104 protein-coding genes, 2 tRNA genes and 1 riboswitch (2 of these 107 only partly in view) are annotated in these 114,188 nt (G+C 71.9%); of the genes, 18 read left to right on the forward strand and 88 right to left on the reverse strand.

Annotation, left to right across the window (positions count from 1 at the left end; translation table 11 throughout):
• A protein-coding gene (locus tag ACFY3N_RS20650) for an AAA family ATPase (RefSeq protein WP_390818326.1) crosses the window boundary here: on the forward strand, positions 1–334 show its end. It extends 1,529 nt beyond the left edge of the window; the window shows 334 of its 1,863 coding nt (coding positions 1,530–1,863); its start codon lies off the left edge, out of view; its stop codon occupies positions 332–334.
• Positions 335–506: 172 nt separating this feature from the next.
• Here the strand turns inward: ACFY3N_RS20650 and ACFY3N_RS20655 are convergent, their stop codons facing one another.
• The 10 genes from ACFY3N_RS20655 to ACFY3N_RS20700 all read right to left on the reverse strand — a co-directional run bounded on the left by ACFY3N_RS20655 (position 507) and on the right by ACFY3N_RS20700 (position 8,688).
• Positions 507–1,580 carry a hemolysin family protein gene (locus ACFY3N_RS20655; RefSeq protein ID WP_390818143.1) on the reverse strand — a complete coding sequence of 358 codons (1,074 nt, stop codon included), beginning with the start codon at positions 1,578–1,580 and terminating at the stop codon, positions 507–509.
• Positions 1,577–2,908: a hemolysin family protein gene (locus ACFY3N_RS20660; protein WP_390818144.1), complete on the reverse strand. Its 1,332-nt coding sequence runs from the start codon at positions 2,906–2,908 to the stop codon at positions 1,577–1,579. The genes ACFY3N_RS20655 and ACFY3N_RS20660 overlap by 4 nt, the downstream gene beginning before the upstream one ends.
• A 281-nt stretch (positions 2,909–3,189) precedes the next feature.
• On the reverse strand, positions 3,190–3,660 hold the full coding sequence (locus tag ACFY3N_RS20665; RefSeq protein ID WP_390818145.1) for a PH domain-containing protein: 471 nt from the start codon (positions 3,658–3,660) through the stop codon (positions 3,190–3,192).
• Between the two features lie 19 nt (positions 3,661–3,679).
• Entirely contained in the window at positions 3,680–4,564 is an 885-nt protein-coding gene (hisG, locus tag ACFY3N_RS20670; protein ID WP_390818146.1) for an ATP phosphoribosyltransferase, read from the reverse strand.
• 48 nt (positions 4,565–4,612) lie between these two features.
• Complete coding sequence (locus ACFY3N_RS20675) at positions 4,613–4,885, reverse strand: phosphoribosyl-ATP diphosphatase (protein WP_004990764.1); 273 nt, start codon at positions 4,883–4,885, stop codon at positions 4,613–4,615.
• Between the two features lie 34 nt (positions 4,886–4,919).
• Positions 4,920–5,405, reverse strand: coding sequence for a 6,7-dimethyl-8-ribityllumazine synthase (gene ribH, locus ACFY3N_RS20680; RefSeq protein WP_217129953.1), 486 nt, complete (start codon positions 5,403–5,405; stop codon positions 4,920–4,922).
• A gap of 20 nt (positions 5,406–5,425) precedes the next feature.
• On the reverse strand, positions 5,426–6,715 hold the full coding sequence (locus ACFY3N_RS20685; protein ID WP_390818147.1) for a bifunctional 3,4-dihydroxy-2-butanone-4-phosphate synthase/GTP cyclohydrolase II: 1,290 nt from the start codon (positions 6,713–6,715) through the stop codon (positions 5,426–5,428).
• Positions 6,712–7,356, reverse strand: a complete 645-nt coding sequence (locus tag ACFY3N_RS20690) for a nicotinamide riboside transporter PnuC (RefSeq protein ID WP_390818148.1) — start codon at positions 7,354–7,356, stop codon at positions 6,712–6,714. Before ACFY3N_RS20690 ends, ACFY3N_RS20685 begins: the two co-directional genes overlap by 4 nt.
• Positions 7,353–7,967 carry a riboflavin synthase gene (locus ACFY3N_RS20695; RefSeq protein WP_390818149.1) on the reverse strand — a complete coding sequence of 205 codons (615 nt, stop codon included), beginning with the start codon at positions 7,965–7,967 and terminating at the stop codon, positions 7,353–7,355. Before ACFY3N_RS20695 ends, ACFY3N_RS20690 begins: the two co-directional genes overlap by 4 nt.
• A 144-nt stretch (positions 7,968–8,111) precedes the next feature.
• A riboswitch (FMN riboswitch) is annotated at positions 8,112–8,242 on the reverse strand.
• A gap of 284 nt (positions 8,243–8,526) precedes the next feature.
• The gene (locus ACFY3N_RS20700; RefSeq protein ID WP_390818150.1) at positions 8,527–8,688 is read right to left on the reverse strand and encodes a hypothetical protein; all 162 of its coding nucleotides are present in this window, start codon (positions 8,686–8,688) and stop codon (positions 8,527–8,529) included.
• Here ACFY3N_RS20700 and ACFY3N_RS20705 point away from each other — a divergent pair.
• Complete coding sequence (locus ACFY3N_RS20705; RefSeq protein ID WP_390818151.1) at positions 8,687–9,445, forward strand: SDR family oxidoreductase; 759 nt, start codon at positions 8,687–8,689, stop codon at positions 9,443–9,445. The two genes, ACFY3N_RS20700 and ACFY3N_RS20705, sit on opposite strands and share 2 nt — an antisense overlap.
• Positions 9,446–9,641: 196 nt before the next feature.
• On the opposite strand, the gene ACFY3N_RS20710 is transcribed toward ACFY3N_RS20705, so the two are convergent.
• From ACFY3N_RS20710 to ACFY3N_RS20720, 3 genes are all read right to left on the reverse strand, one after another.
• A complete protein-coding gene (locus ACFY3N_RS20710; protein WP_390818152.1) occupies positions 9,642–10,694 on the reverse strand; it encodes a LacI family DNA-binding transcriptional regulator in 1,053 nt (350 codons plus the stop codon).
• Positions 10,695–10,784: 90 nt separating this feature from the next.
• Positions 10,785–11,657: a PfkB family carbohydrate kinase gene (locus ACFY3N_RS20715; protein ID WP_390818153.1), complete on the reverse strand. Its 873-nt coding sequence runs from the start codon at positions 11,655–11,657 to the stop codon at positions 10,785–10,787.
• Positions 11,658–11,887: 230 nt separating this feature from the next.
• Entirely contained in the window at positions 11,888–12,889 is a 1,002-nt protein-coding gene (locus tag ACFY3N_RS20720; protein WP_390818154.1) for an SIS domain-containing protein, read from the reverse strand.
• A 361-nt stretch (positions 12,890–13,250) separates the two neighbouring features.
• On the opposite strand from ACFY3N_RS20720, the gene ACFY3N_RS20725 reads away from it, so the two are divergent.
• The 3 genes from ACFY3N_RS20725 to ACFY3N_RS20735 are packed head-to-tail and all read left to right on the forward strand — an operon-like array spanning position 13,251 to position 16,317.
• Positions 13,251–14,570, forward strand: coding sequence for an ABC transporter substrate-binding protein (locus ACFY3N_RS20725; protein ID WP_390818155.1), 1,320 nt, complete (start codon positions 13,251–13,253; stop codon positions 14,568–14,570).
• Between the two features lie 29 nt (positions 14,571–14,599).
• A complete protein-coding gene (locus ACFY3N_RS20730) occupies positions 14,600–15,487 on the forward strand; it encodes a carbohydrate ABC transporter permease (RefSeq protein WP_390818156.1) in 888 nt (295 codons plus the stop codon).
• Positions 15,481–16,317, forward strand: a complete 837-nt coding sequence (locus ACFY3N_RS20735) for a carbohydrate ABC transporter permease (protein ID WP_390818157.1) — start codon at positions 15,481–15,483, stop codon at positions 16,315–16,317. The genes ACFY3N_RS20730 and ACFY3N_RS20735 overlap by 7 nt, the downstream gene beginning before the upstream one ends.
• Positions 16,318–16,752: 435 nt before the next feature.
• On the opposite strand, the gene ACFY3N_RS20740 is transcribed toward ACFY3N_RS20735, so the two are convergent.
• Both ACFY3N_RS20740 and ACFY3N_RS20745 read right to left on the reverse strand, forming a co-directional pair.
• A complete protein-coding gene (locus ACFY3N_RS20740; RefSeq protein WP_390818158.1) occupies positions 16,753–17,322 on the reverse strand; it encodes a transposase in 570 nt (189 codons plus the stop codon).
• Positions 17,323–17,385: 63 nt separating this feature from the next.
• Positions 17,386–18,576, reverse strand: coding sequence for an ROK family transcriptional regulator (locus ACFY3N_RS20745; protein WP_390818159.1), 1,191 nt, complete (start codon positions 18,574–18,576; stop codon positions 17,386–17,388).
• A gap of 151 nt (positions 18,577–18,727) precedes the next feature.
• On the opposite strand from ACFY3N_RS20745, the gene ACFY3N_RS20750 reads away from it, so the two are divergent.
• Positions 18,728–19,933 (forward strand): MFS transporter, encoded by a 1,206-nt coding sequence (locus ACFY3N_RS20750; RefSeq protein WP_390818160.1) that lies wholly within the window; start codon positions 18,728–18,730, stop codon positions 19,931–19,933.
• Here ACFY3N_RS20750 and ACFY3N_RS20755 read toward each other — a convergent pair.
• Entirely contained in the window at positions 19,893–20,351 is a 459-nt protein-coding gene (locus tag ACFY3N_RS20755; protein WP_390818161.1) for an acyl-CoA thioesterase, read from the reverse strand. The genes ACFY3N_RS20750 and ACFY3N_RS20755 overlap by 41 nt on opposite strands.
• Before the next feature lie 174 nt (positions 20,352–20,525).
• Here ACFY3N_RS20755 and ACFY3N_RS20760 point away from each other — a divergent pair, with 174 nt between their 5' ends.
• Entirely contained in the window at positions 20,526–21,929 is a 1,404-nt protein-coding gene (locus ACFY3N_RS20760) for a uracil-xanthine permease family protein (RefSeq protein ID WP_390818162.1), read from the forward strand.
• Here ACFY3N_RS20760 and ACFY3N_RS20765 read toward each other — a convergent pair.
• Entirely contained in the window at positions 21,911–23,038 is a 1,128-nt protein-coding gene (locus ACFY3N_RS20765; RefSeq protein ID WP_390818327.1) for a glycoside hydrolase family 6 protein, read from the reverse strand. The genes ACFY3N_RS20760 and ACFY3N_RS20765 overlap by 19 nt on opposite strands.
• 173 nt (positions 23,039–23,211) lie before the next feature.
• On the opposite strand from ACFY3N_RS20765, the gene ACFY3N_RS20770 reads away from it, so the two are divergent.
• Positions 23,212–23,898: a DUF5995 family protein gene (locus ACFY3N_RS20770; protein ID WP_390818163.1), complete on the forward strand. Its 687-nt coding sequence runs from the start codon at positions 23,212–23,214 to the stop codon at positions 23,896–23,898.
• 45 nt (positions 23,899–23,943) lie between these two features.
• On the opposite strand, the gene ACFY3N_RS20775 is transcribed toward ACFY3N_RS20770, so the two are convergent.
• The 8 genes from ACFY3N_RS20775 to rpe form a co-directional block, all read right to left on the reverse strand.
• Complete coding sequence (locus tag ACFY3N_RS20775) at positions 23,944–25,641, reverse strand: flavin monoamine oxidase family protein (RefSeq protein WP_390818164.1); 1,698 nt, start codon at positions 25,639–25,641, stop codon at positions 23,944–23,946.
• Between the two features lie 43 nt (positions 25,642–25,684).
• Positions 25,685–26,473 carry a carbon-nitrogen hydrolase family protein gene (locus ACFY3N_RS20780; RefSeq protein WP_390818165.1) on the reverse strand — a complete coding sequence of 263 codons (789 nt, stop codon included), beginning with the start codon at positions 26,471–26,473 and terminating at the stop codon, positions 25,685–25,687.
• A 664-nt stretch (positions 26,474–27,137) separates the two neighbouring features.
• Positions 27,138–28,382, reverse strand: a complete 1,245-nt coding sequence (locus ACFY3N_RS20785; RefSeq protein ID WP_390818166.1) for an MFS transporter — start codon at positions 28,380–28,382, stop codon at positions 27,138–27,140.
• A 114-nt stretch (positions 28,383–28,496) separates the two neighbouring features.
• Entirely contained in the window at positions 28,497–28,967 is a 471-nt protein-coding gene (locus ACFY3N_RS20790) for an Lrp/AsnC family transcriptional regulator (RefSeq protein WP_390818167.1), read from the reverse strand.
• A gap of 10 nt (positions 28,968–28,977) precedes the next feature.
• Complete coding sequence (locus ACFY3N_RS20795; RefSeq protein WP_390818168.1) at positions 28,978–30,456, reverse strand: amino acid permease; 1,479 nt, start codon at positions 30,454–30,456, stop codon at positions 28,978–28,980.
• Positions 30,457–30,743: 287 nt separating this feature from the next.
• On the reverse strand, positions 30,744–32,186 hold the full coding sequence (locus tag ACFY3N_RS20800; protein WP_390818328.1) for a GuaB1 family IMP dehydrogenase-related protein: 1,443 nt from the start codon (positions 32,184–32,186) through the stop codon (positions 30,744–30,746).
• Between the two features lie 342 nt (positions 32,187–32,528).
• Positions 32,529–33,572, reverse strand: coding sequence for a sugar-binding transcriptional regulator (locus ACFY3N_RS20805; protein WP_390818169.1), 1,044 nt, complete (start codon positions 33,570–33,572; stop codon positions 32,529–32,531).
• Between the two features lie 78 nt (positions 33,573–33,650).
• Positions 33,651–34,337: a ribulose-phosphate 3-epimerase gene (gene rpe / locus ACFY3N_RS20810; protein WP_390818170.1), complete on the reverse strand. Its 687-nt coding sequence runs from the start codon at positions 34,335–34,337 to the stop codon at positions 33,651–33,653.
• 149 nt (positions 34,338–34,486) lie between these two features.
• Between rpe and ACFY3N_RS20815 the strand changes: the two genes are divergently transcribed.
• Positions 34,487–36,628 carry an MMPL family transporter gene (locus ACFY3N_RS20815; protein ID WP_390818171.1) on the forward strand — a complete coding sequence of 714 codons (2,142 nt, stop codon included), beginning with the start codon at positions 34,487–34,489 and terminating at the stop codon, positions 36,626–36,628.
• Here ACFY3N_RS20815 and ACFY3N_RS20820 read toward each other — a convergent pair.
• Positions 36,609–38,036: an RsmB/NOP family class I SAM-dependent RNA methyltransferase gene (locus ACFY3N_RS20820; RefSeq protein WP_390818172.1), complete on the reverse strand. Its 1,428-nt coding sequence runs from the start codon at positions 38,034–38,036 to the stop codon at positions 36,609–36,611. The two genes, ACFY3N_RS20815 and ACFY3N_RS20820, sit on opposite strands and share 20 nt — an antisense overlap.
• Positions 38,037–38,102: 66 nt before the next feature.
• Entirely contained in the window at positions 38,103–39,035 is a 933-nt protein-coding gene (gene fmt / locus ACFY3N_RS20825; RefSeq protein ID WP_390818173.1) for a methionyl-tRNA formyltransferase, read from the reverse strand.
• Between the two features lie 323 nt (positions 39,036–39,358).
• Between fmt and ACFY3N_RS20830 the strand changes: the two genes are divergently transcribed.
• Positions 39,359–39,898 (forward strand): hypothetical protein, encoded by a 540-nt coding sequence (locus ACFY3N_RS20830; RefSeq protein ID WP_390818174.1) that lies wholly within the window; start codon positions 39,359–39,361, stop codon positions 39,896–39,898.
• 73 nt (positions 39,899–39,971) lie between these two features.
• Here ACFY3N_RS20830 and ACFY3N_RS20835 read toward each other — a convergent pair whose 3' ends face one another.
• The 14 genes from ACFY3N_RS20835 to pyrR all read right to left on the reverse strand — a co-directional run bounded on the left by ACFY3N_RS20835 (position 39,972) and on the right by pyrR (position 56,843).
• Complete coding sequence (locus ACFY3N_RS20835; RefSeq protein ID WP_390818175.1) at positions 39,972–42,119, reverse strand: primosomal protein N'; 2,148 nt, start codon at positions 42,117–42,119, stop codon at positions 39,972–39,974.
• A 314-nt stretch (positions 42,120–42,433) separates the two neighbouring features.
• Entirely contained in the window at positions 42,434–43,642 is a 1,209-nt protein-coding gene (metK, locus tag ACFY3N_RS20840) for a methionine adenosyltransferase (protein WP_390818176.1), read from the reverse strand.
• A 237-nt stretch (positions 43,643–43,879) separates the two neighbouring features.
• Positions 43,880–45,082 carry a bifunctional phosphopantothenoylcysteine decarboxylase/phosphopantothenate--cysteine ligase CoaBC gene (gene coaBC / locus ACFY3N_RS20845; RefSeq protein WP_390818177.1) on the reverse strand — a complete coding sequence of 401 codons (1,203 nt, stop codon included), beginning with the start codon at positions 45,080–45,082 and terminating at the stop codon, positions 43,880–43,882.
• Between the two features lie 122 nt (positions 45,083–45,204).
• Positions 45,205–45,477 carry a DNA-directed RNA polymerase subunit omega gene (rpoZ, locus tag ACFY3N_RS20850; RefSeq protein ID WP_004933985.1) on the reverse strand — a complete coding sequence of 91 codons (273 nt, stop codon included), beginning with the start codon at positions 45,475–45,477 and terminating at the stop codon, positions 45,205–45,207.
• 62 nt (positions 45,478–45,539) lie between these two features.
• A complete protein-coding gene (gmk, locus tag ACFY3N_RS20855; protein ID WP_390818178.1) occupies positions 45,540–46,097 on the reverse strand; it encodes a guanylate kinase in 558 nt (185 codons plus the stop codon).
• Positions 46,098–46,157: 60 nt separating this feature from the next.
• The gene (locus ACFY3N_RS20860; RefSeq protein WP_003977346.1) at positions 46,158–46,481 is read right to left on the reverse strand and encodes an integration host factor; all 324 of its coding nucleotides are present in this window, start codon (positions 46,479–46,481) and stop codon (positions 46,158–46,160) included.
• Between the two features lie 256 nt (positions 46,482–46,737).
• Entirely contained in the window at positions 46,738–47,583 is an 846-nt protein-coding gene (gene pyrF, locus ACFY3N_RS20865) for an orotidine-5'-phosphate decarboxylase (protein WP_390818179.1), read from the reverse strand.
• Positions 47,580–48,686, reverse strand: coding sequence for a quinone-dependent dihydroorotate dehydrogenase (locus ACFY3N_RS20870; protein WP_390818180.1), 1,107 nt, complete (start codon positions 48,684–48,686; stop codon positions 47,580–47,582). The genes pyrF and ACFY3N_RS20870 overlap by 4 nt, the downstream gene beginning before the upstream one ends.
• 109 nt (positions 48,687–48,795) lie before the next feature.
• The gene (gene carB, locus ACFY3N_RS20875; protein ID WP_390818181.1) at positions 48,796–52,104 is read right to left on the reverse strand and encodes a carbamoyl-phosphate synthase large subunit; all 3,309 of its coding nucleotides are present in this window, start codon (positions 52,102–52,104) and stop codon (positions 48,796–48,798) included.
• Positions 52,097–53,239, reverse strand: a complete 1,143-nt coding sequence (gene carA, locus ACFY3N_RS20880) for a glutamine-hydrolyzing carbamoyl-phosphate synthase small subunit (protein ID WP_390818182.1) — start codon at positions 53,237–53,239, stop codon at positions 52,097–52,099. The genes carB and carA overlap by 8 nt, the downstream gene beginning before the upstream one ends.
• Complete coding sequence (locus ACFY3N_RS20885) at positions 53,236–53,853, reverse strand: hypothetical protein (RefSeq protein ID WP_390818183.1); 618 nt, start codon at positions 53,851–53,853, stop codon at positions 53,236–53,238. The genes carA and ACFY3N_RS20885 overlap by 4 nt, the downstream gene beginning before the upstream one ends.
• Complete coding sequence (locus tag ACFY3N_RS20890; RefSeq protein ID WP_390818184.1) at positions 53,850–55,136, reverse strand: dihydroorotase; 1,287 nt, start codon at positions 55,134–55,136, stop codon at positions 53,850–53,852. Before ACFY3N_RS20890 ends, ACFY3N_RS20885 begins: the two co-directional genes overlap by 4 nt.
• Before the next feature lie 5 nt (positions 55,137–55,141).
• A complete protein-coding gene (locus tag ACFY3N_RS20895) occupies positions 55,142–56,173 on the reverse strand; it encodes an aspartate carbamoyltransferase catalytic subunit (protein ID WP_390818185.1) in 1,032 nt (343 codons plus the stop codon).
• Positions 56,174–56,276: 103 nt separating this feature from the next.
• Complete coding sequence (gene pyrR / locus ACFY3N_RS20900) at positions 56,277–56,843, reverse strand: bifunctional pyr operon transcriptional regulator/uracil phosphoribosyltransferase PyrR (RefSeq protein WP_390818186.1); 567 nt, start codon at positions 56,841–56,843, stop codon at positions 56,277–56,279.
• A 264-nt stretch (positions 56,844–57,107) separates the two neighbouring features.
• Between pyrR and bldD the strand changes: the two genes are divergently transcribed.
• On the forward strand, positions 57,108–57,611 hold the full coding sequence (gene bldD, locus ACFY3N_RS20905; RefSeq protein ID WP_014671524.1) for a transcriptional regulator BldD: 504 nt from the start codon (positions 57,108–57,110) through the stop codon (positions 57,609–57,611).
• A gap of 320 nt (positions 57,612–57,931) precedes the next feature.
• Here the strand turns inward: bldD and nusB are convergent, their stop codons facing one another.
• The 19 genes from nusB to ACFY3N_RS21000 all read right to left on the reverse strand — a co-directional run bounded on the left by nusB (position 57,932) and on the right by ACFY3N_RS21000 (position 76,886).
• Positions 57,932–58,360, reverse strand: a complete 429-nt coding sequence (nusB, locus tag ACFY3N_RS20910; RefSeq protein WP_390818187.1) for a transcription antitermination factor NusB — start codon at positions 58,358–58,360, stop codon at positions 57,932–57,934.
• 2 nt (positions 58,361–58,362) lie between these two features.
• Complete coding sequence (gene efp, locus ACFY3N_RS20915) at positions 58,363–58,929, reverse strand: elongation factor P (protein WP_217129986.1); 567 nt, start codon at positions 58,927–58,929, stop codon at positions 58,363–58,365.
• A 64-nt stretch (positions 58,930–58,993) separates the two neighbouring features.
• Entirely contained in the window at positions 58,994–60,100 is a 1,107-nt protein-coding gene (locus tag ACFY3N_RS20920; protein ID WP_390818188.1) for an aminopeptidase P family protein, read from the reverse strand.
• Positions 60,101–60,463: 363 nt separating this feature from the next.
• Positions 60,464–61,321, reverse strand: coding sequence for a Pro-rich N-terminal domain-containing protein (locus ACFY3N_RS20925; RefSeq protein ID WP_390818189.1), 858 nt, complete (start codon positions 61,319–61,321; stop codon positions 60,464–60,466).
• A 126-nt stretch (positions 61,322–61,447) separates the two neighbouring features.
• Positions 61,448–62,539 (reverse strand): 3-dehydroquinate synthase, encoded by a 1,092-nt coding sequence (gene aroB, locus ACFY3N_RS20930; RefSeq protein ID WP_390818190.1) that lies wholly within the window; start codon positions 62,537–62,539, stop codon positions 61,448–61,450.
• Positions 62,536–63,051: a shikimate kinase gene (locus tag ACFY3N_RS20935; RefSeq protein WP_390818191.1), complete on the reverse strand. Its 516-nt coding sequence runs from the start codon at positions 63,049–63,051 to the stop codon at positions 62,536–62,538. Before ACFY3N_RS20935 ends, aroB begins: the two co-directional genes overlap by 4 nt.
• Positions 63,048–64,232 carry a chorismate synthase gene (aroC, locus tag ACFY3N_RS20940; RefSeq protein WP_390818192.1) on the reverse strand — a complete coding sequence of 395 codons (1,185 nt, stop codon included), beginning with the start codon at positions 64,230–64,232 and terminating at the stop codon, positions 63,048–63,050. Before aroC ends, ACFY3N_RS20935 begins: the two co-directional genes overlap by 4 nt.
• A 183-nt stretch (positions 64,233–64,415) precedes the next feature.
• Positions 64,416–64,742, reverse strand: a complete 327-nt coding sequence (locus ACFY3N_RS20945; RefSeq protein WP_390818193.1) for a hypothetical protein — start codon at positions 64,740–64,742, stop codon at positions 64,416–64,418.
• Between the two features lie 51 nt (positions 64,743–64,793).
• Positions 64,794–65,621, reverse strand: coding sequence for a shikimate dehydrogenase (locus ACFY3N_RS20950; protein WP_390818194.1), 828 nt, complete (start codon positions 65,619–65,621; stop codon positions 64,794–64,796).
• Entirely contained in the window at positions 65,621–67,312 is a 1,692-nt protein-coding gene (gene mltG, locus ACFY3N_RS20955; RefSeq protein ID WP_390818195.1) for an endolytic transglycosylase MltG, read from the reverse strand. The genes ACFY3N_RS20950 and mltG overlap by 1 nt, the downstream gene beginning before the upstream one ends.
• Before the next feature lie 127 nt (positions 67,313–67,439).
• A complete protein-coding gene (gene ruvX, locus ACFY3N_RS20960; protein WP_386020877.1) occupies positions 67,440–67,904 on the reverse strand; it encodes a Holliday junction resolvase RuvX in 465 nt (154 codons plus the stop codon).
• Between the two features lie 35 nt (positions 67,905–67,939).
• Positions 67,940–70,609, reverse strand: a complete 2,670-nt coding sequence (gene alaS / locus ACFY3N_RS20965; protein ID WP_390818196.1) for an alanine--tRNA ligase — start codon at positions 70,607–70,609, stop codon at positions 67,940–67,942.
• On the reverse strand, positions 70,609–70,989 hold the full coding sequence (locus tag ACFY3N_RS20970; protein ID WP_390818197.1) for a hypothetical protein: 381 nt from the start codon (positions 70,987–70,989) through the stop codon (positions 70,609–70,611). The genes alaS and ACFY3N_RS20970 overlap by 1 nt, the downstream gene beginning before the upstream one ends.
• 7 nt (positions 70,990–70,996) lie before the next feature.
• Positions 70,997–71,449, reverse strand: a complete 453-nt coding sequence (locus ACFY3N_RS20975) for a DUF948 domain-containing protein (protein ID WP_390818198.1) — start codon at positions 71,447–71,449, stop codon at positions 70,997–70,999.
• Between the two features lie 191 nt (positions 71,450–71,640).
• Positions 71,641–72,255 carry a 30S ribosomal protein S4 gene (rpsD, locus tag ACFY3N_RS20980; protein WP_145870366.1) on the reverse strand — a complete coding sequence of 205 codons (615 nt, stop codon included), beginning with the start codon at positions 72,253–72,255 and terminating at the stop codon, positions 71,641–71,643.
• Positions 72,256–72,558: 303 nt separating this feature from the next.
• Positions 72,559–73,914: a replication-associated recombination protein A gene (locus ACFY3N_RS20985; protein WP_390818199.1), complete on the reverse strand. Its 1,356-nt coding sequence runs from the start codon at positions 73,912–73,914 to the stop codon at positions 72,559–72,561.
• A 42-nt stretch (positions 73,915–73,956) separates the two neighbouring features.
• Positions 73,957–74,625, reverse strand: coding sequence for a vitamin K epoxide reductase family protein (locus ACFY3N_RS20990; protein WP_390818200.1), 669 nt, complete (start codon positions 74,623–74,625; stop codon positions 73,957–73,959).
• Between the two features lie 269 nt (positions 74,626–74,894).
• Complete coding sequence (gene hisS / locus ACFY3N_RS20995) at positions 74,895–76,157, reverse strand: histidine--tRNA ligase (RefSeq protein ID WP_390818201.1); 1,263 nt, start codon at positions 76,155–76,157, stop codon at positions 74,895–74,897.
• Positions 76,158–76,169: 12 nt separating this feature from the next.
• A complete protein-coding gene (locus ACFY3N_RS21000) occupies positions 76,170–76,886 on the reverse strand; it encodes an MBL fold metallo-hydrolase (protein ID WP_390818202.1) in 717 nt (238 codons plus the stop codon).
• A gap of 183 nt (positions 76,887–77,069) precedes the next feature.
• Between ACFY3N_RS21000 and ACFY3N_RS21005 the strand changes: the two genes are divergently transcribed.
• Positions 77,070–77,891: a peptidylprolyl isomerase gene (locus ACFY3N_RS21005; protein ID WP_390818203.1), complete on the forward strand. Its 822-nt coding sequence runs from the start codon at positions 77,070–77,072 to the stop codon at positions 77,889–77,891.
• Between the two features lie 138 nt (positions 77,892–78,029).
• Positions 78,030–79,259: a DUF349 domain-containing protein gene (locus ACFY3N_RS21010; protein WP_390818204.1), complete on the forward strand. Its 1,230-nt coding sequence runs from the start codon at positions 78,030–78,032 to the stop codon at positions 79,257–79,259.
• Between the two features lie 78 nt (positions 79,260–79,337).
• Here the strand turns inward: ACFY3N_RS21010 and relA are convergent, their stop codons facing one another.
• From relA to pgsA, 15 genes are all read right to left on the reverse strand, one after another.
• On the reverse strand, positions 79,338–81,872 hold the full coding sequence (gene relA, locus ACFY3N_RS21015; protein ID WP_390818205.1) for a GTP pyrophosphokinase: 2,535 nt from the start codon (positions 81,870–81,872) through the stop codon (positions 79,338–79,340).
• 194 nt (positions 81,873–82,066) lie between these two features.
• Positions 82,067–82,615 (reverse strand): adenine phosphoribosyltransferase, encoded by a 549-nt coding sequence (locus ACFY3N_RS21020; protein ID WP_390818206.1) that lies wholly within the window; start codon positions 82,613–82,615, stop codon positions 82,067–82,069.
• Positions 82,612–83,730 (reverse strand): protein translocase subunit SecF, encoded by a 1,119-nt coding sequence (secF, locus tag ACFY3N_RS21025; RefSeq protein WP_390818207.1) that lies wholly within the window; start codon positions 83,728–83,730, stop codon positions 82,612–82,614. Before secF ends, ACFY3N_RS21020 begins: the two co-directional genes overlap by 4 nt.
• Before the next feature lie 3 nt (positions 83,731–83,733).
• Complete coding sequence (gene secD / locus ACFY3N_RS21030) at positions 83,734–85,530, reverse strand: protein translocase subunit SecD (RefSeq protein ID WP_390818208.1); 1,797 nt, start codon at positions 85,528–85,530, stop codon at positions 83,734–83,736.
• Positions 85,531–85,662: 132 nt separating this feature from the next.
• Complete coding sequence (gene yajC, locus ACFY3N_RS21035) at positions 85,663–86,163, reverse strand: preprotein translocase subunit YajC (RefSeq protein ID WP_390818209.1); 501 nt, start codon at positions 86,161–86,163, stop codon at positions 85,663–85,665.
• Between the two features lie 165 nt (positions 86,164–86,328).
• Positions 86,329–87,399, reverse strand: a complete 1,071-nt coding sequence (gene ruvB, locus ACFY3N_RS21040; protein WP_390818210.1) for a Holliday junction branch migration DNA helicase RuvB — start codon at positions 87,397–87,399, stop codon at positions 86,329–86,331.
• A 42-nt stretch (positions 87,400–87,441) separates the two neighbouring features.
• Positions 87,442–88,047, reverse strand: a complete 606-nt coding sequence (gene ruvA, locus ACFY3N_RS21045) for a Holliday junction branch migration protein RuvA (RefSeq protein ID WP_390818211.1) — start codon at positions 88,045–88,047, stop codon at positions 87,442–87,444.
• Complete coding sequence (gene ruvC / locus ACFY3N_RS21050) at positions 88,044–88,610, reverse strand: crossover junction endodeoxyribonuclease RuvC (RefSeq protein WP_390818212.1); 567 nt, start codon at positions 88,608–88,610, stop codon at positions 88,044–88,046. Before ruvC ends, ruvA begins: the two co-directional genes overlap by 4 nt.
• A 107-nt stretch (positions 88,611–88,717) precedes the next feature.
• Positions 88,718–89,470 (reverse strand): YebC/PmpR family DNA-binding transcriptional regulator, encoded by a 753-nt coding sequence (locus ACFY3N_RS21055; RefSeq protein ID WP_371237189.1) that lies wholly within the window; start codon positions 89,468–89,470, stop codon positions 88,718–88,720.
• A 48-nt stretch (positions 89,471–89,518) separates the two neighbouring features.
• Complete coding sequence (gene pdxT, locus ACFY3N_RS21060; protein WP_390818213.1) at positions 89,519–90,127, reverse strand: pyridoxal 5'-phosphate synthase glutaminase subunit PdxT; 609 nt, start codon at positions 90,125–90,127, stop codon at positions 89,519–89,521.
• A 6-nt stretch (positions 90,128–90,133) separates the two neighbouring features.
• Complete coding sequence (pdxS, locus tag ACFY3N_RS21065; protein ID WP_390818214.1) at positions 90,134–91,045, reverse strand: pyridoxal 5'-phosphate synthase lyase subunit PdxS; 912 nt, start codon at positions 91,043–91,045, stop codon at positions 90,134–90,136.
• A 140-nt stretch (positions 91,046–91,185) separates the two neighbouring features.
• Positions 91,186–91,728 carry a hypothetical protein gene (locus tag ACFY3N_RS21070; protein ID WP_390818215.1) on the reverse strand — a complete coding sequence of 181 codons (543 nt, stop codon included), beginning with the start codon at positions 91,726–91,728 and terminating at the stop codon, positions 91,186–91,188.
• A gap of 65 nt (positions 91,729–91,793) precedes the next feature.
• Positions 91,794–92,957 (reverse strand): glycosyltransferase family 4 protein, encoded by a 1,164-nt coding sequence (locus tag ACFY3N_RS21075; protein ID WP_390818216.1) that lies wholly within the window; start codon positions 92,955–92,957, stop codon positions 91,794–91,796.
• A complete protein-coding gene (locus ACFY3N_RS21080; RefSeq protein WP_390818217.1) occupies positions 92,954–93,895 on the reverse strand; it encodes a phosphatidylinositol mannoside acyltransferase in 942 nt (313 codons plus the stop codon). The genes ACFY3N_RS21075 and ACFY3N_RS21080 overlap by 4 nt, the downstream gene beginning before the upstream one ends.
• Positions 93,892–94,563, reverse strand: a complete 672-nt coding sequence (pgsA, locus tag ACFY3N_RS21085) for a phosphatidylinositol phosphate synthase (RefSeq protein ID WP_390818218.1) — start codon at positions 94,561–94,563, stop codon at positions 93,892–93,894. Before pgsA ends, ACFY3N_RS21080 begins: the two co-directional genes overlap by 4 nt.
• 467 nt (positions 94,564–95,030) lie before the next feature.
• Between pgsA and ACFY3N_RS21090 the strand changes: the two genes are divergently transcribed.
• Both ACFY3N_RS21090 and ACFY3N_RS21095 read left to right on the forward strand, forming a co-directional pair.
• Complete coding sequence (locus ACFY3N_RS21090) at positions 95,031–97,229, forward strand: elongation factor G-like protein EF-G2 (RefSeq protein ID WP_390818219.1); 2,199 nt, start codon at positions 95,031–95,033, stop codon at positions 97,227–97,229.
• Positions 97,230–97,448: 219 nt separating this feature from the next.
• Positions 97,449–99,104 (forward strand): hypothetical protein, encoded by a 1,656-nt coding sequence (locus ACFY3N_RS21095; protein ID WP_390818220.1) that lies wholly within the window; start codon positions 97,449–97,451, stop codon positions 99,102–99,104.
• Positions 99,105–99,157: 53 nt separating this feature from the next.
• Here the strand turns inward: ACFY3N_RS21095 and ACFY3N_RS21100 are convergent, their stop codons facing one another.
• The 4 genes from ACFY3N_RS21100 to ACFY3N_RS21115 all read right to left on the reverse strand — a co-directional run bounded on the left by ACFY3N_RS21100 (position 99,158) and on the right by ACFY3N_RS21115 (position 103,654).
• Positions 99,158–99,706, reverse strand: coding sequence for an HIT family protein (locus ACFY3N_RS21100; protein ID WP_390818221.1), 549 nt, complete (start codon positions 99,704–99,706; stop codon positions 99,158–99,160).
• A gap of 82 nt (positions 99,707–99,788) precedes the next feature.
• Positions 99,789–101,765, reverse strand: a complete 1,977-nt coding sequence (gene thrS / locus ACFY3N_RS21105; RefSeq protein ID WP_390818222.1) for a threonine--tRNA ligase — start codon at positions 101,763–101,765, stop codon at positions 99,789–99,791.
• A gap of 93 nt (positions 101,766–101,858) precedes the next feature.
• The gene (locus ACFY3N_RS21110; protein ID WP_390818223.1) at positions 101,859–103,091 is read right to left on the reverse strand and encodes a hypothetical protein; all 1,233 of its coding nucleotides are present in this window, start codon (positions 103,089–103,091) and stop codon (positions 101,859–101,861) included.
• Positions 103,088–103,654, reverse strand: a complete 567-nt coding sequence (locus tag ACFY3N_RS21115; RefSeq protein ID WP_390818224.1) for a DUF4365 domain-containing protein — start codon at positions 103,652–103,654, stop codon at positions 103,088–103,090. Before ACFY3N_RS21115 ends, ACFY3N_RS21110 begins: the two co-directional genes overlap by 4 nt.
• A 168-nt stretch (positions 103,655–103,822) precedes the next feature.
• On the opposite strand from ACFY3N_RS21115, the gene ACFY3N_RS21120 reads away from it, so the two are divergent.
• Positions 103,823–104,548, forward strand: coding sequence for a 3'-5' exonuclease (locus ACFY3N_RS21120; protein ID WP_390818329.1), 726 nt, complete (start codon positions 103,823–103,825; stop codon positions 104,546–104,548).
• 61 nt (positions 104,549–104,609) lie between these two features.
• On the opposite strand, the gene ACFY3N_RS21125 is transcribed toward ACFY3N_RS21120, so the two are convergent.
• The 9 genes from ACFY3N_RS21125 to ACFY3N_RS21165 all read right to left on the reverse strand — a co-directional run bounded on the left by ACFY3N_RS21125 (position 104,610) and on the right by ACFY3N_RS21165 (position 112,791).
• Positions 104,610–104,681 (reverse strand) — tRNA-Val (locus ACFY3N_RS21125).
• Between the two features lie 39 nt (positions 104,682–104,720).
• Positions 104,721–105,170 carry an SRPBCC family protein gene (locus ACFY3N_RS21130; RefSeq protein ID WP_390818225.1) on the reverse strand — a complete coding sequence of 150 codons (450 nt, stop codon included), beginning with the start codon at positions 105,168–105,170 and terminating at the stop codon, positions 104,721–104,723.
• Between the two features lie 34 nt (positions 105,171–105,204).
• Positions 105,205–107,940, reverse strand: a complete 2,736-nt coding sequence (locus ACFY3N_RS21135; RefSeq protein WP_390818226.1) for a Tat pathway signal sequence domain protein — start codon at positions 107,938–107,940, stop codon at positions 105,205–105,207.
• 99 nt (positions 107,941–108,039) lie between these two features.
• Positions 108,040–108,639, reverse strand: a complete 600-nt coding sequence (locus ACFY3N_RS21140; protein WP_390818227.1) for a hypothetical protein — start codon at positions 108,637–108,639, stop codon at positions 108,040–108,042.
• Positions 108,640–108,649: 10 nt separating this feature from the next.
• Positions 108,650–109,525: a carbohydrate ABC transporter permease gene (locus ACFY3N_RS21145; protein ID WP_390818228.1), complete on the reverse strand. Its 876-nt coding sequence runs from the start codon at positions 109,523–109,525 to the stop codon at positions 108,650–108,652.
• The gene (locus tag ACFY3N_RS21150; protein WP_390818229.1) at positions 109,522–110,478 is read right to left on the reverse strand and encodes a carbohydrate ABC transporter permease; all 957 of its coding nucleotides are present in this window, start codon (positions 110,476–110,478) and stop codon (positions 109,522–109,524) included. The genes ACFY3N_RS21145 and ACFY3N_RS21150 overlap by 4 nt, the downstream gene beginning before the upstream one ends.
• 14 nt (positions 110,479–110,492) lie before the next feature.
• Positions 110,493–111,782: an ABC transporter substrate-binding protein gene (locus ACFY3N_RS21155; RefSeq protein WP_390818230.1), complete on the reverse strand. Its 1,290-nt coding sequence runs from the start codon at positions 111,780–111,782 to the stop codon at positions 110,493–110,495.
• A gap of 399 nt (positions 111,783–112,181) precedes the next feature.
• Positions 112,182–112,253 (reverse strand) — tRNA-Val (locus tag ACFY3N_RS21160).
• Between the two features lie 79 nt (positions 112,254–112,332).
• On the reverse strand, positions 112,333–112,791 hold the full coding sequence (locus ACFY3N_RS21165) for a TIGR02611 family protein (RefSeq protein ID WP_390818231.1): 459 nt from the start codon (positions 112,789–112,791) through the stop codon (positions 112,333–112,335).
• 191 nt (positions 112,792–112,982) lie between these two features.
• Between ACFY3N_RS21165 and ACFY3N_RS21170 the strand changes: the two genes are divergently transcribed.
• Both ACFY3N_RS21170 and ACFY3N_RS21175 read left to right on the forward strand, forming a co-directional pair.
• Positions 112,983–113,396: an SsgA family sporulation/cell division regulator gene (locus ACFY3N_RS21170; RefSeq protein ID WP_004002642.1), complete on the forward strand. Its 414-nt coding sequence runs from the start codon at positions 112,983–112,985 to the stop codon at positions 113,394–113,396.
• A 294-nt stretch (positions 113,397–113,690) separates the two neighbouring features.
• Positions 113,691–114,188 carry the 5' portion of a CGNR zinc finger domain-containing protein gene (locus ACFY3N_RS21175; protein WP_390818232.1) on the forward strand. Its footprint extends 63 nt past the window's final position, so only the first 498 of its 561 coding nucleotides appear in the window; its start codon is at positions 113,691–113,693; its stop codon lies off the right edge, out of view.

The raw sequence follows: 114,188 nt of genomic DNA on the forward strand, positions 1-114,188 counted from the left end.
GGTGGACTTTCCCTCGTACCGGCCGCTGGAGCTGACCTCGATCGGTGAGGTGCTGGCGGAGGAGAACGGGGACGTGTGGGACGAGGAGGCGCTGGACGAGCTGCGGTCGATCGCCGGGCACGTGGTGGACCAGGGGTGGATCGACGAGCTGGGGAACGGGCGGTTTCTGCGGACCCTGTACGAGAAGAGCTGTGCGTACCGGGACCTGCGGTTGTCGGTGTACCCGGGGGCGTTGACCCGGGACGACCTGGCCACGTTGCGGTTGCCGGACCTCATGCAGGCGTACGGGGAGGTGCTGTCGGGGAGGGGACCGGCGGACCCGTCGCCGATGTGAGGCACCGGCGTCGGGGCGGCAGGGGGGGCGGATTGCCCGCGCTTACGGGGTGCCTCCCCCGGAGGGGGTACCCCCAGCGCCCACCCTCCCCCGCTCTCGACTCCTCCCCCACTCTCGACTTCGCTCGAGCGGGGGGACCCCCCATGAGCGGGGGAGGCACGACTGCCCGCAGCTACGCCAGGGCTTCCTCCTGCTCCTCGCTCGGTCTCGGGTGGGTCAGGGTCACCTCCCGGTGGGCCGGGTCCCTGACCTCGCCCACCAGCAGTTCCAGGACGTCCTCCAGGGCCACCAGGCCCAGTGTCCTGCCGGAGGCGTCGGAGACCTGGGCCAGGTGGGTCGCGGCGCGGCGCATCACCGTGAGGGCGTCGTCCAGGGGGAGTTCGGGGCGGAGGGTCGTCATCGGGCGCCAGAGGTGCTGCGGGACGGCCCGGTCGGAGTCCTCCAGGTCCAGTACGTCCTTGACGTGCAGGTAGCCCATGAAGGCGCCGCTGTCCGCGGCCACCGGGAAGCGGGAGTACCCGGTACGGGCGGTGAGCTCCACGATCCGTCCCGGGGTGACCGCGGGCGTGACCGTCACCAGCGACTCGCGGTCCAGCAGAACGTCCGTCACCGGGCGGGAGCCCAGCTCCAGCGCGTCCTCCAGGCGTTCGGCCTCCTCGGGGTCGAGGAGGCCCGCCTGGCCGGAGTCCTCCACAAGACGGTTGAGCTGTTCGCTGGTGAAGACGGCCTCGACCTCGTCCTTCGGCTCGACGTGGAAGAGCCGCAGGACGGCCTGGGCACAGGCACCGAGCGCGATCGTGATCGGCTTGCACAGACGGGCGAACCAGACCAGGCCGGGGCTCAGCCAGAGCGCGGCCTTCCCGGGGGCCGCCATCGCCAGGTTCTTCGGGACCATCTCGCCGATGACGAGGTGGAAGAAGACCACCGCGGCGAGCGCGATGACGTAGCCGAGCGGGTGGATCATGCCGTGCGGCAGGTGCATCCACGCGAAGACCGGCTCCAGCAGGTGGGCGACCGTCGGTTCGGCGACGGCGCCCAGGGTCAGCGAGCAGACGGTGATGCCGAACTGGGCCGCCGCCATCATCTGCGGCAGGTGCTCCAGGCCGTACAGCACCTGGCGGGCGCGGGCGGTGCCGAGTGGTTCGATCTGGCTGCGGCGGACCGAGACGAGCGCGAACTCGGCACCGACGAAGAAGCCGTTGGCGAGCACGAGCAGCGCGGCGAAGAGGAGTTGCAGGACGCTCATCCGGCCACCTCCACCAGGGGCAGCGGGGCCGTCCTGACCAGGCGGACGCGTTCGGCGCGGTAGTGGCCGACGCGGCGTACCGACAGCCGCCAGCCGGGCAGTTCCGCGCGGTCGCCGACGGCCGGGATCCGGCCGAGGAGATCGGCGACCAGTCCGGCCACCGTCTCGTACGGGCCCTCGGGCACCTCCAGGCCTATGCGCAGCAGGGTGTCGACCCGGACACCGCCGTCGACGTCCCAGGCGGGGTTGCCGTCCTCGGGCGGGGCGGGGGCGAGTTCGGGGACGTCCTGTCCGTCGTGCTCGTCGCGCACCTCGCCGACGATCTCCTCGACGATGTCCTCCAGCGTGACGACGCCGGCCGTGCCGCCGTACTCGTCGACGACGACCGCGATGGGCTGCTCGCTGCGCAGCCGGGTGAGCAGCGGCCGTACGGGCAGGGTCTCGGGGACGAGCAGCGCCGGTCGGGCGATGCGGCCCACGGGGGTGCGCAGCCGGTCGGGCACGGAGACCGCGAGGGCGTCCTTGAGGTGCACCATGCCGACGATCTCGTCGATCCGCTCCCGGTAGACGGGGAAGCGGGACAGACCGGTGGCCCGGGTCAGGTTGACCACGTCCTCGGCGGTCGCCGAGGACTGCAGGGCGCTGACCTTCACCCGCGGCGTCATGACGTGCTGTGCGGTCAGTTCGCCGAGGGACAGGGTGCGGACGAAGAGGTCCGCCGTGTCCTGCTCCAGGGCGCCGGCCCGGGCGGAGTGCCGGGCCAGGGAGACGAGTTCGCCGGGGGTGCGGGCGGAGGCCAGTTCCTCGGCGGGCTCGAAGCCCAGGGCCCGCACCAGCCGGTTGGCCACGGCGTTCAGCCCGGCGATGACGGGGCGGAAGAGCCGGGCGAACGCGTGCTGCGGGCCGGCCACGAAGCGGGCGACCTGCAGGGGGCGGGAGACCGCCCAGTTCTTCGGCACGAGTTCGCCGATCACCATCTGGACCGCGGAGGCCAGCAGCATGCCGACGACGACGGAGACACCGGGGACCGCGCCCCCGGGGATGCCGATGCCGGTGAAGGGGCCGCGCAGCAGTCCGGCGAGCGCCGGCTGCGCCAGCATGCCGACGACGAGGGAGGTGATGGTGATGCCGAGCTGGGTGCCGGAGAGCTGGAAGGAGAGCTCCCGGAGCGACTCGACGACCCGGCCCGCGCGCCGGTCGCCGCCCGCGGCGGCCCGTTCGGCGTCCGGTCGCTCGACGGTGACCAGGCCGAACTCGGCGGCCACGAAGAATCCGTTGGCCAGGATCAGCAGGAAAGCGGCTGCGAGGAGCAGCAAGGGGGTGGTCATGATGCCGCCGCCTCCGCATGCGCGCGGACCTCGGGAGGCGGGTCCGCGCTATGTCGGCAGGTGGCGGCGCAGGTACTGCAGGACGATCCGTCCATCGCCGGAGAGGGTCACTCCTCGGGTAGCTGGAGCCCCTGTGCACCGGGCGGGGCGGCAGGGGCGGAGGCGCGGTCGTCGCGCCTCCGCACACCAGATTAATCAAGACATGGGCGACTGCGGCAGGTGGACGTCCCCGGCGCTTCCCGGAGCCGGGCCCCGAACCGTCCCCGAGGGCCGTCCCCGAGTCAGCTCCGGGGTGCCTCGGGCCCGGCCGTGGAGCGGGCCTCGACGAGCGCCCGCAGGGCCCGCGCGTCGGCGAGGGCCCGCTGTCTGGCGATGCCCGGCTGGATGCCGAGCGCGGGCAGGCTGGTGCCGTCACTGAGGTTGAGGAAGACCCAGGGATCACCGGGACGGAGGTTCACCTGAAGGACCTCCGCCCATTCCAGGCGGCGGCTGCTCACGATGTTGACGACGGTGACGCCCGTCTCGTCGGCGACGACCTTCGGCCGGGCCAGCAGGAACAGCACGCCGGCCAGCAGCGCGGCGGTGAACACGAAGCTGATCCGCTCCCCCGGGCCGAGCTGGTCCAGCAGCAGCGCGATCAGGGTGATGACCAGGAAGAGCGCGGCGGCGGCCGTGAGCAGCACCGCGCGGGTGCGGCCCGGGCGGAAGGTGACGGGCAGTGCGGGCGGCTGCCCCGCGGTCGCGTCCGACATCGTGGTGCTCCGGGTCCGGTCAGAGGCGGCAGGCGTGGATGGCCGTGGTGAGGATGGCGCGGGCGCCGATGTCGTACAGGTCGTCCATGATCCGCTGCGCCTCCTTGGACGGGACCATCGCGCGGACGGCGACCCAGCCCTCGTTGTGCAGCGGGGACACGGTGGGGGACTCCAGGCCCGGGGTGAGGGCGACGGCCTTCTCGAGCTGTTCGACGCGGCAGTCGTAGTCCATCATCACGTACGTCCGGGCGACCAGGACGCCCTGGAGACGGCGCAGGAACTGCCGCACCTTGGGCTCCTCGCCGTCCGTGCCGGTGGTGGGGGTCCCCCCGGGCGAGTGTGTTCGAACCCGGGGGAGGATGACGACGGCCTCGGACTTCATGATCGGCTCGCCGACGACCTCCAGGCCCGCGTTGCGCAGCGAGGTGCCCGTCTCGACGACGTCCGCGATGACCTGGGCGACACCGAGCTGGATGGCGGTCTCCACGGCGCCGTCGAGGTGGACGACGGAGGCGTCGATGCCGTTGTCGGCGAGGTGCCCCGCGACGATGCCCTCGTACGAGGTGGCGACCGTCTTGCCCTTCAGGTCCGCCAGGCCGCCGATGGTGCCCGGCTTGGTGGCGTAGTGGAAGGTGGAGCGGGCGAAGCCGAGGGGCAGGATCTCCTCGGCTTCGGCACCGGAGTCGATCAGCAGGTCACGGCCGGTGATGCCGATGTCGAGCTGCCCCGAGGCGACGTAGATGGCGATGTCGCGCGGGCGGAGGTAGAAGAACTCGACCTCGTTCGCCGGGTCGACGATCCGCAGTTCCTTGGACTCGCGGCGCTGCCGGTAGCCGGCCTCATGCAGCATCTCCGCCGCAGGGCCGGACAGGGAACCCTTGTTGGGGACGGCGATGCGCAGCATGAGGTCGGCTTCCTTCGTGTGGAGGGGTGGTGTCGGGAACGAGAGGGTTTACAGGTGGGCGTAGACGTCGTCGAGGGAGATGCCGCGGGCGACCATCATCACCTGGACGTGGTAGAGCAGCTGCGAGATCTCCTCGGCGGCCGCCTCCTTGCCCTCGTACTCGGCGGCCATCCAGACTTCGGCGGCCTCCTCGACGACCTTCTTGCCGATGGCATGGACGCCCTTGTCGACCAGCTCGGCGGTGCGGGAGGTGGCGGGGTCGCCGTGGGCGGCCTTGTGCTGGAGCTCGGTGAAGAGCTCCTCGAACGTCTTCTTGGACATGGTGGTCCTTACCCTACGCGGTGACGGGGACTGCTCACCGCCAGGGTTCGGATACCGAACGCAAGCACGCCGCGGTCGCCACCGCCGCGGTGACCGCCTCGTGCCCCTTGTCCTCGCTGGAGCCGGGCAGTCCGGCGCGGTCGAGGGCCTGCTCCTCGTTGTCACAGGTGAGCAGGCCGAAGCCGACGGGGACGCCGGTGTCGACCGAGACCTGGGTGAGGCCCTGGGTGACGCCCTGGCACACGTAGTCGAAGTGGGGCGTGCCGCCCCGGATGACGACGCCGAGGGCGACGACCGCGTCGTAGCCGCGGCCGGCCAGGACCTTGGCGACGACCGGGAGTTCCCAGCTGCCGGGGACCCGGAGCAGGGTCGGCTCGTCGATGCCGAGGTCGTGCAGGGCGCGCAGGGCGCCGTCCACCAGTCCGTCCATCACCTTCTCGTGCCACTGCGCCGCGATGACGGCGACCCGCAGGTCCCCCACATCGCGTACGGACAGTTCCGGTGCACCCTTGCCGCTCACGTCTCTCCTCGGTGGTTCTGTTACTGGTTGCCGCAGGCGGGCACGGTCGGCGTGTCCAGCCAGGGCAGGTCGTGGCCCATCCGGTCCCGCTTGGTGCGCAGGTAGCGGAGGTTGTGCTCGCTCGCGGTGACGGGCATCGGCTCGCGGGCGGTGACCTCTATGCCGTGGCGGGCGAGCGCGTCGGCCTTGTCGGGGTTGTTGGTCATCAGGCGGACGCGGCGGACGCCGAGGTCGGCGAGGATCTGCGCGCCGGCGCCGTAGTCGCGGGCGTCGGCGGGCAGGCCGAGTTCGAGGTTGGCGTCGAGGGTGTCCCGGCCGCGCTCCTGGAGTTCGTAGGCGCGCAGCTTGGACATCAGGCCGATGCCGCGTCCCTCGTGGCCGCGCAGGTAGACGACCACGCCCCGGCCCTCGGCCTGGATGCGGTCCAGGGAGGCGTCGAGCTGGGGGCCGCAGTCGCAGCGCCGGGAGCCGAAGACGTCGCCGGTGAGGCATTCGGAGTGGACGCGGACGAGGACGTCCTCGCCGTCGCCGATGTCGCCGTGGACGAGGGCGACGTGCTCGACGCCGTCGACGGTGGAGCGGTAGCCGTACGCGGTGAAGGCGCCGTGGGAGGTGGGCAGGCGGACCTCGGCCTCGCGGCGGACGGTGGGTTCGGCGGAGCGGCGGTAGGCGATCAGGTCCTCGATGGAGATGATCGTCAGGCCGTGCTTGCGGGCGAACGGGATCAGCTCGGGCAGCCGGAGCATGGTGCCGTCCTCGCCGGCGATCTCGACGATGGCGCCGGCCGGGCGCAGGCCGGCGAGGCGGGCGAGGTCGACGGCGGCCTCGGTGTGGCCGTTGCGCACCAGCACGCCGCCGGAGCGGGCGCGCAGCGGGAAGATGTGGCCGGGGCGGACGAGGTCCGACGGTTCGGCGGTGCCGCTCGCCAGCAGCCGGAGCGTGGTGGCCCGGTCGGCGGCGGAGATGCCGGTGCTCACTCCGTGGGCGGCGGAGGCGTCGACGGAGACGGTGAACGCGGTCTTCATCGACTCGGTGTTGTCGTCGACCATCTGCGGGAGGCGCAGCCGGTCCAGTTCGTCGCCCTCCATGGGGGCGCAGATCAGGCCGCGGCACTCGCTCATCATGAAGGCGACGATCTCGGGGGTGGCCATCTCGGCGGCGATGACGAGGTCGCCCTCGTTCTCGCGGTCCGCGTCGTCGACGACCACGACCGGGCGGCCGGCCGCCATGTCGGCAATGGCCTGCTCGACCGGGTCGAGCACGAGGTCCTCGGGGCCGTCGGTGCCGTACAGGATCGGTGCCGCGCTCATGCCGGCGCTCCCTTCAGAGCGGGCCGCGCGTCCTCGCGGGAGCGCAGCCACCAGTCGCGCAGTCCCCACAGGACGAGCGCGCCGTAGATGACGTAGACGAAGCCGGAGAAGGCGAAGCCGTTGGCGAAGTTCAGGGGGACGCCGACGAGGTCGACGAGCAGCCAGGCGAACCAGAACTCGACCATGCCGCGGGCCTGCGCGTACATGGCGACGATGGTGCCGACGAAGATGTAGGCGTCCGGCCAGGGGTCCCAGGACAGGGACGGGTAGGCGGTGAACAGCCCGCCGACGGCGAGCGTGCCGAGGACGGCGCCGCCGAGCAGTGCGGCGCGCTCGCGCCAGGTCGCGAACCGCACGGCGACGGAGCCGTCCTGCGCCTGCCGCCGGCCGCGGTTCCACTGCCGAAAGCCCCAGGCGGCGACCAGCATGACGACGATCTGCTTGCCGGCGCTGCCCGAGAGGTGGGCGGTGGTGAAGGCCGCGAAGAGGATCAGGCCGGAGACGAACTGGGCGGGCCAGGTCCAGAGGGAGCGGCGCCAGCCGAGGGCGAGGGCGATCAGACCGACCACGTTGCCGATCATGTCCGACCACTTGATGTGCTGGTCGAAGAGGGTGAAGGCCTCGGAGTTGAGCCAGCTCATCGGGAGGCCCCCTCACCGGTGGCGCGGTCGCCGAGCATCCGCTCGACGTACTTGGCGATGACGTCCACCTCGAGGTTGACCGGGTCGCCGGGCTGCTTGATGCCGAGCGTGGTCAGGGCGAGGGTGGTGGGGATGAGGCTGACGGTGAAGAAGTCGGGCCCGGCGTCGACGACGGTGAGGCTGATGCCGTCGACGGTGATGGAGCCCTTCTCCACGACGTAGCGGGAGAGGCCGGCGGGGAGGGAGATCCTCACGATCTCCCAGTTCTCCGACGGCTCGCGCCCGAGGATCTCGCCGGTGCCGTCGACGTGCCCCTGGACGATGTGGCCGCCGAGGCGGGAGCCGACGGCCGTGGGGCGTTCGAGGTTGACGCGGGAACCGACGGCGAGGACGCCGAGGCTGGAGCGCTTCAGGGTCTCCGCCATGACGTCGGCGGTGAACTCGTCGCCCTCGTGCTCGACGACCGTGAGGCAGACACCGTTGACGGCGATGGAGTCGCCGTGCTTCGCGCCTTCGGTGACGACGGGGCCGCGCAGCCGGAAGCGACAGGCGTCGTCGAGGGTCTCGACGGCGGTGATCTCGCCCAGCTCTTCGACGATTCCGGTGAACACTTCCCGGGTCCTCCTGCCTCTTCGGGCACGGACTCCGGGGCTGTCGATGACGACAGAAACCGCGGACGAGGACACCGGGACGGCACCGGACAGGGCTCACCTCGACGGCGAACCGGTACGGCGACGCGCATGGATGCCCGCCCGCCGCGCACTGCCTCCCATCCGGACTTTAACCGTCGGTCCAGGAATTTCACCTGGTCAACCGGTCGCTGGAGGCGACCGGGTCGCGGACTGTAACCGCCGGTTCGGACTTTCACCGACCCCGGAGTGCGCTGCTACTGGTACAGGGCCAGTGTGCCACGACCGGCCACCCTCCATGCGGGCGGGAGGTGTGGAGTGGCTCACAGGAAGTGACACGGAGACCGCCGAGGGTGGCGCGAGGGGCAACTTTTTCCCACGGCCTTTCCCTGACGGTCCGTGAGTTGGTCCACACTTGTTGACGTCGTGGTCTAGTCCTCTTAGGGTCCGAGCCACCTTCCGTGACGGGGCCGGGGAGCCGGCCGCCCCTCGCAGGACCGGCCCGGCGGTGGTGACGACGGCCCTTGCCCGCCGCCGGGCCTCACCACGCGCGGATGCGCCCGGCGGCGTGTCCGGTGAAGCTGGAGGGCGTACGACGTCGGCCGGCACGGCCGACGTCACATCCGGCGGTGGCCGGTCCGTCCTGGTTGACGCGGGGCGCTCCGTCGGGGAGCGCCGGGTGCCCGAAGGGACGGAACAGCATGAGCACGATCCTGGTGACCGGCGGTACCGGCACGCTCGGCCGGCACGTCGCCGAACGGCTGCGGGCGGACGGGCACGAGGTGCGGGTGCTGAGCCGGCACGCGCGGCCGTACGCCGTCGACCTGCGCGAGGGCGGGAGCGGGCTGGACGAGGCCGTCGCGGGCGTGGACACGATCGTGCACTGCGCGACGTCACCGCGCGGCGGCGATGAGAAGGCCGCACGGAACCTGATCGCGGCGGTCCGGCGGGCCGGGGTGGGACACTTCGTGTACATCTCGATCGTCGGTGTCGACCGGGTGCCGTTCGGCTACTACAGGTCCAAGCTGGCGGTGGAGCGGCTGGTCGAGGAGTCAGGGCTGGGGTGGACGGTGCTGCGCGCCACCCAGTTCCACGACCTGGTGCTCACGGTCCTCCAGGGCATGGCCAGGCTGCCGGTCCTGCTGCTGCCGGCCCGGGTGAAGGACCAGCCGGTCTCCGTCACCGAGGTCGCGGACCGCCTGGCCGAGCTGGCCCAGGGCGCGCCGGCGGGCCGCGTCGACGACATGGGCGGTCCGGAGGTCCGGACGTTCGACTCCCTGGCCCGCGCGTATCTGAGGGCCACGGGCCGCCGCCGTGCGGTGGTGAAGGTCCCGCTGCGCGGCGCGGCCTACGACGCCTTCCGCGAAGGCGGTCACCTCGCCCCGGAGCGGGCGGTCGGCAAGGGCACGTTCGACGAGTACCTGAGGGAGCGGTTCGGAACCGGTGTCGCACGCCGCTGACCGGCGTCGGCCCCGGCCGGAACCGGCGGCCCCGTACGGAACGGCCGTCCGGGCACCGGGGCCCGGCCCCGGGCCCCGGTCGACCAGGCCGTCGAGCGCTCAGACGCCTGGACGCCGCCTTCGACGATGACGGTGCCGAACAGCCCGTTCCCGTGCTGCCGGCGTCGGGCCCGCCACCAAGGCCGGCGTGCGGCCTTCACGCCCGGCCGGAGGGCGCCGCCACCGACGAGCGGTCCACGAAGCGGGCGCGCAGGGTGTGCATCTCTCGGCGGGGTTCGGCTCCCCCGAGGACGTCGAGCAGCACCTCGGCGGCCGTGGACCCGAGCTGGTGCACCGGCTGTTCGATCATGGTCAGCGGTGGCACCATGACCGCGGCCCAGGCGCTGTCGTCGAACCCGATCAGGGACACGTCACCGGGGCACGACAACTCCCGTGCGCGGATGGCGCGCAGCGCACCGGTGACGCCGTCGGTCTCGGTGCAGAACAGCGCGGTGACGCGGTCCGGGAGGTCGAGCATCCGGGCGACCTCCCGTGCCGCCCGCTTCTCGACCTTCGGCCCGACCATGACCAGTTCGGGGTCGAAGGGGATGCCTGCGTCGTCGAGCGCGTCCAGGTATCCGCGCAGGCGCTCCCCGTCGGTCCACAGATTGCGGGACGCGGCGGCGATCAGTTCCCGGCGGGTCGCGGGAGCCTTGTCCACCGGTGGGCCCCAGACGAATCCGATACGTCGGTGACCGGCCGCGATGAGCTTCTCCACCGCCTCGCGCGCCGCGTCCCGGTTGTCGATGACGACGGCGTCCAGATCGAGCGAGGGCACCGCGCGGTCGACGAGGACCACCGGGATTCCGCGGTCGAGGGCCGTGCGGATGTGGCCGACCGAGGAGTGGTCGACCGCCGCCGACGCGACGATCATGCCGTCGACGCGCTTGTCGATGAGGACGTCGGCCGCCGCCACCTCCTCGTCGAGCCTCTCGTACGTACTGACGACCAGCGTGTCGAATCCGCGGGCGCGGGAGGTGTCGCAGATGCCACGTACGACACCCGCGAAGAACGGGTTGCCGATGTCCGCGACGATGACCCCGAGGGTGTGGGTCACCCCTGTCGACATGCTGCGGGCCAGCGCGTTCGCTCGATAGCCGAGCTTCTCGGCCGCGGCGAGCACCCGCTCCTTCAGCTCCGGGCTGACGTATCCGTATCCGCCGAGCGTGCGGGCGGCGGTCGCCCGGCCGACCCCGGCTTCCGCGGCCACCTCGGAGATCGTCGGGGGCGCCGACGGGCGGGGCCGCTCTCCTGGCATCGCTCGGTACCTCGCTTCTCGTGATCGACGGCTGTCCACATGCTAGACACAGCCGGTGGGCCTGCCGCGGCCGAATGCCGCCTCGGTGAAGCACTGGTCGTGGGCGGCGTCCGCGCCGTCGTGCAGCGCGCGTTCCAGCTGGTGACGGTCGGGCGGGGTGGGCCTGCGCCATCCCGCGCGCAGCAGTGACACCACGAACCCGGCGAGGAAGGCGTCACCGCAGCCCATCGTGTCGACGAGGGGTGCCCCGTCGTCCAGGGGACGGGCCGGCGCCGCCACGGTCGTACGGCCGTCGTGGGCGACGGCGCCCTCGGCTCCTCGGGTGGCGAGGGCGAGTCCGGCGCCGCGTCGCACCGCCTCGGCCAGCAGGTCGTGGGTGGCCGTCTCGTCCAGGTGGGAGCAGGACAGCAGCACGAGGTCGGCGTACGGGCAGACCCGGTCCAGGTAGGCGGGCGTGCGGTACTCCTCCTCGCTGGACAGGTCGAAGGTCGTGAGCGTGTCGAGCCCGGCGAGCTTGGGCAGTTCGCCCTCGCTGCCCGAGTACACGCTGGAGTGCACCAGGTCGAAGGAGGACACGTAGGCGAGCAGGCCGCTGTCGAGGACCAGCGGCTCGCGCACGGTGACGCCGCCTCCGTTCCAGCCGAGGAAGACGCGGTCGCCGGAGTCGACCCGGAGGGTGGACACGCCGCTCTCGCCGTCACGCACGGCGCAGTGGTCGACGGCCACCCCGGTGTCCGCGACCGCCTCGCGCAGAAAGCGGCCGAGGGCGTCGTCGCCGAACACTCCGAGGTACGCGGCCTCCAGGCCGAGGCGTCTGGCGTAGACGGCCACGTTCACGCTGTTGCCGCCCGGGTAGTCGACGCCGCGGTCGACGAACCGGTCGACGATGTTGTCGCCGAAGCCGAGGACTCTCATGGGTTCTCCTGTGCGCTGGCCCGGCACGCCACGGGGCGGGGGCACGGACGGGCGCCCGGCACCGGACTCGGTGCCGGGCGGCGGGTGCGAGCTGTGGACTGCGGAGCGTGCGGAAGCGAGACGGCGGTCGTGCGCCGCAGTCCCCGGACGGGATGAGGACGCCGCACGGGGGCGCGCCGGCTGCTGCCGCCGGGGTCCTTCCCCCGTGCGGCAGCGGCCGGCCGCGTGTCTCAGTAGTCCATGACGCGGTAGTAGCGGCGCAGGTCGAGCGAGTGTCCGCGCACCCGCTCCAGGTGCTTGCTGACCCGGCCCATGACGGTGTCGAGCACCAGCGGTGCGAGCAGGCCGCGGAACTCCGGGCTGATGCCGGGCAGCGGGTAGTCGCGGGTGTCGAAGACGGTCACGTCGCGGGAGATGCGCTTGGCGAAGGCCTCGACCCGGTCGGTGAGGGCGCGGGTCTCGTCCTCTCCCTGGAAGACGAGCACGCTCGTGCCCTCTTCGAGGAGTTCCAGGGAGCCGTGGAAGAACTCGGCGCTGTGCACGCGGGTGGTGCGCAGCCACTGCATCTCCTCGAGGATGCACATGGAGTACAGGTAGGTGAATCCCCACAGGTTCCCGCCGCCGACCAGGAAGTGGTAGTCGGTGTCCTTGTGGGCCTCGGCGAAGGCGGCGGCCCCCGGCTCGGCCTGCCGTGCCACGTCGAGGAGGATGCCGGGCAGTCCGGCGAGTTCGTCGGCGAGCTTGTCGTACCTCTCGAACTCGCCCCGGCGCGCGAGCAGCCGCCCCATGAGCAGCAGCATCTGCGGGTCGAAGGGCCATGCCTTCGGCTCGGAGACGAGGGCCACGTCCACGCTTCGGGCCACGGGGGACTCGGCGTAGCCCGTGAACCCGACGGTGCGAACACCCCTCGCCCTGCAGTACTCGATGGCCCGGAGGCTGTCCTCGGTGGTGCCCGACACCGAGGTGAAGACGGCGACCGAGCGCTCGCCGAGCGTCGCCTCGGCCCCGGTGACCAGCTCCGCCGCGATGACGGCGTGGACGGGCAGCGTCGAGGTGCGGCGGGCGAGTTGTTCGTACGGCCACATCTGGGCGTAGGTGCCGCCAGCGCCGACGAGGAAGAGGTTGTCGAAGCCGTCGTCCGTGAGGCGGTCGGCGAGTTCCTCGATCCGGGGGCGCAGGGCCACCGTGCTCGCCAGCTGGGAGAGGAATTCCGGCTCGTCGAATCCGAGCATCTTCGCGTCCTTTCGAGAACGGGTGCGGCCGGCGGCGCTGAGCGACCTGATACCGGTATCACGCGGGCCACACGCTGACACAGCGCATCGACGGCGTCAACAGCGGCGAGGTGTCCACAGACATGCACCCTCGTCGGAAGTCGGCTCTGAAGTGCTATTTCATCAATCCGAACGGAGGGAAGCGGTCACGTGGCGGCACACCCCCGCATCTTCCCGAAGAAGATCTTCGCTCCGGCTCTGGTACCGGTATCAGATTCTCTGTACAGTCGCCGCACGCCAGCGGCCGTCCCCCCGGACACCCCGCAGCGGATCCGACGCGCCCGCGCCTTCGGCGGGCCCTCCCAACGACGAAAGGACGCCCATGCGCGCACGTGCACTGACGCGGTCCGCAGCACTCCTCGGGGCCTCGGCACTCGTCCTCACCGGCTGCTTCGCCGGACCGGCGAAGGGGCCCGCGGCCGACGTGACCGCGAAGCCGGAGTACTCCGGCACCCTGAGCATCCTCACCAAATTCGCGGGCGAGCCCCTGGAGCCCTACTTCGAGGACCTCGCCGCCGCGTACGAGCGCAAGCACCCGAAGGTGAACGTCGAGCTGATCCAGGAGACCGACCAGAGCATCAAGGACAAGACCAAGACACTCACCGCGTCGGACGCCCTGCCCGACGTCTACTTCACCTGGACGGGCACGTGGGCGGAGAACTTCATCCGCGGTGGCCGCGCGGCGGACCTCACCGAGGTGATCGGCCCCGACACCGCGTGGGGCAGGACCTTCGGTGAGTCGGCGCTGTCGGCGTTCGCCCACGACGGCCGCCACTACGGCATCCCGCTGTACAACAACGGCAAGTTCATGGGCTACAACAAGTCGGCCTTCGACAGGGCCGGCGTCGACGTGCCGAAGACCTTCGAAGAACTGATCGCCGCCTGCCCGGACCTGCGTGAGGCCGGCTACGAGCCCATCGCCTTCGGCAACAAGGACGGCTGGCCCGCCCTGCACTACCTCCAGCAGCTCTTCGCCCACAACGTGCCGGCCGACGTCCGCGAGGCCGACTACGAGCCGAAGACCGCCGCGTGGGACGACCCGGGCTACTCGAGCGCCCTCAAGCAGTTCAAGACCCTGGTGTCCGACTGCACCGACACCGGACGCGGCACCAACGGCGTCCTCTACACCTCGGCGCAGGAGGCCTTCGGGCAGGGCAAGGCCGCCATGTACTACCAGGAGATCCTGGAGTTCGACAACACCACCTCCGGCGGCACTCTCAAGCCCGGAGACCTGGGCATCTTCCCGCTGCCCGCCGCCGCCGAGGCCAAGGGGGACCCGAAGGCCGTCGAGGGAGCACCCGAGGGTTACTTCGTCAACGCCCGGTCGCCGCGCGCGGCTCTCGCCGTCGACTTCATGAAGTTCGTGACGAGCACCGCCCACGCGAGAACCCTGTCCGCACCGCCCTACGGCCAGCCGAGCACCGTGGTCGGCGCGGTGACGCCACAGACGTCCAGCAAGGCCGTCCAGGAGGGGATCGACCTGGTCAACAAGGCCCCACGGCTCGCCGGCTGGCTGGACATGGTCACCGCGCCGGAGGTCGCCGATGCGTGGCTGGCCGGCGGCGAGGCCCTCATCAGCGGCAGCAAGTCGCCCGAGCAGGTCATGGACAGCGTGCGCCGGGCCTCCGACTCCGCCAAGTGACCGGCGCGGGCTGAAGGGAAATCAATCCGGTGCGCACTCTGTACCGAAGAGCAGCCGGGCTCGCGTGGACCGTGCCGGCCCTCGTCCTGCTCGCGGTCTTCGTCTACCTCCCGCTCATCCAGAACTTCGGTTACTCCACGCTGACCTGGGACATCTACAGCGGCAGCCAGCAGTTCGTCGGCCTGGACAACTACCGCGACCTGTTCGCCGACCCGGTCTTCTGGACCTCCTTCACCAACAACCTCTGGTACGCCCTGCTGTCGATCGTCTTCCAGGTCTTCGGCGCCCTCCTGCTGGCCGCACTCGTCGAGAGCATCCGCAGTACGCGATGGCAGCGCGCCCTCCGGACGATCTACTTCATCCCCTCCGCGATCTCACTGACCGTCGCGGGACTGCTCTTCTACTTCGTCTACGAGCCCAACCTCGGCCTGCTCAACCATGTCCTGGAGGCGGTCGCGCCCGGCACGTTCGACCACGCCTGGCTGGGCCAGGAGAGCACCGCCATGACGGCGGTCATCGCGATGAGCCAGTGGCAGGGCTTCGGCTACTCGACGCTGCTGTTCGCCGTCGCCATCCAGCGGATCCCCGCGGAGCTCCACGAAGCGGCCGCCCTGGACGGCGCAGGACCCGTCCGCCGCTTCTTCCGGGTCACGCTCCCGCTCGTGCGGGAGATGACCGGGCTCATGGTCCTGGTCACCGTGTCGGGCGCCTTCCAGGTGTTCAACGAGGTCATGGTGATGACCAGCGGCGGACCCGACAACTCGACCCACGTGCTCGGCACGTGGCTGTACCGCAACGGATTCGTACGCAACGACTTCGGCCACGCCGCGGCCATCGGCACCGTGATCTTCGTGATCACCCTCACGATCGCGATGGCGCAGCTGTGGTTCACCCGGAGAAGAAGGGTGGAATGGTGAGCCGTCTCGGCTTCCTCGGCGTGATCGCGCGCCTGTTCATGTGGGCCTTCCTGCTGAGTCTCGCGGTCGTGGTGCTCTATCCGCTGCTGTGGATGGTCCTGAACGGGTTCAAGACCAACGCCGAACTCTTCGGCAACCCCTTCGCGCTCCCCACCGACCTGAGCTTCGGCAACTACCGCGACGCGTGGAACCGCGGCGTCAGCGACTACCTCGCGGCCAGCGTCCTGGTCACGGTGACGTCCACGGTGGCGACCGTCTTCATCAGCGCCTGGGCGGCGTACGGACTGACGCGGGTGGACATCCCGTTCAACAAGGTGCTCACCGCCGTCGTCCTGGGCGGCCTCATGCTCACCCCGACCGTCGCCCTGGTGCCGCTGGTGCGCATGTTCCAGTCGATGGGCCTGTACAACAGCTTCTGGGCACTGCTCATCCTCTACACGGCCTTCCGTGTCCCCTTCACCACCTTCCTCATCCGCGCCTACATGATCGACCTGCCGCGCGAGGTGGACGAGGCGGCACAGATCGACGGGGCCGGCCGCTGGACCGCGTTCTGGCGGATCATCCTGCCGATGTGCAAGCCCATCATCACGTCCACCGTCCTGCTGCACGTGCTCTTCGCCTGGAACGAATACCTGTTCGCCATGGTGTTCACCAACGGCAGTGACGTGCAGACCCTGCCGGTCGGCCTGACGAGCCTGATGAGCAAGCACGGCACGGACTTTCCCGTCGTGTTCGCCGGCATGGTGATCGCCGCTGTCCCCGTCGTGCTCCTGTTCCTCTTCGGCCAGCGCTACATCGTCAAGGGCCTGGCCGACGGCGTCGGCAAGTGAACCACTCCCCCGGCACGAATGGAGAACCCCATGCCGATCGCCCGTCAGGTGAGGTTCTCGCGGAGTGCTCCCTCCAGTACGCGGGTGTTCCGGTCGACAAGGGCGATACGCCGGCCCGGCGTTCCTGACGGCTCAGGGCCGTCACCGGGCGCCCGCCGAACCGGATGGTCCCGACCTCGGGGTCGCAGAAGGCGGGCGATCAGCGAGAAGGGAGTGTTCTCGCCGGCACCCGAGTGGCGGCGAGGGCTACGAGTCCGCGGCACGGTCCAGACCGCCCCTCATGGGACCGGCCGGCCGGGGACGCGGGTGAAGCGGACGTGCACCGGCTCCAGCGCGGGCGGCGTGCCCGGTGGGGGTGGGCCGGGGATCGCGCGGGCGGGCGGCCGCGCGGCCGCCCGGTCCCGTGCCGCCGGATCCGTAAGCCCTCCGGCACGCTCATGGACATGGGGCCGTCGCCGCGCCGGCCCGGGGAGGTCTGCCAGGTCGGCGGGCGTGCCCGGTCGTCGGACAGCGGAGGGATCCTGCTGGTCGGTCCGCCCCGCGAGCGCCCCGGTGTCTCGTGGCCACCGGCTTCCTCACGCGTCCCGCCTCCTTGTGCGGGAAGTCGCGCGGCGGCCGGCGGCGGGCCCCGGCGGCATGCCGGTGGGCCCGGCAGGAGGTGGAGCCGATGTTCACCTCCCACTCCCGCCCACGCCGACGGCTCTCCTCCCGCGCCGTCCTGGCCGGGCTGCCGTCCGGGGCGGCGGCATCGGCCTCGATCTGCAGCTCGCTCCGGATCCGTCGCCGGGCGCCGTCCGCGGGCCGGCGGCGACGCCGCTCATAGACGGTCTGCCAGGGACCGTGGCGCTCGGGCGGATCCGGCCACGGCACACCGGTACGGGCCCGGAACAACACCCCGTCGATCGCTCCGCGGTGATCGGCCCACTGCACGCCCGGCCTGCCGTTGGCCGGCAGGAACGACTCGATCCCCTGCCACTGCGCATCCGTGAGCTCATGCCGCGCCATGAGGTGCACCTGCCCAGCCGAAGCACCGACCCACCCGGCCCAGCAAGAGCCATCAGAAACGACCTAGTGCCCGGGCGCGCCGAACAGTTCGTCCTGGGCCCGGTCGCGGGCCGTCAGGAGGGCTCCGCGGAGCACCGCGCCGCCGCCCAGGGTGCTGGGCCGCACGTCGGCGGTCAGGGGTGAGAGGGCGGCCAGGCGGTCCCGCACCCGCGCGGCGAGTGCCTCACCGCCGGCCTGGCCGACCTCGCCGCCCAGGACCACGTGGCCGGGGTCGAGCAACGCGACCACCGAGGCGACGCCCACCGCGATCCGGTCGGCCAGGATGTCGAGGAAGCGCGCCTCCGGGGAGGCGGGCCCGGCCGTCGCGACGGCGGTCCGCACCGCTCCCGCCGCCGGCGGCTCGGTCCCCGGCTCCGCCACGACGCCGTGCTCCTCCGCCAGCCGGGCGACCGCCGTCGCCCCCACCAGGGAGTGGAAGCCGCCCTCGCAGTCGGTGGCCGACGGCAGGCCGCTCGTGCCCGGGACCGGGAGGAAGCCGATCTCGCCCGTGCCGCCGGAGGCGCCCCTGCGCAGGGCGCCGTCGAGGACCACGGCGGCGCCGGTGCCGTGCCCCAGCCACAGCAGCACGAAGGTGTCCCGGTCGCGGGCCGCTCCGTCGCGCTGCTCGGCCAGCGCGGCGAGGTTGGTCTCGTTCTCCACCCTGACCCGGGCCTCGGGGAACCGCTCCTGGAGTGCGGCGACCAGGCGCCGGTGCCACTCGGGCAGGCCCGTGGAGTCGCGCAGTTCGCCGCTCGCGGGGTCGATCAGCCCGGGCGCCCCGATCCCGACGGTGTGCAGCCGGTCGGCGCCCGCCTCCTTCACCGTCCGCTCGACCAGCGTGACCGCCTGTTCGACCGCCGGTCCGGTTCCCGCGTCCCCGGTGATGGGCAGGGCGGCCTCGGCCAGTACGTCGCCGACGAGGTCCGACACGACCACGGTGACGCCCTCGGTGCGGACGTCCAGCGCCGCCAGGTGCGCCCGGTCCGCGACGATGCCGTACAGCTTGGCGTTGGGGCCGCGCCGCTGCTCTCCCGCCTCGCCGGCCACCGCGATGAGCCCGGCGGCGGTGAGCCGCTCGACGAGGTCGGCGACGGTCGGCCGGGACAGCCCGGTCAGCTGCTTCAACTGCCCTGCGGTCAGCGGGCCTTCCTGCTGGAGCAGACGCAGGGCGAGCCGGTCGTTGATGGCTCTGGCGGTGCTCGGGGATGCGGCCATGCCGGGATCCTTCCAGATCGGCGGAACCGGTCGGCACGAGAACCGCGGCGCGGTGCGCGTGGGACGGGTCGATGCCCCATATCTTTCAGGCAGGGTCCCTGATAGTTTACGGCGGCGCAGGCGGAAACCGACGGCCGGGAGGGGCGGGACGATGAGCGCAGTGGTCCATCGACAGCGCGATGTGAGGCGGGCGCGGTACGCCGTGGCCGCCGTGTTCGCCGTGCACGGCGCCGTCACCGGCTCGTTCGCCACCCGCATCCCCTGGATCCAGGACCACGCCGGGGTGAGCGCCGGGCAGTTGGGCCTCGCGCTCGCCTTCCCCGCGCTCGGGGCGTCCGTCGCGATGCCGCTCGCGGGAAGCGTCAGCCACCGCTTCGGCGCCCGCACGGCGCTGCGCGGTCTGATCGCGATGTGGACGCTCGCGCTGGTCCTGCCGTCGGTCGCGCCCAACCTGCCGACCCTCTGCCTGGCCCTGTTCCTCTACGGCGCCACGGCCGGCATGTCCGACGTGGCGATGAACGCGCTGGGCGTGGAGGTGGAGAACCGGCTCGACAAGTCGATCATGTCCGGGCTGCACGGCATGTGGAGCGCCGGCGCCCTGGTCGGCTCGGCGGCCGGCACGCTCGCCGCCCACCTCGGCTCGGACGCCCGGCTGCACCACGCGCTCGCGGCCGCCGTCCTGACGGTGGCGGGCGTGACCGCCTGCACCTGGGTGCTCGATCTGCAGCCCGCCCAGGACGAGGAGCCGCCGCCGCGGTTCGCGCTGCCGCCCCGCTCCGCGCTGCTCATCGGCGCGATCGGTTTCTGCGCGGTGTTCGCGGAGGGCGCGAGCCTGGACTGGTCGGCGGTCTACCTGCGCGACCGGCTGGAGACCTCGGCCGGCCTCGCGGCGGCCTGCACCACCGGCTTCACGCTCACCATGGCGATCGCCCGGATCGCCGGGGACCACGTGGTGGACCGCTACGGCGCCGTGCGCACGGTCCGCGCGAGCGGTGTCGTCGCCCTTCTGGGCGGGCTGCTGATCGTCTTCGCCGAGCACCCCGCGACGGCGATGGGCGGGTTCGCCCTGATGGGGCTCGGCATCGCGGTGGTCGTGCCGCTGTGCTTCGCCGCCGCCGGCCGCAGCGGCTCCAACCCGAGCCTGGCCATCGCGGGCGTGGCGACCATCACCTACACCTCGGGGCTGATCGCCCCGAGCGCGATCGGCCTGCTGGCCCAGGCGACCAGCCTGATGGTGTCGTTCGTCCTGGTGACGGTGCTCTCGTGCGGCATCGCCGGCTTCGCGGGCGTACTGCGCGCGGGAGACCGCACGAAGATCACGCGTCCGGACGCAGCAGTTCCCGAGCCCCGTCCCTGAACGCCTCGCTCCAGGGCGCCGGGCGCAGGGTCGCGGCGTCCAGCCGCACCAGCACCCGGCTGCCCCGCGCGTAGGTCACCGCCCCGTCCGCCGAGCAGAAGCGGAAGCCGTACGTGAGTCCGGTCCTGCCGAGCCGCTCCAGCCACAGGTGGACCGCGTACGCACCGGCGCGGGTCACCGGTGCCTCGTAGCCGATGCGCAGCTCCCGGACCGCGTTGCAGGCGTCGCCGGCCGCCGCCCAGTCGCCGTCGAAGCGGACGCCCTTCTCCTGCCACAGCTCGGTCCACGCCCGCTCGACCAGCAGCGGATAGCGGGCGTTGTGCAGCAGTCCCAGCGCGTCGAGGTCGTCGAAGTGGACGGTCACGGGGATCAGCCGGCCGTACGACAGGGCGGGGGCGAGCGGGGCTTCGGCGGTCACGGGTGGGACTCCTGGGAGGTACGGGACGGGTGCCGCCTCCATACAACAGCGGCGCGCCCTCATCCTAAGCAGACGCTCAGCCGGGCCGCCCCGCCCGCCCGCCTGTACGAAGCACCGCTGCTCAGCCCGCACAATGGTGCGGACACGCTGCACATACGACGAAAGCGACAGCCCATGGATCTCGGCGTCCGCTGGACACTGCACGGCGACGGACGCACCCCGGCCCCCGGCGCGGTGGTCCGCCCCGACGAACGGCTCTCCTGGCCCCGCACGGCGGGCCTGGGCGCCCAGCACGTCGTGGCGATGTTCGGGGCGTCCTTCGTCGCCCCGGTGCTCATGGGCCTGGACCCCAACCTGGCGATCATGATGTCGGGTGTCGCGACCGTCGTCTTCCTGCTGGCCACGCGCGGCCGGGTGCCGAGCTACCTCGGCTGCTCGCTCTCCTTCGTCGGCGTCGCCGCGGTCATCCGGGCCGACGGCGGCTCCAGCGCCACCGTCACCGGCGCGGTGTTCGTGGTCGGGGCCGCGCTGTTCCTGGTGGGCCTCGCGGTGCGGCGCTTCGGGGCGCGGATCATCCACGCCGCGATGCCGCCGATCGTGACCGGCGCGGTGGTGATGCTGATCGGCTTCAACCTGGCGCCGGTGACCGCCTCCACCTACTGGCCGCAGGACCAGTGGACCGCCCTGTCCGTGATGCTGTTCACCGGTCTGGCCGTGGTCTGCCTGCGCGGCTTCTGGTCCCGGATCGCGATCTTCCTCGGGCTGGTCTTCGGGTACGCCCTCTCCTGGGCGCTCGACCGGGTCTTCGGCAGGATCCACTCGGCGGACGCGAGCGGCCAGGTCACCGACCACTGGCGGCTGGACCTGTCCGGGGTGGGCCAGGCCGACTGGATCGGCCTGCCGACCCTGCACGGCCCGTCCTTCGAGTGGTCGGCGATCCTGGTCGCCCTGCCGGTGGTCATCGCGCTGATCGCCGAGAACGCGGGGCACGTCAAGGCGGTCGGCGAGATGACCGGCGACAACCTCGACGACAGGCTCGGCACGGCCATCTCCGCCGACGGTGTCGGCTCCATGCTGTCCACCGCGGTCGGCGGCCCGCCCAACACCACCTACTCCGAGAACATCGGCGTGATGGCCGCGACCCGCGTCTACTCCACGGCCGCGTACTGGGCCGCCGCCGGTTTCGCCCTGCTGTTCGGTCTCTGCCCGAAGTTCGGCGCGGTCGTGGCGGCCGTCCCGGGCGGTGTGCTCGGCGGGATCACCGTCATCCTGTACGGCATGATCGGCCTGCTCGGAGCCCAGATCTGGATCAACGCCAAGGTGGACCTGCGCAATCCGCTGAACCTGGTGCCGGCCGCGGCGGGCATCATCATCGGCGTCGGCAACGTCTCGGTCGAGTTCACCGACACCTTCTCGCTCAGCGGCATCGCGCTCGGCACGCTGGTCGTCATCACCGGCTACCACGCGCTGCGCGCCTTCGCGCCCGCCCACCTCAAGACGCAGGAGCCGCTGCTCGACGAGGGCACGTCCTCCTACGACACCGAGGGCACCGAGGGCGATCAGCGCGCCAGGTCGTAGGCGTACGACGGGCTGAAGGTGCCCGGCGTCCCCTTGCAGCCGTCGGACTCGCCCGGCAGCTTCACCCAGAGGTAGGCGTCGATGCCGGCCTCCCCGGTGCTCAGCGTCGGGGTCCGGCCGAGTGCGCGGCCCGCGGGATCGCACCATGCGCCGTCCGCCGGGGCACCGTTGCCGTTGCGGCTGGTGTCGATCACCGCGCCGAGGCCCGGCGGGCCGTCGAGCACGGCCCGGTCGTAGGCGACCTCGTCAGCGGTGGCGTGGAAGTTGGAGACGTTGCTGAAGACGCCGTCGGAGGAGGCGGCCGAGGCGGCCCCGGCCTGCCGCAGCAGGGCGGCCTGTTCGGCCGGGGCGTTCCAGCCGGAGTGCCCGGCGTCGAAGTAGACCCGCGCCCGGGGGCCGGCGTCCTTCAGCACCCGGCCGGCGCGGGCCAGTGAGGCGAAGCGGTCGGCGCGCTGCTTGGCGGAGAGGCACTCGGACTGGGCGATCGCGTCGGGCTCCAGGACCACGATGACCTCGCCGTCGCCCAGTCCGGCGGCGAACCGGTCGATCCAGACGTCGTAGGCGGCCAGATCGGGCGCCCCGCCCCGGGAGTGCCCGCCGCAGTCACGGTCGGGGACCGCGTACGGCACGAGCACGGGCACCCGGCCCTGCGCCGCACCGGCCGACGTGACGGCACGCACCCGGGAGGTGATCGTGTCCGGGGAGTAGTCCGCGAACCACACGGCCGCCGGCTGGTCGGCTATCCGGGACTCTATGACCGCGCGGCGCGGGTCGTCGGGGTGGGCCCGCACCCAGTCCAGGACCTGGGACTCGGGGTGGCGGTGGAGGCGGGTGGGGACGGGGGCGGCCTGCCGCTTCCTCACGGCCCCGGACGCGGACGTCTTCGGGCTCGCCTTCTCCTTCGGCCTCTCCTTCGGACCGGCCGTGGGAGAAGGGGACTTCGTCACCGACGGCGAGGGCGACGGCGCCGGCACGACGGGCAGCGGTTCCGGGCGGAGCGAGGAGGTCGCCCCGGGGCGCGCCCCGTCCGCGCCGCGTCCGTCGCCGGCCGCCGACATCATCCCCGTGGCGGTGCCGACCGCGACCACCACGGAGGCCGCCGCGACCATCGCGCCGCGCCGGGCGGCACGCCGGCGCTCGGCACGCCGCGCGGCCAGGCGCTGGGCACGCGAGCCTGACACAGTACTGCTCCCCCTCCCCCACGGCGGGCGTGTTCCCCCGTTCCGGGGAAGCGCCGGGCCCGCCGCCACTGACGCCACCCTAAAGGTGCGACTCTGCGCTCATGGCGCAATGCGAACAAGTCCTCACCGCCGTGGACGGGGTCGTCTCCCGTATGCGCGCCCTCGACGCGGCCCTGCCCGCGCGGGACGGGGTCGCGGTGTTCAACCGTGTCTACCTCGCCGTCACGGAGGCCGTGGACCGGCGGATCGACGCGGGCCGGTTCCCGGACGCGCGGGCGGCGATCACGCTGGACGTGCGGTTCGCGGAGCGCTATCTGGCGGCGGTGGACGCGGTGTCGCGGGAGCGCCGGCCACCGGCCTGCTGGCGTCCGCTGTTCCAGTTCCGCCGGCACCCCGGCGTACGTCCGCTGCAGTTCGCGCTCGCGGGCATCAACGCGCACATCGGCCACGACCTCGCGCTCGCCGTCGTGGACACCTGTCGTGCGCTCGCCTGCGGACCCGCCGACCTGGAGGACGAGTTCGACGAGGTGGGCGAGCTACTCCTCTCGCTGGAGGACCGGATCCGCGAGGAGCTGACCCCGGGTCCCGAACTGCTGCGGATCGCCGACCCGCTGACCCATCTGCTGGGCGCGTGGAGCCTGGAACGCGCCCGGGACGCGGCCTGGACGGCGGCCCGCGCCCTGTGGGCGCTGCGCGGACTGCCGGACGTCGCCGGGGAGTTCACCGAACGCCTGGACACGGCGGTGGGCTTCGCCGGCCGCATGCTGCTCACCCCGCTGCCGGACTGATCCGGAGCGGACGGCACGGCCCCCGGCGGGCCGTGTCCGGCGGGCTCAGTCCTCGGGGAGTTCGACCGGGGCGATCTCGTCGTAGAGGTCGCCGGGGCCCGGGTTGGTCGGGTCGGTCTCGCCGCCGAAGTGGTGCATGACGCCCCAGACCGCGTTCAGCGCGGTCTGGACGGCGCCCTCGGCCCAGCCGGCCGTCCAGGAGATGTCGTCGCCGGCGAGGAAGATGCCCCGCTTGTCCTCGGGCAGCTCCTCCTGCATGAAGTGGGTGAACAGGCGGCGCTGGTAGCGGTAGTGGCCGGGCAGGTTGGCCTTGAACGCGCCCATGAAGTAGGGCTCGTTCTCCCAGGAGACGGTCACCGGGTTGCCGATGACGTGCTTCCGGATGTCGACCTTGGGGTAGATCTCGCCGAGCGACTTCAGCATGACCTCCATCCGCTCGTTCGCGGACAGCGGCAGCCACTTCAGGCTGTCGTCGCACCAGGTGTAGGAGAGGCAGATGACGGCGGGCCGGTCGGGGCCGTCGTCCAGGAGGTACGTCCCCCGGGTCATCCGGTCGGTGAGCGTCATCGACATGACGTCACGGCCCGTCTCCTCGTCCTTGTCGAGCCAGAACGGCCGGTCCACGGGCACGAAGAGCTTGGAGCTCTCCATGTAGTGGGTGCGCTCGATGGCGGTCCAGTGGTCGATCGGGAAGAGCGAGTCGTCACAGGCGATCTTGGACAGCAGCATCCAGGACTGGGCGGTGAAGACCGCCGCCCGGTACGTGCGGATGTCGCCGTCGGCGTCCGTCACCGTGATGCGGTTGCCCGCGGTGCGGTTGAGCCGGGTGACCGCCGGGCGGGGTTCGCCGTCCGGGTGCAGGGACTTCAGCGAGGTGCCGTACGGCCAGTGGACGATCTTCTCCGGCTCGCGCTCCCACAGGCGCAGGGGCAGTTGCTGGGAGCCGCCGACGATGCCGCGGTGGTGGTCGTCGGCCTCGGTGTAGACGACGCGGAGGATCTCCAGGATGGAGTTGGGGAAGTCGGTGTCCCAGCCGCCGGTGCCGAAGCCGACCTGGCCGAAGATCTCGCGGTGGCGGAAGGACCTGAAGGCCTCGGAGTCGCAGAGGAAGCCGTAGAAGGTCTGGTTGTCGAGCTTCTCCACCAGCTTCGCCCAGATCTCGCGGATGCGCGGGACGTCGCGCTCGCGCAGGGCGCGGTTCATGTCGGAGAAGTCGGCGCCCTCCTCGAGGCACCGGGCCCAGGCGTCGGCCACGTCACGGTAGACCTGGGGCAGGTCGTCGAGGGTCTCGGCATAGTGCGTCTCGCCCTTCAGGTCGACGACGGTGGACGGCGTCGCCTCGGCGAGGGGATTGGGGAAGGGACGGGTCTCGAGACCCACCAGGTCGATGTAGTGCTGGAGCGCCGTGGAGGACGGCGGGAAGCGCATCGCGCCCATCTCGGCGGTCAGGGAGTCGTCGCAGCCGTCGAAGCCCACGGTGCGCAGCCGGCCGCCGATCCTGTCGGCCTCGTACACGACCGGCTTCAGACCCATCTTCATCAGCTCGTACGCGGCGACGATGCCGGACAGGCCGCCGCCGATCACCGCGACCTCGGTGCCGTGCTCGGTCGCCGGTATCTGTCCGAGGCCCGCCGGGTGGGCGAGGAAGTCGTCGTACGCGTACGGGAAGTCCGGGCCGAACATGGTGATCGGCGGCTGCTGCTCGTCGGCGTGCTCGATCGCGTTGGGCACGGTGGACGTCATGGGATACGGACTCCTTGTACAGGTGAAGTGGGGGGTGGGGTGTTCAGACGAGGGACCCGTAGAGGCCGGGGCGGCGGTCGGCCAGATACGGGTTCGCCTCGCGGGAGGCGGCGAGGAACACCGGGTCGGCGTCGGCGAGGAGCAGTTCCTCCCGGCGGCCGGCCCGGGTACGGGCCACTCCGTCGGGTCCGGCGAGCGTGGACAGCCCGACGAACTCGAACTCGCCCTCCCGGCCGACCCGGTTGACGTACGCCACGTACATCTGGTTCTCGAAGGCCCGCACCGGCACCATGTGCTCGGCGACGAACTGGAACGGGTGCATCTGCGCGGTCGGCACGAGCAGGAGGTCGGTGCCGGCGAGGGCGTGGGCGCGCACGTTCTCCGGGAACTCGACGTCGTAGCAGATCATCAGGCCGACGGTGAGGCCGTTCAGTTCGGCCTGGACGACGGGCTGCTCGCCCGGTGTGAAGTGGTCGCGTTCGAAGCAGCCGAAGAGGTGGGTCTTGCGGTGGTTCGCGAGGCGGGTGCCGTCGGCGGAGACCAGCTGCACGGAGTTGAAGACGCGCTCGCCGTCCCGCTCGGGGTAGCCGTAGGCGATCGCCAGGCCGTGCCGGACGGCGCTCTCCGCGATCGCGTCGGCCGCGTCGCCGTCGGCGGGCTCGGCGAGCCGGCCGATGTCGTCGCCGATCGCGTACCCCGTGAGGAACAGCTCCGAGGTGACGAGCAGCCCGGCGCCCGCGGCGGCGGCACGGCCGGCCGCCTCGTCGAGGACCTTCAGGTTCCCGGCGACGGATCCGGGCCGGCCGGAGCTCTGGAGCAGGGCGGTGCGCATGCGTGTTCCTCGTCGGTACGCGGGGGGTTCGGGGGCCAGATAGAAGGTACGGTCGGCCGGGTGGGGCGGACAAGGAGGAGCCGTTGCGCGCCGGTGAGCGGTTCGTTGCGTCCGGTCCGGGGTCGGCGGCGATTCGTTGCACGGCGCCTGTGGGGTGCCCCGTATTGATGTGGGCCGGGGGGGTGTTCGCGCGGCCCGGCGCCTTACCGGGTGCCCGGTGTCGGTGCGGGCCGGGGGTGTTCGCGCGGCCCGGCGCTTGCGGGGTGCCTCCCCCAGAGGGGGTACCCCCAGCGCCCACCCTCCCCCACTCTCGGCTCCTCCCCCACTCCCGGCTTCGCTCGAGCGGGGGGACCCCCATGAGCGGGGGGACCCCCATCGCCCTGGGGGCACCTCCCAGGCCTTTGAGGCACTGGGGGAGGCACGACTGCCCGCGGAAGCGGAGGCCGCGGCTGCCCGCGGGAGCGGCGGGGCGGCGGCGGGTGGCCGCGTACGGCGCGGAGGGGACGGGGCGGGGGTGGCCGCCCGCAGTGGCCGGCGCGTCCGCACCCCGCACCCCCTCCAGCAAGCCGATTCCGCGCCGGTCCGAGGACGGACACCCCCGACCCGGCCCCGACCCACCCACCGGACAGTGGGCGCTACGGCGACCCCGCCAAGGCCGCACCGTTCACGAGCGCGCCCTGGCAGCCCTGGCCCTGGCCCTGGCCCCGACCCCGGCCCCGGCCCCGGCCCCGGCCCCGGCCCCGACGATCAGCAGTACCGCCGCCGCCAGGTAAGGCACCGAGAACACCGCGAAAGCGGTGCCGTGCGCCCCGCCCGAGGCGATCAGCGCGTAACCGCCGTAGACCGCGACCGTCGCCAGCTCCGTGCCCAGCCCCGCCACCGAGGTGAGGGTGGCCCGGCCGGTGTCCTCGATGCGTCGCTGGAGACGGGCGTCGGCCAGCACGGTCGCCGCCTGGAAGCCACCGAAGGCGAGGGCGACGAGACCCAGCCCCCAGGGCGTGCCGTCGGCCGCGCCGACGGCCAGGGCGAGACCGGCGCCGGCCAGCAGCACGGCGAGCCCGCCCGTGCCGAGCCGCTCCCCCTCACCGGCCAGCAGGCTTCCCGCGGTGGCACCGGCCCAGATCAGCAGGAGCAGGTAGGGAACCGTCCCGTCCGCGACACCGGTCCCCCGCACCAGCAGCGGCGTGTACTCGTCGAGGGCTCCCCAGACGGCACTCACCGCCGGAACGAGCAGCAGCGCCCCGCGCACCGACCGGTCGGCGCGGGCCTCGGCGAGCCCGGCGCGCAGGGTCGCCGCCCAGCTCCCGGATCCGTCCTTCGGGGAGCGGTGCTCGGGGAACCGCAGTGCCGTGGCCGCCGCCAGCAGGCACACCGCCACGCTGGCGGCCCCGACGGCGGTGTGGCCGCCCCGGGCGAACACCGGACCGGCCAGTCCCATCGCCGCCATCACCGCGACCAGTCCGGCCGCGCGGGCACGGCCCATGGTCCGGGCGTAGCGGCCGGCCGCGTCGAGCCGTTCCAGTTCGTCGTGGACCAGGGCCTCGAGCGCACCGGAGCCGAGCGCTCCGCCGGCACCCCACAGCACGAAGCCGAGGGCGAAGGCACCGTACGACGGGACGAGCACCCACAGGGCGAAGCCGGCGGCGGTGAGCAGCGGGCCGAGCCACAGCAGCAGCCGGCGGGAGACGGCGTCGGCCCAGGCCCCGGAGGGGACCTCCAGCAGCACGCCGGTCACCGACCACAGGGCGAACAGGGAGGAGATCTGCCCGACGGACAGACCGGTGTCGCTGAACAGCAGCGCGTACACCGGGTAGAGCAGGACGAAGTCTTCGAGGAACGCGTAGGCGTACAGCGTGGTCGTCAGCCGTCGCACGCGGACGTCGCGGGCACGCGTGGGTGTGGGAGTCATGAGGCCTTCCCGTGGGGGCGGTTCGGACACCGGACGTGGAGGACGTACGGCGTCCGGGGCGGCCCTCGGGAGGCGCGGACGGTGGATCAATGTCGCCAGGTCATGACACCGATACTACGGGCCTGCGGCGTCTCGGGCGGGCGATCCCGACGAGAACCGCCGCAGCAGCGGGGAGAGCACCAGCACGGACTTCGTCCGCTCGACGAAGGGCTCGCCCGCGATGCGTTCCAGGACCCGCTCGAAGTGGCGCATGTCGGAGGCGAAGACCTGGGCGACCGCGTCCGCGTCACCGGTGACGGTGGAGGCGGCCACGACCTCCTGGTAACGCTCCAGGCCCCGCTGGATGGTCTCCGGGGAGGTGTTGCTGCGGCAGTAGATCTCGACGAACCCCTCCGTCTCCCAGCCGAGGGCGGCCGGGTCCACCCGTACGGTGAACCCGGTGATGGCCCCGGTCGCGCGCAGCCGGTCCACCCGCCGTTTCACGGCGGGCGCGGACAGGCCGACGAGCTGGCCGATGTCCGCGTAGGAGCGGCGGGCGTCCTCGGCGAGGGCGTGCACGATGCGTTCGTCGAGATCGTTCAGCACTGCGGGTCGTTCACTTCGCTTCCGGTGTGGCGGGGGCGGCGAGCCGGGAGCGGCGGTAGCCGTACAGGAAGTAGAACACGAGCCCGACGGCCATCCAGACACCGAAGACCACCCAGGTGACCGTGGACAGGCTGCCCATCATCCACAGGCAGAACGCGAAGCCGAGGGCGGGCAGGAGCGGGGACAGCGGCACCCGGAAGGTGCGGGGCATGCCGGGGCGGGTCCGGCGCAGCACCACGACGGCCACGTTGACCAGCGCGAAGGCGAACAGGGTGCCGATGCTGGTGGCGTCGGCGAGCCGGCCGAGCGGGACGGCGGCGGCCAGCACACCGCAGAACAGGGAGACGATCACGGTGTTGGTGCGGGGCGTGCCGGTCCTCGGGCTGACCCTGGCGAACGCCTTGGGCACCAGGCCGTCCCGGGCCATGGCGAACAGGATGCGGGTCTGGCCGTAGAGCACGGTCAGGACGACGCTCGCGATGGCGATGACGGCGCAGAACGCCAGCAGGGTGCTCCAGAAGCCCTGGCCGGTGACCTCGCGCATGATCTGGGCGAGCGCGGCCTCGGAGTCGGTGAAGTCCCGCCAGGGCTTGGCGCCCACGGCGACGGCGGCGACCAGGACGTACAGCGCGGTGATGACGACGAGCGACAGCAGGATCGCGCGGGGCAGGTCGCGCTGGGCGTTCCTGGCCTCCTCGCCGGCGGTGGAGGCGGCGTCGAAGCCGATGTAGGAGAAGAAGAGCGTCGCCCCGGCCGCGCTGACGCCTGCCATGCCGAGCGGCATGAAGTTCTCGTAGTTGCCGGAGCGGAAGCCCTGGACGCCGATGGCGCAGAACAGCACCAGGGCACCGATCTTCACGACGACCATGATCGTGTTGACGCGGGCGGACTCGCGGGCGCCGCCCATCAGGAAGGCCATGGCGAGCAGGACGACGATCAGCGCGGGCAGGTTGAAGACGCCGCCGTCGCCGGGCGGGGCGGACAGCGCCGCCGGGATGGTGACGCCGATGGTGCCGTCGAGCAGTTCGTTCAGGTACTCGCCCCAGCCGACGGCGACGGCGGCGACCGAGACGCCGTACTCCAGCATCAGGCACCAGCCGCAGACCCAGGCGATCAGCTCGCCCATCGTTGCGTACGCATACGAGTAGGAGGAGCCGGAGACCGGGATGGCGCCCGCCAGCTCGGCATAGGAGAGGGCGGAGAAGAGGGCCGTCAGCCCGGCTATGACGAAGGACAGCGTGACGGCCGGACCGGCCTTGGGGACGGCTTCGCCGAGGACGACGAAGATGCCGGTGCCGAGGGTGGCACCGATACTGATCATGGTCAGCTGCCACAGTCCGAGGGACCGCCGCAGCGAGCCGCCCTCACCTTGGCCACCCTCTGCGACCAGGCGTTCCACGGGCTTGCGGCGCATGAGACGCGCAGCGACGCCCGGGGACGGCGGGGCGGCGGGACTGCCGTTGTGCGGGGGTGCGCCTTGGTCGAGCACGCGCTGACTCCTTCGTCGCTGCCGGTCCTCCGCGGCAGGGACCGACGGGGCCCCGCGACAGCCGGGACCCCGTCGAGCGGGGTCCTCGCCGCACCACGTACAGCGCGTAACCCTACGAGGTTCTTCGTTGCTCCTGAAATGCAGCAACCTTGCGCGTACCCGCAAGATCATTGCGTTGCCGGCGGGGACCCGGGTGTTCGTTGCGCGGGGGCTTTCGACCGTTGCGCACCGGCCCCCGCCGGTCCCGGGACGGGTCGGCGGGGGCCGGGCGGGGAGACGAGTGGCCGTCAGTTCCAGCTGGCGTGCAGCGGCTTGCCCTCGGCGTAGCCGGCGGCGCTCTGGACGCCGACGACGGCCTTCTCGGCGAACTCCTCGAGCGATCCGGCCCCGGCGTAGGTGCAGGAGGAGCGGACGCCCGCGATGATCGAGTCGATCAGGTCCTCGACGCCGGGGCGGGCCGGGTCGAGGAACATGCGGGAGGTGGAGATGCCCTCCTCGAACAGCGCCTTGCGGGCGCGGTCGTACGCCGACTCCTCCGAGGTGCGGTTGCGCACGGCACGCGCGGAGGCCATGCCGAAGGACTCCTTGTAGGGGCGGCCGTTCGCGTCGTGCTGGAGGTCGCCCGGGGACTCGTGGGTCCCGGCGAACCAGGAGCCGATCATCACGTTGGACGCGCCGGCGGCGAGCGCCATCGCCACGTCGCGCGGGTGCCGGACACCGCCGTCGGCCCACACGTGCTTGCCGTACTTCCTCGCCTCGGCGGCGCACTCCAGGACGGCGGAGAACTGCGGCCGGCCGACGCCGGTCATCATGCGGGTGGTGCACATGGCGCCGGGGCCCACGCCGACCTTGACGATGTCGGCGCCGGCCTCGATCAGGTCGCGGACGCCCGCGGCGGCGACGACGTTGCCGGCAACGACCGGCACCCGCGGGCCGAGGTCGCGGACCAGCTTCAGCGCGCCGATCATCGACTCCTGGTGCCCGTGCGCGGTGTCGATGACGAGCGCGTCGACGCCGGCGTCCAGCAACTGCTGGGCCTTGCCCGCCACGTCGCCGTTGATGCCGACGGCGGCGGCTATGCGGAGCCTGCCCTGCGCGTCGGTGGCCGGGGTGTACAGGGTGGCGCGCAGGGCGCCCTTGCGGGTCAGGATGCCCGCCAGACGGCCGTCCCGGTCCACGGCGGGCGCGTAGCGGCGGTTGGCTGCGTCGAGGGTGTTGAAGGCCTCGCGCGGGTCCGTGTCCGCGTCGATGAGGATCAGGTCCTTGGACATGACCTCCTCGAGCTGGGTGAAGCGGTCCACTCCGGACAGGTCGGTGTCGGTGACCACGCCGACCGGCCGGTGTCCGTCGTCGACGACGACGCCCGCGTTGTGCGCGCGCTTGGGCAGCAGGGCGAGCGCGTCGGCGACGGTCTGGTGCGGGGCCAGCACGATCGGGGTGTCCAGGACGTGGTGGCGGCCCTTCACCCAGGAGACGACCTCGGTGACGACCTCGATCGGGATGTCCTGCGGGATGACGACGAGTCCCCCGCGACGGGCCACGGTCTCGGCCATGCGGCGGCCGGCGATGGCGGTCATGTTGGCGACGACGAGCGGGATGGTGGTGCCCGTGCCGTCCGGGGAGCTGAGGTCCACGCCCTGACGCGAGCCGACCGCGGAGCGGCTCGGCACCATGAAGACGTCGTCGTACGTCAGGTCGTACGCGGGCTGGATGTCGTTGAGGAAACGCACGTGCTGCACATCCCAGTCGATCAGAGGTGGCCCCCGGACAGGTCAGCCAGGGGGAAGAGCACGTACTTCATTGTCCCATGTCGACCGGAATGCCTGCCCCGGGAGGATCATCCAGGCTGGTCAAAGCCTTGTCTGGACGATCCTCCAAGAGCCGGGACCACGGTGGGCGACGGCGTCCGGCCGGCCGCCTCGGCGGACACGTCCCGGGCGGTCGCCCGCTCCGCGGGGCGCGCCGCCGCGTGCGCCCGCCGGCCGCGCACGACGATCGGCGATCCCCGTGCCACGGCGGCGCCGGACCGGACGGTGCGGCCGGTGCCGCCGGGCCCTCCCCCCCACCCGCCGTCAGGGGCCGTCCGGGTCCGCGCGGTTGAGGGCGGACCTCGGGGTGGCCCCCGCCGTCATCAGGTAGTCCGCGGCCGACGTGTCCGTCACCAGGCTGGTGACGAGACCGGAGCGCAGTACGGCGTCGATCGCGGGTCCCTTGCGCTGGCCGCCCGCGATCGCGACGACCTCGGGGACCCGGCGCAGCTGGTCGGTCTTGACCGTGATGCACCGCTCCCCCAGGTCCCGGCCGACCCGGCGCCCCTCCGCGTCGAAGAGGTGCGCGGACATCTCCGCGGCGACACCGAGGGAGGCGTAGTGCGCCCGCTCCTCGTCGCTGAGCATGTCGTGCACCGTGGAGATGCCCGGCTCCCAGGAACCGATGGAGACGCAGGCGACGGTGACCTTGTCGAAGTACTCGAAGGCCCGCGCGATGCCGGTCTGGTGGCGCAACGCCTCCGCGGTGGCCGCGTCCGGCAGCAGCATCGGCGCGTAGATGGGGTGGGCGTCGCCGCCCGACACCTGCGCGGCGCGCCGCACGGCCTCCACCGAGCCGCGCTCGGCGGTCCCGGCGTCGTACACGCCCGTCAGCTGCACGACCGTGCAGGGCGGCAGCCGGTCCAGGGCCGCCGCCATGTGGATGGTGGACCGGCCCCAGGCCAGGCCCAGCACGTCCCCTTCGTTGACCAGCTCGCCGAGCAGGTCGGCGGCCACCTCTCCCAGGTTCTCGGGGTCGGGTGTCTCCTCGGCCTCGGCCGGGGACTCGACCACGACGGCGTGCCTCAGGCCGTAGCGGGCGCGGAGCGCGTCGGAGCGCTCGGCGTCCAGCTCGGCCGGCACACGGATCTCGATCCGTACGAGATCCCGTTCGAGGGCGGTCTCCAGGACCCGGGCCACCTTGAAGCGGCTGACGCCGAACTCCTCGGCGATCTGGATCTTGGATTTCCCCTCGAGGTAGAAGCGGCGGGCCATGGCCGCCGCCTGCACCAGCTCAGCGGGTCCCATCCGCATGGCTGACCGGCCCGCCGACATACCCGACACGGCGATCTCCTCACTGCTGTTCACACTCTGGATTCGCCGTTCATCCTTGCAGATCCGGCGCGGTCGATCAGCCCTGCCGGGCGCCGTTCACGTTCCTGATGCTCAGTGGTCGCATGCCCAGGACGCCCCGGCCGTCGCGGCCTGCGCCCGGTTGCGCAGTGCACGTACCGCCTCGGCCGGATCCGCCGCCCCGTACACGGCGGAACCCGCGACGAAGACATCGGCGCCGGCGTCGGCGCACCGCTCGATGGTGGACGCCGAGACCCCGCCGTCGACCTGGAGCCAGAGCTCGAGGCCGTGCTTGCTGATCAACTCGCGGGTGCGGCGAATCTTCGGAAGCATGATGTCGAGGAAGGCCTGGCCCCCGAATCCCGGCTCGACCGTCATGATCAGCAGCATGTCGAGTTCGGGGAGCAGGTCTTCGTACGGCTCGACGGGGGTCGCCGGCCTCAGCGCCATGGAGGCACGGGCGCCCTTGGCGCGGATCTCCCGGGCGAGCCGCACGGGCGCGGTGGCCGCTTCGACGTGGAAGGTGACCGAACCGGCCCCCGCCTCCACGTACTGGGGCGCCCATCGGTCGGGGGCCTCGATCATCAGATGGCAGTCCAGCGGAGTGTCCGTCGCACGGGCGAGCGACTCCACGACCGGCACGCCGAGCGTGAGGTTCGGAACGAAATGGTTGTCCATGACGTCGACGTGGAGCCAGTCGGCTCCTTCCACCGCTTTCGCCTCGTCCGCGAGGCGGGCGAAGTCGGCGGACAGGATACTGGGGGCGATCTGCGGGGCCATGCACCAAGACTGCCATGCCCTCCGGGGGGTGCGTGCGCGGGTCCCGCGCGCAGCCGGTGGTGCGTGGGCCGCGGCCGGCCGCGCCCACCCGGGGGAGCCGCGCGCGCTGCCGCCCCGCGCCGCCGGCCGGCGTTGCCGCGGAGGCGGCCATGACGGCCGGCCGAGGTGTCGCGCGGCTGGTGTGCGGACGGCGGTCCAAGTGGCTGGTCCTGGCGCTGTGGCTGGTGATCCTCTTCCTGATGGCGCCGTTCGCGCAGAAGCTCACCGGCGCCCAGGACAATGACGCCGCGTCCTGGCTTCCGGGCTCCGCCGAGTCGACCCGGGTCCTGGAGATCTCCAGGGACTTCCGGCCCGAGCAGATCCCGGCGGTCGTGATCTACGCCCGCGACGGCGGCCTGACCGCCGGGGACCGGGCGCAGATCGCCGAGGACGTCCGGCGGCTGAAGCAACTGGACGACCACGGCATCCGGGGCGCGGAGACCCAGGGCCCGGTGTTCGACCGCGAACCCGATCCGCGGGCGGCCCAGGTGTTCGTCCCGGTCACGATGGACGAGAAGGGCTGGGAGCGCATCTCACCGGCGGTCGGCGACATCCGGGACGAGGTCGGCACGGGCGGCGGCGGACTGTCCGTGCACATCACGGGCCCGGGCGGCACCTCCGCGGACTTCGCCGAGGTGTTCGAGGGCATCGACTCCACGCTGCTGTTCGCCGCCATGGGCGTGGTCATCGTGATGCTGCTCATCACCTACCGCAGCCCGACCCTGATCCTGGTGCCGGTGCTCAGCGTGATCGCGGCCCTGTTCACCGCCCAGGCGCTGATCTACTTCCTGGCCGAGTACGGCGGCCTGACCGTCAACGGCCAGAGCGCGGGCATCCTGACCGTGCTGGTCTTCGGCGCGGGCACGGACTACGCCCTGCTGCTGGTCGCCCGCTACCGGGAGGAGCTGCGCCGGCACGAGGACCGGCACGAGGCGATGGCGCTGGCGCTGCACCGCGCGGGACCGGCCGTGGTCGCCTCCGGTGCGACGGTCGTCCTGAGCATGCTGGTGCTGCTGGCCGCCGAGATGAACTCCACCAGCGGCCTCGGCCCGGTGGCGGCGATCGGCGTCGCGGTCGGTCTGCTGGCCATGCTGACGCTGTTCCCGGCCCTGCTGGTGGTCTTCGGCCGGTGGATCTTCTGGCCGGTGATCCCGCGCTTCGGCGCGTCCGATCCCACCGAACGCGGCGTCTGGGCGCGCACGGGGCGGCGGATCGCCCGCGCGCCGCGGACGGTCTGGGGCGTCACCGCCGCGGTGCTGGCGGTCTGCTCCCTGGGGCTGGCGCAGATGCGCGCCGAAGGCATCAGCAACGCGGAGGCCTTCACCGACAAGCCGGACTCGATCGTGGGCCAGGAGCTGTCCGCGCGCTACTTCCCGGCGGGCAGCGGCGATCCGCTCGTCGTCGTCAGCGACCGCGCGCGGGCCGAGGAGGTGGGCCGCACGGTCGCCGGGACCGAGGGCGTCGTCCCCGCCTCACTGCGTCTGCCACCGGGATCCGCGCCGGAGGCCGACGGCCGGGTCCTGTTCGAGGCGACCCTCACCGACCCGGCGGACAGCGAGGCCGCGAAGCAGACCGTGGAGCGGGTGCGCGACGCCGTGCACGCGGTGCCGGACGCCGACGCCATGGTCGGCGGCGGGTCGGCGGCCCTGCTCGACATGGACCGGGCGACCAGACACGACAACCTGCTGATCATCCCGCTGGTGCTGCTGGTCGTGACGCTGATCCTGTGCGCCCTGCTCCGGGCTCTGGTCGCGCCGCTGCTGCTGATCGCGACGGTGATCCTGTCCTTCGCGGCGGCGCTCGGCCTCAGCGCGCTCGCCTTCCGGCATCTCTTCGACTACGCGGGCGAGACCACCGACTTCCCGCTGTTCGTCTTCGTCTTCCTGGTGGCCCTGGGCATCGACTACAACATCTTCCTCACCACACGGATCCGCGAGGAGGCGGTCCGCCGGGGCACCCGGCCCGGCGTCGTCACCGGCCTCGCCACCACCGGCGCGGTCATCACCTCGGCCGGCCTGGTGCTGGCCGGAACCTTCGCCGCGCTGGGCACGCTGCCCAGCGTCGCCTTCGCCGAGATCGGCTTCGCGGTGGCCCTGGGCATCCTGCTGGACACGTTCGTGGTCCGGTCGGTGCTGGTGACGTCCCTCTTCCTGGACATCGGCGCCAAGGTCTGGTGGCCGCACCGGCTGGCCCGCGAGGACGGCGGCGAGGTGAGGGAGCCCGAGGGGAGCGTCAGCCGGTCCGGCGGATGAGGGCCAGGTACATCGCGTCGGTGCCGTGCAGGTGCGGCCACAGCTGCACGTCGGGGCCGTCGCCCAGATCCGGTACGCCGGGCAGCAGCGGCCGGGCGTCGATCGGTTCGGCGTCCGGGAACTGCTTGAGGAGGTCGGCGACCACGGCCCGGGTCTCCGCGAGGTGCGGGGAGCAGGTGGCGTAGCCGACGACACCGCCGACCCGTACGGACTCCAGGGCGGTGCGCAGCAGCCCGCGCTGGAGCGGGGCGAAACCGTCCAGGTCCTCCGGGCGGCGCCGCCAGCGCGCCTCGGGGCGGCGGCGCAGGGCGCCCAGCCCGGTGCAGGGCACGTCGACCAGCACCCGGTCGAAGCTTCCGGGGCGCCACGGCGGGCGCGTCCCGTCGGCGGCGACGACCTGGTACGGCCCCGGGTTCCCGGCGAGCGCCTTCGCCACCAGCCCGGCCCGGTGCGGCTGCTTCTCGGAGGCCAGCAGCACGGCGCCCCGCTCGGCGGCGAGCGCGCCGAGCAGCGCGGCCTTCCCGCCCGGTCCGGCGCACCCGTCCAGCCACATCCGGTCGGGTCCCTCGACGGGCGCGTGGGCGAGCGCCAGCGCCACCAGCTGGCTGCCCTCGTCCTGCACCCCGGCCCGGCCCTCCGCGACCGCCGTGACGGCGCCCGGCTCCCCGCCCTCGGTGAGCCGCACCGCGTACGGCGACCAGCGGCCGGCGACGGCGGCCTCCTCGTCGAGCAGTTCGGCGGTCGTCGCCCGCCCGGGACGGGCGACCAGGGTCACCTCGGGCCGCTCGTTGTCGGCCCGCAGCAGCTCCTCGATGCCGGCGCGTCCGCCGCCGAGGGAGTCCCACAGCGCGGAGACGACCCAGCGCGGGTGCGAGTGCACGACGGCGAGGTGGTCCTCGGGGTCCTCGTCGTAGGGCGGCGCGACCCGCTCCAGCCAGCCGTCGAGGTCGTCCTGCGCGATCTTGCGCAGCACGGCGTTGACGAACTTGGCGCGCCCGTCGCCGAGCACCACCCGGGCCAGTTCGACCGTGGCGGACACGGCGGCGTGCGTCGGGATGCGTGTGCCGAGCAGCTGGTGCGCGCCGAGGTTCAGCACGTCCAGCACCGGCGGGTCCACCTCGCGCAGCGGCCGGTCGACGCAGGCGGCGACGACCGCGTCGTACGTCCCCTGGCGGCGCAGCGTGCCGTACACCAGCTCGGTGGCCAGCGCCGCGTCGCGCGCGTCGAACTTCTCGGGTCCCTCGTTCTCGCGCGCCTTGCGCAGCAGCGGGGGCAGGACGAGGTTGGCGTACGCGTCCCGCTCGTCCACGGCCCGCAGGGCCTCGAAGGCGAGGATGCGGACGGGGTCCTTCTTGGGCCGGCGGTAGGGTTTGGCGGGCCTGCGGGGCCGACGTGGCTGGTCGTTCACGAAAAAGGTGCTCCGGATGGGGGGTGAGGTGCGCGGTCCAGCCTACGTCGTGCGGGTCCCGGGGCGTCAGGCGCCGACGGTCTCCCCGGCGGCGATGCGCACCCCGCGCGCCCAGTCCGCCGCCCGCATCGGCTTCTTGCCCTGGGCCTGCACCCACAGCAGCTCCACGGCGTACGAACCGGTGCCCACGTACACGTTGTTCTTGCCGGCGGACAGCTGCCCGGGCGCGAGGTCGGTCAGGTCCGGTACGGGGACGGCCTGCACGATCTTGAGTCGCTCGCCCCGGAAGGTGGTCCAGGCGCCGGGCGCGGGGGTGCAGCCGCGCACCACGCGGTCGACGCGCAGAGCCGGGGTGCCCCAGTCGACGCGGGCGTCCTCGACGGTGACTTTGGGGGCGAGGCTGATGCCGTCGGCGGGCTGCGGCACGGCCTTCACGGTGCCGTCCTCGATGCCGTCCATGGTGGCGGCGAGCAGCCCGGCGCCGGCGAAGGCGAGCCGGGTCAGCAGGTCGCCGCTGGTGTCGGTGGGGCGGATCTCCTCGGTGACGGTGCCGTAGACGGGCCCGGAGTCGAGGCCCTCCTCGATGAGGAAGGTGGCGGCGCCGGTGATCTCGTCGCCGGCCATGATGGCGTGCTGCACGGGGGCGGCGCCGCGCCAGGCGGGCAGCAGCGAGAAGTGCAGGTTGACCCAGCCCCGGGCGGGGATGTCGAGGGCGGCCCTGGGGAGGAGGGCGCCGTAGGCGACGACGGGGCAGCAGTCCGGCGCGATCTCCCCGAGCCGCTCCAGGAACTCGGGGTCCCCGGGCCTGACCGGCTTCAGCACCTCGATCCCGGCCTCCTCCGCCCGCTCGGCGACGGGGGAGGCGACGAGCCTGCGCCCCCGCCCGGCGGGCGCGTCGGGCCGCGTGACGACGGCGGCCACCTCGTGCCGCCCGGAGGCGAGAAGAGCGTCCAGTGCGGGAACGGCGACCTCGGGGGTACCGGCGAAGACGAGCTTCATGGAGTGCTTGGGGCCTCTCGGGCGAGGACGGACACGGGCGGCGCACCAGTCTATGGGGCGCGCGTCACAGGGGCGCACGGAGGGAAAGCCGCCGACGGCGGAGCGGCCCCGCGGAGGACGCCCACCGGAGACGGGTGGTGCGCGGGCAGGCGGAACCCGCCCGGCCGGAGGCCGAGGCGCACACCTCCCACAGGGGCGTACGCATATGCCGCCACGCCCCCACCCCGTGACCCGTGGAGCGCTCCCGCGTTGGTCAGCAAAGAGTTGACCACGGGCCCCGACACGGGCTCGATCCCCTTCACGCCGGTTCGAGAGGCTTGTTCATGGCCGACCACGCAACCCACGACGCCCAGGCTCGGGCCAGCCTGCACTTGCTGGTGCGGGACATCGAGCGGGTCCGCCGGCAGGTGGACGCGTTGCGCACGCTCACCGCCCAGCTGGGCAACGTCTACCGCCCGCGCCGCTCCGGCCCCTCCACGGGCTTCGTCGTCTACGGACGCGCCCCCGCCCCCACGGTCCGGCTCGCCCAGGAGCTGCGGGACAGTGTCGAGACCCTGGTCACGGCGGCCGTGGACTTCGACCGCTCCCTGGGCTTCTCGTGGGACGCCGTGGGCTCGGCGCTCGGGGTCACCAAGCAGGCGGTCCACCGCCGTTACGGCGCCCGCCGTGCCGCCGCCCAGGCGGCGGCCGCCGAGGCCGCCGCGGAGGCACCGGGCACGCGCACGGTGAACGCGGTCGCCGGCGTCACCACGGCGCCGGCGGTCCCCGCGTCCCACTCCATGCCGACCCAGCCCACGGCCGGCAGTCCGTCCCTCCGCGACGACCCACGCCCGACGGCCTTACCCTCCCCCCGCAACGGCTGAGCCCCGCTCGCCGCGCCGCACCGCGCCCTCCCGGACGGACCGCCCCGGGAGGGCGCGGTCCGTCCGGGTGGGTTCAGCCGATGTCCGGGGGGTCGACGCGGACCCACACGGGGGTGTTCCCGCCCCGGGCCATGCGTGCCGCCTGGGCGGACTTCAGCGCGGCGGTCAGTGCGGCGCCGTTGCCGGGAGGCACCCGGACCAGTGCCCGGTCCCAGTGCTCGCCGGGGGGCGGTGCGCCCGGCCGGCGCGGGCGGCCCGCCGGGGTGACCGGCAGCGGCACCGGGCCCAGGACCTCCGCCCGCGCGGGCAGCTCCACCGCGTGGAGGAACTCGGCCACCGCCTCGCCGGGCCCCGACACCGCCGCCATCCGGGAGACCGGCGGGAACCCCAGTTCGGCCCGCTCGGCCAGTTCCCGCACGGCGTGCCCGACCGGGTCCCACCGGACCAGCGCCTGCACGGGCCGCAGGGTCGGCTCGGCGACCACGACCACCGTGCCGCCCGCCGACTGCGGCCGGACCAGCGCCGCCGCGCCGATCCAGCGGCGCAGCGCGTCCTCCCCGGCCCGCAGGTCGGGCCGGCTCAGCATGGCCCACCCGTCCAGCAGCAGCGCCGCCGCGTATCCGCCCTCGGCCACCGGCTCCGCGCCGGGTGTGCTCACCACCAGCGCGGGCGTCCCCGGCACCGTGTCCAGGACGTGCTCGCGCCCCGAGGTCCGCACCGGGACCGCGGGGAAGGCCCGGCCCAGCTCCTCGGCGGTGCGCCGCGCCCCGACCACCCGGGCCCGCAACCGGAACCCGCCGCACTCGGGGCAGTGCCAGCCGCTCTCCTCGCGCCCGCACCACTCGCACCGCAGGTCGTCGGCCCCCTGCGCCTGCAGCGGCCCGGAACAGTGCCGGCACCGGGCGGGGGCCCGGCAGCCGGCGCACGCCATCCGCGGCACATAACCTCGGCGGGGCACCTGCACGAGCACCGGCCCGTGCCGCAGCCCCTCCCTGGCCGCCTGCCAGGCGAGGCTCGGCAGCCGCGCCGCGCGGGCGGCCTCGTCACGCGCGAGGTCCCCGTCCCCCACCGTCCGCACCAGCGGCGCGGCGGCCCGCACCCGCTCCCTGCCGGCGACCAGCGGCCGGGCCCAGCCGGTCTCCACCAGCTGGGCGGCCTCCACCGTGCAGTGCCGGCCGCCCAGCAGGAAGCCGCACCCGTCCTGCGCCGCCCGCAGCAGCAGCACCTCACGGGCGTGCGGCTGCGGGGCGTGCGGCTCGCTGTGGCTGTCGTCGCCGTCGTCCCAGACGGCGACCAGCCCGAGGTCCCGCACCGGCGCGAACATCGCCGCCCGCGTCCCGACGACGGCCCGTACGGAGCCCCGCCGCACGGCGAGCCACCGCGCGTACCGCTTCTCCGGCCCGGCGTCGGCGGTGAGGACCGCGTGCCGTCCCTCCCCCAGCAGTCCGGTGAGCGCCGCGTCGACGCGGGCCACGGCCCTTCCGTCGGGCAGGACGACCAGCGCGCCGCGCCCGGAGGCCAGGGTCGCGGCGACGGCCCGGGCCAGTTCCTCGCTCCACCCCGGCCCCGGCAGCGCGTTCCACACGGCCCGTGGGGCGCCTCCCGAGGCCAGTGAATCCAGGAACGCGGGCCCCTGCTCGTACCGCTCCCAGGAGCCGGGCGCGGGTGCCGGGGGCGGCGGCAGCGGGTCGGGCGAGGGCCGTCGCTCCGCGCGGGCGCTGCGCGGCGGCACGGCGAGCTGGAGGACGTCGGCGAGGCTGCCCGCGTACCGGTCGGCGACCGCGCGGGCGAGGCCCAGCAGCTCCTCGTCGAGCACCGGCTCGGGCGAGACCACCTGCGCCAGCGCCGCGAGGGGCCCCGAGTAGTCGGACTCGGCGAGGCGCTCGACGAGGAACCCGTCGATCAGCCCGCCGCCCTCGCGCCGTCCCTCCCGCACCCGGTGCCGTCCGGCTCCGAACCGCACCCGCACCCGCACCCCCGGCTGCGCGTCGGCGTCCAGCTCCTCGGGCACGGCGTAGTCGAAGTAGCGGTCGAGATGGAGCACGCCCTTGTCGACGAGGACCCGGGCGACGGGCAGCTCCCCGGCGAGCGCGGCGCCGCGCCAGGTGCGCGGTTTGGCCCGGGGCGCCCTGGTCGTGCGCACGCTCTCCCGGATGAGCGCGAGCTGCTCGGGCGGCGCGCCCTGCGCGCCGTCCTCCGGCCGTCCGTTCTCGCTGCTCACGCCTGCATTCTTACCAAACACGACTGACAGCGGCGCCGGGCCCGGGATCGGCCCCGGGTGGGGACGGACGCCCGAAGGCGCTTCCGTCCCGGGCCGCTCGGCCACGCCGGTCCAGGGCCGGCGGCGGGATGCGAACCCGCCGGGGGCACCCGGACCTGTCCGTGCCCTTCGCACCGGGCGGTGGCGCCGCCGCCACTGCGGGCGTGGGACTCGCTCGTGCGGCGTGCACGGGCGCGTACGGCATCCTGTACGCGCCGGGGCCCGGCAGCCCCTCGGAAGGGGCCGCCGGGCCTCGGGGAGACGCGGGGTGGGGCTTACAGCCCCGCCGCCTTGCGCAGGGCGTCCACGCGGTCGGTGCGCTCCCAGGTGAAGTCGGGCAGCTCCCGGCCGAAGTGGCCGTAGGCGGCGGTCTGGGCGTAGATCGGGCGCAGCAGGTCGAGGTCGCGGATGATCGCGGCCGGGCGGAGGTCGAAGACCTCGTCGATGGCCTGTTCGATCCTCTCGGTCTCCACCTTGGCGGTGCCGAAGGTCTCGACGAACAGGCCGACCGGCTCCGCCTTGCCGATGGCGTACGCGACCTGGACCTCGCAGCGGGCGGCGAGGCCGGCCGCCACCACGTTCTTGGCGACCCAGCGCATCGCGTACGCCGCCGAGCGGTCCACCTTGGACGGGTCCTTGCCGGAGAAGGCGCCGCCGCCGTGGCGGGCCATGCCGCCGTAGGTGTCGATGATGATCTTGCGGCCGGTGAGGCCGGCGTCGCCCATCGGGCCGCCGATCTCGAAGCGGCCGGTCGGGTTCACCAGCAGCCGGTACTTCTCGGTGTCGAGCTTGATGCCCTCGTCCAGGAGCGCCTTCAGCTCCGGCTCCACGACGAACTCGCGGATGTCGGGGGCGAGCAGCGACTCCAGGTCGATGTCGGAGGCGTGCTGGGAGGAGACGACCACGGTGTCCAGACGGACCGCCTTGTCGCCGTCGTACTCGATGGTGACCTGGGTCTTGCCGTCCGGGCGCAGGTAGGGGATGGTGCCGTTCTTGCGCACGTCGGACAGGCGCTTGGACAGGCGGTGCGCGAGGAAGACCGGCAGCGGCATCAGCGTCGGCGTCTCGTCCGTCGCGTAGCCGAACATCAGGCCCTGGTCGCCGGCGCCCTGCCGGTCGAGCTCGTCGTCGTCACCCTCGACGCGGGCCTCGTAGGCGGCGTCGACGCCCTGCGCGATGTCCGGGGACTGCGCGCCGATCGACACCGAGACGCCGCAGGAGGCGCCGTCGAAGCCCTTCTTCGAGGAGTCGTACCCGATCTCCAGGATCTTGTTGCGCACCAGCGTCGCGATGTCCGCGTACGTCTTGGTGGTGACCTCGCCGGCCACGTGCACCAGGCCGGTGGTGATCAGGGTCTCGACGGCGACCCGGGAGGTCGGGTCCTCACGGAGGAGCGCGTCGAGGATGGTGTCGCTGATCTGGTCAGCGATCTTGTCGGGGTGACCCTCGGTCACGGACTCCGAGGTGAACAGACGACGGGACACAACGCTCCCTGGGGTTGCAGCGGCTGCTGGCTGATCATTGGCGGACGGCGGGGGCTGCACCCGACGCCGTCCGTGGAACAGTTTATCGGTCGCGCTTCACCGCGGGACCCCCTGTCTCGTCTCGCGAGAGCGCTGTGACCTGCGGCACGGGCATTCTGCCCATGCGGGGCGAGGTTGGCCAGAGGCGCCACGCCCCGAACGGGCCTGTTTCGAGAAACCGGACGACGGACGGATCACTCATCCGAGGCGTTCGGCCACCAGGTCCCACACGGTTTCGGCCAGGGCTTCCTTCGGACCGTGCGCGACGGGGGTCTCGCTGCCGTCGGCGCCCAGCACCACGGCCTCGTTCTCCTCGGAACCGAAGGTCTTGTGCTCCCCCACCTCGTTCACCACCAGCAGGTCACAGCCCTTGCGCTTCAGCTTGGCGCGGCCGTTGGCGAGCACGTCGTCGGTCTCGGCGGCGAAGCCGACGATCACCTGTCCGGCGCGCACCCGGTCGCCGGAGATCTCGGCGAGGATGTCCGGATTCCGCACCAGGGCGACGGGCTCGGGTTCCTGGCCGTCCTTCTTCTTGATCTTGCCGGTGGCGTAGACGGCCGGCCGGAAGTCGGCGACGGCCGCGGCCATGACCACGGCGTCCGCGTCGGCGGCGGCGCCGAGGACGGCCTCGCGCAGCTCCACGGCGGTCCCGACCCGGACGAGGTCCACGCCCGCCGGGTCGGGCAGGGCGGTGTTGGCCGCGATCAGCGTGACGCGGGCGCCGCGGGCGGCGGCGGCGCGGGCGAGGGCGTAGCCCTGCTTTCCGGAGGAGCGGTTGCCGAGGAAGCGGACGGGGTCGAGGGGCTCGCGGGTGCCTCCGGCGCTGACGACGACGTGCCGGCCCTCGAGGTCGGGCCCGGTGACGCCGCGGGCCAGCACCCGGCGGCAGACCTCGAAGATCTCCCCCGGGTCGGGCAGCCGGCCCTTGCCGGTGTCGGCGCCGGTGAGGCGGCCGACGGCCGGTTCGATCACGACGGCGCCGCGGCGGCGCAGGGTGGCCACGTTCTCCTGGGTGGCCGGGTGCTCCCACATCTCGGTGTGCATGGCGGGGGCGAAGACCACCGGGCAGCGGGCGGTGAGCAGGGTGTTGGTGAGCAGGTCGCCGGCCAGGCCGTGGGCCGCCTTGGCCAGCGTGTCCGCGGTGGCGGGGGCGACGACCACCAGGTCGGCGTGCTGCCCGATGCGGACGTGCGGCACCTCGTGGACGTCGTCCCAGACCTCGGTGGAGACCGGGTTGCCGGAGAGCGCGGACCACGTGGCGGCGCCGACGAAGTGCAGCGCGGAGGCGGTGGGGACGACCCGGACGTCGTGTCCCGACTCCGTCAGCCGTCTGAGCAGCTCACAGGCCTTGTACGCGGCGATGCCGCCGCTGACCCCCAGAACGACCTTCGGCTTGTCCACCGTCTCTCCCCGGACCTCGGAAATGTGCGACCACCCCCATGAGACACCACAGGCCCGGCAGACGTGCTGCCGGGCCTGTGGAGAAGTCAGCTGCAAACAGCTGGTACGACGTACCGACCGGATTACTGACCGGGGCCTTCGACGGCCTCGGAGGTCAGCAGTCCCGCGTTGATCTCGCGCAGGGCGATCGAGAGCGGCTTCTCGTGGACGTGGGTGTCGACGAGGGGACCGACGTACTCGAGCAGGCCCTCGCCGAGCTGCGAGTAGTACGCGTTGATCTGACGGGCCCGCTTGGCCGCGTAGATCACGAGGCTGTACTTCGAGTCCGTGGCCTCGAGGAGCTCGTCGATCGGCGGGTTGATGATGCCCTCGGGCGCGGAGATGGAAGAGGACACGCTCTACCTTCCGATGGATGGGAAAGATTCAGTCGGCGTGACCGGTGAACGATTGCTCACGATCACACGACGTTCATCAAGGCTAGCAGCTCGCGGGCGACGTCCTCGACGGAGGTGTTGACCAGGGTGGTGTCGAACTCCGGCTCGGCCGCCAGTTCGGTCTTCGCGGCCTCCAGCCGGCGCTCGATGACCTCGGCCGACTCGGTGCCCCGGCCCGTGAGCCTGCGCACGAGCTCCTCCCAGGAGGGAGGAGCCAGGAACACCAGCTGGGCCTCGGCCATGGACTCGCGCACCTGCCGCGCGCCCTGGAGGTCGATCTCCAGCAGTACGGGCACGCCCGCCTCCAGGTGCTCCAGCACCGCCGCGCGGGGGGTGCCGTAGCGATTGCCGGCGAACTCGGCCCACTCCAGCAGCTCGCCGTTGGCGATCAGCTTGTCCATCTCCTCGTCGGTGACGAAGAAGTAGTGGACTCCGTGCTGCTCCCCGGGGCGGGGCGTGCGGGTCGTCGCCGACACCGAGAGCCAGACCTCGGGGTGTTCCTTGCGCATATGGGCGACGACCGTGCTCTTGCCGACCCCGGAGGGGCCGGAGAGCACGGTCAGCCGCGGACGTTCAGTCATGCAGCGATTATTCCAGCAATCACGGGACGTCCGGGACGCCGGTCCCGGACTGGCCCGTGTTCAGGAACCGGTGCTGCCGAACTCGCGCTCCAGGGAGGCGATCTGGTTGGAACCGAGACCGCGTACGCGGCGGCTCTCGGAGATGCCCAGTCGCTCCATGATCTGCTTGGCGCGGACCTTGCCCACGCCCGGCAGGGACTCGAGCAGGGCGGAGACCTTCATCTTTCCGATGACGTCGTTCTCCTGGCCCTGCTTGATGACCTCGTGAAGGGAGGCGCCGGAGTGCTTGAGTCGATTCTTGACCTCGGCCCGCTCCCGGCGAGCCGCGGCGGCCTTTTCGAGCGCGGCTGCGCGCTGTTCAGGGGTAAGGGGCGGAAGAGCCACGCCTACGTCACCTCGGATGTCGAACTGTCGGATACGGACCGGTGAGGAACCTAGTCGCCCCACACCAGGGGAGCCACGAGCCACACACTCGCCCGTTCACTCTCCGTCGGAGACTAGCGGCCAACTCCGCCGGAGTCAGCGAGAACTGCGGAAAAGTCCTGGTCAGCCTCCGCCAGGCCGGACATTTAAGACATATTCCCCTGGATTTGAGGATGTATCCAGAGTCCGGCGACCACGGATTCCCTCGTCGGCCGGTTCAGGTCGGCGTCACGGCGGCCCTGATCTCCTCCGCGAACCGCTCCGCGGCGTCACGCAGAGCGACCGCGTCGGGACCGTGGCGCAACACTCCCCGGCTGACGTTCGGCACGACGTTGCGCACCGCGCCGCCGAAGACCGCCGGAAGATCGGCCGCCGTGGCGCCCTGCGCGCCGATACCGGGCGCGAGGATCGGCCCGCCCATGTCCAGGTCGTACGAGGAGAGGTCGCCGAGCGTCGCGCCGACCACCGCGCCGAAGGACCCGAGCGGCTCCTCGCCGGCGTTCTCGACGGCCAGGTGCCCGAGCACGGTCGCCCCGACGGTGCGCCCGTCGGCGCGGATCGCGTGCTGGACCTCGCCGCCCTCCGGGTTGGACGTCAGCGCCAGTACGAACAGCCCGGTGCCGCTCTCCCGGGCCAGCGCCACGGCCGGGCTCAGCGAGCCGTAGCCGAGGTACGGCGAGACGGTGAGCGCGTCGGAGAACAGGGGGGCGTCCCGGTGCAGGAAGGCCTCGGCGTAGGCGGCCATGGTGGAGCCGATGTCGCCGCGCTTGGCGTCCATGACGACCAGCGCCCCGGCCTCCCGCGCCTCGCGCACCGTCGCCTCCAGCACGGCGACCCCGCGCGAGCCGAAGCGCTCGAAGAAGGCGCTCTGCGGCTTGAGCACGGCGACCCGGTCGGCGACCGCCTCGACGACCGTGCGGCTGAACCGCTCCAGGCCCGTGACGTCGTCGTTCAGGCCCCACTCGGCGAGCAGGGAGGCGTGCGGGTCGATGCCCACGCACAGCGGGCCCCGCTCGTCCATCGCGCGGCGCAGCCGCGCGCCGAAGGGTTCCGGACCGGTCATGCCGTCGTCCTCACGTCGGCGCCCACCGCGTCGGCGAGCGTGGCGTACGGGCTGGTGCGCAGCCGCGCGGCGAGCCCCTTGTGCATGGCGCGGCCCCAGAAGGGGCCTTCGTAGATGAGGGCGCTGTACCCCTGGACCAGCGTGGCACCGGCCAGGATGCGCTGCCAGGCGTCCTCGGCGTTCTCGATGCCGCCGACGCCGACCAGGGTGATCCGGTCGCCCACGCGCGCGTAGAGGCGGCGCAGCACCTCCAGGGAGCGTGCCTTGAGGGGGGCGCCGGACAGACCGCCGGTCTCCTGGACGAGGGCGGGCGGGGACGTCAGGCCGAGTCCCTCGCGTGCGATGGTGGTGTTGGTGGCGATGATCCCGTCCAGGCCGAGTTCCACGGCGAGGTCGGCGACCGCGTCGACGTCCTCGTCGGCGAGGTCGGGGGCGATCTTCACCAGCAGCGGCACCCGGCGGGCCGGCACGGTCCGGTCGGCGGCCTCGCGGACGGCGGAGAGCAGCGGGCGCAGGTGGTCCACGGCCTGGAGGTCGCGCAGTCCGGGCGTGTTCGGGGAGGAGACGTTGACGACCAGGTAGTCGGCGTACGGCGCCAGCCGCTCGGCGGACTTCACGTAGTCGGCGACGGCCTCGGCCTCCGGTACGGCCTTGGTCTTGCCGATGTTGACGCCGACGACCGTCCTGAAGACGGGCGTGCGGGAGGCCAGGCGGGCCGCGACGGCGAGCGAGCCCTCGTTGTTGAAGCCCATGCGGTTGATCAGGGCCCGGTCGGCGACCAGACGGAACAGCCGCTTCCTGGGGTTGCCGGGCTGCGGCTCCCCGGTCACCGTGCCGATCTCGACGTGGTCGAAGCCGAGCATCGCCATGCCGTCGATGCCGACGGCGTTCTTGTCGAAGCCGGCGGCGAGGCCGAAGGGGCTGTGCAGGCGCAGCCCGAGGGCCTCGGTGCGCAGCTCCTCGTGGCGGGGGGCGAGCACGGCGGCGACGAAGGTGCGCAGGCCGGGGACGCGCGCGACCAGACGGATCCAGCGGAAGGCCAGGTGGTGGGCCTGCTCCGGGTCCATCCGCCGGAAGAGCAGAGTGAAGAGAATCTTGTACATGGTGTCCTCATGAAGAGGGGGACACCGTTTCCGGTGTCCCCCTGGGGGCTGTCAGGGCCGGCCCGGCGGATCATGCCGGAGACGCGGGGCCCGATCCGCCGGACAGGCCCTAGTCGCGGGCCGCGGTCAGGTGTTCCGCGTGTTCCTGCAGTGAGCGCACGCCCACGTCGCCGCGGTTGAGCGCGTCGATGCCCTGGACCGCGGCGGCGAGCGCCTGGACCGTCGTCAGGCACGGCACGGACCGGGCCACGGCGGCCGTGCGGATGTCGTAGCCGTCGAGGCGGCCGCCGGTGCCGTACGGGGTGTTGACGATGAGGTCGACCTCGCCGTCGTGGATGAGCTGGACGATGGTCTTCTCGCCGTTCGGTCCCGTGCCCTCGGACTGCTTGCGCACGACGGTGGCGTTGATGCCGTTGCGCCTGAGGACCTCGGCGGTGCCGGAGGTGGCGAGCAGCTCGAAGCCGTGCGCCACCAGCTCCCGCGCGGGGAAGATCATCGAACGCTTGTCGCGGTTGGCGACCGAGATGAACGCGCGTCCCTTGGTCGGCAGCGGGCCGTAGGCGCCGGACTGCGACTTGGCGTACGCCGTGCCGAAGACCGAGTCGATGCCCATGACCTCGCCGGTGGAGCGCATCTCCGGGCCGAGCACGGTGTCGACGCCGCGGCCGTGGATGTCCCGGAAGCGGGACCACGGCATCACGGCCTCCTTGACGGAGATCGGCGCGTCCAGCGGCAGCTCGCCGCCGTCGCCGTTCGCCGGGAGCAGGCCCTCGGCGCGCAGCTCGGCGACGGTGGCGCCCAGCGAGATCCGCGCGGCGGCCTTCGCCAGCGGCACCGCGGTCGCCTTCGAGGTGAAGGGGACGGTGCGCGAGGCGCGCGGGTTGGCCTCCAGGACGTACAGGATGTCCCCGGCCAGCGCGAACTGGATGTTGATCAGACCGCGCACGCCGACACCGCGCGCGATGGCCTCCGTGGAGGCGCGCAGCCGCTTGATGTCGAAGCCGCCCAGGGTGATCGGGGGCAGGGCGCACGCCGAGTCGCCGGAGTGGATGCCGGCCTCCTCGATGTGCTCCATGACGCCGCCGAGGTAGAGCTCCTCGCCGTCGTACAGGGCGTCCACGTCGATCTCTATGGCGTCGTCGAGGAAGCGGTCGACGAGCACCGGCCGGGAGGGGCTGATCTCGGTCGACTCGGCGATGTAGGACTCCAGCCGGGTCTCGTCGTAGACGATCTCCATGCCGCGTCCGCCGAGCACGTAGGACGGGCGGACGAGGACCGGGTAGCCGATCTCGTCGGCGATGGCCTTGGCCTCGGCGAAGGTGGTGGCGGTGCCGTGCTTGGGGGCCGGCAGTCCGGCCTCCTTGAGGACCCGGCCGAAGGCGCCGCGGTCCTCGGCGGCGTGGATGGCCTCCGGGGAGGTGCCGACGATCGGCACGCCGTTGTCCTTCAGCGCCTGCGACAGGCCGAGCGGGGTCTGCCCGCCGAGCTGGACGACGACGCCCGCGACCGGTCCGGCCTGCTGCTCGGCGTGGACGATCTCCAGGACGTCCTCCAGGGTGAGCGGCTCGAAGTACAGCCGGTCGGAGGTGTCGTAGTCGGTGGAGACGGTCTCCGGGTTGCAGTTGACCATCACGGTCTCGTAGCCGGCGTCGCTCAGCGCGAAGGAGGCGTGGACGCAGGAGTAGTCGAACTCGATGCCCTGGCCGATGCGGTTCGGGCCGGAGCCCAGGATGATGACGGCCGGCTTGGTCCGGGGCGCGACCTCGGTCTCCTCGTCGTAGGAGGAGTAGAAGTACGGCGTCTTCGCGGCGAACTCGGCGGCGCAGGTGTCGACCGTCTTGTAGACCGGGCGGATGCCCAGCGCGTGCCGGACCTCGCGGACGACGTCCTCGCGCAGACCGCGGATCTCGGCGATCTGCTGGTCGGAGAAGCCGTGCCGCTTGGCCTCGGAGAGCAGGTCGACGGTCAGCTCGGGGGCGGCGGCCAGGTCGTCGGCGATCTCCTTGATGAGGAAGAGCTGGTCGACGAACCAGGGGTCGATCTTCGTGGCGTCGAAGACCTCCTCGGGGGTGGCGCCCGCGCGGATGGCCCCCATGACCGCGTTGATCCGGCCGTCGGTCGGGCGCACCGCCTCGCGCAGCAACTCCTCCTTGTCGCCGGGGTCGCCGACGAAGGTGAACTGGCTGCCCTTCTTCTCCAGCGAGCGCAGCGCCTTCTGGAAGGCCTCGGTGAAGTTGCGCCCGATGGCCATGGCCTCGCCGACCGACTTCATGGTGGTCGTCAGCGTCGAGTCCGCCGAGGGGAACTTCTCGAAGGCGAACCGGGGGGCCTTCACGACGACGTAGTCGAGCGTCGGCTCGAAGGAGGCCGGGGTCTCCTGGGTGATGTCGTTCGGGATCTCGTCGAGGGTGTAGCCGACGGCGAGCTTGGCGGCGATCTTGGCGATCGGGAAACCGGTCGCCTTGGAGGCGAGCGCCGAGGAACGCGACACGCGCGGGTTCATCTCGATGACGATGACCCGGCCGTCCTCGGGGTCGACCGCGAACTGGATGTTGCAGCCGCCGGTGTCGACGCCGACCTCGCGGATGATCGCGATGCCGACGTCGCGCAGCACCTGGTACTCGCGGTCGGTCAGCGTCATCGCGGGCGCGACGGTGATCGAGTCGCCGGTGTGCACGCCCATGGGGTCGAAGTTCTCGATGGAGCAGACGACCACGACGTTGTCGTTCTTGTCGCGCATCAGCTCCAGCTCGTACTCCTTCCAGCCGAGGATGGACTCCTCCAGGAGCACCTCGGTGGTCGGCGAGAGGGTGAGGCCCTGCCCGGCGATGCGGCGCAGCTCCTCCTCGTCGTGCGCGAAGCCGGAGCCGGCGCCGCCCATGGTGAAGGACGGGCGGACGACGACCGGGTAGCCGCCGAGCTCCTCGACGCCCTTGAGGACGTCGTCCATGGAGTGGCAGATGTAGGACCGGGCGGACTCGCCGTGGCCGATCTTCCTGCGGACCTCCTCGACGACCTCCTTGAACAGGTCGCGGTCCTCGCCCTTGTGGATCGCCTGCACATTGGCGCCGATCAGCTCGACGCCGTACTTCTCCAGGACGCCGTTCTCGTGCAGCGAGATGGCCGTGTTCAGGGCCGTCTGACCACCCAGGGTGGGCAGCAGCGCGTCGGGCCGCTCCTTGGCGATGATCTTCTCGACGAACTCGGGGGTGATCGGCTCGACGTAGGTGGCGTCGGCGATCTCCGGGTCGGTCATGATCGTCGCCGGGTTGGAGTTGACGAGGACGACGCGCAGGCCCTCGGCCTTGAGGACGCGGCACGCCTGGGTGCCGGAGTAGTCGAACTCGGCGGCCTGGCCGATGACGATCGGGCCGGAGCCGATGACCAGGACGGACTGGATATCGGTGCGCTTAGGCACGCTGGCCCTCCATCAGGGAAACGAAGCGGTCGAACAGGTAGGCGGCGTCGTGCGGGCCCGCTGCCGCTTCGGGGTGGTACTGGACGCTGAAGGCCGGGCGGTCGAGCAGCTGGAGGCCCTCCACCACGTTGTCGTTCAGGCAGACGTGGGACACCTCGGCACGGCCGAACGGGGTGTCGGAGACCTTGTCGAGCGGGGCGTCGACGGCGAAGCCGTGGTTGTGCGCGGTGACCTCGACCTTGCCGGTCGTACGGTCCTGCACCGGCTGGTTGATGCCGCGGTGGCCGTACTTCAGCTTGAAGGTGCCGAAGCCGAGGGCGCGGCCCAGGATCTGGTTGCCGAAGCAGATGCCGAACAGCGGGGTGCCGCGCTCCAGGACGCCCCGCATCACGGAGACGGGGTGGTCGGCGGTGGCGGGGTCGCCGGGGCCGTTGGAGAAGAACACGCCGTCCGGGTTGACGGCGTAGACGTCGTCCACGGTCGCCGTGGCCGGCAGGACGTGCACCTCGATGCCGCGCTCGGCCATGCGCTGCGGAGTCATGCCCTTGATGCCGAGGTCGACGGCGGCGACGGTGTACTTCTTCTCGCCGATCGCGGGGACCACGTACGGCTCGGTGGTGGCGACCTCGGCGGACAGGTCGGCGCCCTTCATCTGCGGCGCCTCCTGGACGCGGGCCAGCAGCGCGGCGTCGTCGCGCACGGCGTCGCCGCTGAAGATGCCGACGCGCATGGCGCCGCGCTCGCGCAGGTGCCGGGTGAGCGCGCGGGTGTCGATGCCGCTGATGCCGACGACGCCCTGCGCGGCGAGCTCCTCGTCCAGCGGGCGCCGGGAGCGCCAGCTGGACGGCGTGCGCGCGGGGTCGCGCACGACGTAGCCGGAGACCCAGATCCGCTTGGACTCGGCGTCCTCGTCGTTGACGCCGGTGTTGCCGACGTGCGGGGCGGTCATCACCACGACCTGGCGGTGGTACGACGGGTCGGTGAGGGTCTCCTGGTATCCGGTCATGCCGGTGGAGAACACCGCTTCGCCGAAGGTCTCCCCCACCGCCCCGTAGGCACGGCCGCGGAAGATCCGGCCGTCCTCCAGGACGAGCACGGCGGGAACCTTGGTGGCTCCCCTGGTGGAGGTTGTCATCGTGCGCCTTCCGTCTTGTTGATCATCTGGTTCAGGGCCTCGACCCATTCGTTGTGTTCGGCCGCGTGGTCGGAGCGGAAGCCCGAGTCGATCTGCCGCTCGCCGTGCGCCCAGGTGACGACGAGCAGGCCGCCCTCGGTGAGCACCTTGCCGGCGATGCCCTTGTCGAGCCGGGCCCCGCGCAGCGCGTCCGCCGGGACGAAGAAGTCGTTCGCCCCGGGGCGTACGACGTCCAGTCCGGCGTCCGTCAGCGTGAGCTCGGCCCGGCTGCGGGTGCCCAGGCCGTGCGCGACGATGCGGTCGAGCCACTGACCGGCGGTGGTGGAGCCGTGGTAGCGGCCGCTCATCGTCAGTCTCGCCGGGCCGGGCTCGTCCGGCATTCCAGGCAGCGGCGGCTTGCCGCCTCCGTCGAGGGTGGTGGCGGGCGACGGGCGGGAAGGCAGCTCGGGCAGGTCGCCCTGGAGCGTGCCGCGCCACTTCCAGCCCTCGCGCATCAGCCAGTAGACGAGCGCCACGAAGAGGGCGAGTCCGACGACCCAGCCGATCCGGGCGGCCCAGTCGGTCACTTCCGCCGATTCCTTCTCGGCGGCCAGCAGGAGTACAGGTGGTGTCACGTGAGCTTCCCGTCGACGAGCGTGGCCTTGCCCCGGAGCCACGTGTGCGTGACACGGCCCGGCAGCTCGCGGCCCTCGTACGGGGTGTTGCGGCTGCGCGAGGCGAAGCCCGCGGGGTCCACAGGGCCACGGTATGCCGAGTCGACGAGGGTGAGGTTGGCGGGCTCACCTGCCGAGACGGGACGGCCGTGGCCCTCGGCCCGTCCGATGCGCGCGGGCGTGAAGGACATGCGGTCGGCGACGCCGGCCCAGTCCAGCAGACCCGTGTCGACCATGGTCTCCTGCACCACCGACAACGCGGTCTCCAGGCCGACCATGCCCATGGCGGCGGCGGCCCACTCGCAGTCCTTGTCCTCGTGCGGGTGCGGGGCGTGGTCGGTGGCGACGATGTCGATCGTGCCGTCGGCGAGCGCCTCGCGCAGGGCCAGGACGTCCCGCTCGGTGCGCAGCGGCGGGTTGACCTTGTAGACCGGGTTGTACGACCGGACCAGCTCGTCGGTGAGGAGCAGGTGGTGCGGGGTGACCTCGGCGGTGACGCGGATGCCGCGGGACTTGGCCCAGCGGACGATCTCGACGCTGCCCGCCGTCGACAGGTGGCAGATGTGGACGCGGGAGCCGACGTGCTCGGCGAGCAGCACGTCCCGCGCGATGATCGACTCCTCCGCGACGGCCGGCCAGCCGCCGAGCCCCAGCTCGGCGGAGACGACGCCCTCGTTCATCTGGGCGCCCTCGGTCAGCCGCGGCTCCTGCGCGTGCTGGGCGACGACCCCGTCGAAGGCCTTCACGTACTCCAGCGCGCGGCGCATGATCACGGCGTCGTGGACGCACTTGCCGTCGTCGGAGAAGACGGTGACGCCGGCCGCGGACTCGTGCATGGCGCCCAGTTCGGCGAGCTTGGCGCCCTCCAGGCCGACGGTGACGGCGCCGACGGGCTGCACGTCGCAGTAGCCGGACTCCTGGCCGAGCCGCCAGACCTGCTCGACGACGCCGGCGGTGTCGGCGACCGGGAAGGTGTTGGCCATGGCGAAGACGTTGGTGTAGCCGCCGCTCGCCGCCGCGCGGGTGCCGGTCAGCACGGTCTCGGAGTCCTCGCGGCCGGGCTCGCGCAGGTGGGTGTGCAGGTCGACCAGGCCGGGCAGCAGGACCTTGCCGGCGGCCTCGACGACCTCGGCGCCCTCGGCGGACAGCCCGGTGCCGACCTGGGTGATCGTTTCGCCGTCGATCAGGACGTCCTGCGGCTCGCCGCCGAGCACCTTCGCACCGCGGATAAGGATCTTGCTCATGGTTCTTACTTCTCCTCGGTGGTACGGAGTTCAGAGGTGGGCGCGGAGCGCCTCGTTGCAAGGGCGGTGGTGGGCGAGGGGTGGGTGACGGCGGGTTCGTTGCCGCCCAGCAGCAGGTAGAGGACGGCCATCCGGATGGAGACCCCGTTGGCGACCTGTTCGATCACGGTGCAGCGGTCGGAGTCCGCGACCTCGGCGGTGATCTCCATGCCGCGGACCATCGGGCCGGGGTGCATCACGATGGCGTGCTCGGGCATCCGCGCCATGCGGTCGCCGTCGAGGCCGTAGCGGCGCGAGTACTCCCGCTCGGTGGGGAAGAACGCGGCGTTCATCCGCTCGCGCTGGACGCGCAGCATCATCACCGCGTCGGACTTGGTCAGCGTCGAGTCGAGGTCGTAGGAGACCTCGCAGGGCCAGGTGCCGACGCCGACCGGCAGCAGGGTCGGCGGGGCGACGAGGGTGACCTCGGCGCCGAGCGTGTGCAGCAGGTCGACGTTGGAGCGGGCGACCCGGCTGTGCAGGACGTCGCCGACGATGGTGATGCGCCGGCCGGAGAGGTCCTGGCCGAGTCCGGCGTCCCGGCCGACGAGGCGGCGCCGCATGGTGAAGGCGTCGAGCAGGGCCTGGGTGGGGTGCTGGTGGGTCCCGTCGCCGGCGTTGATGACGGCGGCGTCGATCCAGCCGGAGGTGGCCAGGCGGTACGGAGCTCCGGAGGCACCGTGCCGGATGACCACGGCGTCGACGCCCATGGCCTCCAGGGTCTGGGCGGTGTCCTTCAGGGACTCGCCCTTGGAGACGCTGGAGCCCTTGGCGGTGAAGTTGATGACGTCCGCGGAGAGCCGCTTCTCGGCGGCCTCGAAGGAGATCCGGGTGCGGGTGGAGTCCTCGAAGAAGAGGTTCACGACCGTGCGGCCGCGCAGGGTCGGCAGTTTCTTGATCGGCCGGTCGGCGACCCGGGCCATCTCCTCGGCGGTGTCGAGGATGAGGACGGCGTCGTCGCGGGTGAGGTCGGCGGCCGAGATGAGATGACGCTGCATCTGTCAGGCTCCGTAAGGCAGTTCAATGAGGCGGAATCGGGCAGACGGGTACGCGCGTGGGCGTGCCGGGCCGGCGTGCGCCGTCGGCGTGCGCTCCGCGGTGCTACTGGGCGGTCTGCTTGGCGCCGAGCAGCACGGTGTCGCGACCGTCCTCCTCGGCGAGCAGGACCTTGACCGTCTCCCGCAGCGACGTGGGGAGGTTCTTGCCGACGTAGTCGGCGCGGATGGGCAGTTCGCGGTGGCCGCGGTCGACGAGGACGGCGAGCTGCACCGCGCGGGGGCGCCCGATGTCGTTCAGCGCGTCGAGGGCGGCGCGGATGGTGCGGCCGGAGAAGAGCACGTCGTCGACGAGGACGACCAGCCGGCCGTCGATGCCGTCACCGGGGATCTCGGTGCGGGCCAGCGCACGCGGCGGGTGCATGCGCAGGTCGTCGCGGTACATGGTGATGTCCAGCGAGCCGACCGGGACCTTGCGCTCGGTGATCTGCTCGAGCTTGGCGGCGAGCCGCTGGGCGAGGAAGACGCCTCGCGTCGGGATGCCGAGGAGCACCACGTCGTCGGCGCCCTTGGCGCGTTCGACGATCTCGTGGGCGATGCGGGTCAGCACCCGCGCGATGTCGGGGCCTTCGAGAACGGGCCGCGCATCGGACTGCGTGTCCTGCTTGTCCATGTGAAACGGACCTCCTTCTCCGCCTCACGGGACGGACCTTAAAGGACGTCGGATTGCGTCGCCCAGACTATCAGCCCGGGATCGGCGCGGAGCGACACCCCCGATCACCCCGATGGCGCAACCGATCTTCGCTACCACGGAAGAGTCGGTGTGGACCATTCGGCTTGACGCACGAGAGTAACGCTGCGTAACCTCACAGTGAGTTACCAGCCGCGCGGCATGGAAACCAGCCAGAACCGCGTCGACCCAGTGCCGGGGAGCTATATGTCCAGCGAATACGCCAAACAGCTCGGGGCCAAGCTCCGGGCGATCCGCACCCAGCAGGGCCTTTCCCTCCACGGTGTCGAGGAGAAGTCCCAGGGCCGCTGGAAGGCGGTCGTGGTCGGTTCGTACGAGCGCGGCGACCGTGCCGTGACCGTGCAGCGCCTCGCGGAGCTGGCGGACTTCTACGGTGTCCCGGTGCAGGAGCTGCTGCCGGGCACGACCCCGGGCGGCGCCGCCGAGCCGCCGCCGAAGCTGGTCCTGGACCTGGAGCGGCTGGCCACGGTGCCGGCCGAGAAGGCGGGCCCGCTGCAGCGGTACGCGGCGACGATCCAGTCGCAGCGCGGTGACTACAACGGCAAGGTGCTCTCGATCCGCCAGGACGACCTGCGCACCCTCGCCGTCATCTACGACCAGTCGCCCTCGGTCCTCACCGAGCAGCTGATCAGCTGGGGCGTCCTGGACGCGGACGCCCGCCGCGCGGTGGCCACGCACGAGGAGGCGTAACCGCTCCGCGGGTACGCAGAAACGTGCCGCCGGGGGGGGGGGGGGGGCCCGGGGGGGGGGGCCCCCCCCCCCCCCGGGGGGGGGGGGGGCCCGGCCCCCGCCCCCCCCCCGGCCCCCCCCGGGCGCGGGGGGCGGGGCCCGCCCGGCCGGGGCCCCCCCCCCCCCGGGCCCCCCCCCCCCCCCCCCGGCCCGGGGGGGCCCCCCCCCGGGGGGGCCCCCCCCCCCCCGGCGGTTTTTCGTGAGCCGGCCGCGGTCCCTTGCCGGCCGCGGGCCGTCGCGGGCCGGGCGCGCGGTTCCCCGCACGCCCCCGCCGGACGCTTCTACTCCCGGCGCAAGGACGGCTTGAGCTCCTTGAGCCGACCGAGCAGCCCGTTCACGAACGAGGGGGACTCGTCCGTCGAGAACTCCTTCGCCAGCTGCACCATCTCGTCGAGGACCACGGCGTCCGGGGTCTCGTCGACCCAGATCAGCTCATAGGCGCCCAGCCGCAGAATGCTGCGGTCGACGACCGGCATCCGGTCGAGCGTCCAGCCGACCGAGTACTGGGAGATCAGCTCGTCGATGCGCTTCGCGTGCTCCGCGTAGCCCTCGACGAGCTGCATCGTGTACTCGCTCACCGGCGGCTGCCGGGTGTCGGACCGGGCGTGCCGGATCCAGTCGGCGAGGACCGTCAGGACCTCGGCGCCGCGCTGGTCGCCCTCGAAGATGATCTGGAAGGCGCGTTTGCGGGCCGTGTTGCGGGCAGCCACGGTTAGCTGTTCACCCGGCCGAGGTAGTCGCTGGTGCGGGTGTCGACCTTGATCTTCTCACCGGTGGTGATGAAGAGCGGGACCTGGATCTGGTGGCCGGTCTCCAGGGTGGCGGGCTTGGTGCCGCCGGTGGAGCGGTCGCCCTGGACGCCCGGCTCGGTCTCCTGGATCGTCAGCTCGACGGCGGCCGGGAGCTCGACGAAGAGCACCTCGCCCTCGTGCTGGGCGACGGTGGCGGTGAAGCCCTCGATGAGGAAGTTGGCGGCGTCGCCGACGGCCTTGCGGTCGACCATGAGCTGGTCGTAGGTCTCCATGTCCATGAAGACGAAGTAGTCGCCGTCCATGTAGGAGAACTGCATGTCGCGCTTGTCGACGGTGGCCGTTTCGACCTTGACGCCGGCGTTGAAGGTCTTGTCGACGACCTTGCCGGAGAGCACGTTCTTGAGCTTGGTGCGCACGAAGGCCGGGCCCTTGCCGGGCTTGACGTGCTGGAACTCGACGACGGACCAGAGCTGGCCGCCTTCGAGCTTGAGCACCATGCCGTTCTTGAGGTCGTTCGTGGAAGCCACGGTTGCGGAATCTCCTGGACTGGACTGACGTGGACGACGGCCGGGGCAGGCGCACAGCACGGGGCTAGAGCGCGAGCAGCTCCTTGGTCGTGATGGTGAGTAGCTCGGGTCCGCCGTCCGCCTCGGGGCGTACGACGAGCGTGTCATCGATCCGGACTCCGCCCCGGCCCGGGAGGTGGACCCCCGGTTCGACGGTGACCGGCACGCAAGCGTCCAGTTTACCCATGGCCGCAGGGGTCAATTGAGGGTCCTCGTCGATTTCGAGTCCGACACCGTGACCGGTGAGCTCGGGGAGGGCTTCGCCGTACCCGGCGGAGTCCAGCACGTGGCGTGCCGCGCGGTCCACGTCACGGCAGGCGGCACCGGGGACCAGGGACTCCCGGCCGGCGCGCTGGGCGGAGAAGACGAGGTCGTACAGCTCGATCTGCCAGTCCGCGGGGGCCGTGCCGATGACGAACGTGCGGCCGATCTCGCAGCGGTAGCCGCGGTAGGTGGCGCCCAGGCAGACGGAGAGGAAGTCGCCCTCCTCGACGCGGCGGTCGGTGGGGCGGTGTCCGGGGCGGCCGGCGTTCGGGCCGGTGGCCACGGAGGTGGGGAAGGCGGGGCCGTCGGCGCCGTGGTCGACCAGGCGGCGCTCGAGTTCGAGGGCGAGGTGGCGTTCGGTGCGGCCCACCAGGATGGACTCCAGGAGTTCACCGAGGGCCTGGTCGGTGATCTCCGCGCCGATGCGGAGGCAGGAGATCTCTTCCTCGTCCTTGACGACGCGGAGCTGTTCGACCGCGCAGCCGAGGCCGGCGAGGCGGAGGCGGGGGGCGGCGTCGCGGATCGCGCGGTGGCGGGTGACGGTGAGGTGGTGCTCCTCGACGGCGAGGGAGTCGACGCCCTGGCCGACGGCGAGGTCGGCGGCCAGGGCGGCGGTGTCGCCGCCGGTGCCGGGTACGACGTGCACGCGCAGCGAGTCGTCGGGGCGGCTCTGGGGCGCGCGGTCGTCGGGTGGGCCGGCGCACACCAGCAGGTCCTCGGTCCTGCCCAGCAGCAGCACGGCGCCCTCGGGGGCGGCGCCGGCGAGGTAGCGCACGTTTGCGGGCCGGGACACCAGCGCCGCCGCGCTGCCGCCCGCATTGCAGCATTCCCGTAGCCGCGTCCGGCGGACCGCGTAGACCTCTGACATTCTTCGAGCTTAGGAGCGGTGGCCGGATGTCGCCGGTCGAGCGGGGCCGAGTGGGGACGCCGCGGGGGCGCTGCGGGGCGCGAGCGGTTGCGCCGCGGGGCCGGGGGTGTGGTGGTGCGGCGAGTCCGCCGCAGCCGGGCCCGTCCGGTGCTGTCACAGTGCCGCACGCGCGGACCGGGGGAGCGGCGGCCTCCGCCCCACCACCACACCCCGCTCCCGTGCATCGGCATCTGCGGGAGCGTCCGGGCCGGCTGGGGGCAGTCGCGCCGGGCCGCCCCGGCTGCGGGCAAGTGACACCGCGGCCCGGTCGGCGCCGGCTGCGGGGGCCGCTGCGGCAAGGGGGCGGCTACGGGGGCCCCGCGTTCACCACTGCGGAGGGCTGGCTATCGCGCGGGCCAGGACGTCGTCCAGGATGCGGGCCGTTTCCGGTATGTCCAGCTGGGAGTTGTCGATGATGGGGAGACCCGAGCCGTACCAGCCGGCCATCCGGCCGTGGATACGGGCCACCTCCTCGTCGGTGAGACGGCGGTTGCCGGAACGTTCCGCGTTGCGTTCCAGGACGATGTCCAGGCCGGGGAGGAGGACGACCGGCAGCAGGCCGGGGCCCACGTGCCGCTTCCAGCCGCCGAGGCCGACGACCGGACGGTCGGGGAAGACCGCGTCGTCGAGGATGCACGAGATGCCGTTGGCGAGGAAGTTCCGCGCGGCGAAGCCGCAGGTGCGGCGGGCCAGGCGGTACTGAGCCTCGGAGTTGTCGTTCCAGCCGGACTGCGGGTCGGCGAACCCGGAGCGGACCCACTCGCGTACGTCGTCGAGGCTGATGTGGGCCGTGGGGACCCGGCGGTGGTCCGCCCAGTACTTGGCCACGCTCGTCTTGCCGGCGCCCGCGGGGCCTATCAGCAGCACCGCGATGATCGTCCCGGCCGGGTCGGGTGCGGTGGGGGCCTGCGGCGGGCTGGGCATGGCGACCGGGGCGCCGGGCGGCAGCGGTACGTGGCCGGTGGTGTCCGGCGGCGGTGGCATCGAGGCGTGCCGCGGCCCCGCGAGGGGCGGGGTGGGGCCGGGCGGGGGCGCGGGATGGCCCGGTACCGCAGGAGGCACGGGCGCTGGGGCGGAGCCCGGGTGGTGGCCCGGGTGGTGTGCGGCCGGTGACCAGCCGACGGCCGGTCCGTGCCCCGGCTGGTGGGGCGGCGGCAGCGGAGAACCCACTGCGTGCTGCATCCGGTGCCACTCCGTCTCGTACAGGCGATGGGGCGCTGACAGCGGGGGTGACCCGCGTGCTACCGAACGGTACCGCCCCCTGCCGTCGTTGTGTGAACGGCCGGGGGCGGTGATGAGTGCCCGGGGCTACTCCCCGACCTCGCCGTACGCGGCGAGCAGCACGGCCGGGTCCGGGCCCTCCAACACCGTGGGCTTGGCGAGGCCGTCGAGGACGATGAAGCGCAGCAGGTCGCCACGGGACTTCTTGTCGATCCTCATGTTCTCCAGCAGCTTGGGCCACTGGTCGTAGCGGTAGTGCAGGGGGAGGCCGACCGATTCGAGGACCGTGCGGTGGCGGTCCGCGGTGGCGTCGTCCAAGCGGCCCGCGAGACGGCCCAGTTCGGCGGCGAAGTGCATGCCGACGGAGACCGCCGCGCCGTGGCGCCACTTGTAGCGCTCGTTCTTCTCGATGGCGTGGCCGAGGGTGTGGCCGTAGTTCAGGATCTCGCGGAGACCCGATTCCCTCAGGTCGGACGAGACGACGTCCGCCTTGACCCGGATCGAGCGCTCGATCAGTTCCGCGGTGTGCGGGCCCGACGGGGTGCGGGCGGCCTGCGGGTCGGACTCGATGAGGTCCAGGATCACCGGGTCGGCGATGAAGCCGGCCTTGATGACCTCGGCGAGTCCGGAGACGTAGTCGTTGACCGGGAGGGAGTCCAGGGCCGCCAGGTCGCACAGCACGCCGGCGGGCGGGTGGAAGGCGCCCACCAGGTTCTTGCCCTCGGCCGTGTTGATGCCGGTCTTGCCGCCCACGGCCGCGTCCACCATGGCGAGCACCGTGGTCGGGACGGCGATCCAGCGGACCCCGCGCAGCCAGGTCGCGGCCACGAAGCCGGCCAGGTCCGTGGTGGCGCCGCCGCCCACGCCGACGATGACGTCGGTGCGGGTGAAGCCGGACTGGCCCAGCGCCTTCCAGCAGTAGGCGGCGACCTCGGCGGTCTTGGACTCCTCCGCGTTGGGCACCTGGATGGCGATCGCCTCGTACCCCTGGCCGGCCAGGTCGGCGCGGAGCGCGTCGCCGGTCTCGGCGAGCGCCTCGGGGTGCACGACCGCGACCCGCTTGGCCCGGTCGCCGATCAGTCCGGCCAGCTCTCCGAGGAGCCGGCGGCCCACCAGGACGTCGTAGGGGTCGGTGCCCGCCGTGCCGCCGATGTGGATCCGCGTCACTGCCTCGCTCATGCTTCCTTCAACTCCAGTGCGTTCAGGGCGGCTTCCGTGACCTCTTCGGGGGTGCGGCCGTCCGTGGGCACGACGGCCGTGGCGGCCTCCTCGTACAGGTGACGGCGGGCCTCCATCAGTTCGCGCCACTGCTTGCGCGGGTTGACCGCCAGGAGCGGGCGGGCGGCGTTGAGACCGGTCCGCTTGACCGCTTCCTCGACGTCCATCGACAGGTAGACGACCCGCAGGCCCGTGAGCAGCGCGCGCGTGTCGGGATCGAGGACCGCGCCGCCGCCGAGCGCCAGGACGCCCCCGTGCTCGGTGAGCGCGGTGCGCACCGCGCGCTTCTCGATGGCGCGGAAGGCGGGCTCGCCCTCGTCGACGAAGATGTCGGCGATGGTCCTGCCCTCGGCGGCGACGATGTCGTCGTCGGTGTCCCGGTAGCCCACGCCCAGGCGCTCGGCCAGGAGCCGGCCCACGGTGGACTTGCCCACGCCCATCGGGCCGACCAGCACGATGACCGGCGAGCTCATCGGATGGCCAGGTTCTCGAGGTACGACGTCACGTTGCGGCGGGTCTCGGTGACGCTGTCGCCGCCGAACTTCTCCGCCACCGCGTCCGCGAGCACCAGGGCGACCATGGCCTCGGCGACGATGCCGGCGGCCGGCACGGCGCACACGTCGGAGCGCTGGTGGTGGGCGGCCGCCTCCTCGCCGGTGACGACGTCCACGGTCTTCAGCGCCCGCGGCACGGTGGCGATGGGCTTCATCGCCGCGCGTACGCGCAGCAGCTCACCGGTGGTGAGTCCGCCCTCGGTGCCGCCGGAGCGGCCGGAGGCGCGCTTGATGCCCTCGTCGGTGGCGACGATCTCGTCGTGCGCCTTGGAACCGGGCACGCGGGCCAGGTCGAAGCCGTCGCCGACCTCGACGCCCTTGATCGCCTGGATGCCCATGAGGGCGGCGGCCAGACGGGCGTCCAGTCGGCGGTCCCAGTGGACGTGGGAGCCGAGGCCGACCGGCACCCCGTACGCCAGCACCTCGACCACGCCGCCGAGGGTGTCGCCGTCCTTGTGGGCCTGGTCGATCTCGGCGACCATCGCCTTCGAGGTGTCCGCGTCCAGGCAGCGCACCGGGTCCTCGTCCAGCCGCTGCACGTCGGCGGGGGTCGGGTGGACGCCGTACGGCGCCTTGGCCGCGGCCAGCTCGACGACGTGGCTGACGATCTCGATGCCGGCCGTCTCCTTCAGGTACGACCGTGCCACCGCGCCCAGCGCCACGCGGGCGGCGGTCTCGCGGGCCGAGGCGCGCTCCAGGATCGGCCGGGCCTCGTCGAAGCCGTACTTCTGCATGCCGGCCAGGTCGGCGTGGCCGGGGCGGGGGCGGGTCAGCGGGGCGTTGCGCGCCAGGCCGGCCAGCACCTCCGGGTCGACCGGGTCGGCCGCCATGACCTGCTCCCACTTCGGCCATTCGGTGTTGCCCACCATGACCGCGACCGGGGAGCCGAGGGTCAGGCCGTGCCGGACGCCGCCGAGGAAGGTGACCTCGTCGCGCTCGAACTTCATCCGGGCGCCGCGACCGTAGCCCAGCCGCCGCCTCGCGAGGTGGTCCGCCACCATGTCCGTGGTGATCGGCACACCGGCGGGAAGCCCCTCCAGCGTCGCGACGAGTGCGGGACCGTGCGACTCCCCCGCGGTCAGCCAGCGCAACCTGCTCAACGGTGCTCCTCCATGCTCGCGCCCCGGTACTGCCCTGCGTACACGTGTCCTCGTGTACGACTGTGGCGTGACGGGGTGCGCGGCCCCGGTCCGCCATCTCCGATCCTCCCACGTCCGGACCGGGCGTCCGGCCGCCGGTCCATCAGGCGGACGGGCGGGATCGCGGGCCGGGCGGTGGGGGAATCAGGCGGGATCGTCGCCCTGGCGGGGTCTGGGCGCGTAGGCGCCGAGGAAGTCGGCGCCGCTCTGCGGCCGGGTGGCCCGCGGCGCGTAGGCGCCCGGCTGGTCCGCGCCGGTGCCCCGGCCGTGCCGGGCGGCGGCGTGGACCGGCTGCCCGTCGCGAACGGCGCGGCGGTACGCGATCCTGCGCTTGATCCCGACGGCCCAGGACGCGGCGACGGCGAGCACGATCAGGGCCGGCACCGTGATCTGCGCCCAGTCGGGCAGAAAGCCCAGCACGGACCCGAACATCTGGGACTTCACCGACGCCGACGGCATGCCTGCGGACACGGAACGCCCTCCCCTCCCCCGCTCCGCCCCCTGCGGAACCGAGGGTGGATCCTATCGGGCCGCGAGAGCCCGCTCGCCCGCTTTTCGCATGGCGTCCAGCGGGGCCGGTGAACGCCCCGTCATCTGCTCCACCTGGAGCACCGCCTGGTGCACCAGCAGGTCCAGCCCGCTGACCACGGCGCCCCCGTACGCCGACCAGCGGGCGGCGAGAACGGTCGGCCACGGGTCGTAGAGCACGTCGAAGAGGGTCGTCGGACGCTCCGGAACGGCCCTGGCGAGGGTGTCGGTGACACCGGCCGGGGTGGTGCTGACGACCAGCGGGGCGTGCAGGGCCTGCTCGGCGTCGTCCCAGGGGGCGATGCGCACCGCGACGTCGAGCCGTTCCGCCCACTGCCGCATCTCCGCCGCCCGGGCCTCGCTGCGGACGTAGACCGTGACCTCGCCCGAGCAGATCCGGGCCAGCGCGGCCAGCGCGGAGGAGGCGGTGGCGCCGGCGCCGAGGACGGCGGCCGTCTCCACCTTGTCGATGCCGTGCTCGCGCAGGGCGGCGACCATTCCGGGGATGTCGGTGTTGTCGCCGGTCCGGCGGCCGTCCGGCGTGAGGACGACCGTGTTGACCGCCTCGACGGACATCGCGGTCCCGCTGACCGAGTCGAGCAGCGGGATCACCGCCCGCTTCAGCGGCATGGTCAGGGACAGACCCGCCCACTCGGTCCCGAGCGTGTCGAAGAAGCCGGGCAGGGACTCCTCGTCGACCTCGAAACGGTCGTACGTCCAGCCTTCCAGGCCCAGCTCGGCATAGGCGGTGCGGTGCAGTACCGGGGAGAGCGAGTGGGCGATCGGTGAGCCGAGCACGGCGGCCCTGCGGGCGGCGGACATCAGTTGTCCCTCGATGCGTTGAACTTGTCGACGAGCTTCTGGTGCTCCGCCATGGTCTTGGCGAACTCGGTCTTGTCCATGCCGTCCGTGGCGACGAAGTACATCCAGCCGTCGCTCGTCGGATTCAGCGCGGCCTGCAGGGCCTCCTCGCCCGGGTTGCCGATCGGACCGGGCGGCAGGCCCGTGTTGGTGTACGTGTTGTACGGGTCGGGGTTGCTGTTGATCTCCGACTCGGAGATGTCGATCTCGCTCTGCCCCAGGAGGTAGTTGAAGGTCGAGTCGAACTGGAGTTTCTGGTTCGTCTCGGTGTTGGTGGTCTTGAGCCGGTTGTAGATGACCTCGGACATCTTGCGGAAGTCGTCGTGGGTCTTGCCCTCCGCCTGGACCAGGCTCGCGACCGTCACCAGTTCCCACGGCCCTTCGAGGCCGAGGCTCTCGGCCTTGCCCTCGAAGTCCAGCTCCTCGTACTTCTCGGTGGCCCGGGCCACCATCTGCTTCAGCACGGCCTCGGGCTTCTGGCCCTTGGCGACGGAGTAGCTGGACGGATAGAGGAAGCCCTCCAGCGGATCCTTGACGTCCTCGTGGTTCACGGCCCAGTCGGGCAGGCCCAGCGTCTTCCACTTGGTCTCGGCCACCTCGGCCGTGGTGCCCGTCTTCACCCCGAGGCGCTTGTCGATCGCCTCGTAGATGGCGACGTTGCGCCGGCCTTCCGCGATGATCAGACTGTTGCGGCTCTTCGGGCTGAGCATCAGTTCGACCGCGCTCGCGGCCGACATCTCCTTCTCCAGCGTGTAGACGCCGTCCTGGATGCTCTTGCCCTGCGGGTTGGCGGCCTGGGCCGCGACGAAGGCGTCGACGCTCTTGACCACGCCCATCTTCTTGAGCTCCTGGCCGATGGCGTACCCGAGGGAGCCCTTGGGGATCGTGACGGTCACCTGCTCGCCGTTGCCGGACCCCGCGAAGTCCGGGGCGCTGCCGAAACGATCCTGGTAGAACTGATAACCGAAGTAGCCGACACCGGCGATGCCGCCGCCGAAGACCACGACCACGACGAGACAGGCCAGGCCGTTGCGTCGTTTCTTCTCCTTGCCGCCCCGGCCCCGGCGTTCGCCGCGTCCGCTCCGGTCACCCGGCTCGTCGGCGCCGGCGTCGTCCTCGTCGCCGCCGCCCGCGAAGAAGGCGTGTTCGCCCTGGTCGGGGCCCGGGTCCCAGTCCGTCTGCGGCTCGGGCTCGGCGCGGCGGCGGCCGGGCGGTTCGGGCGGCGGGTAGGCGTCGGGGGTGCTGTAGTGGTCGGGCTGCTCCCCGCCGTAGGCCCCGGTCTGCGGCGCGTACGGGTCCGTCGGGTCGGCGGCGTAGGGGTCCTGGGGGTAGGAGCCCGTGGGCCAGCCGTTCTGGTCGTACTGCGGCTGTTGCTGCTGAGGGGGGTGCTGCTGAGGGGGGTGCTGCTGGTCGTACTGAGGCTGTTGCTGCTGGTCGTACTGCGGGTACTGCTGTCCGCCGTACCCGTGCTGCTCGCCGGTGCCCCAGTCGCCGTACTGCTGCTGCGGCTGCTGCGGATAGTGCTGTGGCTGGCCGCCGTAGGGGGACTGCTGACCCTGCTGGGTCTGCTGTCCGCCCCATCCGCCGTCCCCGTACAACGGGTCGTCCGGATGCCACGGTTCGGAGCCCTGGCCCCGGCCATACTCAGTCATCGATCCCCTAGAGCCGCGAGGCGGCGGGCGCGCGGCCACCTGAAGACCACGGCTCCCGTCCCGCCTCTCTCTGTGCGGCGGCTGTTCGAACACCGTCCGCATCGCGCGGAACGTTACCGTACCGCGATCAGATGACCACTTCGACGCCCTCACCGGGTGGCCTGCCTGACACCCGTTCGGATTCCAGTGCCTGCTGGAGGATGATCACAGCGGCGGCCTGGTCGATGACCGAGCGGCCCTTCTTGGACCTGACGCCGGAGGCGCGCAGTCCCTGGCTCGCCGTGACCGTGGTCATCCGCTCGTCGACCAGGCGCACCGGGACGGGTGCGATGCCGCGGGCCAGCTCCTGCGCGAAGCCCCTGACCTTGGCCGCGGCCGGGCCCTCGCCCCCCTTGAGGGAGCGGGGGAGACCGACGACGACCTCGATCGGCTCGTACTCCTCGACCAGTTGCCGCAACCTGCGGTGTGCGGCGGGGACGTCCCGGCCGGGGACGGTCTCGACCGGCGTGGCGAGGATCCCGTCGGGGTCGCACGAGGCGACCCCGATGCGGGCGTCCCCGACGTCGATCGCGAGGCGGCGGCCGCGGCGCATCACCGGGCCGTCCGCCTGCTCGTTCGCCGGTCCGTTCACTTGGCGGTGTCCGCCACGAGCCGCTCGACGGCGTCGACGGCCTCACCGACGGCGGCCGGGTTCTGGCCGCCGCCCTGGGCGACGTCCGGCTTGCCGCCACCGCCGCCGCCGAGGGTCTTGGCGGCGGTGCGGACCAGGTCACCGGCCTTGAGGCCGCGCTCGCGGGCGGCCTCGTTGGTGGCGATGACCGTCAGCGGCTTGCCGTTGTTCACGGTGAACAGGGCGACCACGGCGGCCCGGCCGCCCTGGATGCGGCCGCGCACGTCCAGGACCAGCTTGCGCAGGTCGTCCGGTGTGGTGCCGTCGGGGACCTGACCGGTGACCAGGGCGATGCCGCGGACGTCCTTGGCGGACTCGGCGAGCCCCGCGGCGGCCTGCAGCACCTTCTCGGCGCGGAACTTCTCGATCTCCTTCTCGGCGTCCTTGAGCTTGCCGAGCATGGCGGAGACCTTCTCCGGGAGCTCCTCCGGACGGCCCTTGATCAGCTCCTGGAGCTGGGCGACGACCGTGTGCTCACGGGCGAGGAAGTTGTAGGCGTCCACGCCGACCAGGGCCTCGATGCGGCGCACTCCGGAGCCGATGGAGGACTCGCCGAGCAGCTTCACCAGACCGAGCTGGGCGGTGTTGTGCACGTGGGTGCCGCCGCACAGCTCCTTGGAGAAGTCGCCGATGGTGACGACGCGCACGCGCTCGCCGTACTTCTCGCCGAACTCGGCGATGGCGCCCTGCTTCTTGGCCTCGTCGATGCCCATGACGTCGGCGCGCACGTCGAGGTCGCGGGCGAGCACCTCGTTGATCTTCTGCTCGACGTCGGTCATCACGGCCGTCGGTACGGCGGACGGGGAGCCGAAGTCGAAGCGGAAGCGGCCGGGCTGGTTCTCGGAGCCGGCCTGGGCGGCCGTCGGGCCGAGGGCGTCGCGCAGCGCCTGGTGGGTGAGGTGGGTGGCCGAGTGGGCGCGGGCGATGGCCGTACGGCGGCGGCCGTCGATGGCGGCGTGGGCCCTGGCGCCGACGGTGACCTCGCCGACCTGGACGACGCCCTTGTGGACGTACACGCCCGGGACCGGCTTCTGGCAGTCGCGGATCTCGATGACGGCGCCGGTGTCGACCCTGATGCGGCCGGTGTCGCCGATCTGGCCGCCGCCCTCGGCGTAGAACGGGGTGCGGTCGAGGACGATCTCGACCTCGTCGCCCTCGGTGGCGGCCGGCGAGGAGAGGCCGTCGACGAGGATGCCGACGACCGTCGACTCGCCCTCGGTGTCGGTGTAGCCGATGAAGTCGGTGGCCCCGGCCCGGTCGGCGATCTCGCGGTAGGCGCCGAGGTCGGCGTGGCCGGTCTTCTTGGCCTGGGCGTCGGCCTTGGCGCGCTCCCGCTGCTCCTTCATCAGGCGGCGGAAGCCCTCCTCGTCCACGGAGAGCCCCTGTTCGGCGGCCATCTCCAGGGTGAGGTCGATCGGGAAGCCCCAGGTGTCGTGGAGCAGGAAGGCCTTGTCGCCGGCGAGGACGGTGCCGCCGGCGGCCTTGGTGTCGCTGACGGCGGTGTCGAGGATGTTGGTGCCGGCCTTCAGCGTCTTGAGGAAGGCGTTCTCCTCGGCGAGGGCGACCTTCTCGATGCGCTCGCGGTCGGTGACCAGCTCCGGGTACTGCTGCCCCATCATGCCGATGACGACGTCGACGAGGTCCTTGACGACCGGGCCGGTGGCGCCGAGCAGGCGCATGTTGCGGATGGCGCGGCGCATGATGCGGCGCAGCACGTAGCCGCGGCCCTCGTTGCCGGGGCTGACGCCGTCGCCGATGAGCATCACGGAGGTGCGCATGTGGTCGGTGACCACGCGGAGCGAGACGTCGGAGGCGTGGGCGTCGCCGTAGGCCACGCCGGTCAGCTCGGTGGCCTTGTCGATGACGGCCATGGAGGTGTCGATCTCGTACATGTTCTGCACGCCCTGCAGAATCATGGCGAGCCGCTCGAGACCGAGGCCGGTGTCGATGTTCTTGCTCGGCAGGTCCCCGAGGATCGGGTAGTCCTTGCCCGGACCCTCGCCCCGCTCGTACTGCATGAAGACGAGGTTCCAGATCTCCACGTACCGCTCGTCGTTGACGGCGGGGCCGCCCTCGGCGCCGAACTCGGGGCCGCGGTCGTAGTTGATCTCGGAGCAGGGGCCGCAGGGGCCGGGGACGCCCATGTCCCAGAAGTTGTCCTTCTTGCCCAGGCGCTGGATGCGCTCGGCGGGCACGCCGACGACGTCGCGCCAGATCTGCTCGGCCTCGTCGTCGTCCTGGTAGACGGTGATCCACAGGCGCTCGGGGTCGAGGCCGTAACCGCCCTTGTCCCGGTCGCCGGTGAGCAGCTCCCAGGCGAGCTTGATGGCGCCTTCCTTGAAGTAGTCGCCGAAGGAGAAGTTGCCGCACATCTGGAAGAACGTGCCGTGGCGGGTGGTCTTGCCGACCTCTTCGATGTCGGGCGTGCGCACGCACTTCTGCACGCTGGTGGCGCGGTCGAAGGGCGGCTTCACCTCACCGAGGAAGTAGGGCTTGAAGGGCACCATGCCGGCCGGGACGAGCAGCAGAGTCGGGTCGTCCGCGATGAGCGACGCCGAAGGGACGACGGTGTGCCCGCGCTCCTCGAAGAAGCTCAGCCAGCGGCGGCGGATCTCGGCCGACTCCATCAGTGGTCCTCATTCCGGTTGTACGGGTACGTCGGGTACGTCTGGTGCGTCGGCTTCCGCGCCGGGCCCTCGACGTACTCGGTGCTGTTGCGGTTCTCGATGACGGCGTAGCCCCGGGGCGCGGGGAGTTCGCGGTCGACGGGGGCGTTGAGCCCCAGCGCGTCGCCCAGTTCGGCCTCGCGCCGGGCCATGTTGTCGCGGACCTCGAGCGCGAAGTCGACCGCGCGGTCCCTGAGCCGGCCGCCGGCCTCGATCGCCTTGTTCGCCGCGGTGACGGCGAGGTGCTCGGGCGTCAGCTGCTTGATCTTGCGGTTGACCTTGGTGGTGGCCCACACTCCGGCGGCGACGCCGGTGGTGAACCAGAACGTTCGGCGGAACATCGCTGGGTCAGTCCTTCTTTCCCCGGGTCCGCTTCTCCCGCCGCGCTCCCGGGACGGTGCGGCCCACGATCACGTTGCGCCTCGGCTCCTTGGCCGGGGCGTCGTCCTTGCGGCCGCTGACGGCGCGGCGCACGCCGTAGCCGAAGGCGGCGACCTTGACCAGGGGGCCGCCGAAGGTGGAGGCCACGGTGGTCGACAGCGCGGAGGCGTTGGAGGTGACCTCCTGGACGTCGGAGGCGATCGCGTCGACCCGTTCGATCTGGGTCTGCGCGGAACGCACCGCCGCCGAGGCGTCCGCCAGCAGGGGGACGGCCTGGTCGGTCACGTCCGCCACGAGCCTGGTGGTCGCCCGGAGCGTCTGGGCCAGCCTCGCCAGCGCGACGGCGAGGAAGGAGACCAGGATCGCCCAGAACACGGCCACCAGGATTCCGGCCACCTCGCCACCGGACACTGTGTGCACCCGCTCCCTTGAAACGCGCCTGAACATCGAGAAAGTCGTGGGGCCGAGCCTATCGCGCCGTTGACGGGACTCCGTACCGGATTACCGTCCGCCCCCGGTGGAGTCGCGGGGCGGAGCGAGTCGAGCCCGCCGTCCCCCCGCCGGGAAGGGCGGGGGGACGGCGGGCTCGGGGTACCGCGTGCCTGCCGGGGTCAGCGGGCGTAGTACTCGACGACGAGCTGCTCGTCGCAGATCACCGGGATCTCCTTGCGGTTCGGCTCACGGTCCAGGCGGAACGCCAGGGACTTGAGGTTCACCTGGAGGTAGCGCGGGGTCTCGCCGTCGGGGGCGAAGCCGCCTTCACGGGCGATCGTGAAGAGGGTCTTCTCCTTGCTGCGGTCACGGACCTGCACCACGTCGTCCGGGCGGACACGGAAGGAGGGCTTGTCGACCTTCTTGCCGTTGACCTGGATGTGGCCGTGGACGACCATCTGCCGGGCCTGGTAGATCGTGCGGGCGATGCCCGAACGCAGGACCAGCGCGTCGAGACGGCGCTCGAGCTCGATGATCAGGGCCTCACCGGTCTTGCCCTGGACCTTGGAGGCACGCTCGTAGGCGCGGACGAGCTGGCGCTCGGACACGTCGTACTGCGCGCGCAGACGCTGCTTCTCCAGCAGACGGACCTTGTAGTCCGAGTTCTGCTTGCGGCCACGGCCGTGCTCACCCGGCGGGTAGGGACGGGCCTCGAAGTACTTGACGGCCTTCGGGGTCAGCGCGATGCCGAGGGCACGCGACTTCTTGACCTTGGGGCGGGACTGGTTCGCCACTTCTCTTCCTTCTCCTCTTCGGCTGCCTCAGGGTTACGGGAGGTCGCATCCGCAGCCGGGGGAATTCCCATCAGGCCCGCGAGGGACTTGGTGGGCAGCCGCTCCCCTGGTCTGGGCACATACGTGCAGCACACGAACGGCCCACCGACCGGTCCCGGGACTGACGGGGGGTGGTGGGCTGCCCGCGACACCTACGACGGTGCGCGACGCTCCTGGATCGAAGGATCCGGCTGGATGTCCCGCCTGAGGCGCCGACCGGAGCCGGACACGGGACTCAGCACTCCGCACGAGTCTACAGGGTGGTCAGGGCCGTTTCCGACCGAGGTGCTTCCTGGTCCACTCCACCGCGTCCGCGTAGCGGGCCTCCGCGCCGTGCCGGGTGGGCTCGTAGTACTCGCGGTCCTTCAGGGCGTCCGGTGCGTACTGCTGTGCGGCGATGCCCTCGGGCAGGTCGTGCGGGTAGGTGTAGCCCTTCCCGTGCCCGAGCTTCGTCGCGCCCTTGTAGTGGCTGTCCCGCAGGTGGGACGGCACGGGACCGGCCAGTCCCTTGCGCACGTCGTCCAGGGCGGCGCCGATCGCGGTGGTCGCCGCGTTGGACTTCGGGGCGAGGGCGAGGGCGATGGTGGCGTGGCTGAGGGTGAGGGCGGCCTCGGGGAAACCGATCATGGCGACGGCCTGGGCGGCGGCGACGGCGATCGGCAGGGCGCCCGGGTCGGCCAGGCCGATGTCCTCGCTGGCGGAGATCATCAGCCGGCGGGCGATGAAGCGGGGGTCCTCACCGGCCTCGATCATGCGGGCCAGGTAGTGCAGGGCGGCGTCCACGTCGGAGCCGCGGATGGACTTGATCAGGGCGCTGGCGACGTCGTAGTGCTGGTCGCCGTCGCGGTCGTACTTCACCGCGGCCCGGTCGACCGTCTCCTCCAGCGTGGCCAGCGTTATCTCCGCCTCGCCCTTGTCCAGCGCGGCCCCGGCGGCGGCCTCCAGGGCGGTGAGCGCGCGGCGGGCGTCGCCGCCGGCGATGCGCAGGAAGTGGTCCTCGGTGTCCCCGGGAAGCGTGACGGCGCTCTTCAGGCCCCGCTCGTCGGTGAGGGCGCGCTTCAGCAGGCCCCTGATGTCGTCGTCGGTGAGCGGTTCGAGCGTGAGCAGGAGGGACCGGGACAGCAGCGGGGAGATGACCGAGAAGTAGGGGTTCTCGGTGGTCGCGGCGATCAGGGTGACCCAGCGGTTCTCCACGGCCGGGAGGAGGGAGTCCTGCTGGGCCTTGCTGAAGCGGTGGATCTCGTCGAGGAAGAGGACGGTCTCCTGGCCGTACCCGCCGGAGGCGCGGCGGGCGCCGTCGATGACCGCGCGGACCTCCTTGACGCCCGCGGTGATCGCCGACAGCTCGACGAAGCGCTTGTTGGTGGCCTTGGAGACGACGTAGGCCAGGGTGGTCTTGCCGGTGCCGGGCGGCCCCCACAGGATCACCGAGGAGGGTCCCGCGGGGCCCGACGCGCCCTCGCCGACCAGTCTGCGCAGGGGGGAGCCCGGCTTCAGCAGGTGCTGCTGGCCCACCACCTCGTCGAGGGTCCGCGGGCGCATCCGGACCGCCAGGGGGCTGCCGGCCGGGTCCTTCTCCTGGCGTTCTTCTGCTGCGGCGGTGAACAGGTCGGGCTCCACGCTGAAACCCTAAAGCACCGCACCGACAGTCCGGGCGGGCGGTCAGCCGGTCCAGAAGTCCCACCAGCGGGTCAGGATCAGCATGCCGATGATCCCGATGTGCAGGACCGGCATGACCCAGGTGAACTCGTCGAAGAAGCCCTTCAGCCAGCCCGGGGCGGGCAGGAAGCCCTGACGGACGTTGAACGACGTCACGTACCAGAACATGATGATCGTGGCGACCCAGGCCAGGCAGCACCACAGGCACAGGGCGTTGATCCGGTACAGGGACTGGAACATCAGCCAGGCGCAGAAGACGACGCCGAAGAGGGTGCCCGCGTTGAAGGCGAGCCAGTACCAGCGCGGGAAGCGGGCCCGGGCGAGCAGGCTCATGCCGACGCAGACGACGATGCCGTAGGCAACGAGACCGAGCATCGGGTTGGGGAAGCCGAACACGGAGGCCTGGTCGCTCTCCATGACGCTGCCGCAGGAGACGACGGGGTTGAGGCTGCACCCGGGGACGAACGTCTCGCCCTTGACCTTGGCCTCGAGCAGCTTGAACTTGTCGAGGGTGATCACCCACGCGGCGAGCACGCCGGCGGCGCCGGTGATCACCAGGAGCAGGGCGAACGCCCGGCTCGCGCCTTCCGTGCGCGTCGCGGGGGCGGTGCGCCGGGGGCCGGCCGAGGGTTCGGGCTCCCTGTCGACGTCCCTGACTGTCGTCTTGCTCATCACGCCGATTCCGTCACTGGAGAGTGGGTCCTGCTTCGGGCAGGGGCCATTGTGCCGTACGGAGCTGTGGTCCGCCGTCGGGCGGACACGGGAAGACGCCGGCGTTCGCCCGTGAGCGTACGGTTTCGGCCGCTGTCCGCGGGACGGCCGCACGGACGCTCCGCTCCCGGGTCATCCGGTGGGGTGAAGCCGCCCGTACGCGTTGACGACGAAGGCGCCGGTGCCCCGCGCGGGCATCCGGCGCCTTCCTCCGTACGCGTACGAGGGGGTCAGCCGAGCCGTGACTCCAGCTCCGCCACGATCTCGTTGACGCCGACCGCCGTCTGCTCGCCGGACTCCATGTCCTTGAGCTGGACGACGCCCTCGGCGAGGTCGCGTTCGCCCAGCACCAGGGCGTAGCGGGCGCCCGAGCGGTTGGCGGCCTTCATCGCGGCCTTCAGCCCCTTGCCTCCGTACGAGAAGTCGGCGGCCACGCCGTTCTTCCGCAGTTCGGTGACCTTGGCGAACAGCACCCGGCGGGCCTCCTCGCCGAGCGGGACGGCGAACACGCTGGTGGTGGCGGGGAGTTCGAGCGCGACGCCCTCCGCCTCCAGGGCCAGCACCGTGCGGTCGACTCCCAGGGCCCAGCCGACGGACGGCAGCGCGGGGCCGCCGATCATCTCGGACAGGCCGTCGTAGCGGCCGCCGCCGCCCACCGCGGACTGGGAGCCCAGGCCGTCGTGGACGAACTCGAAGGTGGTGCGCGTGTAGTAGTCCAGGCCGCGCACCAGCTTGGGATCGTCCTCGAAGGAGACGCCCGCCGCCGTGATCAGCTCGCGGACCTCCTCGTGGTAGGCCTTGCAGGCGTCGCACAGGTAGTCGCGCAGCAGCGGGGCGCCGGTCAGCTGCTTCTGCACCGACTCCCGCTTGTCGTCCAGGACGCGCAGCGGGTTGATCTCCGCGCGGCGCAGCGTGTCCTCGTCCAGGTCGAGGCCGCGCAGGAAGTCCTGCAGCGCGGCCCGGTAGACCGGGCGGCACTCCTTGTCGCCGAGGCTGTTGAGCAGGATGCGGAAGTCGCGCAGGCCCAGCGAGCGGTACGCCTGGTCGGCGAGGATGATCAGCTCGGCGTCCAGCGCCGGGTCCTCCGCCCCGATCGCCTCGGCGCCGACCTGGGAGAAGTGGCGGTAACGGCCCTTCTGGGGACGCTCGTAGCGGTAGTAGGAGCCGGAGTACCAGAGCTTGACCGGGAGGTTGCCCGCCTTGTGCAGGTTGGCCTCCAGGGCCGCGCGCAGCACGGAGGCGGTGCCCTCGGGGCGCAGGGCGAGCCGGTCGCCGCCCTTGGTCTCGAAGGCGTACATCTCCTTGGTCACGATGTCGGTGGACTCCCCGACACCGCGCGCGAACAGCTCGACGTTCTCGAAGCCGGGCGTCTCGATGTAGCCGTAGCCGGAGCCCCGCAGCGGGGCGGCGATGGCCTCGCGGACGGCGAGGTACTTGGCGCTGTCCGGCGGGATCAGGTCGTACGTGCCCTTGGGGGCCTTGAAGGTGCTCACGGAAGTCTCTCGTCACATTCCTCGTCGGGGAGCCTCGCCGGCGCCGCGTCCTTGGCGGTCCGCCGCCACCTGCCGCAGATAGGGGTTGGTGGCGCGCTCCTGGCCGATGGTCGTCTGGGGGCCGTGGCCGGACAGCACCACGGTCGAGTCGTCGAGCGGCAGGCACACGCGGGCCAGGGACTCGAGCATGTCGTCCATGGAGCCGCCCGGCAGGTCGGTGCGTCCGATGGAGCCGGCGAACAGCAGGTCGCCCGAGAACATGACCGGCGGGACGTCCGCCGCCTCGGGCAGGCCGAAGGTCACCGACCCCCTGGTATGGCCCGGCGCGTGCGCGACGGAGAACTCCAGGCCCGCCAGCTCCAGCCGCGTGCCGTCGGTCAGCTCCTTGACGTCGTCCGGCTCCCCCACCGTCAGCTCGCCCATCAGCGGCATGCCGATGGCGCGGCCGATGCCCTTCTCGGGGTCGCTCATCATGTACCGGTCCTCGGGGTGGATCCAGGCCGGCACGTCGTGCGCTCCGCACACCGGGACGACCGAGGCGACGTGGTCGATGTGACCGTGGGTGAGAACGACGGCGACGGGCTTGAGCCGGTGCTTGCGGACCGCCTCCTCGACTCCGGCGGCGGCCTGGTGGCCGGGGTCGATGATCACGCACTCCTCACCGGCGGCGGGGGCGACGAGATAACAGTTCGTCCCCCAGGCCCCGGCGGGGAACCCGGCAATGAGCACGATCGTCCTTCGTTGTGTCGGTACGGGAGGCTTGCGACGGGGCTGCGCCCGCCGTCAGAGCCTACCGGCGCTGCCGATTCCTCAGCGAACCCATATACGGTACGGGGCACACGCAGGCGGTCGGCTCACCGCACGCACGCACGCGTACCGGCCGGCACACGAGACGCATGAGGAGAGAATCCGGTGGTCAGCCAGGAACAGCGGCGGCGTCAGCTCGCCCGGGAGAAGTTCTTGCGGCAGCAGCAGCGGCGCACCGAAGCGCGGCGCAAGTCGCGGGTCCGCAACTCGGTGGTCGCGTCCGTGCTCGGTGTGGTCCTCGTGGGCAGCCTCGCGCTGTACACGACCGGGACGCTCAAGCAGGACGACGACAAGACCAACGCGAACGCGGAGGTCACGCCGAGCGCCGCACCGACCAGCAAGGCTCCGGACCCGTGCGACGAGCCCGCCGGGGGCAAGGTCAAGTCGAAGACCTGGAAGAAGGAGCCGGCGCTCACCGTCGACAAGTCGGCGGAGTACACCCTGAAGCTGGACACGACCTGTGGCGGGATAGACGTGGCGCTGAAGGCGTCGGCGGCCCCGCACACGGTCAACTCCTTCGACTTCCTGGCGAAGGAGGGCTACTTCGACCACAGCAAGTGCCACCGGCTCACCACGAACGGCATCTACGTGCTGCAGTGCGGTGACCCGACGGGCACCGGCACCGGCGGTCCCGGCTACACGATCCCGGACGAGAACCTGAAGGACAAAAGCCTGAAGGACAACATCTACCCGGCGGGCACGGTCGCGATGGCCAACACCGGGCAGAAGGACAGTGGCGGCAGCCAGTTCTTCCTGGTCTACCAGGACAGCCAGCTTCCGCCCAGCTACACACCGTTCGGCACCGTCTCGGACGCCGGCATGAAGGTGCTGAAGAAGATCGCCGACGCCGGGGAGAACACCGGAGCGGGTGACGGGGCACCCAACGCGACGGTCGTGATCGACAAGGCGACCGTCACCAAATCCTGACCCCCAACTGCGGAATTTCGGTCGCGCGGGATGCGGACAGGCATCCCGTCGGTCGCCTATGTTGGCCGTGACGAAACTGTGGACGATGCCCGGGGGAGCTTCGAGGCCCCCCCGACGGCATCATGTGGAGGAGGCGCTGTGAGCAGCGACCCGTGGGGCCGCGTCGACGAGACGGGGACCGTGTACGTGCGTACGGCCGACGGCGAGCAGGTCGTCGGTTCCTGGCAGGCCGGCTCCCCCGAGGAGGCGCTGGCCTACTTCGAGCGCAAGTACGAGGGCCTGGTTGTCGAGATCGGCCTCCTCGAGAAGCGGGTGAGGACCACCGACCTGTCGTCCAAGGACGCCCAGACCGCGATCGGGCACCTGCGCGAGCAGGTGGACGCGCACCACGCGGTCGGCGACCTGGACGCGCTCAGGGCCCGGCTGGACAAGCTCGTGGAGCTGGTGGAGGCGCGCCGCGAGGAGCGCAAGGCACAGCGGGCCAAGCAGTCCGACGAGGCGCGTCACGCCAAGGAGGCGCTGGTCGTCGAGGCGGAGGAGCTGGCGCAGTCCGACCAGTGGCGGGCCGCGGGTGAGCGGCTGCGGGCGCTGGTGGACACCTGGAAGGGCCTGCCGCGGCTGGACCGGAAGTCCGACGACGAGCTGTGGCACCGGTTCTCGCACGCGCGGTCGGCGTTCTCCAAGCGGCGCAAGCAGCACTTCGCGCAGCTGGACGCGCAGCGCGAGGACGCCCGCCAGGCCAAGGAGCGGCTGGTCGCGGAGGCCGAGTCGCTGTCGAATTCGACGGACTGGGGCCCGACGGCCGCCCGCTACCGCGAGCTGATGACGGAGTGGAAGGCCGCGGGACGCGCCCAGCGCGAGCACGAGGACGATCTGTGGAACCGCTTCCGCGGCGCCCAGGACGTCTTCTTCGCCGCCCGCAGCTCGGTCTTCGCCGAGCGTGACGCGGAGCAAGCCGAGAACCTCAAGCTCAAGGAGGAGCTGGCCGAGGAGGCCGAGAAGCTCCTGCCGATCACGGACCTGAAGGCCGCGCGGGCCGCGTTCCGCGGGATCAACGAGCGCTGGGAGGCCATCGGCCACGTGCCGCGGGACGCCCGCCCGAGGGTCGAGGGCCGGATGCACACCGTGGAGCGGGCCCTGCAGGAGGCCGAGGAGACCGAGTGGCGCCGGACGAACCCGGAGGCACGCGCGCGTGCCGCGGGTCTGACCGGTCAGCTCCAGGCCGCCGTGGACAAGCTGAAGGGCCAGATCGAGCAGGCCAGGGCGCAGGGCAACACCGCCAAGGCGGAGAAGCTCGAGCGGGAGCTGGAGGGCCGCCAGGCCCTGCTGGACCAGGCGCTGAAGGGTCTGCAGGAGTTCGGCGGCTGAGAACTTCCGCACGACACCCGAAAGGGGGGCTCCCGTACCTCGGGTACGGGAGCCCCCCTTTCGGGTGTCTGTCGCCCGCTAGGTGCGGTTGCGGGCCGAGGTGACCCGGTAGACGTCGTAGACGCCCTCCACGCCGCGCACGGCCTTCAGGACGTGGCCGAGGTGCTTCGGGTCGCCCATCTCGAAGGTGAAGCGTGAGGTGGCGACACGGTCGCGGGAGGTCTGGACGGCCGCCGAGAGGATGTTGACGTGCTGGTCGGACAGCACGCGCGTGACGTCCGACAGCAGCCGGGACCGGTCGAGGGCCTCGACCTGGATGGCGACCAGGAAGACCGAGGACTGGGTGGGCGCCCACTCGACGTCGAGGATCCGCTCGGGCTCCCGGGACAGCGAGTCGACGTTGACGCAGTCGCTGCGGTGCACCGACACGCCGCTGCCCCGGGTCACGAATCCGATGATCGGGTCGCCGGGTACCGGCGTACAGCAGCGGGCCAGCTTCACCCAGACGTCCTCGACGCCCTTGACGACGACACCGGGGTCGGCGCTGGAGCGGCGCTTGCGGCCGCGGCCGCGGGCCGGCGGGACCGACTCGTCGATCTCCTCGGTGGCGGCCTCCTCGCCGCCGAGGGCCTGGACGAGCTTCTGCACGATGTTCTGCGCGGAGACATGACCCTCGCCGATCGCCGCGTACAGCGCGGAGATGTCCGAGTAGCGCATCTCGTGCGCCAGCGTGACCAGCGAGTCGCCGGTGAGGATGCGCTGGATCGGCAGGTTCTGCTTGCGCATCGCGCGGACGATGGAGTCCTTGCCGTGCTCGATGGCCTCGTCGCGGCGCTCCTTGGAGAACCAGGCGCGGATCTTGTTGCGGGCGCGCGGCGACTTGACGAAGCCGAGCCAGTCGCGGGAGGGGCCGGCGCCGGCCGCCTTGGAGGTGAAGACCTCCACCAGGTCGCCGTTGTCGAGGGTCGACTCCAGCGGTACGAGGCGGCCGTTGACCCGCGCCCCGATGGTGCGGTGGCCGACCTCGGTGTGGACGGCGTACGCGAAGTCCACCGGCGTGGCACCGGCGGGGAGCGCTATGACGTCGCCCTTGGGGGTGAAGACGAAGACCTCGTTGCGGGACAGATCGAAGCGCAGCGACTCCAGGAACTCGCCGGGGTCCTCGGTCTCCTTCTGCCAGTCCAGGAGCTGCCGCAGCCACGCCATGTCGTTGATGGCGGCCGAATCCTTGCCGGCCCTGCCGGCCGGCTTGGGCGCGTCGGTGCGGATCTTGGAGGCGCCGGCGACGGCCTCCTGCTTGTACTTCCAGTGCGCGGCGATGCCGTACTCGGCGCGGCGGTGCATGTCGAAGGTGCGGATCTGCAGCTCGACGGGCTTGCCGCCGGGACCGATGACCGTCGTGTGCAGCGACTGGTACATGTTGAACTTGGGCATCGCGATGTAGTCCTTGAACCGGCCGGGGACCGGGTTCCATCGCGCGTGCACGGTGCCGAGGGCCGCGTAGCAGTCGCGGACCGTGTCCACGAGGACGCGGATGCCCACCAGGTCGTAGATCTCCGCGAAGTCACGGCCGCGGACGATCATCTTCTGGTAGACGCTGTAGTAGTGCTTGGGGCGGCCGGTGACGGTCGCCTTGATGCGGGCGGCGCGCAGGTCCTGCTGCACCTCGTCGGTGACGATGGCGAGGTACTCGTCGCGCTTGGGCGCCCGCTCGGCGACCAGGCGGACGATCTCGTCGTACATCTTGGGGTAGAGGATCGCGAAGGCGAGGTCCTCCAGCTCCCACTTGATGGTGTTCATGCCCAGGCGGTGGGCGAGCGGCGCGTAGATCTCCAGGGTCTCGCGCGCCTTCTTCTCCTGCTTCTCGCGCTTGAGGTAGCGCATGGTGCGCATGTTGTGCAGGCGGTCGGCGAGCTTGATGACCAGGACGCGCGGGTCCTTGGCCATGGCGACGACCATCTTGCGCACGGTCTCGGCCTGCGCGGCCTCACCGAACTTGACCTTGTCCAGCTTGGTGACGCCGTCGACGAGCAGGGTGACCACGTCGCCGAAGTCGCGGCGCAGGTCCTCCAGGCCGTACTCGGTGTCCTCGACGGTGTCGTGCAGCAGTCCGGCCATCAGCGTGGCCGGGTCCATGCCGAGCTCGGCGAGGATGGTGGTGACGGCGAGCGGGTGGGTGATGTACGGGTCGCCGCTCTTGCGCTTCTGGCCGCGGTGCCAGCGCTCGGCGACCTGGTAGGCGCGCTCGATCTGGCGGAGGGTGGCGTTCTCGATCTTGGGGTCGTTGCTGCGCACGATCCGCAGCAGCGGCTCGAGGACCGGGTTGTACGGGTTGGCGCGCTGGACGCCGAGCCGGGCGAGGCGGGCGCGGACGCGGTTGGAGGAGCCGGAGCGCGGCTGGCCGGTGTTGGGGCGGGCCAGGGGGGCGGAGCGCTCGGGCGGCGCCGGCTTGGGGCGCGACTGCTCGGGCTTGTCGACGGGCGCCGACTGGGCGTGCTGAACCGGCCCGCGCGTGTCGTTCTTCGCGTGGGGCGCGCTCGGCGCGGGCTTGGCCGCGGCCGCCGAGGCGGACTCGGGCTTGGCGGCGGTCAGGTGCTGGGCCTCGTCTGGCAAGAGGGCTCCTCGTGCGCGATCCGGGTCCTCCGGTCAGGCTCCGGACACCCCATGGTAGCCATCCCGTGCCCCTGGATCGCCTGCGGGCGGGTGTGAGGACGGCCTACTCCCGAAACACCCGAGGCGGGCACCGGATTCCTCCGGGCCCGCCCGAGCGGTGTTCCCTGTGCGCGGTTCGCGTGCGACACCGCTGGTCAGACCGTGAGCAGCGCCTCCAGCGGGGCGCCGGCCAGGGCCGGTTCCAGCCGGGCGCGGCCGCCGAGGAAGCCGAGCTCCATCAGTACGGCCAGGCCCGCGACCTCGGCGCCCGCCCTGCGGATGAGCTGGACCGACGCCTCGGCGGTGCCGCCGGTGGCGAGGACGTCGTCGACCACCAGGACGCGGTCGGCGGTGCTCAGGTCCTCGGCGTGCACCTCGATCTCGGCGGAGCCGTACTCCAGGTCGTAGGCCTGGCTGAGGGTGGCTCCGGGGAGCTTGCCCGCCTTGCGCACGGGGATGAAGCCGAGGCCCGCGCGGACGGCGACCGGGGCGCCGAGGATGAACCCGCGGGCCTCCAGGCCGACGACCTTGGTGGCGCCGGTGGCGCGGGCGATGTCGGCCAGGGCGTCGCTGAGCGCGGCGAACGCCTCGGGGTCCGCCAGGAGCGGGGTGATGTCCTTGAACATCACGCCCGGCTCCGGGTAGTCCGCCACGTCCCGGATGCGGCTGAGCAGCAGCGTCGAGATGTCGGTGAGCCCGGTCATCGGCGCTTCCCGGAGGGACGGCCGCGGCCGCGGGTGCGGGAGGGCGCCTGGTCGCGCGGGCCGACGACCGCGGGTGCGGCGTCCTCGGGCTCGTCGCCGTGGTCCTCGTCGGTGACCGGGCCCCCCTGCGGCTCACCGGCGGCCGCGTCCTGGGCGCGCTTGGCCAGGACGCGCTTCTTCAGCGCCTTCATCGCCGGCTCGCGCTCCTTGAGGTCGGCGACGAGCGGGGTGGCGATGAAGATCGAGGAGTACGCACCGGCGGCGAGGCCGACGAACAGCGACAGCGAGATGTCGTTCAGCATGCCGGCGCCGAGGACACCGCCGCCGATGAACAGCAGGCCGCCCACCGGCAGCAGCGCGACCACCGTGGTGTTGATGGAGCGGACCAGGGTGCTGTTGATGGAACGGTTGGCGATCTCGCTGTAGGTCCAGCGGGTCTGCTTGGTGATGTCCCTGGTCTGTTCCTTGAGGCTGTCGAAGACGACCACCGTGTCGTACAGCGAGTAACCGAGGATGGTGAGCAGACCGATCACCGTGCCCGGCGTGACCTCGAAGCCGACGAGGGCGTAGATGCCGACGGTGATGGTGATGTCGTGGATCAGGGCGACGAACGCGGCGAGTGCCATGCGCCACTCGAAGGCGATCGCCAGGTAGATCACGACCAGGATGAGGAAGATGCCGAGGCCCTGCCAGGCCTTGTTGGCGATCTGCTCGCCCCAGCTGGGACCGACCAGTTCGGCGTTGATCTGCTCGGCGTCGACCTCGAGGTCCCCGGCGAGCGTGTCCTTGATCTTGTCCGACGTGCCGGTGTCGATGCCCGCGACCTGGATGCGCAGGCTGCCGTCGCCGAGCTTCTGGACGATCGCGTCGTGGCCGGAGGCGTCCTCCGCGTACCCCTCGGCCGCGGCGACCGAGACGCTCATGTTCTTCGGGGTGGTGAAGACCGCTCCGCCCTGGAACTCGATGCCCATGTGCAGGCCGCGCACCGCCAGGCCGACGATGGCCGTGATGGTGATCAGGATGGAGATGCCGTACCAGATCTTGCGGTTCTTGACGAAGTCGTAGCCGACCTCGCCGTGGTGCAGTCGGGCGCCGAGGGTGCCGAGCTTCGACATCTCTCACGCCTCCTTCGTCTGGGCAGGGGCGGAGGGACGGCGGGTACGGCGCAGGGGCGGCTTCGCGCCCAGTGCCTTCGGGTCCAGGCCGGACCACTTGTGGCCGCTCGCGAAGAACTTCCGGCGGGCCATCAGCGTGAGCAGGGGCTTGGTGAAGAAGAACACCACCACGACGTCGAGCACGGTGGTCAGGCCGAGCGTGAACGCGAAGCCCTGGACCTTGCCGACCGTGACGATGAAGAGCACCGCGGCGGCGAGGAAGGACACGAAGTCGGAGACCAGGATGGTGCGCCGGGCGCGCGGCCAGGCCCGCTCCACGGAGGGGCGCAGGGTGCGGCCCTCGCGGATCTCGTCCCGGACCCGTTCGAAGAACACGATGAACGAGTCCGCCGTGATGCCGATGGCGACGATGGCGCCGCACACGGCCGGCAGGTTCAGCGCGAAATTGATGGTCGGGCCGAGCAGCGCCATGATCACGTAGGTGAGGGCCGCGGAGACCAGCAGGGAGGCGATGGCGATGAAGGACAGGCCGCGGTAGTAGACCAGCAGGTAGAGGACGACCAGGGCGAGGCCGATGGCGCCGGCGATCAGACCGGCCTTCAGCTGCTCGCCGCCGAGCGCGGCGGTGACGGTGGTGACGCTGTCCTCGCGGAAGGTCAGCGGCAGGGCGCCGTAGGACAGCATGTTGGCCAGTTCCTGCGCCGACTGCTGGGTGAAGTTGCCGGAGATCTCGGCGTTGCCGCCGGTCAGGGCCTGGCTGACGTACGGGTCGGAGACGACCTCGTTGTCCAGGACGATGGCGAACTGGTTCTGCGGGGACTGGTTCTGGGCGAGCTGGCCGGTGATGTCGGCGAACTTCTTGGCGCCCTTGCCGGTGAAGTCCATCGTCACGGTCCAGCCGGCGCCGGTCTGGGTGTTCAGGACGGCCTTGGCCTCGTCGACGTCGGTGCCGTCGACCGCGGCGGGGCCGAGGATGTACTTCTGCCACTGGCCCTGGGAGTTCTGGCCGCAGGCCACGGTCGAGTCGGTGGACTTTGAACCGTCACCGGCCTTGGCGCGGACGCTCTCCTTGGTGCAGTCGAGCGCGGCGTACTGCGCCTGGAGCTCGCTGTCCGCGTCGCCGGAGGTGCCGCCGGTCGCGGACGCGGAGGGACTGGCCGCGTCCTCGGCCGTGCCGCTCGGGGAGGCGGAGGGCGTCTCGTCGGCCTTCAGGGCGTCGGTGACGGCACGGCCCTGGGTGGTGGCGTCGGCCGACGGGGAGGAACCGTCGGTCGCCTTCTCCGTGGCCCCGTCGGTCGCCTTGTCGGTCGCCTTGTCGGTCGCCTTGTCCTTGCCGGAGTCCTGCTCCGAGCCGTTGCCGGTCGCGCTGGGCGTGGGAGCGGCGCCGCCGCCGGCGAGTTCGGTGGCGACGACGGGACGGAAGTAGAGCTTGGCGGTGGTGCCGACCTGTTCCCGGGCCTGCTTGGAGTTCGTGCCCTTGGGAATGTTGACGATGATGTTGCGGGTGCCCTGCGTCTGGACCTCGGCCTCGGAGACACCGAGACCGTTGACCCGCCGCTCCATGATGGAGACCGCGGTGTCCATGTTGGTCTTGTTGATCGCGGACTCCTGGCCGGCCTCGGGGACCGCCGCCAGCGTGATGCTCGTACCACCGGCCAGGTCGATGCCGAGACGCGGAGTGGTGTGCCCGGAGGCGAACATCCCTCCGGTGAGCGCCACGATGGCGATCAGGATCAGAGCGAGCGAGCGCCACGGCTTACTTGTGGCGCTCGCGTTCCGTCCCTTTTTGACTGCTGCCACCTTCTCGTACTCCCTCTCGGGCCGCCTCGCGCCGGATCGACGGGCGGGCGGCCATGACATGGTGTCGGGACTCCGTGCGAGTCGGGCGTGTCCCGGGGCGCGCGGGCGGCACCCGCGCGCCCCGGGACACGGCTACTTCGCGTCGGGGTCGCCGTCGGACTTCTTCGGCTGCGCGTCCGCCTTCGCCTCGTCGGCGGTGTCGGCGACGGCCGGCTCGTCGGCCGCGTCCTTCTTGCCGAGGTCGACAGGCGTGTCGTCGGAGGCGGCGGCAGCGTCGGAGGAGTCGTCGGTCTCGGTGAGGGAGGAGGCGTCGTCGGGGACGACGTCGGCGTCGGACTTCAGGTCGTGCTCGATGCCGTGGACGATGCGGTTGTACTCCTCGTCGCTGAGGACGGCACCGATCGAGTTCTTGGCGAACAGCAGTTCCACACCCGGGCCGGCGTCGAGAAGGACCGTGTCCTCGCTGACCTCCTTGACCGTGGCGTACATGCCCCCGATGGTGCGGACGCCGGAACCGGGCTGCATCTGGTTCCGCATGTCGATGGCCTGCTGCTGCTTCTTCTTGGCCGACCGGGTCATCAGGAACATGGCCCCGATGAGCACAATGAACGGGAGGAGGGTCACGAGACTCACGGGTCGGAACTTCCTTCACACGACCGCGATGGTGAACGGCCTGATGGTTGGGGGTGTGTACTGCCGCCGACAAGGGCGGCATCGGCGGAGTCTAAGCGAGTCCGCGCGCAGGGAACAACGCTCAGCATGGCACCGGGGTTCCTGCCCCGGCCATCGTCCTCGCCGTCACGCCCCGAACAGGTCCCCTTGTCCGTTTCCGGGGGCCCCCGAGCGGGGCGGCGTGAGGCCGAGATGCGCCCATGCCGCCGGGGTGGCCACCCTCCCGCGCGGGGTGCGGGCGAGCAACCCCTCCCGTACGAGGAAGGGTTCGGCCACCTCTTCCACGGTCTCACGCTCCTCCCCGACCGCGACGGAGAGCGTGGACAGGCCGACCGGTCCGCCGCCGAACAGCTTGAGCAGGGCCTCGAGGACGGCCCGGTCCAGCCGGTCCAGGCCCCGGGAGTCGACCTCGTAGACGGCGAGGGCGGCCGCGGCGATGTCCTCAGTGATCAGTCCGTCGGCCTTGACCTGCGCGTAGTCCCGGACGCGGCGCAGGAGGCGGTTGGCGATGCGGGGCGTGCCGCGGGAGCGGCCCGCGATCTCCGCGGCGCCCTGCGGGTCGATCTCCACGTCGAGGAGGCTCGCCGAGCGGTGGACGACCCGCTCCAGCTCGGTGGGCTCGTAGAACTCCATGTGCGCGGTGAAGCCGAAGCGGTCGCGCAGCGGGGGCGGCAGCAGGCCGGCCCGGGTGGTGGCGCCGACCAGGGTGAAGGGGGGCAGTTCCAGGGGGATGGCGGTGGCGCCGGGGCCCTTGCCGACGATCACGTCGACGCGGAAGTCCTCCATCGCCATGTAGAGCATCTCCTCGGCGGGCCGGGACATGCGGTGGATCTCGTCGAGGAAGAGCACCTCGCCCTCCTGGAGGGAGGAGAGGATCGCCGCGAGGTCGCCGGCGTGCTGGATGGCGGGGCCCGAGGTGATGCGGATGGGGGCTTCCATCTCGGCGGCGATGATCATCGAGAGGGTGGTCTTGCCGAGGCCGGGGGCTCCGGAGAGCAGCACGTGGTCGGCGGTGGCGCCCCGCGCGCGTGCGGCGCGCAGCACGAGGTCGAGCTGCTCGCGGACCTTCTCCTGGCCGATGAACTCGCCCAGGTCCTTGGGGCGCAGGGCGGCCTCGACGGCCTGGTCCTCGCGGTCGGCGGACGCCCCGACGAGCCGCTCCTCGGCGGAGGTGTCGGTGGTGTCGTCCCAGTTCATGTGCGTATGCCTCAGCTCTTCGTACGGGCCAGGGGGCGCGGGTTATCGGGCGCGGTTCAGCGTCTGCAGGGCCGCCTTCAGCAGCTGCCCCACCTGCGGGGCGCCCCCGGCGGCCTCCGCCTGGGGCGCCACGGCGGACACGGCCTCGTCGGCCTCGCGGGTCGCGTACCCGAGGCCGATCAGGGCGGCGTGCAGCTGGTCGCGCCAGCCGCTGGTGACCGGTGCGCCGACGGCGGGGGCGCCGAGTGGCTCGCCGAGGCGGTCCTTGAGCTCGAGGAGCAGTTTCTGGGCGCCCTTCCTGCCGATCCCGGGCACGGCGGTGAGCGCCTTCTCGTCGCCGGTGGAGACGGCTCTGCGCAGGGCGTCGGGGGTGTGCACGGCGAGCATCGCCTGGGCCAGCCGGGGGCCCACGCCGCTGGCGGTCTGGAGCAGCCCGAAGACCTGGCGCTCGTCGTCGTCGGCGAAGCCGTACAGGGTCAGCGAGTCCTCGCGGACGACGAGGGAGGTGGCGAGTTTCGCGGGCTGTCCGACACGGAGCGTGGAGAGCGTGTTCGGTGTGCACTGGACGGCCATGCCGACCCCGCCGACCTCGACCACCGCGGCGTCGGGAGCGAGGGCGGCGACCGTGCCGCTGACGAAGGCGATCATGCCGTACGGCCTTTCGATGTGTGCGGGGTTCGTGGTGCGCGGGGGGTTTTCGAGGCGTGCAGGGCGGCCGCCTGCCGGAGGCGGTTCTGCGCGGGGGCGCGCCAGATGTGGCAGATGGCGAGCGCGAGGGCGTCGGCGGCGTCCGCGGGCTTCGGCGGCGCGTCCAGCCGCAGCAGGCGGGTGACCATGGCGCCGACCTGGGCCTTGTCGGCGCGGCCGGATCCGGTGACGGCGGCCTTGACCTCGCTGGGCGTGTGCAGGGCGACGGGGATGCCGCGGCGGGAGGCGCACAGGATGGCCACCGCGCTGGCCTGGGCGGTGCCCATCACCGTGCGCACGTTGTGCTGGCTGAAGACGCGCTCCACGGCGACGAACTCGGGCCGGTGCTCGTCCAGCCACTGTTCGAGGCCCTGCTCGACGGCGACGAGGCGGTGGCCGAGGTCGGCGTCCGCCGGTGTGCGGACGACGCCCACGCCGAGCATGGTGAGCGGCCGCCCGGCGACGCCCTCGACGACACCGACACCGCACCGGGTCAGTCCCGGGTCCACCCCCAGTACGCGCACGTGCCGGCCCCTTCTCTCGATCACCTGTTTGTGCAGGCTATCGGGTGCCACTGACAAAGCGGCGGGCCGGCGGAAGTGTCCCGCCGGCCCGCCGAGCAGTGGACGCGTTACGCGTCGACCTTCTCCATGATCTCGTCGCTCACGTCGAAGTTGGCGAAGACGTTCTGCACGTCGTCGCTGTCCTCCAGCGCGTCGATGAGCTTGAAGATCTTCTTGGCGCCCTCCTCGTCCAGCTCGACCTGCATGGTCGGGACGAAGTTGGCCTCGGCGGAGTCGTAGTCGATCCCGGCGTCCTGCAGGGCGGTGCGCACGGCGACCAGGTCGGTGGCCTCGCTGAGCACCTCGAAGTTCTCGCCGAGGTCGTTGACCTCCTCGGCGCCCGCGTCGAGGACGGCGGCGAGGACGTCGTCCTCGGTCAGCTCCCCCTTGGGGACGATCACCACGCCCTTGCGGTTGAACAGGTAGGACACCGATCCCGGGTCGGCCATGGAGCCGCCGTTGCGGGTCATCGCGACGCGCACGTCGGAGGCGGCGCGGTTGCGGTTGTCGGTGAGGCACTCGATGAGCACCGCGACGCCGTTCGGACCGTAGCCCTCGTACATGATCGTCTCGTAGTCGGCGCCACCGGCCTCGAGGCCGCCACCGCGCTTGATGGCGGAGTCGATGTTCTTGTTCGGCACCGACTGCTTCTTGGCCTTCTGGACGGCGTCGTAGAGCGTGGGGTTGCCGTCCAGGTCGACGCCGCCCATACGCGCGGCGACCTCGATGTTCTTGATCAGCTTCGCGAAGAGCTTGCCGCGCTTGGCATCGATCACGGCCTTCTTGTGCTTCGTCGTGGCCCATTTAGAGTGGCCGGACATCTGCCTGTCTCCTTCGCGTAACCCATCTCTGCAACGAACGCAGGAATCCTACAAGGACTCGGCCGCCCGGTACGCGTGCACCATGTCGACGAAGAGGCCGTGCACGCGGTGGTCACCGGTCAGTTCCGGGTGGAACGACGTGGCCAGCGCGTTGCCCTGGCGGACGGCGACGATGTGGCCGCCGTGCTCGGCGAGCACCTCGGCCCCGGCGCCGACGGACTCCACCCAGGGGGCGCGGATGAAGACGCCCTCCACCGGACCGCCCTCGACGCCCGCGACGTCGACCGCGGCCTCGAAGGACTCGTTCTGCCGTCCGAAGGCGTTGCGGCGCACGATCATGTCGATGCCGCCGACGGTCTCCTGGCCCGAGCGCGGGTCGAGGATCTTGTCGGCCAGCATGATCATGCCGGCGCAGGTGCCGTAGACGGGCATGCCCTCGCGCACGCGTGCGCGGAGGGGCTCCATCAGGCCGAAGAGGACCGCCAGCTTGGAGATCGTGGTGGACTCCCCGCCGGGGACGACCAGGCCGTCGACCGCGGCGAGTTCCTCGGGGCGCCTGACCGGCCTGGCCACGGCGTCGGCCGCGGCCAGGGCGATCAGGTGCTCCCGCACGTCGCCCTGGAGGGCCAGGACGCCTATGACAAGGGCGTTGCTCATCAGGGACTACCAGCCGCGGTTGGCGTAGCGCTCGGTCTCGGGGAGGGTGTCGCAGTTGATGCCGACCATGGCCTCGCCGAGGTTGCGGGACGCGTCCGCGATGATCTTCGGGTCGTCGTAGAAGGTGGTCGCCTTGACGATGGCGGCGGCGCGCTTGGCCGGGTCGCCGGACTTGAAGATGCCGGAACCGACGAAGACGCCCTCGGCGCCGAGCTGGCGCATCAGCGCGGCGTCGGCCGGGGTGGCGACACCGCCGGCGGAGAAGAGGACCACGGGGAGCCTGCCCAGCTCGGCGACCTCCTTGACCAGCTCGTACGGGGCGCGCAGCTCCTTGGCGGCGGCGTACAGCTCGTGGTTGTCGTAGCCGCGCAGGCGGGCGATCTCGTTCTTGATCTGGCGCAGGTGGCGCACGGCCTCGACGACGTTGCCGGTGCCGGCCTCGCCCTTGGAGCGGATCATGGCGGCGCCCTCGGCGATCCGGCGCAGGGCCTCGCCCAGGTTGGTGGCACCGCAGACGAAGGGGGTGGTGAAGGCCCACTTGTCGGAGTGGTTGACCTCGTCGGCCGGGGTGAGGACCTCGGACTCGTCGATGTAGTCGACGCCGAGCGACTGCAGCACCTGGGCCTCGACGAAGTGGCCGATGCGGGACTTGGCCATCACGGGGATGGAGACCGCGTCGATGATGCCCTCGATCATGTCCGGGTCGGACATCCGGGCCACGCCGCCGTCCTTGCGGATGTCGGCCGGGACCCGCTCCAGGGCCATGACGGCGACGGCGCCCGCGTCCTCGGCGATCTTCGCCTGCTCCGGCGTGACGACGTCCATGATCACGCCGCCCTTGAGCTGCTCGGCCATGCCGCGCTTCACACGGGCGGTGCCGGTCTCGGGACCCTGGTTTTCGGAGAGCGTGCTGGACACGAATGACCTCACTGAGGGGAAGGAGGGGATTTCTGCAGCACTGAGGAAACGTGAACGGAGCAGTCCACAGCAAGGGCCAATGGGAACCCGGTGGATCCTTTTCGGTCGGCGGGGGTCGGGCGCGTGGCCGGATTCCGCCGTTACGCGGCCCGCTCGACGAGGGCGGCGGGCGGCTCGTCGTCCATCTCGAAGGCCATCGGGAAGGGCGCGTGCCCCGCCAGCCGGAACCAGCGCACCTTGCGGTGCCGTCGCAGCGCCCGTGCCGCCCGTACGGCGTCGTTGTGGAAGCGGCGGGCCATCGGCACCCTGCGCACCGCCTCGGCGAGCTCCAGGGCCGCCTCCTCTCCCCCGGGCGCCTCCCTGACCGCGTCCACCTGGTGCGTGTCGCCGAACACCGCGCGCAGTGCCTGGCTGAGCTCGCTCTCCGCGACCTCGCGCTGCTCCTCGACCGCCTGCCGCGCGGCGTGCGCGGCCTCGTAGAGCACGATCGACGCGGCGGGGTCGAGCACCCCCGAGGTGGCCAGTTCCTGGGCCACGGAGGCACGGCGCAGCAGTTGGGCGTCGAGCGCGGCCCGGGCGGCGTCGATACGGGTGTGCAGCCGGTCCAGGCGTCCCGCCGTCCAGCTCAGATAGAGGCCGACGGCGACGAGGGCGACGAGGATCCAGATGAGGGTTGCGGTCACGGGCGGCAAGGCTAGTACCGCCGGTGGCGGTCGCCGTTCCCGGGGCGGCGGCCGCGGCCGGGGCGTCAGTCCCGTGCGAGCCCCAGCCGGGCCCTCAGTCCCGTCGCGCGGTCGTCCGTCGCCACCGCCGCCGCGCCCGCCGTCACCGTCTCGTAGACCGACAGGATGTCCGCGCCGACCGTCGACCAGTCGAAGCGGCGGACGTGGGCGCTGCCGCGTTCGCGGAGCTCCGCGCGGCGTTCCGGGTCCCCCAGGAGCCGTACCGCCGCCCGCGCGAGCGCGTCCGGGTCCTCGTTGGCGAACAGCTCGCCCGCCGCCCCCCGGTCGAGGACCTGGGCGAACGCGTCCAGGTCGGAGGCGAGCACCGGCGCGCCCGCCGACATCGCCTCGACCAGGATGATGCCGAAGCTCTCCCCGCCGGTGTTGGGCGCCACGTACAGGTCGACGCTGCGCAGGAAGCGGGCCTTGTCCTCGTCGCTGACCATGCCGAGGAACTCCACGCGCGGGCGCAGCTCCCGGGGAAGCGACTCGACCGCCTCCTTCTCGTCACCGCGCCCGGCGACCAGCAGCCGCGTCTGCGGCCGGGCGGCGAGGATCTCCGGCAGGGCCCTCATCAGCACCGGCAGGCCCTTGCGGGGCTCGTCGATCCGGCCGATGAAGCCGATGGTGTCGCCCTGCCACTCGGGTCTGGGCTCGGCCCCGGCGAAGAAGTCGACGTCGACGCCGTTCGGGATGACCACCGCGTCGCCGCCCAGGTGCTCGACGAGGGTGCGGCGGGCGTACTCGCTCACCGCGATCCGCGCGCTGATCTTCTCCAGGGCGGCCTGGAGGATCGCGTACGCGGCGATCATCGCGCGGGAGCGCGGGTTGGAGGTGTGGAAGGTGGCGACGATCGGTCCCTCGGCCGCCCAGCAGGTCAGCAGGCCGAGCGAGGGCGAGGTCGGCTCGTGGATGTGGACGACGTCGAAGGCGCCCTCGTGCAGCCAGCGCCGCACCCGCGCGGCGGACAGGAAGCCGAAGTTGAGCCGGGCCACCGACCCGTTGTACGGCACCGGCACCGCGCGGCCGGCCGAGACGACGTACGGCGGCAGCGGGGTGTCGTCGTCGGCCGGGGCGAGAACCGACACCTCGTGGCCGAGCCGGATGAAGTACTCGGCCAGGTCGCGGATGTGGAACTGGACGCCTCCCGGCACGTCCCAGGAGTACGGGCAGACGATGCCGATCCTCACGGGGTTCCCTTCCGGTCCTGCTCGGGGGCGGTCGCGGGGTCCCGCGCGGGGTCGAGGTCCCTCAGCCACAAGCGCTGGAGCATGTGCCAGTCCTCCGGATGGTCGGCGATCCCCGTGGCGAAGGCGTCGGCCAGCGCCTGTGTCATGACGGACGCCCGCTCGGGGCGCGTGCCCGACCCGGGGACCTCGACCGGCGGATGGACGCGGCCCCGCATCACCGGCGAGTCGTCGTACCAGAGGGTCACCGGCAGCAGCCGGGCCCCGGTCTGCTGGGCGAGCAGGGCGGGTCCGGCCGGCATCCGGGCCCTCTCGCCGAAGAAGTCGACCTCGACACCGGAGGCGGACAGGTCGCGGTCGGCGACCAGGCAGACCAGTCCGCCGTCGCGCAGCCGCCGGGCCAGGGCGCCGAAGGCGGAGCCGCCGTTGTGCGGCAGCACCTCCATGCCGAGGCCCTCGCGGTAGGCGACGAACCGGTCGTACAGCGTCTCCGGTCTCAGCCGCTCGGCGACGGTGGTGAACGGGATGCCGAGCTTCGTGGTGACCCAGGCGCCGGCCAGGTCCCAGTTGGCGAGGTGCGGCAGCGCGAGGACGACGCCCTTGCCGGCCGCCATGCCGTCGGTCAGGTGGTGGAGGTCCTTGACGTCGAGGCCGTCCGCGATGCGCTCGGGACTCCAGGCGGGCAGCCGGAAGGACTCCATCCAGTAGCGCAGGTACGACCGCATCCCCGCGCGGGAGAGTTCGGCCAGCCGCTCCGGGCCCGCGTCCGGCACGACGCGGGCGTAGTTGCTCTCCAGCCGGAGCACGCCCTTGCCGCGCCGCTTCCACGCGAGGTCGGCGACGGTCCTGCCGAGGCGCGCGGCGGCGGGCTCGGGGAGTTTCCTGACGGTGGCCCAGCCGGCGCCGTACAGGGCGTCGGCCAGCCTCTCCCGGGCGCTCACTTCGCGGCCTCGCTCCCCCGGGTCTCCTGCCGCTCCGCGGCCTCCACCTCGGCGGACTCGCGGCGCACGGTGACCACCCGCTGGATCAGCGTGACCAGACTGCCGACGGCGACGATCCACAGGGCGACCGGCAGCAGGTACTGGATGCCGGGCACACCGAACGCGTGCAGGCCCGCGAAACCGGCCGCGACCAGCGAGACCACCAGCCGTTCGGCCCGCTCGACCAGCCCGTTGACGGCGACCGGCAGGCCGATCGACTCGCCGCGCGCCTTGGTGTACGACACCACCTGGCCGCTGGCCAGGCAGAAGATCGACACCGCGCACAGCACGTTGTCGTCGCCGCCGCCCGCGTACCACAGGGCGAAGCCGCCGAAGATCGCTCCGTCGGCGACCCGGTCCAGGGTGGAGTCCAGGAAGGCCCCCCAGCGGCTGGAGCGGCCCAGCTGGCGGGCCATGTTGCCGTCGACGAGGTCGGAGAAGACGAACAGCGTGATCACGACCGTGCCCCAGAAGAACTCGCCCCTGGGGTAGAAGACCAGCGCGCCCGCGACCACTCCCGCGGTGCCGATGAGCGTGACCGTGTCGGGGCTGACCCCCCGCCGGATGAGAAACGCGGCGAACGGTGTGAGGACACGCGTGAAGAATGCACGCGCGTACTTGTTCAGCATGGCCTTCCCGACGGTCGGTGGGGCCGCGCGGCCCCTGCTGGCCACCCGGCGGGCCCAATCGTAGCCAGGCGCACGCGCGGGCGGCGGCGGGGCACCCGTACGCCCGCGCGGGGGCGGGACCCCGCGCGGCGGATCGTGCCGGGGACGCGGCGCCCGGCCCACGCTCCCCGGCGGTCCGGGGGCGTGGGCGGTGTCCCGGCCGCGTCGTCGTCCCTCGCCGGCCCCCGTGCCCGGCCCCGCTCGGGCCGTGGGCCCCCGGGCGGGGCCGCTCCCCGTCGCCCTTGCTCACCCGGGCCGCGAGGCGCCGCCGTGAACGGGACCGGAGGCCGGGATCACGTCCTTCGTATGGACGCACCGTGACGGGAGTGGAAAGCTCGAAGGACCGCGGGCGTCGCCGGAGCCGCACCGCACGCGGATTCCGCGGGTCCGCGCCCACAGTGACCTCACCGTGCACGGGAGGCAGGACCATGGGCGACAAGGCGCACACACACTCCGGAGCCGCCGGCAGGGCGCAGGCGGCCGATCACCCCACGTCCGTACGGAATGTGGTGCTGGTCGGCCACTCCGGATCGGGCAAGACGACTCTGGTGGAGGCCCTCGCGCTGACCGCGGGGGCGGTGAACCGGGCGGGCCGCGTGGAGGACGGCGGCACCGTCTCCGACTACGACGACATCGAACACCGGCAGCAGCGCTCCGTACAGCTCTCCCTGGTGCCCCTCGAATGGGACGGCATCAAGGTCAACCTGCTGGACACCCCCGGGTACGCCGACTTCGTCGGGGAACTCAGGGCCGGTCTGCGGGCGGCGGACGCGGCCCTCTTCGTCGTCTCGGCCTCGGACGGCGTGGACGGCTCGACCCGCATGGTGTGGGACGAGTGCGCGGCGGTCGGCATGCCGCGCGCCATCGTCGTCACGCACCTGGAGGCGGCCCGCGCGGACTTCGGGGAGATGACCCGCGTCTGCGCGGAGACGTTCGGCGGCGACGACCCCGACGCCGTGCTGCCGCTGTACCTGCCGCTGCACGGCCCGGAGGGGCCCGACGGGCACGCGCCCGTGACGGGGCTGACCGGACTGCTGTCGCAGAAGCTGTTCGACTACTCCACCGGCGAACGCAAGGAGTCCGAGCCCGGCGAGGACCAGCTGCCGCTGATCGAGGAGGCCCGCGGCCGGCTCATCGAGGGGATCATCGCCGAGAGCGAGGACGAGACCCTGATGGACCGCTATCTCGGCGGTGAGCGGGTCGACGTCGAGACGCTCGTCGAGGACCTGGAACGGGCGGTCGCGCGCGGGGCGTTCTTCCCCGTCCTGGCCGCCGCGCCCGCCGCCGACGGCGCCCGTCAGGGACTCGGCACGGTCGAACTCCTCGAGCTGGTCACCGGCGGCTTCCCGACCCCGCTGGAGCACGGCACCCCGAGCGTGACCACCGTCGACGGCAGGCCGCGCGAGCTGACACCGTGCGACCCGGACGCCCCGCTGGTCGCGGAGGTCGTGAAGACCTCCTCCGACCCGTACGTCGGCCGGCTCTCCCTGGTCCGGCTCTTCTCCGGCACCCTGCGCGCCGACCAGACCGTGCACGTCTCCGGACACGGGCTCGCCGACCGCGGCCACGAGGACCACGACGTCGACGAGCGGATCGGCGCCCTGTCCACACCGTTCGGCAAACAGCAGCGGCCCGTCTCCCACGTCATCGCGGGCGATCTCGCGTGCGTGGCGAAGCTCAGCCGCGCGGAGACCGGGGACACCCTCTCCGCCAAGGACGACCCGCTGCTCGTGGAGCCGTGGGACATGCCCGATCCGCTGCTGCCGCTGGCCATCCAGGCGCACAGCAAACCCGACGAGGACAAGCTCTCGCAGGGTCTGTCCCGGCTCGTGGCCGAGGACCCGACGATGCGGCTGGAACAGAACCAGGACACCCGCCAGGTGGTGCTGTGGTGCCTGGGCGAGGCGCACGCGGACGTGGCCCTGGAGCGGCTGCGCAGCCGCTACGGCGTCCAGGTCGACGTCGTACCGCACCGGGTGTCGCTGCGCGAGACGTTCGGCGGCAGGGCCGCCGGGCGCGGCCGGCACGTCAAACAGTCCGGCGGGCACGGGCAGTTCGCCATCTGCGAGATCGAGGTGGAGCCGCTGCCGAACGGCTCGGGCATCGAGTTCGTCGACAAGGTGGTCGGCGGCGCGGTGCCGCGCCAGTTCATCCCCTCCGTCGAGAAGGGCGTACGGGCCCAGGCCGCCAGGGGAGTCGCCGCAGGGCATCCGCTCGTCGACGTGCGGGTGACCCTGCTGGACGGCAAGGCGCACTCCGTGGACTCCTCCGACGCCGCCTTCCAGACGGCCGGCGCGCTGGCCCTGCGGGAGGCGGCCGCGGACGCGAGGATCCATCTGCTGGAGCCGGTGGCCGAGGTGAGCGTCCTGGTCGGCGACGACTACGTCGGCCCCGTGATGAGCGACCTGTCCGGCCGGCGCGGCCGGGTGCTCGGCACCGAGCAGTCGCCGGGCGGACGCACCCTCGTCAAGGCCGAGGTCCCGGAGATCGAGATCGGCCGGTACGCCGTCGACCTGCGCTCCCTCTCGCACGGCACCGGCCGGTTCAGCCGCCGGTACGCACGGCACGAACCGATGCCCCCGCACGTGGCGGAACGGGTCAAGGAGGAGGCGCGTGCCGCCTCGTAGCCGGTGACGGGCGCCCCCGGGAAGACCCGGCGGGCGCCCGCGTACGCGCCGGGCACCGGGGCTGCTCCGGAACGCCTCACTTCGTGGCGGCGGACGGCTTCGGCCGTCCGCCGACGGACGACCGTGGGTACGGATACGCTGAATACCTGATCAACAGGTGTGCACAGCAGGGAAGTCGGGAAGGCCGCAAGACGACAGTCGCGGCGATCGGGGGCGGGAATGACCGTTGAGAGCGGTTACGCGGACTTCTTCGGTCCGCAGGTGCCGCGCACGGGCGACGAGGGGCAGACGCCGACGTTCGCGCTGGCCTCGGCGGCCTATCGGGACAACGAGGCCGAGGAGATACTCAAGGCCAACGGCGAGTGGCACAAGTCGGCCGTCAGCAAGCCCAGGGTGAAGCTGTTCCGGCCGAATCTGGGCGAGGCGTTCTCCAGGGCGGTCATCGACCGGATGCTCGGCTCCGGCCGCGCGGCGCTCATCCAGTCCTTCGGCACCCAGCCCCAGGTGGTGGTCGAGCACGCGCTGGCGGCGCACCGCATCCGCCGTGAGCGGGACAACTGGCTGAGCGCCGTCATGGTCCTGTGCGGGCTGCTCTTCCTGCCCGGTCTGCTCGTGTGGCTGCTGGTCTTCCAGATCCGCACGACGATGGCCAAGCGGGAGGACAAGCGGGCCGGCGCGCTGGCCACCACGCTGCTGGTCGCGGTGGGCGCCCTCGCCGTGCTCTTCTTGATCAAGATGCCGTTCGGCGGGTTCTGGGGCTGGTACGCGCGCGCGTCGGTGGTCGCCCCGGTGGTGGGCTGGTTCTGGGCCAAGCACATCTGCGAACGCACCGCGAGGGACCTCAGGGAGCGCTGGAGCAGCCTGCTCTCCGGCGGCAGCGTCGGCGCCAAGGTGCCCGAGGCGGTGCCGAGCAGCCCCGGCGAGACGGCGGCCGAGCAGCTGCGCCAGTCCCTGGCCCGGCTCAGCGCCGAGCAGCAGTCCAACTCCGTGTTCTACGCGGGCCCCAAGGGCATACTCGGCATGGGCACGCGCTGGGGCAGCTGGCAGCTCGCCGAGGACCTGGTGCCGGCCGACCCGGACCGGGAGATCAACCCGTTCCGCAGCTGGGACGTCATCAAGGCCATCCACGACCGGCTGCGGATGCTGGAGCGCGGTCCCCTGCACACCGGGGGCTTCCCCACGCCGTCGGTACGGCACTGGATCGTCACCCCGATCGGCGAGAACGCCGACGCGGTGTCCCGGCCCGAGGGCACGGACGTCGAGGCCTACCAGGTCAAACCGCACGCCATCCAGGACATCTGCAACAAGCAGCAGTTCGGCGCGGGCGACCGGCACTACCTGGGCGTCCAGTGGACCCTGTGGGACGGCCAGCTGGTCCTCACCATGCTGATCACGGTGACCGTGCTGCACGAGACGCTGCGCATCGAGGTGACCGGACACGCGCTGGGACCGGTGCACTCCCTGTTCACCAGCAAGCCGGCCGCCAAGGAGAAGACGGTCCAGAAGTCGGTCAGGTTCTGGGAGACCCGGACGGTGAAGCTCCCCCTGGTCGACACCGACGAGGTGGTACGACTGGCCGCCCGGGCACCGCTGACCTGGTACCCGCCGCTGCTGTACTGGCTGGGCGGCAAGCTGAGCCTGCCCGAGCCGTTCGGTCTGCGGCACGCCTGGGCCGACAGGCCGTGGCGGCACCGCTTCATGGCCGACGACGCGCTGCGCGCGGCGACCCCGGTGCTGCGCGTGGTGCACGCGGCGGCGATCAAGGTGCTGGAGGAGAACGGCGTGGACACCACGAAGTTCGGTGCGCGGTCGTCGTCCCTCAGCGCCGCGGTGCAGGAGGCCACGCCCAAGAAGGCCGACGTGTACGACGCGTGAACCGGTGGTGGGTCCGCCGCCCGTACCGGGTACGGGCGGCGGGCCCACCGGACTCACGCCGTCGGCCACGCCTCCGCGAGCATCTTCCGGGTGTCGGCCAGCAGCTGCGGCAGCACCTTCGTGTGGCCGACCACCGGCATGAAGTTCGTGTCGCCGCCCCAGCGCGGCACGACGTGCTGGTGCAGGTGCGCGGCGATGCCCGCGCCCGCGACCGTGCCCTGGTTCATGCCGATGTTGAAGCCGTGCGCGCCCGACGCCGTGCGCAGTGCCGTCATCGCCTGCTTGGTGAGCTCGGCGAGCTCCGCCGTCTCCTGCGCGGTGAGGTCCGTGTAGTCGGCCACGTGCCGGTACGGCACGGTCATCAGATGGCCGCCCGTGTACGGGTAGAGGTTGAGCACCGTGTAGACCCGCTCGCCGCGCCGCAGGATCAGCCCGTCCTCGTCGGACTTGGCCGGGATGGAGCAGAAGGGACAGCCGTCGTCGGCGCCCGGGCCGCTCGGCTTGTTCTCGCCCTGGATGTACGCCATCCGGTGGGGCGTCCACAGACGCTGGAACGCGTCCTGCGTGCCCACTCCCCACTGCTGCTCCGGCTCACTCGTCATGCGTGCAGCATATGGCGTCGCCGGAGGAGCGCGGAGAAGGCCCCCGGGATCGCTCCCGGGGGCCTCGCGGTCATCCGCGCGGTCAGACCTGCGTCCGCTCCTCGACGACCTTCGCGATCTTGGCGATGGCCTCGTCGACGGGGATGCCGTTCTCCTGCGAGCCGTCGCGGTAGCGGAAGGAGACCGCGCCGTTCGCCATGTCCTCGTCGCCCGCGATGACCATGAAGGGCACCTTCTGCTTCTGGGCGTTCCTGATCTTCTTCTGCATCCGGTCCGAGGAGGAGTCGACCTCGACGCGCAGCCCCTGCCTGCGGGCCGTGTCCGCGAACTTCTCCAGGTAATCGACGTGCGCGTCGCCGATCGGGATGCCGATCGCCTGGACCGGGGCGAGCCACGCCGGGAACGCGCCCGCGTAGTGCTCCAGGAGCACGGCGAAGAACCGCTCGATCGAGCCGAACAGCGCGCGGTGGATCATGACCGGGCGGGTCTTGGAGCCGTCCGCGGCGGTGTACTCCAGGTCGAAGCGCTCCGGCAGGTTGAAGTCGAGCTGGATGGTCGACATCTGCCAGGTGCGGCCGATGGCGTCCTTGGCCTGGACGGAGATCTTCGGGCCGTAGAAGGCGGCGCCGCCCGGGTCCGGGACCAGGGGCAGGCCCTGCTTCTCGGCGACCTGGCGCAGCGTCTCGGTGGCCTCCTCCCAGGCCTCGTCGGAGCCGACGAACTTCTCCGGGTCCTTGGTGGACAGCTCCAGGTAGAAGTCGGTCAGACCGTAGTCGCGCAGCAGGTTCAGGACGAAGGTGAGCGTCTTGTCGAGCTCCTCCGACATCTGCTCGCGGGTGCAGTAGATGTGCGCGTCGTCCTGGGTGAAGCCGCGGGCCCGGGTCAGGCCGTGCACGACGCCCGACTTCTCGTACCGGTACACGGTGCCGAACTCGAACAGGCGCAGCGGCAGTTCACGGTAGGACCGGCCGCGCGCGTCGAAGATCAGGTTGTGCATCGGGCAGTTCATGGGCTTGAGGTAGTAGTCCACGCCCTCGTCGAGCTGCATGGGCGGGTACATGCCGTCGGCGTACCAGTCCAGGTGGCCCGAGGTCTCGAAGAGCTTCCCCTTCGTCGCGTGCGGGGTGTAGACGAACTCGTAGCCCTCCTCCTCGTGGCGGCGGCGCGAGTAGTCCTCCATGACCCGGCGGATGATGCCGCCCTTGGGGTGGAAGACGGCGAGGCCGGAGCCGATCTGCTCCGGGATGGAGAACAGGTCCAGCTCGGAGCCGAGCTTGCGGTGGTCGCGCTTCTCGGCCTCGGCGAGGAACTCCAGGTGCGCCTTCAGCTCGTCCTTGGACGGCCAGGCGGTGCCGTAGATGCGCTGGAGCATCGGGTTCTTCTCGCTGCCGCGCCAGTAGGCGGCCGCGTTGCGCATCAGCTTGAAGGCCGGGATGTTCCGGGTGGTGGGCAGGTGGGGGCCCCGGCAGAGGTCCTTCCAGCACAGGTCACCGGTCTTGGCGTCCAGGTTGTCGTAGATCGTCAGCTCGCCGGCGCCGACCTCGACGTCCGCGCCGTCGTCGCTGGAGGCCGAGCCCTTGAGTCCGATCAGCTCCAGCTTGTACGGCTCGTCGGCGAGCTCCTCGCGGGCGGCCGCGTCGGACACCACGCGGCGGGAGAAACGCTGGCCGCGCTTCTGGATCTCCTGCATCTTCTTCTCGATGGCCTTGAGGTCCTCGGGCGTGAACGGCTTCTCCACGTCGAAGTCGTAGTAGAAGCCGTCCCGCACCGGCGGGCCGATGCCCAGCTTGGCCTCGGGGAACAGCTCCTGCACGGCCTGGGCCATGACGTGCGCGGTGGAGTGGCGCAGGATGTTCAGGCCGTCCTCGGAGGAGATCTCCACGCCCTCGACGGTCTCGCCGTCCCCGACCTCGTAGGAGAGGTCCTTGAGCTCGCCGGCCACGCGCGCGGCGATGACCGAGCGCTCGCCGGCGAAGAGCTCGGCGGCCGTGGTGCCCGTCGTCACCACGCGTTCTTCCCGCTCGGAATCGCGCTGGATGATCACACGGACGTCTGACACCGGTCTCTCCTGACTGAAGGCTGGGGTCGCGGCGCCGTACCGGAGCGCACGCATGGGTGCGATCGTACCGACCCGGGCCCGCCGACCGCGAAATCAGTCCCCGCAGTCCGGTCCGCAGGCCTCACCGAAGAAGGCCGCGGTCTCGGCGTTCGCCTGGAGTGCCTTGAGCAGCCGGTCCCGCTCGGCCTCGTCGACCTGCACCGGCGCCACCTCCCGGACATCGGTGAGCCGGCGGAAGCCGCCCCTGCTCTCCAGCCGCCCGCACACCCGCACGGGCAGGCCGACGAGGTGGGCGTGTCCGGCGATGCGGTAGTCCTCCTCACCGAGCGTGATCCGGACGTGGCCGACCTCCGCGCCGGCGAGCACCCGCAGCCGGACCGTGCCCTCGTCGCGGGGCCCGGACCGGTGCATCCGCACGACCGCGCCGGTGATCCGCACCGTGACGGACGGCTCCGCGCGCCGGTAGCGCAGGCCGGCCTCGCGCAGGACGGGCAGGTCGCCGGGTGAGAACCCGACGGGTTCCGCGGCGGCGCAGCCCGCGGGCACACCGGCCGCCGGGGCCCAGGCCACGGCGATCCGGGCGCCCTGGGTGCCCCGGACCAGGGCGACGAGGGCCTCGGTGAGCTCATGGCTGACGCCGGCCGTGACCGCGGTGTCGAAGGCGTCCATGCCGCCGGTGGCGCGGCGGTGGTCGATGGCCTCACGGGTGGCGCACAGGGCGTGGTGGAGGCGTACGGCGAGGGAGCGGCCGGTGGTGACGGGGGCGAACGCGGTCAGCCGGCGCCCGCCGGGTGCGGGTCCGACGAGGACGGTGTCCAGGGCTGCGGCGGCCTGGCGGCGGTGCCGGGCGCCGTGGAAGCCGGCTCGCGCCCGGGTGGCGAGCGCGGCGGCGAGGAGGGTCCGGCGGGCGGCGGAGCGCAGCCGTTCCTCCGCGGTCCAGGCGGCGGCGCCGCCGGGTCCGGCCGGGGTGTCGCGCCACCAGCGGATCTCGTCGCTGGGCACGGCGAGGGCGAGCAGGATCTCGCGGGCGGAGGGCGTGGCGCTGCGGGACAGGGCGAGCAGCGCCTCGGCGAGCAGGTCCTCGCTGTCGGGGAAGTCCCGGGCGGCCGGTACCAGCAGGCTGGTGCCGGTGCCCGGTCCGGGCGGGGTCCAGCGGCCGTAGCGTCCGGCGGCGCCGCCGCGCCGCTGCCAGCCGTGCCGGTGCAGGAGGGCGGTGAGCACGGCGGGGTCGACGTCGGCGGCCTCGGGCGGCCGGCCGTCGTGGGCGGCGTCGGCCGGATGCGGGCGTACGGGCCTCAGGGGCTCCCCGGTCGGGCGGTGCGTCACGGTTTTCCTCCCGTCCCGACCCGCGTCATGATCTCGCACAGCGCCCGGTCGTCGAAGATGCGTGAGGTGGGGATCCGTACGGTGGTGCGGCGCCGGCCGGTGACCGGGTGTCCGGCGAGGTTGGTCCAGTAGCAGCAGTGCCGCAGGTCGAGCCGGTCGTGGCCGGCGCGCAGCCAGTCGTCCCGGACGCGCGGCACGATCATCACGACCAGGATCTTGTGGACCGAGACCGGGGTGCGGGCGAGCTTCTCCAGGTGCGCGTTGTCGAGGGTGAAGGAGAAGGAGCGGCCCGGCGGGTCGGGGGCGACCTGGTACGTCGCCTTGAGCTGCACCTTGATGGTGACCTCGTCGTCGACGACGTGACCGGCGGCGCTGTGGCTGACGTGCCAGTCGATGCCGTTGTCCGGGAACGGCTGGGACAGTGAGCAGCCCGCGGCGGCCGCCACGGCGTGCAGATAACCGACCTGCAGGGTCTCCATGCAGGCGGTGGTGGCGAGAGTGCCGCGAGTGGGTGGCGTGCGCTCGGGCAGCAGCCCGCCCCGTTCGGGCTGCGCGATGGCCATGGCCAACAGCCTTCCAGAACAAGTGTTTCCCCGCTGCGGGTCGCTGAACTGCGAGGACCCGTACTCCTGTTGTCTCCTTCCGGCGTACGGCGCAAACAGGCCGGGTATCACCGGTTCGGGCAGCGGACGGTGCGTCGACTGCCGGTGGTGAACGAGGGGTTGTGGAACATGGCGTGCTGGTATGAAGGGCCGTTGGCCGCTTTCGACACGGAGACGACGGGTGTGGACGTCGAGACCGACCGGATCGTGTCGGCCGCCCTCGTCGTGCAGGACGCGCCGGGCGCCCGGCCGCGGGTGACCCGCTGGCTGGTGAATCCGGGGGTGCCGGTGCCGGCCGCGGCGACGGAGGTGCACGGACTGACGGACGAGCATCTGCAGCGCAACGGCCGCTGGCCGGCGCCGGTGATGCACGAGATCGCGGGGGCGCTGGCGGAGCAGGCCAGGGTGGGCCGCCCCCTGGTGGTGATGAACGCGCCGTTCGACCTGACGCTGCTGGACCGGGAGTTGCGCCGTCATCGCGCGTCGTCGCTGGGCCGCCGGCTGGAGCGGACGCCGCTGCTGGTGCTGGATCCGTGGGTGCTGGACAAGCACCTGGACCGCTATCGCAAGGGCCGGCGCACGCTGACCGATCTGTGCGCGTACTACGGCGTCGAGCTGGAAGGGGCGCACGACGCGGCGGCGGACGCGGCGGCCGCGCTGGAGGTGACCCGGGCGGTGGGGCGGCGCTTCGCGTCCCGGCTGGAGCGGCTGTCCCCCGGCGAGCTGCACACCCTGCAGGCGGTGTGGCACGCGGCGCAGGCACGGGGGCTGCAGGCGTGGTTCGCGCGCACGGGCACGGAGGAGGTGGTGGACCCGGCCTGGCCGCTGCGTCCGGATCTGCCGACGGCGGCGTGAGCGTCACCCTTTTCGGGGATGCGAAGAAGCCGGTCCGTCAGGGACGGACCGGCTTTCCCGGTGGGCGATACTGGGTTCGAACCAGTGACCTCTTCGGTGTGAACGAAGCGCTCTCCCACTGAGCTAATCGCCCGGGAACGGACTGAACAATACAGGTCCGGGGACGCTTCCTTCAAACCGCTTCCAGGTGGGCGGCCAGCCCCCGCCGGCCGGCCCGCATCATCAGGGCGTGGTTGGCGCGGAGGACGGGCCGTCCCGGTACGGCGAGCAGGCGCAGCAGTGGCTTGCGGACGTGGACCTCCTGCTCGTAGTGGGCGAGGCAGCCGTGGGGCCCGAGGCGGGTGACGGTCCAGCGGGCCCAGCCGTCGATGTCGCCGGACAGGCCGACCTCCAGGATCCCGGTCTCCGGGTCGCGCCGCCCCTCCCGCAGGGTCGAGGTCAGGTCGTACGGCAGGAGGGAGCGGATCGTGACGACCCCGCTGGTGTCGTCGAGCCGGGTGACGTCCCGTACCTGGGGCCACCACAGGGGGTAGTCCTCGATCCGCTCCAGGACGCGGTGGACCACCGGGGCGGGCGCGGACAGGGTCCACAGACTGCGGAAGCGGTAATGGTTCCAGTCCATGGACGCAGTGTTCCCGTCCGCGCCCGTGATGTGCCTACGGCATCCGGTCCCCCAGCAGCGCCAGGTTCTCGATGGCGGCGAGGCCGTAGAGGGCGGTGTCGTTGGTGGACACCCAGGTGGCCTCACTGCCGGCGACCAGCGCCGTCGGGCCGCTCACCTTCTCGGTCTTCCAGGGTGCCGACTCCTTGTAGCCGTCGGAGTTGTAGAACTTGTCCCAGGCCCGCTTGGCGAGTTTCTCGTCGCCGGTCCGCACGGCGGCGTAGGCGTCGAGGCGGGAGTGGCCCTGGAAGAGGATCAGGCTGCCGAAGTGGGAGCCGTAGCGCGCGGCCTGTTCGGTCTTGCTGGCGTTGAAGTAGCGGCAGTAGTCGTAGTACGCCTCGTTGAACTTCGGCATGTCGACGAGGTCGATGAGTTCGGCGCACAGTTCGCCCAGGCCGAAGACCGCCGACAGGTGGGAGACGCCCACCACGGGCTCCTCCGCGATCGCGAACCTCCCGGTGTCGAGGTCGTACAGGCCGGTGCCCTGGACGAAGCCGTTGGGCTGGGCGGCGATGGTCTCCATGGTGGAGAGCACGCGGGCCCTGGCCTTCTCCCACTTGGGGCCCTTGCGTTCCCACTCGGTGAGCCAGGCGGAGACCAGTCCGCTCCAGTCGGTGCCGAAGCCGATCGACAGGGCGTTGCGGTCCGGCGTGTACGGCTCGGTGCGGATCTTGCGGATGGGGTCGAGGACGAGGAAGGTCTCGTCGGAGTCGACGTTGGCGTGCATGAGGTCGCCGACGCGTTCGTCGGCGGTGAGGAAGTAGTAGTAGCGGCGGTAGGTGGTGTTGGCGATGCGCTGCTGCTTGGCGCTGTCGGCGAAGTGCTGGACGCCGTGCCGGGTGCCGAGGCCGGCCCACTCGCCGATGTGGTAGACGTCGACCTCGCCGGTGTGGCGGGTCATCGCCTCGGCGAAGCGGAAGATGTCGGCGCGGCCGGAGCGCAGGTACGCGTACCAGAGCCACAGGTCGGGCGAGAGCTCGGAGTTGTCCCAGGCGTAGCCGCCGACGTCGTACCGCCACTGGTGCCGCACGGTGTCGTAGGTGTGCATGATGTCGCCGTAGTCCCAGAAGCCGTACCAGCGGCGCTGCTCCACCTGGTCCTTGTAGTAGGTGAAGAGGAAGTCGAGGTGGTCCTCGATCTTCGCCTTGGCCGGGGTGGAGCGGTCCGGTTCGGCGAACAGGCCCTTGCCGAAGACCCCGGCACGGATCAGCTGCCTGGGCGGGGCGGCGAGCTGCGGGAGGACGCGGACGGCCTCGACCTGTTCGGCGAGCTTCTCGGCGCTCGGGGTGGAGGCGTTGGCCCAGAAGAGGAGTTCGGAGGTGCGGGCGATGCCGTAGGGGGTGCCGAACTCCGGCTCGTAGTCCTCGTAGGTGATGTTGAGACCCTCGAGCTGTTCGGGGAAGGTGTCCTGGCCCATGCCGTCGTGGTAGAAGCGCAGGTCCATGGGCTGGGCCTCGGGCGACCAGAGCCAGAGGGTGACCTCGGCCTCGTCGGTGTGGGCGTCGCGGACGTCGAGCTGGGCGGGGTGCTTCTCCCAGAAGTCGCGCAGGCCGAAGGAGAGGCCGCCGCTGACGCCGCCGACGTAGCCGAAGCCGGAGGCGCGCCGGCCGCCGCCGGCGCCGATCCAGCCGTAGCCCTTCTTGGTGCGCTTGCGCAGGGTGAAGCCGTCGGCGGAGAGCTGGGAGAGGGTGTAGTCGCCCCATTCGGGGATGTACTGCAGGCGGGTGGTGACCCGCTGGTCCCAGGTGGCGGGGTCGGGGAGCTTCTCGCCGGCGAACTGGGCCGCCTGGACGGCGGCTCCCGGGTCGCGGCGCAGTCCGGTGATGCCCTTGACGGCCTCGCGGAGCAGGCCGGTGCCCTCGCCGCCGAGACGGATGTGACGGTCGTAGGTCTCGTCGCGCAGGGGGACGGTGAAGCGGACGCCGAGGCCCCGGATGAAGTCGCCGCTCGCCTTGCCGGGCTCCTGCTTCCCGTCGTAGGTGATGGTGTGCACCATGCGGAAGGAGTCGGCGCCGGCGTAGAAGTAGAGGCGGATGGAGAAGGGCAGCAGGTCGCGGTGGCCCTTGCGGTGCTTGCCGTCGATGCGGACGACCGCGCGGACGGGGCCCTCCTGCTCGACCGTGACCTCGGAGACGGCTCCGTCGAAGCGCTCGGTCCTGACCGTCGTCTGGTCGCCGTCCTCGTACTCGGGCTGGCGCAGGAGGACGAGGCGGCCGTCGCGGGCGATCTCGGTGGAGCCGCGGGTGACCGACTTGACGAGGGTGGCCCCGGACGTGCCGATCCTGGCGGTGATGACGCCGGTCGAGACGTCGATGGTGCCGCCGCGCCTGTCGACGGTGACCTTCTTCTCGGGCGCGGCGGGCGCCCCGGCGGTCAAGGTCAGCTTGCCGGAGCCCGAACTCACCGCGTGCGCGGTCCACTTGAGGGAGCCGTCGGGCCAGTAGGCGATCGGCCAGGACTGGACGGGGACGGACCTGCCGTCGGCGTCGGTCAGCGCGAAGGTCTGGTCCTCCTGGTGGACGCCCCTGGGCCAGGGCACGCCGACGGTGGAGCCGGGGGCCGCGCCGAGGCCGCCGTCCTCCAGCCAGTCGAGGGTGACCGGGTCGGCGCCGGCGGCTTCCGCGCGGGGCGCGGCGGCGGCGTTCTGCGTTCCCAGGGCCCAGCTGAACTGGGCGGCGGCTCCGGCTACGGCGGCCGCCTTGAGCAGGGATCTGCGGGGGATGGGGGACATGGCCTTTCCTTTCCGTTGCGGCACTGCAAGGTGATGTCAAGGGCATGACAGACAGAGGCACGGCGCCGAAGCGCCGGCCCCGGGAAGAGGCACCGCCCGTCAGCGGTGCCGGTACCGCTCCTCCACGGCCACGGCCGCCGCCGCGACGGCCCCCAGGACGGGGACCGCCAGCGGCGGGACGAACCCGGCGGACAGGGCCACGACGGCCAGCCCGCAGACGACCAGGAAGGAGCCGGCGGGATCGAGTACGGTCCGCCGTCCGGCGTCCGCGAGCAGCACCCGCCAGGCCGCGCCGGGCGTCCAGACCGCCGCCGCCCGCAGCAGGGCCACGGCGGCCCCGATCAGCGCGAGGACGCCGACCGCCCCGACGAGCGGACCGCCGGGGAGTCCGGCCCGCACGGCCAGGACGTCCAGCCGGACCGCGCCGGCCACCGCCCACCCGGCGAGCCCGACGGCCCACCCGCCGCGCACGGCCGCACGGAAGTCCAGGACGAACTCCCGCAGGCCACCGCCCTGGTGGGTGGTACGACGCCGCAGGTGCCGGGCGCCGGCGGCGAAGGCCGCGGGGTAGGTGACGACCCCGAGGCAGGCCACGGCGATCCACACGCCGGTGAGCAGGCACTCGGCGAAGACGGCGAAGCGCTCGCCGGACATCGGCCCCTTGCGCGGGGCGCGGGCCTTCACGCGTGCTTGCGCCATGGTGACCGCCTCAGCCCTTCAGTCCGGAGGTGGCCATGCCGTCGATGAGGTACCGCTGGAAGGCCATGAAGAAGGCGATGACCGGGACCAGCGCCACCAGCGACATCGCGATCATGCTGCCGTAGTTGGAGACGCCCTCCTGGTCGCGGAACATCATCAGGCCGAGCGAGACGGTGTACTTCTCGGGGGTGTTGAGGTAGATCAACGGCCCCATGAAGTCGTTCCAGGCGTTGATGAAGGTGAAGATCGCGCTGGTGATGATCGCGGGCCGGCTCAGCGGCAGCACGATCGACCAGTAGGTGCGCAGGTGCCCGCAGCCGTCGAGCTTGGCGGCCTCGTCCAGCTCCCTGGGCAGTCCGCGCATGAACTGCACCATCAGGAACACGAAGAAGGCTTCCGTGGCCAGGAACTTGCCCGCGACGAGCGGCACCAGGGTGTCGGTGAGCTCCAGGTTGCGGAAGAGCACGTACTGCGGGATGAGCAGCACGTGGTACGGCAGCAGCAGGGTGCCGATCATCAGCGTGAAGAGCAGGTTCCGCCCGGCGAACCGGATCTTGGCGAAGGCGTACGCGGTCAGCGAGCTGGACAGCACGACGCCGACCACGGCGAGGACCGCGTACATCAGCGAGTTCCAGAAGAAGCTGCTGACGGGAATGCCGGAGATGCCGTCGGCGAGCCCGGAGAAGTTCGCCCAGACCGGCTCGGTGGGGAGCAGGTCGAGGCTGGCGATGATGTCCTTGCTCGGCTTGAACGAGGCGCCGACCACCCAGATCACGGGATAGAGGACGACCGCGAGGACGGCGAGCGCGCCCACGTGCCAGGCGATCGATCCAAAGCGCCGCCGCTCGTTCGCGGTGGGCAGGGCAGGGCTGGTGGCACTGGTCACTTGGCGGCCTCCTCGTAGTGCACCCACTTCTTCTGCGACCAGAACAGGACCGCCGTCACGAGCGCCACCGCGACCACCAGCGTCCAGGCCATCGCGGAGGCGAAGCCCATCTGGGCCTCCTTGAAGCCCTTCTGGTAGAGGTAACAGGTGTAGACGAGCGTGGCGTCGGCGGGTCCGCACCGGGTGTCGGAGACGACGTAGGCGGAGCCGAACACCTGGAACGCGTGGATGGACTCCAGCAGCACGTTGAAGAACAGCACCGGGGAGATCATCGGCAGCGTGACGTTCCAGAACCTGCGCAGCGGTCCGGCACCGTCCATCTCGGCGGCCTCGTACAGCTCCTGCGGGACCTGCTTGAGGCCGGCCAGGAAGATGACCATGGGCGCGCCGAACTGCCAGATGCTCAGGGCCACCAGGGCGTAGATGACGTAGTCCGGGTTGCCGATCCAGCCGCCCACGTCGAGACCGAAGATCTTCTGCGTCCGGTCCACGACCGCGTCGTCGGAGAACAGCGCACGCCACACGAAGCCGACGGAGACACTGGCACCGATGAGCGAGGGCATGTAGAACGCGGCCCGGTACAGGCCCTGCCCGCGCCGCTTCTGCGCGAGCAGCAGCGCGACGCCGAGCGCGAGCAGCAGCTTCAGCGGTGTCGCCACGACGACGTACTTGAGCGTGACCTCCACCGACTTCTGCCAGCGCGGGTCCTGGAACATCGTCGTGAAGTTGTCCAGGCCCACCCACTGGGGCGGCGTGAACAGGTTGTAGCTGGTGAACGCGTAGTACAGCGACGCGATCATCGGCCCCGCCGTGAGCAGCAGGAACCCCGCGATCCACGGTGACATGAAGAGATAGCCGGCGAGAGTCTCGCGGCGCCGCCCGGGCCGCCCGGCCGCGGGAGCGGCGGGCCGCTTCCCGGCCGGGCGCACGGGCGCTTCCTTGACGAGCGTCATGGTGGTACGTCCCCTCAGCCGGCGAACGCGGCCTTGGCCTCGCTGAACAACGCCTTGGCGGCGTCGGCCGGCTTGGTCTTGCCCTGGGCCACCTCGCCGCCGATGCGCAGGAACGCCGCCTCGATGACGTCGGCGCCGGACGGGTGCGGAGTGATCTTGCCGAGGACGCCGGCCGCGGCCACCTCTTCCTCGTACGTCTTGACGCCCTTGTTGTTGTCGTCGGTGGGCGTGAACGCCTCGTACTGCTCGGTGGTGGCGAGGATGCCGCGGTCGTAGCCCATGATCTTGCCGACCTCGGGGTCGTGGACCATGAAGTCGATGAACTGGGCGACCTCCTTGGGGTGCTTGGTCCCCGAGAAGCCGCTCAGCATCAGCGAGCCGAGGTACTGGCCGGTGGCCTTGCCGTCCGTGGTGGGGATCGGCGCGAGCCCGTAGTCCGACTCGCCCTCGCCCTCGTAGCGGATGGAGAAGTTGTCCCAGGTGAACTCGGACGCCGCGAGGCCCGCGGAGAGCGCCGACTTGGGCTTGACCTGCTCGACCTTCTTCGGGTCGGCGACGAGCCCGGACCGCACGCGCTTGTAGCCGTCCTCCCACCACTGCGTCAGGTCGTCCTCGGTGAAGCCGAGGTCGGTGTCCGTGAAGAAGGCCTTGCCGTTCTGACGCAGGTAGAGGTCGTAGAGGTACATGATGCTGAAGTAGCCGGTGTCACCGGCGATCTTCAGCTTGTCCTGGATCGTCTGCAGCGCGTCGAAGTACTCGTCCCAGGTCCAGCCGAACTTCGCCTCCACGCCCGCCTTCTCGAAGGCCTTGAGGTCGATGACGAGCGACATGGTGTTGGCGCCGACCGGGATGGCGATCTGCTTGCCGTCGACCTGACCGTTCGCCAGGACGCCGTTGCGGAAGTTCTCCAGGCTCAGGTTCCCGGCGTCCGCCTGCGACTTGAGGTCCAGCAGGACACCGCGCTTGTCGTACTTGCGCAGGAAGCCGACCGCGTTCTGGAAGACGTCCGGCGGATTCCCGCCGGAGGCCTGGGTCTGGAACTTCTCCCAGAACGCCTCGTAGTCGGTGAATTCGGGCTTGATCTTGATCTTCGGGAACTTCTTCTCGAAGAGCGCGATCGTCTTCTTGATGGCGATGGTGCGCGGCTCGCCGCCCCACCAGGCGTAACGGAGGGTGACCGCCCCGTCTCCCGAACCGCTGCCGCCGCCACAGGCGGTGGCCGTGGCGCCCAGCCCCGCGACGGCCAGCGAGGCCCCCGCCGCTTTGAGGATCGTCCGCCTCTCCACATTCCCACCCTGCTGCATACGAGCCTCCCGGCGACGTTCGCTTCCGCCTCATGAATCGTTTCAAGTAAGCGCTTGCTGGCACAAGTTACGGAGGGCCTACGGACACGTCAATGATTCGGACAGGAATTCATGGGCGGCGCCCCTCGGCACCGGCGGCGGCCGTCTCGCCCGCCGGGCCGCACCCGGCCGCAAACACCCAGGTGGAGGCCCTGCGGTCGACCGGCCGAACGCGACAGGGTCGACCGGAACAAGCACGGCGGAAGGTTACGGTTGGATGAAGGCGACCGGAAGCGGAACGTCTCGGACACGCGGGAGGGGCCCTCGCCCGGTAGCGCTCCGCCGTGAACGCGCGCGCCGGCCGCACACGACGAAGCGGCCCGGCTCACGATTCGTGAGCCGGGCCGCCTGATGATCCGGTGGGCGATACTGGGTTCGAACCAGTGACCTCTTCGGTGTGAACGAAGCGCTCTCCCACTGAGCTAATCGCCCGGACGCAGGAAGAACATTACCCCATGTCAGGGTGTGCCGGTGACCGGCGGGGAGCGGTGCGGCCGCTCCCCGCCGCGCGTCACTGCTCCTCGATCTTCCAGGGCATCACGAGGCCGAACTTCCACAGGTAGAACCCGGCCAGCGCGGCCACGATCACCAGGCCGACCGAGGTCAGGATGATGTTCCGGCGCCGCACCCTGGGGTCCAGCGCCCGCTGGGCCGCCTCGGTGACCTTGCGCTTGGTCCAGCGCAGCACCAGCTGGGCCCAGACGAACTCGGTCGCCCAGATCGCCATGCCACCGAAGATCACGACCCAGCCCGGACCGGGCAGCACCAGCATCGCGGCGCCGGCCGCCACGACCGCGAGGCCGACTATGAAGACCCCGACCTGCCAGCTGAAGTGCAGCGCACGGCGGGCCTTGACGAACTCCGGCGCGCGCGATCCGAGCCCCCGCTCCTCCCGGCTCCCGCTCTCGTCCACCATCACCCCGTGGGCCGCCACCACGGCCTCGCCAGCCTTGTCACTCCCCGTGTTCATACAGCCGAACACTACCCGAGCGAAACACATCACCGGAATGGACGCAGGGCGCGAACGATCTCTCGGCCGGAAGGGTTACGTAAACCCACGCAAAACTCTCAGAGGGGTTTACAACGGCACCGTAGGTGGCATGTCGATTTGGCCGACGTGCGAATCCCCGAGCGCACACTGAGCGAAAGGCCCTGGCGCTTATGAACACCACGGTCAGCTGCGAGCTGCACCTGCGCCTCGTTGTGTCGAGCGAGTCCTCCCTGCCTGTCCCCGCAGGCCTGCGGTACGACACGGCCGACCCCTACGCCGTGCACGCCACCTTCCACACCGGAGCCGAGGAGACCGTCGAGTGGGTGTTCGCCCGCGACCTCCTCGCCGAGGGACTTCACCGCCCCACGGGCACCGGCGACGTCCGCGTCTGGCCGTCGCGCAGCCACGGTCAGGGCGTCGTCTGCATCGCCCTGAGCTCGCCGGAGGGGGAGGCCCTGCTCGAGGCCCCCGCAAGGGCCCTGGAGTCCTTCCTGAAGCGCACCGACGCCGCCGTGCCGCCCGGCACGGAACACCGGCACTTCGATCTCGACCAGGAGCTCTCGCACATCCTGGCGGAAAGCTAGGCGAGGCTCACGAAGCCGCCCGGCGCCGTCGACTCGGGGAGACGGCTCGGGCCCGGACAGCCGCATACGGCTCACGCCACGGCGCCGACACCGCGGGGTTCCGCGGGCGGCGCCGTTGCGCTGCGCGCATCCCGAGCCATTGCCGGTCGAACGTGTGATCGGGAACGACGGCCGGTGTTCGCGCGTTGCATTCGAAGCCATGTGCGGAGCGGGGAGGTGCGGGGCACGCCGGAGCCACTACCATCGGCCAGCATCGGCGGGCGCCCGCCCGACCCCCAGGCCAGGGAGCGAACTGTGCTGATCACCCACGACACCCGGTGCGCACTCGACACCGTGGTGGATCTGGTGAACTCCGCGCCGGAGGACGACACGGCACCGGAGGGGCTGCCGGACGTCGCGGCCCTCGAGGAGTTCGTGCGGCAGCACAAGGTCAGCGAGGTCGGGGTGCTCACGGAGTTCGACCTGGCCGCGGTGCGCAAGATCCGCGGCCGGTTCGCGGCGGTCTTCGCCGCTCCGGACGCCCGTGCGGCCGCCACGCTGATCAACGAACTGATCGCGGCCGCGGGCACCACGCCCCGGCTCACCGACCACGACGGCTACGACTGGCACGTGCACTACTTCGCGCCCGGCGCCTCCGTGGCCGACCACCTGGCCGCCGACTGCGGGATGGCGCTGGCGTTCTTCGTGGTCGCCGGGGAGCAGGAGCGGCTGCGGCGCTGCGAGGCCCCGGACTGCCGGCACGCCTTCGTCGATCTCTCCCGCAACCGCTCGCGCCGCTACTGCGACAGCCGC

This window comes from Streptomyces sp. NPDC000348, assembly GCF_042898795.1.
Lineage (GTDB): Bacteria > Actinomycetota > Actinomycetes > Streptomycetales > Streptomycetaceae > Streptomyces.

Coding starts and splice junctions, on each gene's coding strand:
- ACFY3N_RS20655 (WP_390818143.1), bottom strand. CDS start 1,580: ATGAGCGTCCTGCAACTCCTCTTCGCCGCGCTGCTCGTGCTCGCCAAC.
- ACFY3N_RS20660 (WP_390818144.1), bottom strand. CDS start 2,908: ATGACCACCCCCTTGCTGCTCCTCGCAGCCGCTTTCCTGCTGATCCTG.
- ACFY3N_RS20665 (WP_390818145.1), bottom strand. CDS start 3,660: ATGTCGGACGCGACCGCGGGGCAGCCGCCCGCACTGCCCGTCACCTTC.
- hisG (WP_390818146.1), bottom strand. CDS start 4,564: ATGCTGCGCATCGCCGTCCCCAACAAGGGTTCCCTGTCCGGCCCTGCG.
- ACFY3N_RS20675 (WP_004990764.1), bottom strand. CDS start 4,885: ATGTCCAAGAAGACGTTCGAGGAGCTCTTCACCGAGCTCCAGCACAAG.
- ACFY3N_RS20685 (WP_390818147.1), bottom strand. CDS start 6,715: ATGAGCGCGGCACCGATCCTGTACGGCACCGACGGCCCCGAGGACCTC.
- ACFY3N_RS20690 (WP_390818148.1), bottom strand. CDS start 7,356: ATGAGCTGGCTCAACTCCGAGGCCTTCACCCTCTTCGACCAGCACATC.
- ACFY3N_RS20705 (WP_390818151.1), top strand. CDS start 8,687: ATGAGCACGATCCTGGTGACCGGCGGTACCGGCACGCTCGGCCGGCAC.
- ACFY3N_RS20700 (WP_390818150.1), bottom strand. CDS start 8,688: ATGCTGTTCCGTCCCTTCGGGCACCCGGCGCTCCCCGACGGAGCGCCC.
- ACFY3N_RS20715 (WP_390818153.1), bottom strand. CDS start 11,657: ATGAGAGTCCTCGGCTTCGGCGACAACATCGTCGACCGGTTCGTCGAC.
- ACFY3N_RS20720 (WP_390818154.1), bottom strand. CDS start 12,889: ATGCTCGGATTCGACGAGCCGGAATTCCTCTCCCAGCTGGCGAGCACG.
- ACFY3N_RS20725 (WP_390818155.1), top strand. CDS start 13,251: ATGCGCGCACGTGCACTGACGCGGTCCGCAGCACTCCTCGGGGCCTCG.
- ACFY3N_RS20735 (WP_390818157.1), top strand. CDS start 15,481: ATGGTGAGCCGTCTCGGCTTCCTCGGCGTGATCGCGCGCCTGTTCATG.
- ACFY3N_RS20740 (WP_390818158.1), bottom strand. CDS start 17,322: ATGGCGCGGCATGAGCTCACGGATGCGCAGTGGCAGGGGATCGAGTCG.
- ACFY3N_RS20745 (WP_390818159.1), bottom strand. CDS start 18,576: ATGGCCGCATCCCCGAGCACCGCCAGAGCCATCAACGACCGGCTCGCC.
- ACFY3N_RS20750 (WP_390818160.1), top strand. CDS start 18,728: ATGAGCGCAGTGGTCCATCGACAGCGCGATGTGAGGCGGGCGCGGTAC.
- ACFY3N_RS20760 (WP_390818162.1), top strand. CDS start 20,526: ATGGATCTCGGCGTCCGCTGGACACTGCACGGCGACGGACGCACCCCG.
- ACFY3N_RS20765 (WP_390818327.1), bottom strand. CDS start 23,038: ATGGTCGCGGCGGCCTCCGTGGTGGTCGCGGTCGGCACCGCCACGGGG.
- ACFY3N_RS20770 (WP_390818163.1), top strand. CDS start 23,212: ATGGCGCAATGCGAACAAGTCCTCACCGCCGTGGACGGGGTCGTCTCC.
- ACFY3N_RS20775 (WP_390818164.1), bottom strand. CDS start 25,641: ATGACGTCCACCGTGCCCAACGCGATCGAGCACGCCGACGAGCAGCAG.
- ACFY3N_RS20780 (WP_390818165.1), bottom strand. CDS start 26,473: ATGCGCACCGCCCTGCTCCAGAGCTCCGGCCGGCCCGGATCCGTCGCC.
- ACFY3N_RS20785 (WP_390818166.1), bottom strand. CDS start 28,382: ATGACTCCCACACCCACGCGTGCCCGCGACGTCCGCGTGCGACGGCTG.
- rpe (WP_390818170.1), bottom strand. CDS start 34,337: ATGGCCCCGCAGATCGCCCCCAGTATCCTGTCCGCCGACTTCGCCCGC.
- ACFY3N_RS20815 (WP_390818171.1), top strand. CDS start 34,487: ATGACGGCCGGCCGAGGTGTCGCGCGGCTGGTGTGCGGACGGCGGTCC.
- fmt (WP_390818173.1), bottom strand. CDS start 39,035: ATGAAGCTCGTCTTCGCCGGTACCCCCGAGGTCGCCGTTCCCGCACTG.
- ACFY3N_RS20830 (WP_390818174.1), top strand. CDS start 39,359: ATGGCCGACCACGCAACCCACGACGCCCAGGCTCGGGCCAGCCTGCAC.
- gmk (WP_390818178.1), bottom strand. CDS start 46,097: ATGACTGAACGTCCGCGGCTGACCGTGCTCTCCGGCCCCTCCGGGGTC.
- pyrF (WP_390818179.1), bottom strand. CDS start 47,583: ATGACCGGTCCGGAACCCTTCGGCGCGCGGCTGCGCCGCGCGATGGAC.
- ACFY3N_RS20870 (WP_390818180.1), bottom strand. CDS start 48,686: ATGTACAAGATTCTCTTCACTCTGCTCTTCCGGCGGATGGACCCGGAG.
- carA (WP_390818182.1), bottom strand. CDS start 53,239: ATGACAACCTCCACCAGGGGAGCCACCAAGGTTCCCGCCGTGCTCGTC.
- ACFY3N_RS20890 (WP_390818184.1), bottom strand. CDS start 55,136: ATGAGCAAGATCCTTATCCGCGGTGCGAAGGTGCTCGGCGGCGAGCCG.
- ACFY3N_RS20895 (WP_390818185.1), bottom strand. CDS start 56,173: ATGCAGCGTCATCTCATCTCGGCCGCCGACCTCACCCGCGACGACGCC.
- pyrR (WP_390818186.1), bottom strand. CDS start 56,843: ATGGACAAGCAGGACACGCAGTCCGATGCGCGGCCCGTTCTCGAAGGC.
- bldD (WP_014671524.1), top strand. CDS start 57,108: ATGTCCAGCGAATACGCCAAACAGCTCGGGGCCAAGCTCCGGGCGATC.
- ACFY3N_RS20920 (WP_390818188.1), bottom strand. CDS start 60,100: ATGTCAGAGGTCTACGCGGTCCGCCGGACGCGGCTACGGGAATGCTGC.
- ACFY3N_RS20925 (WP_390818189.1), bottom strand. CDS start 61,321: ATGCAGCACGCAGTGGGTTCTCCGCTGCCGCCGCCCCACCAGCCGGGG.
- aroB (WP_390818190.1), bottom strand. CDS start 62,539: ATGAGCGAGGCAGTGACGCGGATCCACATCGGCGGCACGGCGGGCACC.
- ACFY3N_RS20935 (WP_390818191.1), bottom strand. CDS start 63,051: ATGAGCTCGCCGGTCATCGTGCTGGTCGGCCCGATGGGCGTGGGCAAG.
- ACFY3N_RS20950 (WP_390818194.1), bottom strand. CDS start 65,621: ATGTCCGCCGCCCGCAGGGCCGCCGTGCTCGGCTCACCGATCGCCCAC.
- mltG (WP_390818195.1), bottom strand. CDS start 67,312: ATGACTGAGTATGGCCGGGGCCAGGGCTCCGAACCGTGGCATCCGGAC.
- ruvX (WP_386020877.1), bottom strand. CDS start 67,904: ATGCGCCGCGGCCGCCGCCTCGCGATCGACGTCGGGGACGCCCGCATC.
- alaS (WP_390818196.1), bottom strand. CDS start 70,609: ATGGAGTCGGCCGAGATCCGCCGCCGCTGGCTGAGCTTCTTCGAGGAG.
- ACFY3N_RS20970 (WP_390818197.1), bottom strand. CDS start 70,989: ATGTTCCGCCGAACGTTCTGGTTCACCACCGGCGTCGCCGCCGGAGTG.
- ACFY3N_RS20990 (WP_390818200.1), bottom strand. CDS start 74,625: ATGAGCAAGACGACAGTCAGGGACGTCGACAGGGAGCCCGAACCCTCG.
- ACFY3N_RS21020 (WP_390818206.1), bottom strand. CDS start 82,615: ATGACCGGGCTCACCGACATCTCGACGCTGCTGCTCAGCCGCATCCGG.
- secF (WP_390818207.1), bottom strand. CDS start 83,730: ATGTCGAAGCTCGGCACCCTCGGCGCCCGACTGCACCACGGCGAGGTC.
- ruvB (WP_390818210.1), bottom strand. CDS start 87,399: ATGAACTGGGACGACACCACCGACACCTCCGCCGAGGAGCGGCTCGTC.
- ruvA (WP_390818211.1), bottom strand. CDS start 88,047: ATGATCGCCTTCGTCAGCGGCACGGTCGCCGCCCTCGCTCCCGACGCC.
- ACFY3N_RS21055 (WP_371237189.1), bottom strand. CDS start 89,470: ATGTCCGGCCACTCTAAATGGGCCACGACGAAGCACAAGAAGGCCGTG.
- pdxT (WP_390818213.1), bottom strand. CDS start 90,127: ATGAGCAACGCCCTTGTCATAGGCGTCCTGGCCCTCCAGGGCGACGTG.
- pgsA (WP_390818218.1), bottom strand. CDS start 94,563: ATGCTGAACAAGTACGCGCGTGCATTCTTCACGCGTGTCCTCACACCG.
- ACFY3N_RS21090 (WP_390818219.1), top strand. CDS start 95,031: ATGGGCGACAAGGCGCACACACACTCCGGAGCCGCCGGCAGGGCGCAG.
- ACFY3N_RS21095 (WP_390818220.1), top strand. CDS start 97,449: ATGACCGTTGAGAGCGGTTACGCGGACTTCTTCGGTCCGCAGGTGCCG.
- ACFY3N_RS21100 (WP_390818221.1), bottom strand. CDS start 99,706: ATGACGAGTGAGCCGGAGCAGCAGTGGGGAGTGGGCACGCAGGACGCG.
- ACFY3N_RS21115 (WP_390818224.1), bottom strand. CDS start 103,654: ATGGCCATCGCGCAGCCCGAACGGGGCGGGCTGCTGCCCGAGCGCACG.
- ACFY3N_RS21120 (WP_390818329.1), top strand. CDS start 103,823: ATGGCGTGCTGGTATGAAGGGCCGTTGGCCGCTTTCGACACGGAGACG.
- ACFY3N_RS21130 (WP_390818225.1), bottom strand. CDS start 105,170: ATGGACTGGAACCATTACCGCTTCCGCAGTCTGTGGACCCTGTCCGCG.
- ACFY3N_RS21135 (WP_390818226.1), bottom strand. CDS start 107,940: ATGTCCCCCATCCCCCGCAGATCCCTGCTCAAGGCGGCCGCCGTAGCC.
- ACFY3N_RS21140 (WP_390818227.1), bottom strand. CDS start 108,639: ATGGCGCAAGCACGCGTGAAGGCCCGCGCCCCGCGCAAGGGGCCGATG.
- ACFY3N_RS21150 (WP_390818229.1), bottom strand. CDS start 110,478: ATGACGCTCGTCAAGGAAGCGCCCGTGCGCCCGGCCGGGAAGCGGCCC.
- ACFY3N_RS21155 (WP_390818230.1), bottom strand. CDS start 111,782: ATGCAGCAGGGTGGGAATGTGGAGAGGCGGACGATCCTCAAAGCGGCG.
- ACFY3N_RS21165 (WP_390818231.1), bottom strand. CDS start 112,791: ATGAACACGGGGAGTGACAAGGCTGGCGAGGCCGTGGTGGCGGCCCAC.
- ACFY3N_RS21170 (WP_004002642.1), top strand. CDS start 112,983: ATGAACACCACGGTCAGCTGCGAGCTGCACCTGCGCCTCGTTGTGTCG.